This window comes from Cytobacillus sp. FSL R5-0377 (assembly GCF_038004385.1).
Lineage (GTDB): Bacteria > Bacillota > Bacilli > Bacillales > Cytobacillaceae > Cytobacillus.
The window spans coordinates 4,319,726-4,435,068 of sequence record NZ_JBBORA010000001.1 but is presented as its reverse complement, the minus strand read 5'-3'; the positions used below and the strand labels follow the sequence as shown (position 1 = coordinate 4,435,068).

The following is a 115,343-nucleotide window of genomic DNA, read 5'->3' as shown; positions in this document are numbered from 1 at the left end:
CAGAGGCAGTTGTTATTTCACTCCTGCTTCTCGCGCTTGCCCAGCCGGTCGGTTCAACAGACAGCGGAATTGCAGCATATACGCTCTCCTCGTCTTCAGACAGTCCAAGGAGATGGTTAAGGGCTCGATCAAGAAATTGGAAGTAAACTCCCGCTGCAAAACCGAACCTCTTTGAAACCTCTATTAACTGTCCAATCACTCCCCCGGCATCCAGACCCTGCAGACGGTACGCAAAGTTATTGTATTTAAAGTAATTTTTCCAGAACACGGTCGTCACGAACACAGCTCCAAAACAGGAAGACACATCACACCGGCCGCCAAGGGCACGGGCTATATAGGAATCGAAATTACCCTTTCTCAGCAGCACCAGGCGGTGGTGCAGCACATCATAGTGATAGATCCCCTCCGGCAAATCCTCCAGTTTCAGAAACATATATAGTTCATTAGGATACAGCGCTCCGCCAGAAGGCACAGAGCGCCGTAACGACTGCATAATATCCCAATGCTCCTCCGAACTGAATGGGGAGACAGACTGGGAAAATTGATTGAGACCGAATGTGTACCAGAGAAAATTTCCGATTCTCCTGCGATCAGGCTTTGCCGGTGCTTCCCATTCTTTTAGAGAAAGGGGAACCTCCAATGACAGCGGGACAGCCGGCAAGCCCCGGTAAAGCTTATAGGCCAGTGGCGCATCTTCCCAATCCACTTCCCAATCTGGCGGGGTTATTCCGTCAATATCAAAATGCAAATTGTGCAGAAATGTATCTGGATTCATCCTTTTCACCTCCCAGTGAGGGCTTATGGAAATGGGTGGGGATGCTGATTCAGCTTATCAACTGTAAGGGGTTCTTTTTCATATCCGAGTTTCATTGGAACCTCCAGCACCCTCTTGAGTCCTTTTACACGTGTCAGGTGGTGTCCAAATGTCATGGGCAGCATCCCCGGAATCAGCACTTTGACACAATGCAATCCGCTCCTCTTTATTTCCGATGTCGTCTGATCCACCACTATGGCATCAAGGTTTTGCCTGTGCAAGGCCTGAAGAAGGTCCTTTAGATCCTCTGCCAGGTCTGCATGTTTTCTTCCCCGCTTGAATTCCTCGGAAAACGTTCGGAGCGGACGGTTTTCATCCAGCAAAAAAGATAGCCTCTCCTCTGCTTCCGGCAATCCGTATAGCATCCCATGGTCATCCATTTTGCCAACGAGGGAAGAATCCAGCAGCATTTGCCTTAATTTTGTTTTGTTCGCTTCAAAATCATCGTCCATTGTCCCCATCATTCCAGCTAACTCATGAACTGCACTTTTTACAGCCCGGACCGGATCAGGATTGGCTCCGGCTGCACAAATGATATTCAAACCCTTTTTCTTCCTGTTTTTTGCCATCGCCCAAACACTTGGTATGCCATGCTCCATTGTCGCGTTATACAGAAGCAGATCATATCCCGCCACGGTCCTTATCCGGTCAATCATCAGCTGCAGTTCCGAATCATTGGAGGAAGAAGGATCAAGACGCGGAAGGGCAAGCTGACCGTACCAGGCCATCAGGAATGAATCACGCTCCACCACTTCTAAAATTCCGTAGAAAATCGCTTCCTCCAGGCTGCCGCCCAGTGCGCATCCGTTAGATGTTTCATAGACAAATCCATTCCCGCAGCCCAGGCTGTAATAGGCAAGCAGCTCAGGAACCAAAATCGGGCGTTCCTGCAAAAACGAATAACCCCATACCCAATTCATCGGGATATCAGGATTAAATTTCTTAAATGGAAAGTCCGGCCGCTCATACTGTTCATCTGCATGCACACCTGCTTTTAGAGGATTAAGAGCCAGGTCTTCCAGGTTACGGTAACTGTCATAGACTGCAGTCCTTTTTCCGCGGGGCGATATGCCGCAGGAACGTTCAAGCCCCTCCAATATCGCCGTGAGCTCGCTCACCTTATAGGAATGAGTGCGGCCTGCTACGCCTTCGTCCCCTCCGAGCAACGGCAGGTTAACGATTACATCCGCAAAAGGCGGCGTGAAATCATACATTTTGCCATTTAATAAACCAGTCCGCGGATCCAGATAATTTCTGACGAGCGTTTGATCCAAATCCTCCAATGAGCGGCAGCGGTAACTGTCTGCATTTATTTTCGGACTTGGCTTCATAGTAATTTTTGCAGCTTCCTGTGAATCTTCAGGGAGGGAACTGCAGAACGGACACAATGAATTTGGCAGAATAAGGTGGCAGGAGGTTTTCAATGTTTTGAGGCTGACCAGATACATTCGGCCTTCCAGATCCGCCAGGCTCCCTTCAAGTGCCCTTTGCACCTCAGACACAAGCAGGTGAGACAGCTGTAAAAGCCCCGTGCGCGATGCCCAGGCGTCACTTTCTAATTCGCTGTTATCTTCGAATCTCTGCTGCAATTTCCACATCTCTTCCCGCTCACGCCCTGCCATGAGCTTTCGGCTGTCAGCACATTGTGAGCATCCCGGTGAAGACGGGTGGACGAATGGGCCGATCACACCCTCACCAAACGCTACAAAGCCCCGCAGCCAGGGAATACCGGTAGATCGGGACACTTCTTCCGCCTTTTTATGAACTGCAGGCATCCAGGTATCTTGCAGAGCCAGAATCAAATTTGTGCCATCCTGCAGTTCAGGCTCAAAATTCGTATGACGGACTACCTTATATCCGGCAGGCAGTTCTTTGCATACGCTGTCCGCCAGCAGGCCCTCTCCGACAACTACCACGATAGCACTCACTGAGATTCCTCCTCTCGTACAAACACCCCAAATACCCCTGCCAGACTCTTTTTCATAAAGGGCTCGAAGGAAAAATCACACACTAAAAGCCGTTGGCTGTTCTTTTCCAGAACCTGTCGGGCAGATTGCAATAGCCGGGAATGTTCCTTCTCATTACAATAAGGAATGACCAGACTTTGCGGTTCCTTCTCTTCAAGCAGGAGAGCTGACGCCTCCACTGCGGTTGCTTTATGTCTTCCATTTTGGTTTTGCACCTGTGCAATCACATGCTGCAGCGCTTTTCTCAGAGCTAATGTTCTATTAAAGCCGACGCTGCCAAACCAGCGATCGTCCGTGCCGACCCAGACCACAGGGAAGCCGGAGACTCCTTCACCCTCGCAAATTATTGGTGCTCCCTTCATGGTTGTCAATGCGTCTAAATAAAACCTGCACCGTTCATCTTCTACTTCACTTAAATGTAAAGGTGCAGCTGTTCTCTGAACTGCTTGATTCGCCAGCTTCTCTTCCAGACACCGATCCAGTCCGCGCAAAAGGCCCTCTGCGAATGTTTCACCGGCGCCAACTCCATATAAATCCAAATCCGGATGCAGATCAAGCCGGCCAGCCAGCTTCGACACATACGCTTCAATCCCGGTCAAGCCAGCTTCCCGGCGTGCCTCGTCATGCCGCAAATCAGTACAGATTACAGCCGGCAGGAGCTCGGCCGGTCCCTTTGAGAGCGGGTCCGCTGCCTGCACTTCACATTGTGACAGGGGAAGCTGCCATAAATCCCCTTCCTCCCATTTATGAAATATTCCAGATTCTTCTGAAGTCAGCTGACTGAAAAAAAGAAACAAACTGTCTGGCTTACTTGTTCCTGAACTCTGTCCGATCCTCTGATCGACATCTTGAATCCATTCCAAAGCTTTTTCTCCAGTCAGAGGAAGAAAGGAATGCCAATTCCCTTCAAGCGTTGCCAGATTAAGAAGGAAAAAATGATTTCTCTGTTCCGCACTGGTCAATCCAGTAATCTCTTTAAAGAGTTCAAACACAATCAAATTTGCCAGCATGGCTCCAGCTATGGAGGAGGTGGTGTGCAATTGCTTGTCTTTGCAAAATGCGGTCTGATGTACACGGTGCCAGGCATTCTCCCAGCAGATTTCTGATTCGGGATGTACGAGAGGACCTGCCATACCAGCCTGTTTGTAAATCATTGCAGGAAGAAATATCTTCTTCTCTTTCCGGCAGGCAGCGTGTATTCTCTTCAGTTCCTCTACATTCCCTTCTTCCGATATATATAGAATCGAATCATACGGCTGGATCAGTTCCTCCCAGGAACAATCTTCCTCACTCTCACGTATTACCTCCTCCACTGCAACTTCGGGGTCTGTTTGCCGGGCATGTGCAATAATCTCCTTCAGCCGCTTTGAGTTAGTCGAAACAGGGTCCGTATTGACCATATGAACCTTAGGCAATCCAGACTCAATCAGCGAAGAAACCAGCGAAACAAAAAAAGGGCCTGAACCTGCTGCCAGCACTTTTGCCTCCCGGTATGTCTGGAAACGAAATGCACCCGAATCACCGAAGCTTTCCAAAAATTCGATCTGGGAGGAATATTTTTTAAGAACATGCTCCTCCAATTGATGAGGATGGTCCTGACTTACATCCCGCACAAAGCCGTTACGGTACAGCACTTCCGCAATTTCAAACACCCGATCCCTATGCGGGCCCGGCAAGCCAGCAGTCAATTCCACCAGCGAATATTCACCATTAAACATCGGCATCAGCTTTTGGACCCATTGATCGATCATACTTCCTTCCATGCGGAAGGAGCTTTCATTATTCCGAAAATACACACCTTTAACCGGATCAGGGATAAATAACGTGTCCCTTTTCACCTTCAACCGCACAGAAGGGGTCAAATTTTCCATTTCGTTCCTCCTTATCCGTAAACTATGCCTATTTATGAAACATACTTTCTCTCTCATTCTATGTATTGGGATTTGTCTCATATGTCTGACCCTCAGATGAAAAGCCCCTCCATACTGAGGGGCTTCCTTTTCCCTTATCGATAAGGCTAATATCCGACTCAACGGCCTCCGCAACGTCCACCGCATCGCCCGCCACAGCGGCCTCCGCATCTAAAACAGTTAGAGCAGCGGAAACAATTGAAACAGTTAAAGCATCGGAAACAATTGAAACAGTTAAAGAAAAAGCAGCTAAAGCCGAAACCAATCCCCACGCATAATCGGGACTGATCACTATATACCTGGTTTTGATCCCAAGGAACCGCCTCGTTCGCATGGAAATCACCAACATTCAGCATTTGTAGTTCGTTTTGGAAATCATTCATGTTCATACCTCCGAATTTATTTATTGAGCCAGCAGCATGAAGGGACATTAAGAAGAACATCCAAATTCAATAACGAAACTGTCAGTTTTTCGGATACTCTCTTCTCAAAATATGTGTCGGGATGGGGGATTGTTACTGAATCAAATACCCATATTCAATTGGTTGATGTTTTAAAGCAACAAAGGCTGTTATCTGCTTATAGCCTACAGCACCCTTCACCCAAAAAGTGAACAACCCATTGTTTACGGGCCAATTTTCAGGAATTTACCTCTTCTGCCTGGCAATACTAAATGAGTAACGGCATTTTATTGGAGGGCACAAACTTGAACAATACCTGGCTTTCGCTCATACCATTTTTAATCGTAATCGGAATGTCCATCTGGCTGAAGAACATCCTTCCAGGATTGGTGGCGGGCATCCTTGTTGGCTCCATTATAGTGTCGGCGGACCTGCTGTCGGGGACGGAACAGTCGGTCGCATATATTGTGACCACACTTTCCGACAAAACGAATATCAAGATAGTCGGATTTTTATATCTGTTCGGCGGGCTAGTGGGAATGATGAATATTGCGGGCGGCATTAAGGGGTTTTCCGAATGGGCCGGCAGACGGATCCGCTCTGAACGCGGGTTGCTTGTGTTCATCTGGATCACTCTCCCATTCACCTTCATGATGCCAATGTTTCGAATTATGATGATCGGACCAATTATCAAATCCCTGATAAAAAAAATGAACCTTTCTAAGCAAAAAGTCGGCATGACTCTTGATATCTCAACCGAATCAGTGATTGTGCTGCTTCCGGTTGCGACTGCATTTGTAGGCTTCATGGTGTCATTGGTTGAAGGCGGCATCAGCGGATTGGACCTCGAAATGTCGGCATATGAGATATTTTTATTAAGCATTCTGTTTAATTTTTACGCGATCATAATGCTGCTGATCGGGATTGTGCAGACATTTTGGCGGCGAAAAAAGACAGGAGACCAGAACAGGGAATCCCACACCGATTTAGAAGAAGAAGAGCATGAATTTCACCGGTTGGGAATCAAGAAAGAATTATCTCTTGTAAAAGCCCAGCCTTGGCATTTGATTGTTCCTGTAGTTTTATTGCTTGCCTTTTCTTTGTTCCTATTATGGCAGGATGGAATGTCGCAGGGCGCTAATACAATCTTCGAGGCCTTTTCGATGGCAGATGCCACATTTGTCATGCTGCTGGCTGTTTTTATCACTCTCGTTTTAACCTTTATTTTTTACATTATCAGGCGGGAGAAGATGAACGAAATTCTTTACCATTTTTATGACGGAGGCAATCAGATGATGGAGGCTATCAGCCTTCTCATTCTGATTTGGGCGCTCACACTGGCTGCAGAGGATCTTGGATTTTCCGAATTCATCGGGGGCTCACTTGGCAGCTTTTTGCCAGCTTTTCTGACCCCTGCGGCCATCTTTGTCCTCGGTTCTGCAGTAGGCTACTTTATTGGAAGCTCATGGGGGACCTGGGGATTATTCATGCCGCTTGGAATTACCCTGGCGGTTTCGACTGATGCCTCCATTCCGCTTACAGTTGGAGCCGTTTTTGCAAGCGGGGCATTTGGGGCTTTAACCTCACCTCTTGGTGATACGACCATAACTACTGCTTCGATTCTGGATATGGATCTGGTGGATTATGCGCGGTATAAATTGAAGGTTTCAGCGATTGGCGGTGTGATTGCTGCAGGACTTTTCATTGCAAGCGGGATATTCATTTCATAAGACATTAGTCATCTTTTCCCGCGCAGGCTGCTGCAGCATCCCCTTTTGCACATAGTGATTCATGCGGATGAATATACTGCATTGAATCCTATTGCAAAGGGGCGGAATGATGAACTGGAACGAAAAACCGGAATTAACGGATGATCAAATGCTGAATGTGATTCTTCACGGCCTTCGGAAAACTCAGTGGCCAAAGCATATCGTCATTGTTGGTGCCGGTATGGCTGGTCTGGTGGCAGGTTCTTTATTAAAGGAATCTGGGCATAATATAACCATTTTGGAAGCAAATGACAGAATTGGCGGCCGTGTCTATACCATGCGCTCCCCCTTCAGCAAAGGATTATTTTTTAACGCTGGCCCAATGAGGATCCCTCATGTCCATGCGCTGACCTTGTCCTATATAAAAAAATTCAATCTCCCTCTAAATGTCTTTATAAACCGTAATCCTATGGATCTACTTTACGCAAATGGCATCAAAGCCCGGCTCGAGATGTATGAGCAGAATCCCGGCATTTTAAACTTCCCTGTCCAGCCCAACGAGAGAGGAAAATCGGCTGAAGAACTTCTGCTGGGTGCGTTACAGCCTTTTATAGACTTTATCAACAAAGACCCTGTAAGAAATTGGGCCGTTCTGGAAAGGCATTATAGAAAATATTCTTTTGGCTTTGTGCTAAACTCTTACTTTTCAGTTGGAGCAATTGATATGATCGGCGTACTGCTGGATTTGGAAGCCTTTATGGGAATGTCTTTTACTGAAGTTTTACGTGAGTTAATTATTTTGACATTGGGAGGAACTTACTATGAAATATCAGGTGGCATGGACCGCTTACCGAAGGCTTTCCTTCCTCAATTGAAAAATGATATTCATCTCCATCAAAAAATGACCGGAATCATTCAGGGCACAAATAGCGTTACCATCCAATTAACTCATCAGCAGACCAATGAACAGTCCAGTATCACAGGTGATATAGCAATTGTTACCATCCCCTATTCAGTTATGCGATTTGTGAAGGTCGAGCCTTTTCATTCATTTTCCTATTTCAAGCGGAGGGCCATCCGCGAACTAAATTATATGGCAGCAACCAAAATTGCGATTGAGTTTAAGTCCCGTTTTTGGGAGAGAGCAGGCCAGATGGGCGGCAAAACCATCACAGACCAGCCGATACGATTTACCTATCTTCCAAGTCATGGAATTGGCACAAGCGGCCCTGCCATCCTTATTGCCAGCTATACCTGGGCGGATGAGGCTCATATATGGGATAGTCAGCCGGAGGAATTGCGTATTCACTATGCGCTTAGAAACCTGACGGACATTTACGGTGATATTGTTTATTCGGAATTTGTCGCAGGAGCTTCATACAGCTGGGCACTGGACCCTTATGCCTCTGGCGGATTTTCTTTCTTTGAACCTGGACAGGAAACCGAATTGTTCCCCGGTACGATTTCACCGGAGGGGCGCGTTCATTTTGCAGGAGAGCATACGAGCAAAACACGGACATGGATTCAAGGGGCGATCGAATCCGGAATACGAGTTGCATATGAGGTTAATGATTTGTCAAAGTAAGTTGCAATTCCATAATATTAAGTAAGTAAAAAAAGCGATCTGTCCAAAAATGGAAGATCGCCTTCATACCTTTTGCCACTATTTCTGCTTCCTATTCCTTATCTCCTTTTGAACCTTTCGCAGCGCCTTTTTCGATCCTCTCTCCAGATCATGCTGCAGCTTCCGCTCATGGTAGCTGGTAAATAAGGTATTCATATCATACCCTTCCGGATACAGCTCGCTTGCTTTAATGTCCAATTCAATCCGCTTACTGTTCACTTCCACTATTTCATCTTTATAGAACAGCTTGATATTATTAAATTTATCGATTGGCTCAAATACAATAGCGTAATCATTCTGGCTGATCCATTTAACTCTGTCACCAATTTCATAGTGGTATTCGACTGTGTTCTGATTCACTTCAATCACTGGCTTCTTTATTTTATTCTCTCTTACTGCTCCCAGATTATATTCCTTGTTTTCAATATACCTTTGCGCACGCTTCAGGACATGTTCGCGGATATTCACCTTTCTGGAAATCCATAGTGCATTGCTCTCTCCAGATTCACCTATTAACAGCTTATACATAGGCTTTAATTCCGCACTGTCAAATAACATGGCGGCGTTCATAAAATCATCATGCATTTCAGAATAACGTTTAATCTCTCCGTAGTGGGTAGTGGCTATCGTAATGCATCCCATATGATAAAACTCCTCAAGTATCGCAATTGCCAATGCAGCCCCTTCATTCGGCTCAGTCCCGCTTCCAATCTCATCAAATAGAAGCAGTGAATTATTAGTTGACGCACTCATAATCTCGGAAATGTTCTTCATATGGGAGGAGAACGTACTCAAAGCATTTTCAATGCTCTGATTATCGCCAATATCAACAAAAACTTGATCAAAGACGGCGATTTCACTCCCCGTTTTCGCCATAATATGAAACCCGGACATGACAGCCAGTGTAAGGATGCCGATTGTCTTTAAAACAATGGTTTTTCCGCCGGCATTTGGGCCTGTTATGACCAGACTTCTATAGCTCTTGCCGATTTCAAAATCAAGCGGGACAACGTTCCCTTCCAACAAAGGATGCCTGCTTCCGGCTAATTTGATATACCCATGATTATTAATCTCCGGTTCAATGGCGTCGGTACTTTTGCTGTACTTGGCTTTCGCAAAAATCATGTCGTACTGGCTGATGCATTCAATATTAATGCGGATCTCGTGAATGGATTCAAGAATGGCACCGGAAAGGGTGGCTAATATTTGATATTCCTCTACCGACTCCTCCGATTTCAGCATCGCCAATTCCACATTTAGCTTTGAAACGGAATCAGGCTCCATAAAAACAGTCGCCCCCTTGGAGGATGTTTCGACTACGGTTCCGGCTACCTGGTTTTTATAGGAAGCCTTTATGGGAATGGTAAAACGGTCATCCTTTTTGCTGATATAGAATTCCTGAATATACTCCTTATTTGCTCCACTCCTCAGAAACTTATTCAAACGCTCTTCGATTTTTTCTTCTGTTTTCGCTATGTGATTTCTAATCCGCTTCAGCTCTTTGCTGGCACCCGAATCAACCATGTTTCCTTTGATTGCATATAAGATCTCCTCTTCGATCTGCCGAAATTCTGTCATAGATAGTGCATATGTGTAAAGCACAGGAGCAAAAAATTCCTTATCCGCCATAAACTTTTTGATTTTCCGGCAGCCTCTTAAAAAATCGGATACAGCATTTAACTCTGATGGAGCTAATATGATGCCTTTTTCCAATTTCTCAATAATGCTTGTGATATTGGAAATGCCGGTTAATGGCAGATGCTTTTCGGCGTCCAAAAGCCTTCGGGCCTCGCTTGTTTCATTTAAACGATTGCGGACAGTTTTCATATTTGAGCTCGGCTGCAGCCGGTCGATTAATTCTTTTCCCAGACTGCTGACACAATGCTGTTTTACTCTATTCTTCAATTCATGATATTGCAATTTTTCAAAGGTCATATTATTCATATTCTCTGCCTCATTCCAAATAAAATAGCCCGCAAAAGCCTTCCCCCACCGCCAATCTATTTGGGCAGAAAGCTTCCGCGGGCGTCCTATTTTCGAACAGGCATAAACAGACTAAACCTTATACCAGGTTTAGTGTCTACATCAACACGAATATATAGAAATGGAAGCAGTCTTATAGCAGGTATTCAAACAATTTTGTTTGAAGAAAGGCATTCTTAATAAGCTGGCATCCGCCAGAAAAAACACCTTATTCAACTAATAACAATTAGTTGACACCTGCTACCGACATACTTCACCACACCTTTTTGTATTAAAATTAATGTAGCATGGAAATGCCTGTCTCGTCAAACTGCATTTGGAGATATTTGCGCATTAATTCAAAAAGAAAGTGCCCCTTCTTCAAAAGGGGCACTTTCTTTGAATTTGAATCTTTACTCAGTTTCTTTTTCAGTGCTTTCTTCTGTTCCTTCTTCAGTGCCTTCTTCTGTTCCCGTATCTTCAGTTTCTTCTGTGTTCGTCTCGTCAGTATCATCTTCATTGCTGCAGCCTGTAGCCACACCTGTAATCATCAAAGATGCCATCATAGCTAATAACCATTTTTTCATTTCCAATTCCTCCTTGGCTGCTATATTTGTTACAGTTGTAATCATAGAAGAATCTGAACGGAAATAGAAGGCTTCAATCCATTATTTTACATACATTAACCTTCTTTTAAGAAAGTTTATGAAAATAAAACATAGGTTTTACATTTTGTAAGAATCTTTTATTTTATGATAGGAAATTAACTCGAATAGCGGATTTGTTGGGTTTTAATTACTCGATTCCATTCTGATTTTCATCTGGCAAACTGAATCCTAAACAGTTTCACTTCTCTGAATACAGATCTATACTATTACCTCTATTAGGCATCTTTTTCGTGAGTATAATCTACTTTAGATAAATGGTTCAAATCAGATTTACAAGATTTTCAGCTAGTCCATTTAGCAATCACATCAGCGGATTGGTCCCAGTGATTCAGCCTCTTTCTTTTCATGCTTCATATAAACAAGATAATTAACACCACTTCTTTCACTATGCTTTTGAGGTATACGCATAAACTCTGCAAAGCCCAGTTTTTCATAAAGCTTGATGGCATTTGTATTGGTATCTGCTACCTCTAGAACATATTCGTCATATGAAGCAGAATCCATTATCGATTTTAGCAGTTCAGTCGCCATACCCCGTCCTCTATAATTAACCGATGTAGCCACAAACTCTATTGCACCCATATTTTCAGATACTTGAAAGGGATATTGCTTTTTCTCAAATTCTTTTTTAAGAATGATATAAGCTAAACTGCCCATGATAAAGCCAAGATGTTTTCTAAACTCACTATATTTTAATTTCACTGCTGGGGTATTGTTTGTACATGCGGCTAGAGCCGCAATATGATTGTCAACTGAAGCCGTATAGAAGACTTCCGTATTAAACATATGCGCAAATGTCCTGTAAAGTTTAGCTTTATCCTTTGAAAAATAATTCAGCCATTGATAAAAGCCGTCTACGAAAATGACACTCATCTCATTTCTTATAGTTCCTTTTAATTCACTGGCACGATTAATATTCATAGTCTATCCCTCTTTCTTTGTGGATGTTTCAGCTCCGATTTAAATAGGATTTGCAATTCTCCCGCTCATCGGTGAAAAAAACAAATCTATACAATGAATTTACATGACTTTAATATTCAAAGTATATGATTGGTTTATCAACAGATGAGGAGGCAAAATAAATGAATATGCGTGCAGTATTTATTGATATGGATGGTACACTCCTGAAAGCCTCAAACTGCATTTCCCGCCGTAACATAGAAGCCATTTACCGGCTCATAGACCAGGGAGTTATGGTGTTTCTTGCCACTGGCCGGCACTATGAAGTAACCGCTCCCTACCATAAAGAAATTGGTTTAAAAACTCCCATGATCTGTTTGAATGGTGCTGCTATTCACGATGCAGAGACAGGAAGGCCTACGCAAATAAAAACCGTACAACTAAACGAGGAACGCTTTCACCATCTTACTGCAAAAATTCCATGTAATGTTATGATCCATACATCAACTGGGCTATATTGTAAGGAACTTAATGAAGAAATCGATTATTGGACTCGAATTGGGCAAATTCCACCGCAGTATATCGGAGATTTAAGACATGCAGCTTATCAGGATGTTCTTAAATATAGTGTTCGTACAGGCACCCCGAGCCAAGAACTATCCGCTTTGTTTAAAACAGAAGCAGCTGTCATTGATTGGAATGACGGGTTTGAGCTGGTTGCTCCTGATGTTTCCAAATGGGCTGCTATCAAAAGCTTACTTAACGAACTTCGGATCAGCCCAAATGAAGTCGCAGCTATTGGAGACGGTCCCAATGATATAGAAATGCTTCGTCAAGCCGGTACTGGTGTGGCAATGGGGAACGCAGGCGAAAAGGTTAAAGCAGCAGCTGATTTTGTTACAGGACACCACGAAAGTGATGGATTAGCTGAGTTTATTGAACGCTATCTTCTTAAATCTTATGCCGTTTAAAATATTTTTATAGGACTTTTCGTAATATAAAAAGACAGGTGATTTACCTGTCTTTTTTAATAGTATTATTCTTAGGTTAATGTAATAACTCGCACATACAATACCACATTACTCATCTCTCCCATTCCGTCAGAGCCCTTTTCACATTAAGCACCGATTATTTTCTTTATGTTTAGCACCCTCTCAGGATCAATCGCATGCTCATAGCTGGATTTCACACGGACTCCTGTACCAAAATGAACTTCAGTAACAGGCACCTCATCCAAAAATGCTCTAATATTTCCAGCTGATAGACCGGCACCAGCCATAATTTTCAAATGACTATCAGCCGTGAGCTCATGAAGGCGCTTCAGTCTTTCTGCGGCATCTGCAGCACTTTTCCGGCCTCCGGATGTAAGAATTCTCGAAATTTGCGGATACTGCTTTAGACTTTCCAAAGCCGCAAATTGATCATCGGCCTCATCAAAGGCGCGATGGTAGGTAATATCCATTTCGTCTGCTGCATCGATCAGCCGCTTTAAATGATCGTTATGTACTTGATGGTCAGGTGTAAGAACGCCAAGCACTATACCTGCCGCTCCTAGTTTATTGCATACTTTAATATCCTGAATCATAATGTCAAGGTCTTCCTCCGAATAGCAAAACCCGCGGCTGTGCGGACGGATCATTACATTTACCGGAATCTTTAATTCCTTGCACACTCTTTCAATAACGCCATAGCCTGGTGTCAGACCGCCCTCTGAGAGCCCGGTTACCAGTTCAATTCTGCCTGCGCCGGCTTCCTCGGCAATCAGCGCATCACTCAGCGTGTCAGCTATAACTTCTATTAACATGTGTATGTATCTCCTTTAATCGTGAGTTCTCATTAGCTGCTATTTTAAAGGCATTTTCTCAGACTGGAAGATTTCTAGTATAGTCCCGACTTCCATACCTGCGTCATTTCGTATAACCGATGGCCTTAGGTTTCTCAGTCTTTTTATGGTTTCATGATTGCTGTATTGTAGTTGTTCAAGAATAGATGCTACAATGTTTGGCCAAACGTCCTCAGATCCACTTAACACTTTAAGGGCAAATCCAGTACGTTCTTTTTTAAGTCCAAAGCAATACACACCCTGTGCTCCACCCTTAGCAACAATATTCTTGTCTTCCAATAAAATCGAACAGATAAAATGCTGTGAAGCAACCATATTAAACTGATTATTCATAATGGCCGTCATCTTAATAACTGCCTGCTGGAGCTTAGCATCTTGAATCAGATCGGGACAGGCAAGCTTTAGGTATACCTCGGACATCTTTTTTAAAGGAATGGCAAAAACGGGAGCACCGCAGCCATCAATACCAATATGAATAGCCGAGACCGGGATGCCTGCTAAATGGGAAACTATCTCCAGGATATGCTTTTGCAGCGGATGATCTTCTTTCCAGTATCCCTCCACAGGCAATCCCCATTCACGGCATACTGTAATAAATCCCATATGTTTGCCTGCGCAGTTGTGAAAAAGCTTTCTTTTCTGAATCCCTTTTTTGATCATCTCTTCTCTTGGCTGTATATTTAATGGATAAGAAGGAGGGCAATAAAGCTCCTCTTCCTCTACCGGGAGTTTTGCCAGCATGGACTCCAGAGCCGCAATATGGCAGGCTTCTCCCCGGTGGGAGGCCGTAAACAATGCCGCTTCCTGCTCTGTTATATTATACTTATCAATGATGTCAGTCAGAAACACAGGCAGCGCCTGGATTGGCTTAGAAGCAGAGCGAAAGTATGTGTAATGCTCTACATCACCAACATGATAAAAGGATTCCAATTGATCATTCACACCGCAGATGATTCCTGTATGAATATTCTCAACCAATCCTCCCCTGACTTCCTCTACTAACGCAGTGTATTTCAATTCAGGTCTCTCCTTAAAATGAGCTTAACTACTCAAGCTCCAGCATAAGATTTTGGGCCTTTATGGCTGCACCAAGAACAACTCCGTTATCACTTAATTCCGAATAGACAATCCTCACTGATTGCTTCAAAGGCTCCCAAATATATAACTCACATTTTTGCTCAATAGCTTCCTTCATTTCAGGCAATTTTTCAATCGTATTGCCGCTCAAAATAATGACTTCAGGATTATAAAGACAAAGGAGATTGCTGATGGCCAATGCAATATATGTGGAGGCTCTATCCATAATATTTACTGCCCAGGGCTCACGGTCCCGGTAGGATTGGAACACATCTTCTATAGAAGAAATATCCTTCACCTTCCTGCTGTCAGCAAGGATTGCTCCTTCCGATATATAGGTTGCGAGACAGCCTATCTTGCCGCAATTGCAGACATTTCCTGTAGGATCAATCACGGTATGCCCTATTTCCCCTGCATTATTGGTTTCCCCTCTGTAAATTTCACCATTAAGCATGATAGAAGAACCAATTCCTGAACCAATTCCTATTAATATGGAATTCTGTGAATTCTTTGCTTTGCCTGTAAAGCTCTCTGCCACAATCTTCATTTTCAATTCATTATCAACTATGACATTAAAAGAGGTAAGCTTTTGCAGATCTTCAGCCAGGCTTGCATCTTTCCACTTTAACTGATCCGATACCTTTACAATCCCGTTTTTATAATCAATATATCCAGGTAAACCGACAGCGAGGCCCAATATTTTAGCTGCAGGTATTTCGTTTTCCTCCATGATCTTTCGAATGACCTTGTCTATTTTATGAAGCGTTTCGATATAACTTTCTGATTCATCTCTTTTACTCTTATGTAACGAAACCATTTCTCCAATATAGTTGACAATTCCAACCTTCAGGAGCGATTTGTCAATTTCAATGCCAATTGTATATAACACATCACCGCGTACTTCCAGTAAGGTTGCTTTTCTCCCTACTCCTGAGGCAACTGCTTCTGTTTCCCTCAGGTATCCTTGCAGCTGAAGCTCAGTGACAATTCTTGTTATGGAGGTCGGGCTCATTCCCGTCATTTTCGCAATTTCAATTCTTGATATAGGAGACTTAGTCCTTATAATATCAAGAACCAGGTTTTTATTTTGTCTTTTCATTAAAAGCTGATCGTGTTTCTCCATTATCCTACCTTCTTTATGCCTGCAGATTTAGACTTCCAACTCTGAAGGTGCATTTAAAGAATCGTGTTGACTCTCGCCTTCATGGGAAAAACCAACATCATCCTTTAAAACTTGAGCACTATTCTGTGCAAGTCCCGTAAAGCTTCCAAAAGAAAACCTCACTTATCCTTTTGGAAGCTTATATTGGAAATCCCCATCTCATTATACACTTTGTTCAAAGCATGAATCCATTTACCTAAAGCTTTTAATGAATCCTACTGCTTCCGTAATATCACGGAAAGGATCTTGGTCCACTTCTCTTTCAATCGTTAAGTAGCCTTGATAATTAATCTCGTTCAAAGCATTGAAGTAAGCCTGGAAATCAACGTTTCCTTTTCCGAGCGGAAGCTCTCTAAAATATTCACCTGAGGCAACCATTTCAGCAATTTTCTCGTGGTCTGTTCCGCCTCCATATCCAAGGAACCCGTATACATCACGGGGATCAGCAGGCTTAAGCCTCTTTCCATCCTTCACATGTGTATGGACAATATAATCTTTTAAAAGCTTAACGCCGACTGCCGGGTCATCTCCTGTTACCATCACCATATTCGCCGGATCAAAATTTACTGATACCCCATTCGTGCTCAGGGTATCAAGAAAGCTTTTGAGCCTGGAGGATGGTTCTGGACCTGTCTCAATGGCAAAATAGGCATTCATGCTGCTTGCATAAACAGCAAGTTCTTCACAAGCTGTCTGCATGGCTTCATAGATGTGGCTGTTCTGCTCCTCAGGAATAATGCCAATATGCGTCGTCACTATATTTGTTCCCAATTCTGCAGCGAGATCCAAAATGCGTTTTGATTTTTCGATTTTAACCTGGTTTTGATCAGCATCCTGAAACCCATGCCCTCCAAGGTCACCGCAAAGGGCAGAAATTTCAAGACCCATAGATTCCAAGTAGCTCTTAAGCTGTTTCCGGGAGTTCTGATCCATATTTTCAGGAGCCATTGCTCCTTCAACCGCATATATTTGTACCCCATCAGCCCCCATATCTTTGCAGACCTTAAGTCCTTCGTATAAGGGCAGCCTGAGGCTATCCAGCATCACACCAATTTTATTTGCGAGTTTTACAGTCTCCATTTTAAGCAAACGTCACCTCACTTCTCTTATCTGCCGCTTCATAAATGCCAGCGAGGATCTTCATCATTTCTACTCCATCTTCAACAGGCGCCAAAGGATTGGTTTCATTTATGCAACTTGAAACAAAGGAATCAATCTGATTCTGAAAGGCATTGGCAAAATCAAATGTTAAATGATCCATCTGCGGATGAATATTTAAAATGGTGTTATTTTCTTCACTTACAATGGCCAATTCAGGCTCCAGTTCTGCTCCGCCTTTTGTGCCATATAATTTGATGCCGATTTCATCTTGTTTTGCATGAAGTGTATAGGATACATCGACAAATAAAGATGCACCGTTTTCAAACGTAATCAGGGCATTTGCCAAATCTTCTACTGTATTACGGTCTTTTTCATAATCTGCTGCTTTATAAAAGCGTAGATTTTCGACATTGCCTCTGTTCCCCAGCTTGCTGTATACATTCCCGGAAATCGACTTCACTTTTGGTCGGCCCATCAGGTACCAGCATACATCGATGACATGGACACCCAGGTCAATTAAGGGACCTCCCCCAGAGCGATCTTTATCTGCAAACCAGCCACCGGGATTACCCAGACGGCGCAGGCATGATGCTTTTGCATAGTAAATATCGCCTAAAGTTCCTTTATCAGCAAATGCTTTCAGCACTTTTGTATTTGTCGCAAACCTCCGGACGAAACCAACCTGCAGGGTTTTTCCACTATTCCTTACAGCTTCTTCCACTTTTAACGCTTCTTCCACATTCATGGCCAGAGGCTTTTCTACCAGAACATGTTTCCCAGCGTTTAGGGCTCCAACAGAAATTTCGGCATGGCTATTATTCCAGGTGCAAATGCTTACTGCATCAACATTCGGGTCACTATACACCTCTTCTATATTCCTATATACACGTCCTATTCCATACTCCAGCGCCTTCGATTCCGCTCTTTCCGAAGAATAATCAAAAACCCCGTACAGGACAGCATCAGAATTATTGGCAAAAGATTTGAAGTGCATATCAGATATGGATCCGGCTCCTATAATACAGACTCTTAATGGCTCCACTTTCTTCACCCTTTCAAAACCGGCTTGGATTCATTCACTGCCTGCACTTCATTCCATAATCTTCTTACATTATCCATGCCAATTTTGGAACCAGTCCTGCAATCTTCCATGCCTTCAAATTCCACTGTTAAATAACCGTCATAACCTGAGCCCTTTATTAATCTGATAATCTCGCGAATATTTAAGTCGCCGTGGCCGACGATGGCTCCGCGCAGATAGTTTTCATTTACAGTCCTGAACCAGACTCCATCACCTGGGTTCTCAAAATATGGGCGAATATAGAAATCTTTTAAATGGACTGTTGCTGCGTATTTTAGATTCTTTTTCACCCCAACAAGCGGATCCTCATCGATGCAAAGAAAGTTGCCGACATCGAGAGTTGTTTTAAAGTTAGGACGGTCCACCTCATGAATGACCCGCTGTACCCGGTCGCTCGATTGGACATTGAATCCGTGGTTTTCAATGGTTGTCGTAATGCCGTATTGTGCTGCGTAATCTGCAATTTGACGACTTCCTTCTACCAGCTTATTAAAATGCTTTTCAAAGTAGTGAATCGTCATTTCTTCCGGCTTCAGCTGAAATGCTGTTACATCGTGGCGCATAATCTTAATGCCCATTAGATTAACGATATCCACATGCTCTTTCAGCCGCTCCACTTCTTGCTCGAATGCTTCCTGTGTCGGCTGAACAAAATTGGCTGGCAGGGAATAGGCAGAAAGTTCAATTCCGGCTGCTTCTGCTCTTTTCTTAATTTGAAGTGCCAACTCCACATTATCTACAACTGAAAACCCATAAGGGACAATTTCCATATGCTCCCCGCCATTTTCGGCAATCCAGTCAATGACATCCAGAACCGTCATATTGCCATCTCTTAATTCTCTTACTAAACTGTACGTGCTAAGCCCAACCTTCATGAAAATCCTCTCCTATTTCCAGTATTTTAATAGTAAATTTCAGGAATGCTGATATACCGCCTAGTGGCCGATATTTTAAAAATGTGACCGAAAAAATTAACTTCTGACCGATATCTCCTAAAAATGACCGATATATTTAAAAGTTGACTGTTAAACAGGGCAAAGTGACCGATAAATGCCTGCAGAGCGTAAAATCCTTAAGAAAAATCCCATTGAATCGGTACGTTTGGCTAATCCATTAAATGACATGCAACAAAATGATCATCAGCCAGCCCTTTTTTCACCTCTGGCTCCACGGTTCTGCAAATATCCATACAGGAAGGACATCTCGTATGAAAGCGGCACCCGGAAGGAGGGTTAACGGGACTCGGCAAATCTCCCTGCAGGACAATCCGCTCCCTTCTCAGCCTTGGATCCGGGACTGGCACAGACGATAGCAGTGCTTTTGTATAGGGATGCTGCGGATTTGAGAAGATGACATCCTTTGGTCCAGATTCCACGATGGTGCCAAGATACATGACCCCGATGCTGTCGCTGATGTGTTCCACAACACTTAAATCATGAGAAATAAATAGATACGTGAGATTAAATTCGGTCTGCAAATCCTTTAATAAGTTAAGGATTTGAGATTGAATGGAAACATCAAGAGCAGATACAGGTTCATCAGCAATGATTAGCTTGGGCTTCATAATCAGCGCCCTGGCAATGCCGATCCGCTGGCGCTGGCCGCCGCTGAATTCATGGGCATACCGATCTGCATGATGTTCAGTTAGGCCTACAACTTCAAGCATTTCACTGACTAACCTATTACGTTCCGCTTTTGATAGTTTCGTATGGATCACAAGTGGTTCTGCAATAATCTCTCTGACTTTCATTCTTGGATTAAGAGATGCATAGGGGTCCTGAAAGATCATTTGCACCTTTTTCCTTACCAATTTCAGCTGTGATTCTTTCTTTTGTGAAATTTCTTCGCCATCAATCCAGATCTCACCTTGGCTGGGAGTCAGCAGCCTTGAAATCAGCCTTCCTGTAGTAGACTTGCCACAACCGCTTTCTCCAACGAGACTGTATGTAGTTCCCTGCTCAATGCCGAACGACACATCATGAACCGCCTTTAATGATCTCTTTTTGGCAAACATGCCACCCGGAAGCGTGAAAGACTTTTTCAGCCCGTTTATTTTCAGCAGTGTCTCAGGCATATACATTTTTCCTCCCTTCTTCAATCATCCAGCAGCTGCACTTTCTCCCATTTCCCAAATCCGTGGCATTCGGCTCTTCCTCAAAACAAACAGTCATGGCCTCATTGCATCTTGGAGCAAACTTGCAGCCTTTCGGCATATTGCCGGGATCGGGCACATTCCCTTTAATGGATGTCAGTTTATCCTTCCTCTGTCCGATCTTTGGAACAGAACCTATCAGTCCTTTCGTATAAGGATGCTTCGGGCTTTCAAATAACTCGAATACATTCGCTTCCTCTACTATCCGGCCTGCGTACATTACGGATACCCGGTCACACATTTCTGCCACGACCCCCAAATCATGGGTAATCAATAGAACGGACATTCCTTCCTCCCGCTGCAGCTGTTTCATCAATTCAAGTATCTGAGCCTGAATGGTTACATCCAATGCAGTCGTCGGCTCATCTGCTATTAAAAGCTGGGGATTGCAGGACATGGCCATGGCAATCATGATCCTTTGCCGCATCCCCCCGGACAGCTGATGTGGATATTCATACACGATTTCTTCAGCCCGGGGGATTCCGACTTTCTTTAAGATAAATATCACATGCTCCTTTGCCTGTTTTTCGTTTATATCAAGGTGCAGCCTGATGGGCTCCAGCAGCTGTTCCCCTATTTTCATTACAGGATTTAATGAAGTCATCGGCTCCTGGAAGATCATGGCCATTTGTTTTCCGCGGATCTTTCTCATTTCCCTCTCTGTTTTTTGAGTAAGATTTTCACCTTTAAAGTAAATGCTTCCTCCAGATATTTCTCCGCTAGTGCCTTTAAATAATTTCATGATCGACAGGGAGGTTAGACTTTTGCCGCAGCCGGATTCCCCTACGAGTCCAAGTACCTCTCCTTTATTGATATGAAAACTGACACCCCGCAAAATCTTCAGTTTTTCTTTATCCTTTGTAAATTGCGTCTCCAGCTCGCTTACCTGCAATAGCTTCTCCATTTTCTTCAATCTCCCCTATTCATTCTTCGTTTTAGGGTCCAGAACATCCCGGAGCCCATCTCCGACAAGATTGAAAGCAAGTACTGTCAAAAAGATAGCTAATCCCGGCATCATGACAACATGGGAAGCTGTTCCTAAATAATCACGTCCAAGGCTGAGCATAGCTCCCCAATCCGGAGTTTCAGGACTGGCACCGAGACCTAGAAAGCTCAAGCTGGAGGCCGCTAAGATTGCCGTACCAATTCTCATCGTAATAAACACGATTAAGCTTCCAAGAGTTTCAGGAAAAATGTGCTTGAACATAATCCTCCGGTGCGAAGCTCCCATTGATTTCGCTGCTTCCACAAAGACGGTCTCTTTCCCCTCTAATGTCGAGCCCCTCACCAGTCTTGCAAAGGAAGGGATGCTGAAAATGGACACGGCGATCACCACATTTGTTAATCCCGGTCCTAAGATGGCCACAATGGCGATTGCGAGCAGCAGATCCGGAAACGCAAACATGACATCACTGCCGCGCATAATAAGACGATCCAGCCAGCCCCCAAAATAGCCGCTCATTAATCCAAGAATGATTCCTCCAGCCGCTCCCAGAAAAACAGCCAGAAAACTGACACCCAGCGAAATTCTCGCACCGACAAGCAAACGGCTGAAAATATCGCGTCCGTATTCATCCGTGCCTGCCCAGTGTTCCTTGCTTGGGCCCTGAAGCGTTGTGTTGTAATCCGGCTCGTAAGGGTCATAGGGTGCAATATACGGTCCAATAATCACGATGATGATCAGCAGCAGAATAAAAAAGCTAGCCCAAAATGCTGTCTTTTGCTTTCTCCAATTTTTAAAAAATTCTTTGACAGGTGAGTACTTTTTCTTTGGAATCACTGGCGTATAAGCATTTACTTCTTTTATGATTTCCATGATTCCCCTCCTCTAGGAAACGTAGCGAATTTTCGGATTCAGCATACTGTACATAATATCCACGATTAAATTAACAAGAATAAATTCAATGGAAAAAAGCAATAGCTCAGCCTGAATGACCGGATAGTCCCTGAAGGCAATAGAGTCGATCAGCAATCGTCCCATCCCCGGAAAACTAAATACGGTTTCTACCACTACTGATCCTCCAAGCAGGAAGCCAAACTGCAGCCCGGCAATGGTTACAACAGGAATTAAAGAGTTTCTAAGTGCATGCTTTGGTATAACAATGGATTCCTTTAACCCTTTCGCTCTTCCTGTCCGGATAAAATCGGCTCGTAACGTCTCAAGTAAAGATGACCGGGTAAACCTGGCAAGCATGGACATGATTCCTGCCCCTAAAGTGAGGGAAGGCAATATATAGCTTTTCCAGCTCTCAGCCCCGCCTGTTGGAAACCACCCAAGCTGGACGGAAAAAATCTGAATAAGAATCAAACCCAGCCAAAATCCCGGCATGGAAATTCCTGAAACGGCTGTGACCATTCCGAAATAATCCGGCCATTTATTTTTGAATACCGCGGACAGTGTGCCAATTAACAATCCAAGTACCAAAGCCCAGCCCATACTCATGAACGTTAAATAGATGGAGGGCATAAAACGGTCTGCAAACATCTCTGAAACCGGGAGACCTGTTTTTAAGGACGTCCCCAGATCTCCTTGAAACAAATTGCTCATGTATGTAATGTATTGATCCCAAATTGGTTTATCGAGCCCCAGCTCCGCCCTGATTATATTGACCTCTTCAAGAGTTGCATCCTTTCCGGCAACTAATCTGGCGGGATCTCCAGGAATTAAATGAGTGAAGAAAAAAATCAATATGGAAACAATAAATAGAATCGGGATCATTTCCAGGATTCTCTTCAAGATATATTGAAGCAAAATGAAACCCCCTTTTTTAGAAGGAAGAGGCATTGGATATTGTCAGCCTTTGCCTCTTCTGCTAGCCTTGCTGTTACTTAAGATTTGCGTCTGTCACATTAATTCCGCCTGTTGGAGAAATGAAGACACCTTCGACATTCGACCTTGAACCAGCCAGAATCTCATCTACCCCAAGGAAGATCCAAGGTGCATCTTTGTAGATAGTTGATTGAATATTATTGTAGACTTCTGCCTGCTTGTCGGGATCTGCTGTCTGATTTACCTCTGTGATCCACTTATCTACATTATCATTTTTGTAATAAGCAGTATTCGCTCCGTCCGGCGGGAATGAACTGCTGCTGAACAATGGCTTCGTTGCATTGGTGGTGTCGGATGGGTATGCAGACCAGCTGACATACCACATTTGTACCTTTGCTTCTTCCGGTGTCTGAGCACCATAAATCTCATCTGATAATGTGCCTTCTTCCATTGATTTAATCTCCACCGTAATGCCAATTTCTTTTAACTGCTGCTGGATAAACTGCATTCCCTTCAATGTGTCGGAATTGGTGTTGCCCCAAATTTCAGCTTTGAAGCCATCTTCAAATCCAGCCTCTTTCATTAATTCTTTTGCTTTCTCAATGTTGTGATCATAGGTTTCCTGTTTAGAATAAAACTGGGTTTTGCTCGGAATAATCGAGTCCAGCGGCAAGCCGTACCCGGAATTGACAACACTTATAAATGCCTCTTTATTTACAGCATAGTTAATGGCCTGGCGAATTCGGACATCATCATATGGTTCTTTCATCGTATTGATGGATACATAACGGGCAATTGTGGAAGGAATTTTATGAATTTCAACATCTGAATTGCTCTCCAATTCCTTTAAGTTTTGTACGGGTGCCGGATAAATCACATGTGCTTCACCTGTTTTAAGCATAGCTACTCGAGAGCCATTTTCCGGAACAGGCTTGTACGTAATCTTTTTCACGCGATCAGCCTTCTTCCAATAATCATCAAACCTTTCAACTGTTAAATGGTCCCCTTGAACCCATTCCACAAATTTAAATGGACCGGTGCCAACTGGTGTTTTGGCGATATCGCTTGAGGAATCATTGATCAGCTTCGGGCTTAAGATTTTAGCGGAAACAAATCTTGTCAGCATTCCTGCATATGGTTCTTTTAAAGTGACTTTAATCTGATAATCATCAATCACGTCAATGCTGGTGATAAGATTAAATCCGCGGCTGTTTAACCGGAGGCTTTCATCCTTCATAATTCTTTCAAAGCTGGTCTTAACCGCCTCTGCATTGAACGGCTCTCCATCATGGAAGGTTACACCCTGGCGGAGCTTGAATGTATATTCGAGTGCATTATCACTGACACTGTATTCCTCAGCCAGCTGCGGAATGATTTGCCCTTCTTCATCTGATCCCAGCAATCCCTCTAACATAGCTGTCTGGACGGAATTTGAATTCGTATCTCCCGTATTATGCGGGTCCATTGAAATGAAGTTTTCATTAACAGCAATGACTAACTCCTGATCCTTGCCGCTTGCTGATTTCCCTGAATTCTCCTTTTCAGAAGTACCACCGCTTTCTTCGCTGGAACAGCCAGCCAGTAAAATGGCAAACACAAAAGCAACAAACAGCATTTTCCACACGTTTACCCTTCTCAAATTGCTTTCCCCCTTGAACATGTTTGTTTTTGTTGTTTTTCACAGTTGTTTTATCTAAAAGAGCTTAAAATTGACAATTATTTTCACCATGTTAGTAAATATATTAAACAACCTATGTATTTTCGGTATAAAAAGGTTATTTACATATTATTTTCTCCACTGGTGAAAATAATTAAATTTATTATAGATTGATAATCTTGTAATTTCAATAGTGTATTCAGAAAATTTTATATTTTTTTAATTTTTATCCAGGTTTTATCTATTCTTTTTCAAAGATCTTGATACCTAAAATTTGTCAACAGTAAGATTAACAGGAAAACAAAATATAAAAGACCAGGCACATCAGTATCTGGTCAAATAATGGCTTATTCACTATGCTGTTTTCAGCTTTCTCTTAATCTTAGCAACAAAGACTTCAAGGATTACTGCAACGGCCAAAAAAATAAGTAATAGCCCCAATTTCCCTCGTATCCAGGTAAAAGCTGCTTGCCATGAACATGTCAAATCCAATTCCGCCGGCTCCTGCTGCTGCTCCCATGGCAACGGCTACTGCAAAGTTAATCTCAAAGCGGAGAAATGTCCAGGCGTTCCCATGTTATGCTGTATCCTGCTGAAATCAGCCTTTGAACCATTTCATAAGAGAGCTTATGCCTCCGCTCAACAATCGGCTGGCACAGCGATTCTATTGCCTTATGCCCAGGTTCGATAAAATAGCCCAGAATGTGCACCCGGCGTCCCCTGTCAAAGTCAAAAGCAGAAATTTCAATACCGGGGATCACCACCACTCCATACCTTTTTCCACGAATAATTGCTTCCTGCAGCCCCTTTGTCGTGTCATGGTTTGTAATGGCCAAATGTGTAACCTCATTGGCAATGGCCAGATTCAATACTTCATCAATCGAAAGTGGACAATCAGAAACATTTGTATGGCAATGCAGCTCTGCTTTCATTTCATTCCTCCTATTCAAAGCCTTTTATAATAAAATAACTTGGTGCCATGTCAAATAGGTTAATGGGATGTAAATTTCTGTTAAGAATATGTAATTCTCATTTTTGATTTTTCAGTTTGATAGAACTGCCTTATTAAAAACCCGGCATTAAAGCAACTGACCGATAAATTGTGAAAGTGACAGATATACCGTGAAAGTGACTGATTTATGCTAGTTTTGTCCGATAAACTCTCGAAAGTGACCGATATCCCCATTTGGAAGACAGCTTTTTCAAGAAAATCTTCACGAAAAAGGCCAACTCCCAAAAAGTCGGCCCATTTCTGTTGTATTATTTAGTTTTGCTGCTGTCTTCCTGATTGTCTGACAGCAATTCTTTTGTTGAACTTTTAAATTCCCTCAAAGTCGAGCCGAATGCTCGGCCAATTTCCGGCAGCTTCGATGGACCGAAAATGATAAGTGCGATAACTAATACTAATATTAGTCCAGGTATACCTATATTTTGCAGCATGTTCATCCCTCCTGCTGAGTATTGTTACTAACCGTCTTGATCAAACGGTTTTTGCGGCAGCCAATGTTTTTGTCTTCCCTAAAGCTCTTAAAGGCCTCTTACATACATTCCCATAAGCATCAAGTGCATGCACCTCAATTTGATAGGCTGTATTTGCCTCTAATCCTTCAATTGTTAACGTCAACGGGTTTGGCACAGGATCTTTATAGAATTCCGAGAAAGCAAGAAATTCCTTCACAACTTTCTCTGAATTTGCATGTCTTGCCACTACCTTGTAGTCATGAACCAGCAGGTCATCCTTGGCTTGAGTAAACATAATGGCTATGCCAGTGGCTGAAGTCATTCCATGATTAATGGAAAGCATCGCATCTTTTGTAAAAAAAGGTGCCTGCTTATCCCTGTCTTCTGTGTAAGAGAATTTCCGCTTATTTGCCGGATAGTTTATTTCAAATGGCTCACCTGTCCAATCATTATGATGAATATCGCGTCGCCTGATCAGCACCTTATTATTATGTACTTCTACAATTAATGCCTGATTCAGGACATCTGCACCCTCAGGCACTTCCCCTTGAATTCTGCCGGCATCCAGCCACAAATAGGCGCCAGTTGAGGTTCCAATTGAAGTAAAATCCTTCTGGTGAATGATTCTCGGGTCATCAAGAGGATAGTGCGTATGACCGGAAAATGAGATGACTTGCGGATATTCCTTTAAAGTGTTGTAAAAAAGGTCTCTATTTTGAGTAAAGCCCCATTCGCTCCCATAGACCGTCCCTTTAATCGGCTGATGGTGAAAGACAAAAATTGGCTTTTTCCAATCATCTTCATGTGCAATCTTCAGCTGCTCACCCAGCCAATTAATTTGTTCAACGGAGAATGTGCCCTCTGTTAATCCATCTTCTGTTCCCAGAATGATAAAATGGCAGCCTTTGATTACCTTGTGATAGCAGATAGATTCCATGCCTGTTTTTGTTAGGAATCGCTTTTGTGCATCTGCTGTTGATAAGCCATTCCAATAGTCATGATTCCCGATGGCAAACATGGAAACGGTACCAGGCTGTTTGTGGGCATTATAAGCTGACATAAACTTATCGAATTCGGATTCATATCCATAATCTGTTAAATCCCCCACAACCAAAAACGCATCCTGCTTCGGAACAGCCTTATTTAGTTGTTCTAAAGTTGTTATAAACTTTTCGAGTGTTTTATTGCTGCTGTTATGTATATGAATGTCACTAATTACCGGGAAAACTAAATCCGGTTTCCCAGCAGAATTCATAATCGAAGCAGAAGAGGCGGCACTTGCTGTTATTAAATTAAGAGAGTTAGCAAGAGATAATCCAATTGTTGCACTGGCAGCTAAGGTAGTTTTTTGCAAAAAGGCACGGCGATCCATTTCTTTTTTAAATATATTTCCATCTCTTTGTCCAGTCCGATTATCATTCATGATTAATAAATTCCTTCCCCAATTTATCCATATTCCTCTTAACACCGTCCCTTATTAACATCGTGGGCCTGCATTAGCCTATTCTTTTTCCAGCGGCAGCGGATCAATGCTCTGGTCGTTGGCTGTTAAATCAATACCGAAGTCTTTGGCAAAAACCATATGCGTCTCTGCTAAAACACCTTCATGATTTTCATCTAAATTAAACACTCTCGCTCCCCGAAGTCTGTTCCTGTCGGGGCCTGAAAGACCGTAAGTGCCAAAACCTGTATTTCCGGCATATCCCAGCAGAATTCCATAGTAGTTACCGCAATATGTATTAATATGGTCATGGCCGCAGAATACTCCCTTAACATCCCCTCTGTCGAGCATGGCTGTGAACAAGCCGCTGTTGATCGGGCCGGGGCACTCATCTTCATTCCGCTCTCCATTGATTTGATGCCTGGCCACAGCCAAATCATGCCCGGCCTGTGTTCTGCCATCCACACTGCCCCACCACATAAAACGGTGCTCCCATAGAGGAATATGAATGAATACAAGTGATGGCACTTTATATCCATACCGCTTTTCTATTGCTTTGGATCTTTCATAGTACCAACTGACCTGATTAAATCGCAGCCAATCCCATGTTGGATAGCCTTTGAAATCCTGGCCTGCGATCGTTTGAGGGGCATATCTGCCGCTGTCTAAAAGCCATAGATTAAATGCTGCCTTATTTCCTCTGGATTTTTTGATTAATAGATTCATATTACCTGTTCCCGTAAGACCTTTTTGTCCAGGAGTGTTCATATTATGCTTGTATTTCATATAGAACTTGAGCATATCGCTCTCATCCATGCCGCTCTTTGGAGTTGAGTCCTCATCATGATTTCCAAACGTAGCCGCCCATCGGATTCCCCTTTTTTCCATTGGCTGGACGACATTATTCATGGCTTGTTTCATTTCTAATTCTGTATCACAGCCGCCTGCTATATTGTCACCATTTAAAACGACAAAATCAGGCTTCTCAGAATCCAACACCTTTTCCATCAGCTGTATGGTCCGTATGTCGATCCGTTCATCATCCTGGGTATCATTAAATTGAACAATTTTAAATTTCCCATTAGAATTGAAGGAAAGTCTCGGCCCTTCCAGCTTTTCACTGATCTCTTCCGCTTGGACCTTACTTTCGAATAAGTCTCCTGGTAAACCTGCGGCTGCCATGGTTAAAGCTAGAGTCCCTGCTCCTCCTGCTTTAATAAATGTTCTTCTGTCCATCCCTTTATTTTCATTTTCTTTCTTCATCAGTCTTACCTCCATGAATTAATAAATAATAATTTCCCCTGCACCTAAAATTCTAGAGTAAGTCTATTAAAGAAGTATTAATTTCAATAGATTGTTTAGTAAAGAAAACAAAGACAAAAAGAGAAACAAAAAAAAGGATTTCCATGATCATCGGAGGTTAATAGGAAGGAAGAAGGAAATTCGGGACTTTTCTCTCTTTGTATTCTTTTGTTTACCTTTCTGTTTTTAAACTTTTAAACAAATTAATATTCTTGACCTCAATTTTTAAAACTCAAGCCCTATACTTATCCATAACATGAAAGCGGGGGTTGTAATTAATGAAAAAAGGATTGGTTGCGGAAAGGCACAGGAGGATTATCAGGGAATTAGAAATAAAAAATAAAGTAAGTGTAGCGGATCTCTCCAAAAAATTAAGTGTAACGCCGGAAACCATCCGGAATGATCTGAGACGGCTTGAGAGGAGAAACAAATTACGAAGAATCCATGGAGGCGCCATATGCTATTTTGGCTTAGAGAAGGAGCAGCAACTAAATAAAAGGATTGGTAAAAGCCTTCCCATTAAAAAGAAAATTGGTCAAGCTGCCGCAGGCTTTATTTCCGATGGAGAAACAATCGTTTTGGATGTCGGGTCCACAACTCTTCATATAGCTGATTCGATTGAAAATGTTGAGAACGTGACGATCGTAACTAATTCCCTGGCCGCCGCAGACATTTTAAATACAAGAATGGAAAATCAATTGTTCAATGGCAAGGTCATTCTGATCGGCGGGACAGTCAATCCTCTGCAGCGCTCCACATCAGGTTCATTAACTAACCAGATGCTCGGACACTTTTTCTTTGATAAGGCCTTTATCTCTTGTGGAGGAATGAACCTCGAAGGAATATGCGATTATAATATGGATGAAGCCGCCGCCTCCTCCATTATGATTAAAAGATCTAAACAGGTTTATGTGGCAGCCGATTCCTCAAAACTGAACCAAAGGGCATTTTTCCATATCAGCCCTTTTTCAGCTATTGATTTTGTTATTACTGATGCGGATATGCCGGAGAATTGGCCGGAAGAGGAAATCAAGTTTAATGGGCTAAAATGGGTGAAAGTCTATACATAAAATGAAAAGAGAAAACCTGTCTCGATTCGGGATTGTTTATTTCCCTATAATTCGGAAACATTAATTACATATATCAAAAAGGGAGGCAAAAAGATGACCGATAAAACCCCGCAGGATGTAAACCGCATTCAGGAGGATGCACAAAAACAGGACCGGGAAGCGAAGAAGGCCCAGGAGGTTGTGGATGATGCCATTTCAAAGATGACTCCGCAGCGCCAGTATGAAAAAGAAAAGGAACAGAATAAACGATAAAAAAGCCGTAATCCTGCCCTGCAGCAGGATTACGGCCTTCAATTGTCACGGAGCCTTTTTTGTTCCGCTTTCTGCAGGAAATGCATAGGTAAGTATGTTACAAAAAAGACAATCAGTGCAGCAGCCTCAAGTGTTACATAGTACCAGACGCCATTTCCGAAAAATGACAGCAGGGTCTTAGTATCTGTCGGGCTCGCCAAATAAAAGAAATTGGTCCCCAGAAGCAGATTTAAAAAGAAGATGGGCACCGCAATGAGGTTGATTGTTAAAAAGCCTGTCAGAACCGCCTTTTTCGGCACTCTGTAGCCTTCAAACAAAATAAAATATAATACGGCTAATGGAATGGCTGAATGATGAAGAAAGTATTTGATGTAGCGGTAATGAGGAAATTGGTAAACCATATCAGGTGTCACCATGCTTAAAATCGGAGGAATTGTACCAATAAAATAGAGCAGCCAGAAAGCCTTTTTATTAGGCTTTAAAAATAGATAAAGTGCAATGAAGGTGCTCAAGGAACATAACTGGAGCGGCAGATTTGACACATCCCACTGATTTGTCAGAACAAGCCATAAATGATACGTCACTTCACAGGCAAGCAAAGTAAAAAACAGTGTCCATTTTATGACTTTCTGATAGGCCCTCAGCCCCTCCCTGTAAAACACAAGCCACCAGGCCGTAAAAAAGAAAAGAAATAACGTAACCAGATGCATAAGCGAAAAGATTTCAAACCCCTGCATTCCCGTTACCGAAAACATGATGTCATCACCCCTCAATAATCATTGAAGTGCTGTTTGATTCATTGTATTCACGGCTGGGAAAATTAACACGGTTCATATGCGGAAAAATTGAATTAATGCCAACTGCAGAAAGGGAGTAAAATTAAAAATAGCAGAGTATATTCTGCCTGAATTCCTCTGCTATTTTTACTATTTTATCCATGCAGTTCTTCAAAAGCCTGATACACATTGGCTTTTACCTGAATGCCATTCAGATCAATGCCGAGCGTGACAATCGTCTGCGCCACTTCTGGACGGATTCCTGTAATAACGGTCTTAACGCCGACAAGCGATAATGCTTCAATGACTTTAAACAGCTGATCTGCCACCATCGTATCGACGATCATTACACCTGAAAGGTCTAAAATTAAATGAGACAGCTTTAAGCGTGCAGATTGTTTTAACGTTTCCTCCATTAACTGCCGAGCTCTCCCTGTGTCAATATTTCCTATTAACGGCAGAATGCCCACCCCTTTGGAAAGAGGAACAACCGGGACAGATAACTCAAGGAAAGCCTGCTTTGCATTCTCGAGAGTTACCTGATGGAATTTGACATAAGCCATGCTGAAACAATGAATGGAATGATCCAGCAGGGGATCTACCAAATAGACAACCTTCATAACCTCTGAAGCCTTCATCTCATGCTCCATCATCGTGTTCTCTAGTTCTTTCCAGATATATGCCCGGTAATAGCCTGCATTCTTTATAGCTTCATCCAAAGGGATCCCAACCCGGAAGAAGTACTCGCCTGTCTCCCTGCACCATTTTCCGATCTTTTCCATTACTTCGTTTTCGTTCTCATAATTCAGCAATGCTTCACCGAACAATTCAATAAACTCAGTACAAATCTGAACAGCGTCCGCTTCTATTTTGTCAGCCTGAAGCCTCTCTAGTTCAGTCCTTTCGATATTGCTCATCCGATCCATATGCAGCTTTTTCGCTAAGGTACCCTTCTCTTCTAAAATCTTTTCCCCTAAAACACGCATCTGATTATTCATGTTCTCCCCCTTATAGCACCTAGATTTAATCCTATAAAAATGAGTCCGCATCATCCTAAACATACTTCCTTACCCCAGTTTTTAATAGAATAAACCTTCCGAAATGAATTTTCTCGTACAATTTGTGGTTACTGCCTCTTTTTCTATGTGAGGGCTGTTGGAGGTTTACTTTCTGATAGCTACCGATTTTGATGTGCACTGCTGATTTTTGGCGTTATTCCTCTCGATTAAGTTTTTCATAGGGACCATGATTTTCGGCGCTAATCCCCTCGTTTCACTACCGTTTTTCTTGCGCATCACTGGTTTTCGGCGCTATTCCTCCCTATTAACTCCCATTTTCCCAACCGCTCCTGCTTTTTCAGCATTAACGGTTTTCCCCCAACCGCCAGCCCCCACACAATCTGTCCGCCCATTTTCACCATGGACACTCACCCGCTTAATCCCTCATTGAATATAGTGTAGGAGTTAGAGGGGGTGACTAAGATCAGTCATTTATATACTGCCAGCTCCTCCGGTCCGCAAAGTTTAGAAGGTTGGCAGCAGAATGCCTTGAATAAATTCCAGAGAAAAATGACCGATAAAGAAAAACCTTTCCCCTGCATCCCGGCAACCATCGGGTTTGCCAAAAATCAGCTCCGTTATGGGTTTGCCAATGATCCGGGAGATCCGGCCTCCATCCAGAAGACAGCATCCATCCTGAAGGAATACACAAAACACTCAAGAGAGTACGGAAACTATACGTCACTGATCATTTTTTATAAACAAAAGGAAAATTTAAGCGCAGAGGATTATGAGCAGCTTTTCTGGGATGTGCTGACGGGGCTGTCTGAGAGGGATGAAGTGGAGTGGCCAAACGACATTCCTAAAGACCCGCAGGACACCCTATGGGAATTCTGCTTTCACGGGGAAAAATATTTTATGTATTGTGCCACCCCTGCTCATAAAAATCGGCAGAGCCGCCATTTTGATACGATGATGCTGGCGATCACACCGAGATGGGTGCTGCAGGAGTTTATGAAGAGGGGGACATTTGCTTCCCGCATTAAGAATCAGATCCGCAATCGGCTTCAAAACTACGACAGCATCTCTATTCATCCTGATTTGAACAGCTATGGTGCCGAGGACAATTTTGAGTGGAAGCAATATTTTCTCCGGGATGATGACACCGCCATATCCAAATGCCCCTTTCACCGGCTGCTGGGAACGTTCAAGAAAATATAAGAGGACAGAAGCCGATTCTGTTCTCTATTTGCTTTTTCGATCGATAAATAAGGTACCGTCCTGCTGGACTTGTGCAAAAAACACCTCTTCAACTGATTGGATATTTTCTTTTTGCAGTTCTTTTTCAAGCCAGCCTTTTCCTAAATTTAATTTAGACAGATTTTTTGAATTGATCTTTCCATCAGAAATGACATCCGTTGGTAGTGGAAAAAGAACCTCTTTTAAGCTCTTAATGTTTAAATCTGTTTTGGTCACCTGCTGCTGACTTTCTTTCTTCAGTACAGACAGGTCTCCATTTGTCTCCAGGATCGCACAATCGACATCCTTAAAGGAAAATATATCCTTCTGCCTTAATAACGCCTGCAGCTCATCCAGGTCTATCCTCGCTGTTTTAAGCGCCTCTTCCATAATCTTGCCTTCTTTAATGACAATCAAGGGATCCCCGGTTGTAACTGATCTTCCCTGTTTCGATTTGAGGTCGATAATATCCAATGCGATGGTGAAAGCTGCCCAAACAACCAGCGAGATTACACCATCTTTAATGAGGGTATTTTCATTCACAGCAAGGTTTCCGGCAATAGACCCGATGCCGATGGCAGAAGCCCAGTTAAAAAAGGTCATTTGTCCAATTTCCTTCCGCCCCATCAGCCTTGCGAGCATAAAAAGCACCAAAAACGAGACGGTTACACGGAGTATCATTTCATTAACTGGCATATTCAAGCCACACACCTTTCAAATTTTGATAATACTCCCATTCCTCTTTATTTAAGTCAGCCTTCCTATCACTGCATCAGCCGTCACGATTACAGCAAACTCTTTGTGCAAGGCCGCGAGCTCCAATTCCTGCACTGTCTCCGCGGGATGGACAACTCCCCTATGATCAGTGATGTCAAAAGCGGCAATCGCATCTGATGCCAGATACGTTTTAAACCCTAAATTAGCGCTCATTCTCGTTGTGGTTGACACACAATGCTGTGTTGACAGTCCGGTGATAACAACAGATTGAATCTCCTTTTGCCGCAATTGAATTTCAAGCTCTGTGCCAATGAAGGCACTATTTACATTCTTAGGAAAAACCTGTTCCCCCGGCTTTGGAGCCAGCAGATCTTTAAATTGGATTCCCAGTTCATTTTTATGATAAAGAGGCGATTGCGGGTCCAGCGACAAATGCTTGGAAAAGAAAATAGGCCACTGCCGCTTCCTCCATTCAGTCAACAGGCGAAATGCATTGTTTTCAGCCTGGGGATTATTCCGCTTCCCCCAGTATGGGTCGTCAAATCCCTTTTGCATGTCTAAAACCAATAATGCTGTTCTCATCCTTGTCTCTCCTACTGTTAGTATGTTTATATTTTCTATATAAACTGCTAGTTTCATGCACCTGGCTAATTGTAAACAGAAGTTGAGGTTCAGTTTATTTTCATTTTATAAAATAACCATTGAAATTAGTTTTAGGAGGCATTTATGTGAAAAAACTGCTGCAAGGGGTAACAGATTGGGTTTCCACCAAGAGAGGGATGTGGATTACGATTATCGGCTGGCTTGTGCTTATGGTTGGCTTAAGCGCCGGTCCGTTGCTGGGGGATTATAAAACAAATAATTTCCAGTCACTTCCTGATGAGGCGAAGTCCATTATCGCCCAGAATAAAACAGAGGAATATTTTCCAGACAAACAAGGAACACCGGGCATCCTCGTTTTCCATAATGAAAATGGCGAGGTTCAAATCGATGAAGCTCAAAAAATACTGGAAGGAATTATGAATGAGGATATCGATGGAATCAAAACGATTATCGATATCAGCAAGCTTCCGCCGCAGGCCATCGAATCTTTTGTTTCTGAGGACAAGTCTACCCTGATTGTACCAATGGAGCTTGAACAGGGACTTGGCAATGATCAATATGCCGATATTAATGATCATGCGTCTGAAGTCGGCAATAAGATTGCAAAGGATCTAGAAAGTACAGCTTTCTATATTACGGGTCCGGCAGGTATTGCTGGAGACACAGTCAAGCTGTTTGAACAGGCTGACTTTGTTCTCCTGATTGCCACTGTTGTCATTATTCTTGTACTGTTAATAGCGATTTATCGTTCACCATTGCTGGCGATTATTCCGCTTCTGGCAACGGTAATCGTCTACCAGGTCGTAAACCAGAGTGTTGCGCTAATGGGTGCCGGCGGTCTTGAGATCAATAACCAGACGACCTCGATCATGAGCATTTTGCTTTTTGCTGCCGTCATTGATTATTCGTTATTTGTTTTCTCCCGTTACCGTGAGGAACTGAATCATTATGAAAATAAATATGAAGCCATGAAGCATGCGATGCGGGCAACCGGGGAGCCTGTATTCTTCGCGGGCGGAACGGTGCTGGCTGCCATGCTGATTCTGTTTTTCGCGGATTTCCGTGACTATCAGAACTTTGCCCCGATTTTTGGAACAGCGATGTTTTTTATCATGCTGGCTTCCGTTACGCTGGTTCCGGCTTTATTTACCCTATTCGGACGCAAGGCGTTCTGGCCGAAGGTTCCTAAATTTGGTGCGGAAACAGAAGTTAAACATAGTGTCTGGGGGCCAATCGCAAGATTTGTTGTAAACAAGCCAGGCATATCTGGAGGAATTGTCGGCATCTTCATGCTGATAACAGCGTTTAATATTTTCAACCTTGATTATGAATTCGACACCGTCAAAAAATTCCCTGAGGATCTTCCTTCACGGGTTGGTTATGAAATAGTGGAAGCAAGATATGACAAGGGCGAGCTGGCTCCTTCGACACTGCTGGTTGTCAGTGATGAGCAATTAGATGAAAGTAATACAGGTGCAATCAGTGATAAGCTCCAGGAATTTGATGAAATTGCCTCTGTCCGCCTGTCTGCCCTGTCAGAAGACGGCAAGGCTGCTAAAATGGATGTGGCACTATCCATCAATCCATATTCGAATGAAGCAATAGATTTTATGAGAAACTTGCGTGACGACACACCTGAGCTATTAGAAGAAATCGGTGTGGAAGCTGAATCCTACTATAGCGGGGTCACTCCGAAAATAGTGGACGAACAGGATATCAACAGCGGTGATATAATGAAAATTGTCCTGCTTGAAACAATCCTGATCCTTGCGCTGTTATTTGGGCTTACAAAATCCATCCGGATGCCGATCTACATGATGGCAACGATTCTGCTCTCATTCGTTTCGGCTTTAGGGCTTGGGATTTTCCTGGTAGATGTATTATTCGGCTTTGATGCCATCAGCTCGCGTGTTCCTGTCTATTCGTTTATTTTCCTTGTAGCCTTGGGGATCGACTACAACATCATCCTGGTTTCGCGTTTTATGGAGGAAAGAAAGAAACATCGTGTGAAGGACGCCCTTGAAATTTCCATCCGCAATACCGGCGGCGTTATTTCTTCGGCTGGCCTTATTCTGGCTGCTACCTTTGCCGCCCTGATGACCATGCCAATCGCTGATTTATTCGTATTTGGCTTCATCGTTGCCATGGGAATATTGATCGATACCTTCCTTGTGAGAGGCATGCTGCTTCCGGCATTAATCTTATTTTTCGAAAAAGATAAGGAAACTTCCCGGCAAAACATTTCGGAATAGAGAGGGTCCCTCCCTATTCCCAATAGGAGGACCTTAAATGAAGATACTTGTCGTTGATGATGATCTGCATATACAAAAACTTGTCACGATCCATTTAAATCGTGAGGGCTATCAAGTGCTGCGTGCAGACAATGCTCAAGAAGCTTTAAAATTATTGGAAGAACAAACAGCAGATTTAGCCGTTGTCGATGTCATGATGCCTGGTATGGACGGATTCGAACTCACCAGGCTTCTGACAGACGACTTCGGAATTCCTGTTATTCTTCTGACAGCAAAGGGGCAGCTCAGTGATAAAGAACAGGGTTTCCTATCCGGATCTGAAGATTATATTGTGAAGCCATTTGAAGTGAAGGAGCTCCTTTTCCGGGTAGCTGTTGTGCTCCGGAGAGCGGGTCGGGCTATGGAAACAGTCGTTAAAGCCGGTAATCTGACCATAGACCGAAAAAGCTTTGAAGTGGAAATCAATCAAGAGACCATCCTTTTCCCACTGAAGGAATTTGAGCTCCTGAGCCTGCTTTCTGCCCGTAAAAATAAAATCACCCAGCGAGCGGCTTTAATCGAACAGGCGTGGGGTGCGGATTATGAAGGCAGCGAACAGACATTAAATACTCACATCAACCGCGTCCGCGACCGGCTAAAAAAATACGGGGCAAACGTTGAAATCCAGACCATCCGCGGCATCGGATATAAGCTTGAGGAAACAAAATGAAGACGCTCTACCGAAAATTCATCGCTGCTACACTTGTGATATTAGCTATAAGCATCCTGCTTTCCTTCCTTTTAACAAACTGGGTCTATATGGCTTCGACAAAAGGGAAAATTGACAGACAAAATGTGGTGATTGCAGAGGAAATCGCGAGTGGACTTGAGCATTTGCATACCTCTGGTTCTACATATAAAACATACTTAAACTCCATGAGCAAGCTCGGCTATCAGCTTTATATTGTAAGTGAATCGGGCGATGGAGAATTCTTCGGCCAGCCGTTCAATAGGACCGAACTGCCTGAGGAAGCTGAAAAAGTGCTGGCCGATCAAAAGGTTTATCATGGGATGGACAGCTTTGCCGGCAAATTCCTGATGATGGGCCATTTTTCAAACGACCTTAAAAATACAGTCGGCGTCCCTTTTACCATGGACAATCAAAATTACGGGCTATTCCTTCGTCCGGATAATAATCTGATTTTCTCAGATATTCATATGATTTTCGCATGGTTCTTTGTCGCCATTGCCGTTGTCAGCATTACCGGAGTGATCTGGTTTGCGAAGCATCTGATCAAACCGATCACGAAGCTGACGGAAGCAACCAAGGAAATTACACGTGAGAATTTCAACTTCCCATTAAATATTAAGCAAAAGGATGAAATCGGACAGCTCGCGGAAAGTTTCCGCCGCATGCAGAAACAGCTGCAGCACAATGATGAAGCCCGCAAGTCATTCATCAACAATGTGTCCCATGACTTTCAGTCCCCTCTTATGAATATTCAAGGGTATGCAGAGCTTCTGCAGACACAGCAACTTTCAGATGAGGAACATTTCGAATATGTGCAAATCATCGATCAGGAGTCGAAGCGGCTTTCCAATTTGACCAAACAGCTCTTGCTGCTAACTTCACTTGACCAGAAATCCTATCCGATGAAACTTTCAGAAGTGAAATTGGATGAGCAAATCAAGGAAACCATCCGCAGGCATCAATGGAGGCTGGAGGAAAAAGAAATTGAAGTTTCCTACAAGCTTGCACCAGTCATTTTTAAAGGGGATCCGGAGCTTTTGGTGAATATTTGGGACAACTTGCTGACAAATGCGATAAAATATAACTCACATGGCGGCAGCATTTTGATCAGTCTATCTCAGACTCAATCTGAAATTAAGATTGTATTTAAAGACACCGGAATCGGAATATCCGCAGAGAAGATCAGCCAGATTTTCGACCGCTTTTACAGGGTGGATTCGGCAAGAAAGAAAGATGGTACAGGACTCGGGCTTTCGATAGTGAAACAGATAATCGAGCTGCATAATGGGGATATCAAGGCAGACAGCCAGGCTGGCAATGGCACATCCTTTACCATTACATTTTTCAGGGAGAAACAACGGGAGGAATAAGCGTTATGGAACAAAAATGGAGTATCAGGTTAATTAGATTTGCAGCCGTATTTGGCATTATCGGAACCTATCTTGGATCACATATGTCCGGGCAGATGGATTATTCATTAAGGCCCATTCATGCCCACATCCTGCTGGTAGGATGGCTTTCCGTATTCGCATGGGGAATCTTTTATAAAGTATACCGCGTAAAATATAAGAGGCTGGTTTCCATTCACAGTATTCTTGGAATGGCAGGGGCATTAGGCTTAACAATCGGCATGTGGATGTATACATTAAATCCCTTCGATTTAGGGGATACCTTTGTTCTGGTCTTCTTTATTGTTGGCGGAACCTTGCTATTGCTTGCCTTCGCCTTGTTTGTGGTGATTACCTTTTTGACTGAGAAAACAGCGGAACGTTAATTTTAAAAAGCAATGCAGCGTATGAAAACTGCATTGCTTTTTTATTTTATTATTCACTCGAAAACCTTTAAAACATTTTAGAAAGTACGGTATCATACGCCTCAAGTGTACGGTCTACTTCCTTTTCGCCATGGACTGTAGCCATGCTGTATCTGTTTAATGGCTTTGTATAGATACCCTTTGCAAGCAAACCAAAGTCCAGTTCCTTTCTCATGGAAAAATTAGCCTGCTGTAAATCTCTGTAGTTTCTTACTTGTTCTTTTTCCGTAATGATAACGTTAAATATGGTGCCCAGACCAATTGTTTGCATCGGTATTCCCCGCTGTTCAAAAAGACCCTTTATCCCTTCTTTTAATCTGTCAGTCATTTTAAAAACGTGTTCAATCTCTTGTTCCAATACATTTATAGTAGCAAGACCAGCTGCCAGAATCGTAGGGTGTCCATTGTATGTTCCGCTGTGGAATAGAACATCTTTGGCACTGGATTTTTTACTGTGACTACTGTCAAAAACATCTGACGAAACGGTGGGAGCGCTTGTCATCGTGATTTCTTCTTTGCCCCCTACGATTCCCACAGGAAAACCGCCGCCTGCCACTTTTCCCAGTGCTGTGAGATCTGGTTTAATGCTGTAGTGTCCTTGAGCTCCACTGAGTCCCACACGAAAACCTGTTTTTACTTCGTCAAAAATTAATAGGATGCCCAGCTCCTCCGTCAGCTTTCTTAGACCCTTCATAAACGAAGGTTCTGCCGGGATGAATCCGCCCTGTATGGGCTCAAGGATAACGGCAGCAATTTCATCCTTATTCTTCTTTAAGATATCAGAGGTATGTTCGAGATCATTAAAAGGAAGTACTATGGTTTGTATCTCATGATATGGATCAATCCCTTTGGATTCAATCACTGACTTTGGTGCATGAGCTTGCCCTGCTTCTTCAAGAGAAGGATTTAAACTTAAAAGAACCTGATCATAACCTCCATGGTAATGACCCTCGAATTTAGCAATTTTTGTTTTACCTGTATAAGCATATGCCAATCGCAAAGCCAGAAGAGTAGCTTCTGTTCCGGAGCTGGTATAACGGATTCTTTCCATACTTGGATAAAGCTCTTTTATTTTCTCTCCCATAGCAAGTTCAAGCCGGTGTGGAGTTCCAAATAACATAGTCCCGTCTCCCTCAAGCTGTTCCTGTATGGCTTGAATGATTTTTGGATGTCCATGCCCAAGCATTAAAGCACCGTAGGAAAGCAGATAATCAACATACTCGTTTCCATCGAGATCATATAAATAAGCTCCCTTCCCTTTTTCCATAATAATTGGATATGGATCAAAAGATTTGATATTAGCGGTTACTCCGCCTGGCATGACTTCTTTAGCTTTTAAGAAAAAATCTCTGGATTTTGATGTCTGGTTCTCAAACTCTGTTAGGGAATGGCTTGCCATTAATGTCATCACAATATCCTCCTGCATTCAGAAATATTTTATTCAAAATCATAAAATAATGAAATATTTATTTCATAATAGGCGAGAATGAATGATTTTGGAACCCTTTTTGAACAAAAAATTTCAAAAAACTATAGAACATGAAACTTTTGTTGCATTTGTTTGATGATAGGACTATCCTATTTTTAAAGTAAAAATTTAAAAGGGGTCATTATGAGTAATAAAAATGTCTATCAATTAATTGCTGAAAAAATGTCAAGCATGAGCAAGTCACAGGAAAAACTGGCTTCCTATATCCTTCAAAACACGAACACGGTTCCTTTCTATACGGTTGCAACCCTGGCCAAACAAGCAGGAGTAAGCGAGGCTTCAGTGGTACGTTTTGCTGTCTTTTTAGGATATTCCGGCTATCGTGAACTGCAGAACCAGATGCAGAACTCTGTTCAGATGCAGTTGACGACGAAGGACAGGTTAAAAATGTCTTCACAGATTTATGATGATTCAAACCAGGCCATCTACGATATTTTTAAAGATGATATAGCCAATATTAAATCGACGATGGAAAATTTAGATTCAAAGGCGATTGCAGATGCGGGAAACCATCTGCTTAACGGGAAAAAAATATACATATCTGCGAACCGGAGCGCCACATCTCTTGGGCTATTTCTGCAATATTACTTGGATATTATTTTAGGAAATGCTCATTTACTCGGTCCTGTTGAAAATAAACCTGAACAATTATACGCATTGAATGCGGAAGATGTAGTAGTTGGAATCAGTTTCTCACGTTATTCAACAAGTACTGTCAATATTATGGATTTTGCAAAAGAACGAGGTGCCGCCACCATTGTCATTACAGACAATCTTCTTTCGCCGCTCGTTCCTCATGGGGATGCTGTGCTAACTGCTTCAAGTCAATTACCAACATTTTTTGATTCTTTTGTTGCTCCGCTAAGTCTTATTAATACACTCATAGCGTATGTTGGAAAAAATCGAATGAATGAATCTGAGGATCGTCTTGAAAAACTGGAGGGAATTTGGGAACGTTTTGGCACGTTTTACTCTGACAAAAGGAAATAAGTGTAATAGGCAGCTCAGCTCAAGATAGGCCCAGCCCATGCTAATCAAGCCAAACTAATCATGGTCAATATAGATAAGCGAAAACACAATTTATCCAAAAAGAGCCTGCAAAAAGCTATTAACTCAATAGACAAAGAAAAAGACCCATTGGGTCTTTTTCTAACAGCATCTTCCTGTGTTCCCTATCATTGAGATTCCTCTTCCGTTTCCGCTTCGTTCTAATACAAGGTCTTCGGTGTTTGGTTCAATGATCGGATCGATAGCTACTTTGATTTCATTAATTGTGACAATAATATCATCTGATTCCGGCTCATCCAGAGCCAGTCCTATTCTTGGCTGTCCTCAGCCATAGCCGTCAAAAAAGATGCGGACGCTGCTGGCATTTTGCACTTCCATCATTTTTATCAATTCCTCGCGTGCATGATCTGTTATTTTCAAAATAAAATCACTCCCTCTGAATGTTTACTTTCCTGTTTCGGCAAATGTTTTAATCCTTTGGCCAATTTCGTCACGGACACGCTGAAAGAAAGCCCATTTTTCTTCTTCTGATCCTTCTGCTTTTGCAGGGTCATCAAATCCCCAGTGCTCGCGCTTTACAAGAGGAGGTGTCATCGGGCATTTATCAGCTGCGTCTCCGCAAAGCGTTACAACCAAATCTGCATTATTTAAAATCTCAGAATTAATGATATCAGAAGTCTGATTAGAGATGTCAATCCCTGCTTCTATCATGGCTTTTACAGCATTCGGATTTAAACCATGTGCTTCAATCCCCGCACTGTAAACATTCCAATCTTCGCCTAAATGCTGTTTTGCCCATCCTTCAGCCATCTGGCTGCGGCATGAGTTGCCTGTGCATAAAAAGTAGATCGTTTTTTTAGTCATGTTGGGACTCTCCTTATTAAATAATCATTAGCCAAATGTACAAACCGAATAATGTGATGAACAGTGTTGGAATGGTTAAAATGATCCCTGTTTTAAAATAAGTTCCCCATGATATTTTTACTCCCTTCAGAGACAAAACATGAAGCCATAACAAAGTGGCGAGGGACCCAATCGGCGTAATTTTCGGTCCTAAATCAGATCCAATAACATTTGCATAAATAAGTGCTTCCCGCATCACACCGCTTGTATCGGTTTCAGCAATGGCCAGAGCATCAATCATCACGGTTGGCAAATTGTTCATGACAGAAGAAAGAATGGCCGCAATGAATCCCATTCCGATTGTTGCTGCGAACAGTCCCTGGTCAGCTGTCATTTGAATTAAATCAGCTAAAACATTGGTAAGACCCGCGTTTCTAAGACCGTAAACCACTACATACATGCCGATTGAAAAGAAAACGATAGCCCAGGGTGCACCCTTGATGACCGTTCGTGTATTCACAGCCGGGCTTCTGCGCGCCATGAGCAGAAAGAACACCGTTACAATGCCCGCAATGAATGAAACGGGGACACCAATCCACTCACTTGCGAAATAGCCAATTAATAAGATACCTAACACCAGCCATGACAATCGGAACATTTTACTGTCTTTAACTGCCTCTCCCGGGTTTTTCAAATGAGATAATTCATAATTCTTTGGTATGCTTTTTCTGAAGTATAGGTATAAGACCAAGATGCTGGCACCCAATGAAAAGAAGTTCGGAATAATCATGCGTGAGGCATATTCCCCAAAGCCGATGCCGAAATAATCAGCTGAAACGATATTGACAAGGTTGCTGACAACTAATGGCAGTGACGTAGTATCCGCAATAAATCCGCTGGCGATAATAAACGGAAAAACCAACTTTTCTTCAAACTGCAGATTTCGGACCATCGCAAGAACTATTGGCGTGAGAATGAGCGCAGCCCCATCATTCGCAAAAAATGCTGCGACCACAGCTCCCAAAATGGAAACGTAAATGAACATCTTCACTCCGCTTCCCTTTGCCGCTCTCGCCATATGTAAGGCGGCCCATTCGAAAAATCCAATTTCATCTAAAATAAGCGAAATAATAATGATTGCAATAAAAGTTAATGTGGCATTCCAAACAATGGCTGTAACATCTATGACATCATTGAAATCAACCACACCGGCTATTAAAGCAAGGATGGCTCCTCCGCATGCAGACCAGCCAATTGATAGCCCTTTTGGCTGCCAAATGACAAATGTGAGGGTGACTATGAAAATCACCGATGCTAAAATTATTTGAGTCAATTTGTTTCCCCCTCTTACTCGCAGGAAATTCGCAATCCCTGCTCTTCCAATTCGGTTAATAAATAATCCTGGCTTGGAAAGTGATTCAGCACAGCCTGAACTAATGGATAAAATTCACTTTCCTGATTCAATGAATAAATAATCCACTGTCCCCTTCTGGTTTCCCTAACCACACCTGCATCTTTTAGTTTCCGAAGATGTTGGCTAATGGCTGGCTGGCTCATTTTAAAAATCTCCACAAACTCACATACACAGCAATCATGTTCCTTTAATAGTTTCACGATTGTAAGACGTGTTTTATCGCCTAGTAATTTTAAAATAGATGCAGTTTTGTCGATTTCGAGCGTGCCTCCATTCATGAATATCCCACCTCCGCTTTGCGTATATAACTATATAACGATTTACTTATATAAGTAAATCGTTTTTACTTATTTACCGAAAATGTGGCAGCTGTCTCTAGGTGAGCCACTGCTTTTTACGTCATCCAACAAATAACGGCTAAAACTTTAGCCGCAAGATAATAGTTTTTCCATAGCCATAACGTCCACAAATTCTCCGTCCAGCAAACCCTGATTTCGAAATATACCTACTTCACGAAAACCCATTTTCATATACAGACTCTGTCCCAGTCTATTAAATGGAAAAGTAAACAAAACAAGCTTATGGAACTGGTTCTCTCTTGCTTTCAATTCCAGTGCAGTGAGCAGCTTCTCGCCTGCCCCTTTCCCTCTGAACTCTCTTGCGATATAGACTGACAGATCTGCCACTCCATCATATGAACATCGGCTGCTATACGGATTCAGAGATGCCCAGCCGATTACTATACCCCCTTTTTCGGCAGCAAGCACACTATATCTCCCCTGATGCTGTTTAAACCAGTTTGACATATAGGAAAGGTCTTTTGCTTCTGTTTCCAATGTAGCAATTCGATCCTGTATTCCCTGATTATATATCTCCAAAATAGTCTCTAAATCTGTCTTTCTGGCTTCACGAATAAAAGTATCACTCAACATTCCAGTTTCCCCCTAATTGGTTGGTTTCAAAAATATTACTGGTGTCTTGTTAAAGCTTACCAAATCACAGCTAAGAAAAGCAGGATTATTGAACCGGCCCAATCGCTAATAAATGAGGTATATCATAATAAACATCGAAGCATAGCGCAGTGAATCCGCCTGGCAGGACGGCATTGTTCAGTCCAGTCATCAATGAAACAGCAAATCTTTTGTTTGATTCAGCAACTCCTGATAAGCCAATAAAAATTGTGCATATGTTTCCTGTCCCATTTCACTTTCCCCCCATCGAAACAGCTTTTTCTATAGCTTTCTCGACAGAACAATCAAAAGCATTCATGATTAATTTCATATATGCTATAAAATACTCATTTTTAAGCGCTCCAGCATTATTAATGGTCATTGTCATCACCTTCAAATCGTTATGAGGGGAAGGATTACCCTCCCTTTAATCAATTGCAGCAGGAAGATGCAGGAGCATCACAGGAACTTTTCAGATGAACGCTGCAAACACCCGTTTCCGGCAAATCCAGCTCCACTTTTCCAGCGGCAGCGAAATCACCGCTTAGATGAGATACCACTGACCTAACCTGCTCATAGCCTGTCGCCATCAAAAAGGTTGGAGCACGGCCATAGCTTTTGGAACCCACAATATAAAAATTCTTCTCAGGATGTCTTAACTCCTTTTCTCCATGAGGGCGAACCGTACCACAGCTATGAATATTGGGATCAATTAATGGTGCTAATGCTTCTGCACTTTCAGTTGAAGAATCAATGGAAGTACGAAGTTCACTTATAATAGAAAAATCCGGACGGCTTCCTGTATTAACAATCATTTCATCGATTCCATCCAGTCTGCTCTGTTTGCCATTTTGACTCCCGATTAATCTAATTCCCTTTTCTGACCTTTTGATCAGCTGGATGCGAAATGGAGTAATGACCTCCACTTGCCAGTTATCAACCAATTGATGGATTCTGCTTCCGAGGCGGCCTCGTGCTTTAAGTGTATCTTTTTCTTCTCCACCGTAAGCATCCTCAACCTGATTTCTTCTCATGATCCATAAAATCTCTGTTTCTGGATAGGACTCTTTCAATGCGGCTAAATCCAGCAAGGCATTAATTGCTGAATGGCCGCCGCCGACAACTGCAATACGTTTATTTCGATAGCGCTGCTGCTCACTCCCTAAAACATCGGGTATTCCATAATAAATCCTTTCTTTCAGTTCCTTCTCGCCAGCCAGCCAAATACCGCTTGAGGAAGCTGGGTTTGGATTTCCCCAGGTGCCTGAAGCATCAATGATTGCTCTTGATTCAAATGTTTGATACTCTCCATTCTGCTCAGCATGGATGATAAAAGGAATATTCCCCCTATTTCCAGTTTTCATTTTATCGGTGTCTTTTCTGCCAACTGATAAAACTTTCGTATTAAGATGAATGAATGGCTTTATTTCAGGTAACCTGGACAGCGGCTTTAGATATTGTTCAACAAGTTCCTCCCCGGTAGGCAATGCTTCCGAATCCGGCTGTACCCAGCCATTTGCACTTAATAACCTGGCAGCAGCTTTATCAATATTGTATCGCCATGGTGAGAATAACCGAATATGTCCCCAGCTTTTTATATTGGCTCCAGCATGCTTTCCTGACTCGAGCAAAATAAATGATTGTCCCGTGCTTGCCAGGTGTGCAGCAGCTGCCAGCCCAACAGGACCGGCGCCAATTATAGCAACAGGCAGCTCTCTTCCTTCACCCTCTCTAAATGATGTCTTTTCTGACTCGTTTTTCTCAGGTGTGCAGCAGCCTTTGACAACACTAAAATTAGTCATGTGTGTGCTCCTCTTTTCTCCTGTATTGGATTCGAATTTACTTGCAAATTACAAGTATTTAACCCAGGGGAATTTACCCCTGAATAGGCTTGCAGCATGCACTGGATTTTTCCATAGCATTATTTAACAAATGAATCGAGCGGATGACTGTTTCTTTTTCAAACTCATTCATGTGTGAAAAGACCTCTTGTAAAAATGAATTCATCTGCTGATCTATTGAACCTGCAATAAATCTGCCTTCAGCAGTCAGCGAAAGAATACTGACTCTTTTATCAGCAGGGTCCGGCATCTTCTTAACTAAGTTCATCTTCACTAAAGATTGAACCTGCCTGCTGAAAGTAGTAATATCGGTCCCTAGCGTATCAGCAATCTGCTGCATGGATGGATTATGCTGATTATCAATCTCATAAAGAATATGGCTCTGAATGAGGGAAATATCGCAACCGCCGACGCTGCAGCAATTCTTATTTAGTAAGCCAAAACGGCGCGTCATTACTTGAAACAAGCCGCGAAGATTTTCCATAATTTTCACCTCTTGGTTTAATTATAGATATATTATTTGTAATTTACAACTATATTTTTGATTAACTTATGATTTCCTTTGGACTGAGGTGAAACGTTTTCGTTCCTGGCATATTAGAAATTAAATAAAGAACAAAAAATATATACATAGCTCTTAGCCTATGTACTTTTATATAAAAAACTATTATACTATTTTGAATATTATCTTTCGTTATCCGAAAGTTTCATCCTTAAGGGAGTGTTCGCATTGAGAAGCCCAGCAAAAATGAATTCAAAAAACCTATTACTAATGGCCGGCATTATCTTTGTCGCGTTTACTTTACGTCCTGCAATCACCTCAGTTGGTCCTTTGATTGGAGCTATCAGGGATGAGACGGGAATCTCTAACGGCGCAGCAGGACTCCTGACCACCCTGCCGCTTGTTGCCTTTGCCCTGCTCTCTCCTTTTGTTCCGAGGATTGCCCAAAAGCTTGGCAGTGAATGGAGCATTCTATTAGGTTTGACTATTTTGGGAGCCGGCATTGCGGCCCGTTCGCTGGGAATGCTGCCTCCACTGTACATAGGAACTATTTTAATAGGTTTAGGCGTAGGTCTTTGCAATGTACTTCTTCCTGGAATGGTCAAGGAAAAATTCCCGCAGAAGGTCGGCCTGCTGACAGGGATCTATACATTCTCAATGGGAATTTGGGCGGGACTCGCACCCGGGTTCAGCGTCCCTCTTGCTGAAGACCTTGGGTTAGGCTGGAAGCTTTCACTTGGGGCATGGGCAATCCTGATTTTTATTGCGATCATTGTGTGGCTTCCACAGATCAGGGGGCGGGAGAAAAAAACGGAAACACCAGCCGTCACAGCACCTAAGACGTCTATCTGGTCCTCCCCCATCGCATGGCAGGTTACACTGTTTATGGGATTGCAATCAATGGTCTACTTCAGCACCACTACCTGGCTTCCGGAAATCCTTCACAGCCAGGGACGGGATATTGCAGAAGCCGGCTGGATGGTAACCGTTCTCCAGTTTTCCGGACTTCCTGTCAACTTTATTATTCCTGTTCTTGCAGACCGGCTCCCTAACCAAAAAGCGATTGCCTTTTGGATCGGAGCTTTCACTTTTGCCGGCATAACAGGGCTTCTAATGAATTTTAGTGTAATATTAACAAACCTTAGTATCGTCCTAATCGGAATCGGGCTTGGCGCTGCCATCAGCCATTCATTAACTCTGATCGGCCTTCGTGCAGAAAATGCGAAACAGGCTGCCAGTCTTTCCGGCATGGCACAATCCGTCGGCTACCTGCTGGCTGCAGCAGGACCGATTCTCATCGGCTCACTGTATGACCTGTTAGGGACTTGGACCGTTCCGCTGGCCTTGCTTTTGGCTAATACTGCCATCTTTACGGTTTCCGGCATTGGGGCAGGCAGGGATCAATTTGTTCTGCAGGATAAGCGCCATAAACAAAAAAAGACGGCTTCAACCATTGCGTAAGACTTGTTCTTACTATCCTGACCGAGAGTGGGGTGGGTGCTGATTTTTATACTTTCTGTATCTGAAGGTGACCGGGTTCTGACTTAAAACCCGGTTTTTCTGCTTTTTGTGTCTGAAGTTGGACAGGTTCTGACTCAGGTTCACATTTTTCTGCTTTCTTTGTCTTAAGTTGAATCAGGTTCTGACTCAAATCCAGATTTTCCTTCTTTCTGTTTTCTAAGTTGGACAGGGTTCTGACTCAATACCAAGTTTCCCTGCCTTCTGTGTCCGAATTTCTACCAGGTTCTGACTCAATACCAATTAACCCTGCCTTCTCTGTCCAAATTTGATCAGAAGCAGTAATCCTATCAATTAAGAAGCAATTACTTTACAGTCAAAAAAGAACTTGAGCAATACAATATCGACTCATTAAAAAATCCAATAAGTCTTATTAATCAATCGGTGAAGCGATTCTCCTTTCCTATGATACGGTTAAGGTATCAAATGAACGAAAGGGGAACTTTCTGTGGAAGCGCAAAAAATTCAAGAATATATAATTGAAGAACCTAAAAAAAAACACAAGGCTATCGGGTTTGCGAAAGGAGTATTGCTGACCCTCCTGCTTGCGTTTCTGGCTGGCCAAATTGCCACTCTTCCCTTTTTCTCCATCCTCGGAATCATGCTCCTCTCCATTCTGCTAGGAGGAATTTGGGGGAATACCCTATCAATACCTGTGGACGCTCATGCAGGCATTCAGTTCTCAAGCAAGGTATTGCTTCGTGCAGGGATTATTTTACTGGGCTTTAGGCTGAATTTGCAGGAAATTATATCAGCAGGCTTTTCCATCATGATCATCGATGTAGTGGTCATTGTCTTTACCATGAGTTTCATTTTGCTTCTGGGGAAAGCATTTAAAATCAATAAAAAATTATCTGCTTTACTTGCTGCGGGCACTGCCATTTGCGGAGCGGCAGCCATCATTGCGATTGCCCCAATTGTTAAAAGCAAGGAAGAACAAACCGCAGTAGCCGTATCATGTATAGCTGTTCTAGGGACCATTGGAGCGATTTTATATATTATCTTATTTCCTTTGCTTCCTATAAGCGAGCAGGAATACGGTATATTAGCAGGTGCAACACTGCATGAGCTTGCCCATGTAGTAGCGGCGGGTGTTCCAGGCGGAGATGTCAGCAGTGATTCTGCCATTCTGGTCAAACTGGGAAGAGTCCTGTTACTGATACCAGTTGCCTTTATCATAAGCCTTTTATACAGCAGAAAAAACAGGAGCCAAAGCCGGAAAATAGGAAAGCTGCCAATCCCATGGTTTATTTTTGGATTCCTCCTAACCAGCATGATCAATACGATTTTCTCTATACCTGGAAGCATTATCAGCATCCTTTTATTATTCAGCACTTATCTCCTCGCAATGGGTATGGCAGGGCTTGGTCTTAATATTAAATGGAATGATTTTGTGAAGGTTGGCTTTAAGCCAGTTGCTCTTGCTATTGCCGGCTTCCTCGGTCTTCTTGCCTTAACACCGCTTCTGCTCTTACTTTATAAAATTTTTTAAATGACTTCTAATCGATTACAATAGAAAGATAGACGTTACCTGTTTGAAGGAGGATACCCATGAACCTCGACTATCTGAAAGTATTTTATGTCACAGCAAATAATAAAAGTTTTTCCCAGACTGCCAAGGACCTCCACCTCTCACAATCCAGTGTAAGCCTTCAAATCAAACAACTCGAAGAACAGTGGGATTGCCAGCTTTTTGAACGGACAACCAAAAAAATCTCGCTGACACCCGCAGGGGAAATCCTCTATCATAAAGTCAAAAAGCTGATCGCCTTAATGAATGAAACGGAAAATGAGTTGGAAGAACTAAAGGGAAGTGTACATGGAGATTTAAAGGTAGGTGCCAGCTTAACCATCGGGGAGCATGTCCTCCCCTTTTTATTAGCTGATTTCTCGAGTCTCTATCCAAAAGTCAAGCTTCATTTAAATGTATTTAACTCAAGGCATATTGTTGATAAGCTATTAAATCATGAGATCAATATAGGATTCATTGAATCCATGCTCTCCTATCCAGCCTTAAAACAAGTTCCATTTGCCAAAGATGAGCTGATTATCATCGCTTCTCCCGAAAATAAATTTATAAAGACAGACCAAATTTCCATCGAGGAGCTGCTGTCAGTTCCGATTATTATTCGTGAAAGAGGATCAGGAACACGGCAAGTAATGGAGGATTCCTTCAGGAGATCTCATGTAGATGCGTCCAAATTGAATGTCATAATGGAACTGAAACACACCGAAGCCATTAAAACTTGTGTGGAAGCTGGCTTAGGAATTTCCATCATCTCAAAATCGGCTGTAAAAAAAGAACTTCGCCTCGGAACTTTAAAACAAATCCAAGTTGATGGGATTTCAATGCAGCGGGACTTTTATATGATCTACCACGAGGAAGCCCTGAAACACACCAGCAGAAAGCTGATGGAATTTATTTTATCAAGACAGTAAAATAATTACTAGTCAAGCCACAAAACATGAGAATGAGTTTGGGTACTGAAAAAGTACCTAGTGGCTTTTTCCCCCTGTTAGATCCAGGCTTGTATTCGGACATAATATCAATTTTTTATCGTATTCTATGTCCGAATTCAGCTCATCTTCCTACTCAGATCGTGCTTCTCACCCATTCTGGGTCCGAACCACATCCCGAGTGCAGTTCGGCCACTCCCCTTTTCACTTTCCCTTAATATTCTCACTCATTCTCTTAACAAACATTGTCAAAAAATAAGCTGCAAATGCAATCGCGACATCAATCAGAAATAGATAGAATTGATTCATTCCCTTGTTAAAATGGACTATACCGGCCCATTCTTCTAAAGTAGCAAATCCAAAGGCAAATACAGCAGCACCTAAAATGGTGTAAAGCAAGAAGCTTTTCCTATGGTTGGTGCAGTACTGATAGATCAGCAGGAAACCCACTGGTAAAGCTGATGCTGTCATGTTCAAGGCATAGGGAAACATTGGAAATAAGAAATAGGTATGGACAAAATAACTATATCTCTCGAAAAAGCTGTCGGCGTATGTCCAAAGAATATGCACGGTATATCCAAAGAAGAAGATCTCAAAAATTCTGCTGCGGTCAACCGCAAGATAGACGAGAATCAGCGGGAGGACCATCAGTGCCAGAACTACCCAAAACTGCCATGTCGTAAGACCTGAAAACTCTCTCCAGTATGAAGTAATGAGCGAATTCATCTTTTCACTTTGTGAATATATTTGCTCCCAGTACTCGCTGTAACTCATAGAATAACCTCCCAAAACACATCCTTCTTAAAAGAATCATGCATAATTATAGTTTTCCACCCGTGCATCAGTCAGCATTTTTCTAAAAAGATCTCCTTTTTGATCCCCTAATACTTTTTGGCCATATTCAAGGAAGGACAAAAGCTCGTTTTCCGATAAATGACTCATATTCAGAGGAAATTGGTCCATCTTTTTTACCTCATCCATAATCAGGTTCAATAGTTCCCTTCCGCTTTTTGTAATAGTTACGCATTTATAGCGCAGCAATTCCTGATTGGCTGTGATATCAATAAGTCCCTTTTCCTTTAACGGTTTTAACAGCCTGGTTACAGTCGAAAGATGCCAGCACCCAAGCTCACTTATTTGGGTTGGGCTAAGCTTTTGATTATGAGTGCCAAGCAGGAACAAAATATGCTGCTGGGCAGGCGTCAGCTTAAACTTCTTTTCAAGCTCAGCCCATCTCTTTTCCATGCAGAAGTATAGGGCCCTTATGACAAGCAATGTCTGCTGTTTCAATAAAAGGTTCATCCGTTTCCCCCTCACTTGCAGATACAATTGTATTTACAAGTATTGTTTGAGAGATGGTTATTATTATGCAAAAAAATAGAGGTTCATTTTAGAGCCTCTATTTTAGTCCTATTCTATTTTTCACATCATCTCTAATAAGCTCGATCATTTCTTCGGACAATTTCGCCGGAAGCGACGAACCCTCCTTAAAAATCCAGGCGTTGATCACTTCAAGATCTGCTTTTTTAAATGTGATGCTATAAGTATTGTTTTCATGGAGAATTTCTGTCGTCACATATTCTTCCCCATCAAATTCATCATCCACAATCATGCCGGTAATTTCGTACGGATCCACAGGGTAATCTCCTTCACCTTTTTACTGGTTAGGATATACCCGCCCCTCAAAAATATACGAAATGTTTAAGGCCTCATTATAATGGTATCTATGGTTTTATAAGCAACAAAAAACGTAGCAAGGGAATATGCGGCTTCTGTGATGCCGAATAAGAAAACAGAGCTTCCAAAGAGAATGGTATTCATGATCAGAATGCACTGACCGATAGTTAAAGGAAGCCGCTCGCTGAATAAAATAGCCAAAACTTCCGTACCGTCCAGGCAGGCGCCATATCGGATAATGAGGCCAACTCCCATTCCCAGCAAAAGCCCGCCAAGGATAATAATAAGCAGCGGGTGGCTAGTTACTTCCTCATATGGAGCCAGTATGTATGTCTCCCCTGCCAGAACCGAGCTGGCAAACAGGCTTAACAGCAAAAATCTTCCCCCTAAAAAGAAAAACCCTGCCAGTAAAAACGGGAGATTCAGCACCAGTATTAAGGCACCCACATCAATGTGAAAAAGGTGTGAAAGGATGATGCTCAATCCGACAATGCCACCGTCAATGACATAATTTTTCACAAGGAATAATTGCAGCGAAACCGCCACTAGCGTGGCTCCAAGCAAAATAATCAGCCCATTTTTAAATGCGGTAAAATTACCGCTTCGACTCCGGCTTAAATAGTGTGGAATTCTACTTTTATACACGGGCCATCTCCTTTTGTTCAGACTAGCTTATGTAATGAAATATATTCCGGAAAATGAATATCATGCAGACGCAATTCTTTCTATTTTTAGTAGTTTTCCAGGAAAAAAAGATAGAATTCTTTCAAATCAAAGTGTAAAATAAATTCAGCCAGCTGAAAAGCTGACTCTGACATCCATTTGTATAGGAGGAAGAAACGCACAACAGATTACTTCAAGCAGCCTTTAAATATATTGAATTTTCAGAAAACTAAATAAAAGAGGTTGATGTACATGGCAATGGATGTATCTTTTAGTGAACAAACGATTTTTGATCATGCTGGAAATAAAATTATTACAGAAGATCGGGAAATTCATATAATCGCCAAATTCGCAGAACCATTAATCGTGGTACTTGGAAATGTTTTGAGTGATGAAGAATGTGACCAGCTGATTCAGCAGTCGAAAGATCGCATGCAGCGTTCAAAAGTTGCCAACTCCCTTGAAGTGGATGAACTGAGAACCAGCAGCAGCACCTTTTTCCAGGAAGGGGAAAATGAAATCGTCTCAAGAATCGAGAAAAGAGTCTCACAAATCATGAACATTCCAGTTGAGCATGGCGAAGGGCTCCAGATTCTGAATTATAAAATTGGCCAGGAATATAAAGCACACTTTGACTTCTTCTCTTCAGGCAGCAGAGCTGCAAGCAATCCGAGAATCAGCACGCTTGTTATGTACCTGAATGATGTGGCACAGGGCGGGGAAACTTATTTTCCAAAGCTTAACTTTTCTGTATCTCCACAAAAGGGCATGGCTGTTTACTTTGAATATTTTTATAATGACCAAAACTTAAATGATCTGACACTACATGGCGGAGCACCTGTTGCCGTTGGTGACAAATGGGCTGCCACGCAATGGATGAGAAGAAAGAAGCTATAGAAAAAACGCTTGGGAATTCTATCCCAAGCGTTTTTAAGTAATGCTTTTCTAAAACCACAGTCTCTTATGATAGTCATAATCAGAGGTATCGAAATTCTCTTCCCCTACTTTATCGGGGGCACACTCTTCACAAGGTTCTTCCTGCCGGCCATGTTCACATTGTTCCATTAAAAGTTCCACCTGAACGCATCCCCTTTCCTATCTGTTATTTCCATTATAAATGAAAGCGTTTACAGATGTCTTGTACAATTTGTTGGAAAATCTTTAAAAAGTGCCTACCCATTGGCACTTTTTAACGTCAAAAACAGACATTTCTGTCGTATTTTTACCATTTTTGCCACCTGTAATAGCCTCTGGGCAAATCGGTGACTTCACTCGCTGCCCTTATGCCTGATTGAATTGCACCTTCAATCCAGCCCGGAGCTGTGGAAGTATGTTCCCCGGCAAAATGCACTCTCCCCTCAGGAATAGGAATAACTGGATAAAGCTCTGTTTCCTGGTTTGGCTTGAACATGGAGAAGGCTCCGCCCGAAAAAGGGTACTGTGACCAGCTATGGGAGGCTCCTGTTAAAAAATGCTCGTAGACCTGATTGCCATGGATAACAGCCAAATTGTCAAGGGCATTACGGATCCGGTCACCTTCTTTAAGATTATCCCAGGATAAAGTATCATCTTCCCACGTATAACTCGCCATAATGATTCCGGAACCCGAAGAACCAATCAGATGACTTGGGTATGCTGCGAAGCGGATAGGAAGATCGGTCATCAGCTTCCCTCCATGCAGCCCTTCACGTTCCCAGAAACGCTGCTTGAACTGAAGTCCAATTTTAGTAGAAGAAACATAATGAAGCTCCCGAATGGCTTTCCATTTATCATGGGAAAATGAGTTCCGGGGAACGACTTCAACGAACGAAAGCAGAGAAAAAGGAATGGTGATAATGGCCAGATCACCTGTTATTACCAAAGGCCTTTGGCTCAAGGTATGTCTTGCATGAATGGTCACCTGTTCGGGATCCTGTACGATCTTTGTCATTTGATAGCCGAAAAAAAGATCTTCTTTTAACTGTGGTAAAAAAGCATTTGGAAGCTTATCATTGCCTCCCTCTATTTCGTAAAAATGAATGTCAGGGCTAAATAAAGGAAGCAGCTCCCGAAGAATGGCCGGAAAGCTCAGCTCTGGAAACCCTTCAAGACCGAGCAGAACTTTAATGCTTTCAAGTGCACCAGGCGATAGAGAGGGCCCCGCTGGATTGTATCTTAGAAAAAAACTCATGGGGTATCTGTCAAACTCTCTAACTACGATACTCCAATTTTGAATGGGGTTTTGATTAATAAAATCTGCAACTGGCTTAATTGCCATCGTCAGAAGCTCTTCCGCTGTCTTTCCTTTTTCATGCGGAGCAACTGGATAGCCCAGCATATCCGGATTCTGCTGATAGGCGGTACGATTGGTTTTTATTCCATTGGCAAAGATCAGGTCCTGGGGTGTTGTGTTTCTGAATTCATTTACCTTTAAACGGAATTTTTTAATATACTCAAGAACTAATTGATGAACATGGGGAATTCGCATGGCGCCAACATCCAGATACAAATCGTCCATGAATGGCTCTCGCATTGTAAAAATCCTGCCGCCAACCCTCTGTGTTGCTTCTAAAACCGTTACATCATGGCCGGCATCCTTCAATAGCGAAGCAGCCACCAGCCCAGACATACCGGCTCCGACAACTATAATTTTCTTCTGAACCTGTGAAATGCCGAGCCCGTTTCTGATGATAGAAAGCATTTCCTCCGCAGATAACTGCGGGTTCCGATAGTAGGCCATTCTGATTCTCCCTCCGGCGATCTGTCAAATAGCTGTTACTTCACTATACTGCCGGACAGCTTTACAATATGCTTCTTTTTTGAATTACCTGTTTTCACAGCCGCCAGGACCAGTTTAATTGGACAGGGGAACGGCAGCAAGTGTAGGCTGGAGAATAAAAGGCCTGAGTAAATCGATTTTCCTGCCACATAAATTATTAGCTTGTTTTTATGATTCTCTGCAAACGCGATGTATGCAAATTAAATCAAAAGGCCTCTCCCTATTTGTGGGAGAGGCCTTTTGATACTAAATGATCTTTATGAAGTTCTTTCCTTTGCTTTCTTTTCTTTTTCTTTCTCTGCTTCATAATTTGCTTACTTCTGTTTCTGGACAATAGTCCTCAATAAAAAGATCCATCTTAGATGTTCTTTTCTTATGCCTGGAACTTCTTATTATCAATTTTTACGACCGCTGCATCTGAGCCTGCAGCAGTCTTTTTTGTTTCATTTACAAGGTCAAGAATATTTCCGCAGCACTGCTGAGCTCCTTTTACCAAAAGCGGTGTACCTAGTGGCCCCAGGCCCAGGCCGTTTGCCAAGAATCCACCAATTGACATAATAACCGGAACGGCCGGTGAAGTATTTGAGAGAATGATCTTCTCGTGAATTGCTTTACGGTTACCTAATACCAGACAAAAATGTTGCAGGGTTTCAATTGTCAATTTTGAAGATCTTCTTCCGAGATTATATACCGGATTACCCTCTTCATCTTTACCATGAAAAATAAGAGTTCCTGCATCTTTTTTTGTCAGTTTATTAAAAAATGGCACCTGAATAATTTCCTCTTTTTCGAGTTTTCGATTTTGAATGATTCTCAGATGATATGCTGCTGCCAGCGATGTCGTATGAGTTCCCCCAAAATCATGGTAGATATAGATCAATTCTCACTTCCTCCTTCAACAGTCTTCCTGAATGCCAGTATTTGTGTTTTTAAGGAGGAATATAACCCTACTCCCGCATTTCCATAAAAAAAGCCCATAAAAATTCCTGCCCATAAATTATTTCTGTGTGCAAAGAAAACAGAAATGATTAATCCAATGACACTGGCCAGCCCAGGAATAAAAGGCTTTGGAAGTTTAAGGAGCACCTTGCCCAGCTGAGTCAGCAGAACAACTAAAGGAACTGCTATAACCGCATCCCAGAAGTTAGTATGAATGACTGGAAATGCCTCCATGTTTCCACCCCTGCAATCTACTTTCATGCTTCTTTCTATGTTGCTCCATTCAGACTTTTTTAGTATACAAATATTGCCCGCCCTCCTCAGGCAGCAAAAAAAGGGAATTAGCCCCCTATAGAGAATATGTAAAAAGATCACAATGAAAGAGGTGAGTATATGAAATCAATTGCTTCGCCGATTGCTGGCAATGTGAACAATGTTTTTATTCATGTCAAGGAACTGAAAAAATCGGCTGAATGGTATAGCTGCCTGCTTGGACTTCCTTTTAACAAGGAAGAGGTGGAATCGCCGGTATACAACATTCCGGTCACGTCAGAAACCGGACTTACACTGGACGATCACACCTTCGATCCATCCTTTAAATGGACTCCCTCCGGGCACGTTTTATTTAACTTCTTTGCACGGGATATTGATGAGGCGTACGCTTTTGTTAAAAATCAGGGAATTACTATTGTAAAAGAAATTGAGCGTATTGGAGATTTTGCCTACTTTAACTTTCAGGACCTTGATGGTAATATTTTGATGATCTGTAATTCTTAATGCTGGAATCTGTGGCTTTATAGGGCCATGGATTTTTTTATTTACAGTATTCCTTGGGAATTTAAGATTGGAGTTGAATTGATAGAAAATTCGACTGGGGAAAAGAGGCTGTCGCTGGCATTCTGGTTTTACATGGCTTTCCAGATATCGCAGATAATTCAGTGCGAGGAGTGGACTGGCAGATGGACAGGTTTTTGGTATTATGAATTTTGTTTATTTTCATTATCAAAAGAAAAAACAAAAGCGGAGAGTTTATACTCTCCGCATGCCTCAAGCTTTTACTTCCTCTATAATCGAAAGTCCTTTCGTCCCTTCAGCATCCTGCCACTGCCATTTTTCATGCAGCCTGATTCTGCCGTCCGGCAGTAATTCAGGGGTAGAGAGACATTTTCCGCCGCGAAGCTGATTTTTGTGATTTACATGGCTATATCTGAATTCTAAAGTTCCGTCTTCATGGACAAGTCCAATCAGCGTTCCCTGAACAATCTCTCCCCCGCTATAAGAAGCAGTTAAAATGTTACTTTCCTGTTTATAATGAAAAAAGGTCTTTGATGATACCTCACCATTCTCAGTATTTTGCACAGAAACAAAGGTACGGCCATTGTAATTCATGAAAATATCCTCCTGGTATGTAACGATCTATAAATCCCCTTTTAAAATGGAGTACATATACAAATCATCAAATTTTCCGTTTGTGTATTCATAATGCCTGAGCAGTCCTTCTCTCGTGAAGCCCTGCCTTTCGACCAGCTTCTGGGATGAGAGATTTTTAGGCTCAATCAGGGCTTCTATCCTTTCAAGCCCCAGCTGTTCAAAGCCGAATTTTAATACCCTCTCAAGAGCTTCATTCGCAATCCCTTTTCCCCAATGCTCCCTGCTTAGTTCATAACCTACTTCACTTCGGTAATGTTTTGGATTCCTATTGAGGAAACCACAGCTTCCAATGACCTTTCCCGAGTCCTTAAGAGTAATGCCCCAGCGCATTCCTGTGCCATTTGTATAGATGGATTTATACCATTCTATTTCGCCGAGCACCTCTTCGGGAGTTTCACAGGCTGAGATTCCCATATGCTTTACAACAAGCTGATCTGACAGGTATACATACATATCTTCTGCATCTTCTTCAGTTGCTTCTCTTAAAATTAATCTCTCTGTTTCAAGAACCGGAAATGCTTTTTCCAACGGACTGCCTCCTCTGCATGATCTCTCACTTCCACTATAACAAATTGCTTTAAAAAAATCCTATCATATGGAAATTACTTCAAAACTGCCTTTATCCATGTTACACTCAATAATTAGTAAAATATAAACATAGAGGAGAATTTCTGTGAAATATTATGGTTTATGGCTGTTGTCCGCTGCACTGATTCTTTCCGCCTGCAGCACTGATAAAGAGAAAACAGCCGCTGATGAAACTGTTAAAGAAGTGCAAAAAAGGGAAGAAAAGCAGGAAAAAACCCTAGCAAACACAGATGCTATTAATTTGGAGGTCACTGAAGAAAGCCTGCTAAGTTTGCCTCATGGAACACTGATGGATGATCTTACATACGAAAAGGATATTGAGGCCATTGAAGTTATACCGAAGACTGATCCTAAACTTTTACAGGAAATGACGCCTATACTGGAAGAGCTGACAAAAGAAGCCAAAGATACAGACTCTCTAAAAAAAGGACTAATTTCCCTGCTGGCGAGCCCCAATTATAAAAACATCATTGAAAAATCCAATGGCTACAAACCTGATTTTGAAGAGCCATACCTGCCGGATCCCACAAAATCAGAACCAAAGGAAGAAGATAAAAAGGCAGCAGAACAGGCCATTATTCTGCTGGATGCCAGTTCAAGCATGCTGCTGCAGGCAGACGGCAAAGTAAAAATGGATATTGCAAAAAGCGCCGTCAAGAGTTTCGCCCAGACGATCGGCCAAAGCAGTGATGTGTCCCTTGTGGTTTATGGACATAAAGGCACTGAAGCGGACACTGATAAAGAAATTTCCTGTTCAGGTGTAGAGGAAGTCTATCCTATGGGCAAATATTCAAAGAAGGAATTTCACCAAGCAGTAGATTCATTTGAAAGTAAAGGCTGGACGCCCCTTGCCGGTGCCATTCAAAAAGCAGCAGAAATGAGCAGCGGTTATGACGGCTCAACCACAATCTACATTGTCAGTGACGGTGCTGAAACCTGTGATGGCAACCCAGTACAGGCAAGTAAAGACCTTGTGAAAAATAATAGCAGCAATACTGTAAATATCATTGGGTTTGATGTAGACGGCAAAGCTGAAGATCAATTAAGAGCAGTAGCAGAAGCAGGCAACGGGGAGTATTTTAAAGCAGACAGTCCAGACGATTTGAAAAACACCATTCAGTACGAGTGGCTGCCATCTGCCGGTGATCTGGCATGGGCTTTTACCATGGCACCAAGCCCATGGGAAATGATAGACGAATATAAAATAGGAGAAGAATATCCACGCCAATTATTTACAGTCGGCAGGCGCGAAGCACATCGGATTCATGATGCCGTCACCATAATGGGAGATAACGGCTGGATCACAGATGAGCAGCGATCCGAACTTCGTGACTGGAGCTATGCACGCAGCGACCAGATGAAGGATTTATATATGAAGCTTCATGAAAAAAATCGGAACGCTGCTGAAAAGGAAAGTGATGAAATCAAGCAGAGAGTGGACGAATGGGTTGAAAAAATGAAGGCTCTGAAAAAAGAACGCGGGGATATTTGGTAATAAAATATTTAAGAATGCTCCGGGCACAATGCACTGAGCATTCTTTTTTATTCTTTGGTGATGATCGTGAAATTTCTGTTCAGCTCGGCCTCATTAATCGAGATCCGATGCGATAAATCGTTTGTGCGCAGCACATATTCTTTAATGCCGATAAATTCAGATTCAGCAATCAAGTAAAAATGCGTTCCCTTTTTTAATCCTTTAAAATGATTCTTTAACTTATATTTTTTCATGATGCTCCTACATTGTATGTTTAAACTTCTCCGGCTTCTTCACATACCCTTCAATGATAAAACCGCAGTTTGTGTAAATAAGGTATTCATTATCAGAACCAAGACTCATCTTATTTACAGAAAATATGACCCCATAACCCGAATGCTTTCCTTTGCCCAACTCATTTGAACCGCATTTTGGACATTTTTCGGCTTTCAAATTCATTCTCCTTTCAGCTGTCCTTAGTAAGTACTACGCTCAGAAACAGCTAAAAGTTTCAGGATATGCGGCCATTTATTCAGCTGTAAGTGATTCCTTTGATTTGAGTACCTGAATATAAATACCTGTCAGTGTCTGAGTCAGCAAAAAGATAGGGAAAGAATGCATGAGCTTATACTCTTTTTGCAGGAAAATAATATCTGCTGCCGTTAAAACCCATTGAATGAAAACACCCAAAAGTGCCCAGGCCAACACATAAATAATAAACGTTTTTTTGCTGATGTTCAGTTTTTCATAAAGGTAAAAAAAGAAATACCCAAATGGAGCGAATAATAAATAGTACAAAACATCTGTTACTTCATAATTGTTTAAATCATTTACCTTATAAAAATCGGTTCTGCCCCCGCCAATGGTGAAATCATAGAGTATGCCGATGGCCATTCCCCACAGCAGACTCAGCACTGTAATCTGCTTCGCCAGCCTGTCCGGCCTTCTGATAAGGAGAAAATAAACAAGGTAGGCAGCAACAATCATGAGCAAAAGAATAAGCTCATTGCCACCGAAGTCCTTCCAGATTTTCATGCTTCATTCACCCCTCTTGTTTTTAGCTGCCTAAAATACTTTAATAAGTAAAGCATTGCAAAATGGAGGAGGAATAAATAGATGATTTCATAGACAATTTTCCACTTTTTAAATTCCACAATTTCAAAATACCTCGCAATCATTACAGCAGAAGCGAGGAATGCAACGGAAACCGCTATTTTTATAAACTTTGAACCCAGCGAATCCGCTGTCCTTAATAAATTAAATGTGATTGCTATTGTAATTGGAAGCGTTATGCTTCTATGTACTAAAAAGGCAGAATTATTTAAGATCTGCTGGGAAATATGTGCCTCATTCAGCTCTTCATATACAATCCACGTATAATTAATATGAATGACCATCGCTGCCAGATAAACAAATGTATTTTCAACAAAAGTCAGTTTCTTATTCATAGAAGTAAAAATCATTATAACCAGCCAGGCCAAAAAAATTAAAAGTACGAACCCCATATAACATCAGCCCCAGATTTTTTTGTTAGTATTGGCGGACAAAGGGGTAATTATTCTTTTGTGGCTTCTTTCAGTGTAATTCTGGTTTGAAAAATGAGAGGGTGGGCAGTAAAGGGGTCATTTCATATTTCTGTGTCCGTTGTTGGGCCTGGGATCGCGCTCAGGCTCTGCACTTACCGCTTTTTGTGTCAGAAGTTGCTCCAGGTTCGGACTCAGTTCCCGGGTTTCTGGCGCGCTTTGTCAGAAGTTGCTCCAGGTTCGGACTCAGTTCCCGGGTTTCCGGCGCGCTTTGTCAGAAGTTGCTCCAGGTTCGGACTCAGTTCCCGGGTTTCCGGCGCGCTTTGTCAGAAGTTGCTCCAGGTTCGGACTCAGTTCCCGGGTTTCCGGCGCGCTTTGTCAGAAGTTGCTCCAGGTTCGGACTCAGTTCCCGGGTTTCCGGCGTGTTGTGTCAGAAGTTACTCCAGGTTCGGACTCAGATCCCGGGTTTCCGGCGTGTTGTGTCAGAAGTTGCTCCAGGTTCGGACTCAGATCCCGGGTTTCCGGCGTGTTGTGTCAGAAGTTGCTCCAACTTTGGACTCAAATCCCGGGTTTCCGGCGCGCTTTGTCAGAAGTTGCTCCAACTTCGGACTCAAATCCCGGGTTTCCGGTGCGCTGTGTCCAAACTTGCTCCTGGTCGGACTCTATCACTCCGTTTTCAGCTTTCTGCGTCCGAAGTCGCTCCAATTACCGACTCAATTTCCAAACAGCTCATGCTTCTAGCTCAAACGCTGCACACTTTGCTGTCCAAAAAAACTCCAAGTTCCACTGCCAGCCCAGCGTGTCCCCCCTAAACAGTCTCCCGTTCAATCAGCTTCACCGGTATCTCCTCGTGAGAACGGCTTTCCCTATCGATCGCTTGAAGCATCAGCTTTTTTCCTATTTCCACAAGCGGGATTTGAAGTGTGGTGATATGCATGATTTTGGCGATCGGCTGGTTATCAAATCCCATTATGGCAAGATCTCCGGGTATTCGAATTCCTTTTTCCCTGGAGGATGTGACGATTCCGCTTGCAGCTAAATCACTTGTTACCAGCAGCGCACTTGGTGGATTATCCATGTTCAATAACCGCTGAACCACTTCTTCTCCATGCTCAAAATTCAGACACTCGTTAAAGATATATTCTTCATTATAAGACGCCCCAATCCGGGTTAAAAAATCTGCATAGGCTTTTGCACGCTGTCTGCTGTTGGCGCCTGATCTTCTTCCAATGCAGTACCCGATTTTGTGATGCCCTTTATGATGTAAATACTCTAAAGCATTAGTGAACGTCAAATAGTGGTCGATATAGGTTGAGGACACCTTCTGATTCCTTGCATCTTCACAAAGGACGATAGGGCCATACTCGGTGAACTGGTTGATAACCTCCCAGCCGCAGATTCTTGAACAGATGATTAAGGAATCAATTTGCTTATGCTGCAGCATTTTTAACGCTTCGATTTCTCTGTCTTCCTCGTAATTCGTTTGAAAAAGAACCAGTTTATAGTTGTTTTTCATGGCTTCATTGGCAATCCCTTCTACCAGCAGACCAAAATAAGGGTGATTGGTAAAAGGAACAACCACACCAATAAGAAGGGTCTCCCCTTTGCTCAAATGGACTGCATTGATATTTCGCTGATAATTGAAGTCCTCCATCGCCTGCAAGACCGCTTCCCTCTTATCCTCCTTCACATAAGGATGATTATTGAGCACCCTCGAAACCGTTGTAACTGAAACTCCTGCCTTTTTAGCGATATCTTTAATATTTGCCATAAACCCACCTGTTTTTTTCACTTTTTTTCTTGCTATGAAATGCGTTTCATAAATTAAGCTTTTCTTAACAACTAAAAGGAGGTTTCCTTCATGTTCATTCTATCTGGAATATTCTATCTGGTTTTACTATGCAGTTCTATTCTTGCCCTGTCAGCCATTCCTATTTCCCTTTATCCGAAAAAGAAGGCAAACAAGAACACTTATGTAAAAGATTACTACAGCTCTTTATTTAATGTCTACGGGGATGAGGCATAGGTTTTCTTTTTCCTCTGCCTTTCAAATTCGCCCTCCCATTTTATGAAAATTCCCTGTATAGTAGCATATATCCTAACCCGAAAGGAAGGCTTGGCGTGTTTATAAAAATGACAAAAGAGCAGCATCAAAGGATGATTGAGGATATCCAGATTTTCTTTTCTGAGGAAAGAGATGAAGATCTATCTGAGTTCGCTGCAGAAAGAGTACTGGATTTTGTTAAGGAATCATTGGCACCGCATTTCTACAATGCAGCCGTCGCTGATGTAAAGCATGTTGTGGAACAGCAATATGCTTCGATGGAGGATGAGATCCTGACGCTTGAACGTCCTGTAAAGTAATTTCTGCCAAAGAATCACCTATAAAGGGTGGTTCTTTTTCATTCAGCAATAATCATGTAAATAAACTTTAATACTATGTCATTCCCCTGTCATTTTTCTGAAAGTGATCAGTGATATGATTATTTTGACTGCTGTATAGATTTTATAGAGAGCGAGCAAGAAAAATGAACATTACTGATGCTGTTGCACAAATACAAAAATCCGGAATAAAGGCGAATGGCAAAGACGTTGAGCGGTGGATAGAAGAAGGAAAAATAATAGCGGAACGAAGCGCGCGCAGGCAAATCAGCTACTCCATAAAGATGAAGGATCTCGCTGATTTTATCATCCAGGAAAAAGAAAAGCTGCATCGGCAAAAGCTTGAAGGAGTCCTGCTGCAGGTTAAAGACCTGAAAGGGCAAATTGAAATCCTGAATACCCGTGTCCAAATAGAGGAATCCAAAGTGAAGTCATTAAAGAAAATGGTTCAGGCACAAAAAATGATTGCCGATGATAAAATTCAGCCTGCCAAGCTGCTCGGCCTTAAGCCTGATGAGGATCTGCAAATCATCCGAAAAGAGTTCAAAAAACTATTGAAAGCCCTCCATCCTGACCGCGGTGGAGATGAAAGACTTTTCAAGGTGTTTAATGAACATTATAAAAACATATTTTAAAGGTTGTATTATACATTATATTCTAGATAAACCAGCTTTGAATATTTAAGAAATTGCCCAGCCATCAACTGGGCTATTTGTTTTTATTAGCGGGGGGCAAACAGGATTACAGATGCCCCAATAAGACAAATGCCTGCACCAAGCCAGTCATAAAAGTCAGGTATTTTTTTGTCTATGCCCCAACCCCATAAAATGGACAGAATGATAAAAACACCTCCATATGCAGCATACACCCTTCCAAATGAAGGGAAGGCCTGGAATGCTGCAATAACACCATATAATGCAAGGATGAATCCCCCTGCGAATCCCCATGAAAAGGGCTTTCCTTCTCGTATCCACTGCCAAATTAAATAGCCGCCGCCAATTTCAGCAACACCGGCCAATATAAATAACCCAATAGCCTGAAACATATGTACACTCCCAAAAACATTTGCTTCTAGTTTACATGAAGTTACTCAAAAAGGTAAACCTCATCCCCTGCTGCAATCTCACCTGTTTTCAGAACGGAGGCATACACACCGAAGTAATTATTCCTTTCACGGATCACTTTTTTATGCAGACTTGGATCCCTATCCCCGGTTTCAGGGTCTACTGTAATAATCATGCACCGTTCGCAATGGCGCTTCACTTTTAACTCCACATGGCCAATCTTCATGTTCTTCCCAAACCACTGATCCTCCAGGAAAGGTTCATCTTTTACCAGGGAGAGCACCAGATTCGGGCGAAACCGCTGAAAGTCCAGCTTCTCTTTTCCCCATAGCTCTTTCATTTTCTTTAGAGAAGCGTCTGTCACTATTAATATATTCTCTTCTTCAATTGCTCCTTCTGGAACATGTATAGGGCTATATTGCACTGGGGTAATTTCTGCAGAAGAATGTTCTTCTATTTCTTTAATCAATCGTTCATCATCCCAGGGGACCTGTTTTCCGTCAGGAGCTGTAATCCTTACATGGGGATATTTATCCCGGTTTTCCTCCCCTATAAACTCTGCCTTATACCGCACCATCCCGGGAAACTGTGTAATCGTCAGGTATTTTCCTGGCCTGGACTCATCCAGATAGGCATGACTGCGGTCCCCATACAGACCATAGCTCATTACATTCGTTTTATTCACGCTTTCTCCATGAAAGCTTTTCACCGGATAGCGGACAATCTCCCTAATATGTCCAATCAGCATTTCTATCAACTCCCCCATTCAATAAAAAATTCCATGACAGCAAATTCGTCTATCATGGAAAATCCTATTACTGCGGCCGCTTTGTCTGCCGCTTTGCTTTTTCATCCCTGTCTAACTTAATAATTTTTTCCCGGACTTCAGGAGGTATAGAAGCAGAGGTCCGTTTTGCATCAGGTTTCATTTCCTGCACCTCCCCCATTATTTAACGACTTTGTAGCGCTTATGGCTGATCACCGTTTTGATGGGTTCATCCTTTTTCGGATTGATCCCTAGCTCTACAATAACTGAGTTATCCCGTACCACGACTACTCTGCCTTTTTTTCCTTTTTCAGAACCGCTTATGATGCTAATTGTATCGCCAACATCTGCTTTCTTTCCAATGCTTACCTTATCTGTTTCTTCAGCCATCTCGATTCTCCTTTAAAAATAATATATTTTTAACTATGTCGCTAGTATTGCCGTTTTGGCCAACCGCAAAACCCGTTTTATTTTCCTGTTATCTTTTTAATATGAAGATCCTTCAGAATATTTAAGCCTGCCCGGATGATCATCATAATGCTGCCTGCGAGGAAAAAACTTATTGAAACCGTCTGGCTGACATCTGTTAAAAATAATATACTTCCGGTTAAATATAAAACACCGAGGAGCAGATCATTGATAAACGAAACAACCTGATATCGCTTTTCAATGACCATTTTGTAGCCGCCTATCTCAATATGCACATCCTCCTGCTGTTCCCTCACAATATTTTTGATCTTCATGAATCACACCCCCTGTTTTGCCTTTTCCACATAAGGTGCCAAACATTCATGATTTTGGGAAAATTTCAAGAAAAATAATCCAGGACCAATGATGCCAGCAGACCAATTGCTGCAATAAATCCTGTTACCGGACCGCTGTCTTCAAAGGCTTCAGGCATCATAGTGGACGCAACCATTGCAATAATGGCGCCCCCTGCAAAACCTGCAATTCCTGACAGCACCATCTCTGATGCTCCAGCCAAAAATATGTATCCAGCCATTGATGCCATTCCTGAAATGACAAAAACCGAACTCCAAAGGAGAATGATTTTCTGTGTAGAATAACCGCTTTTTTTCATTCCTGAAGTACTTGAAAGGCCCTCTGGAAAGTTGCTGATAAAAATGGCGGTAACCAAAAGAAAGCTGACCGAATCTGCTTCAAGCAGGCTTGTTCCAATCATGATCGATTCTGGGATGGCATCCATCATAGTTCCCGCGAAAAGAACAATTCCGCTGCTGGCTGCTGCTTTATGGCCTGATCTTTTTCTGTGCTGGGCTCCTTTCTTGGAAATCAGGATATCAAAGAGTGTAAAGGTGACAGCACCAGCCAAAAATCCAATGCCGGTCGGCAGCAGCCCTCCTTTATGGACAGACTCCCCAAGAAGTTCATATGATGCTGCGCCAATCAGAACTCCAGTACCGAATGCCATTATGTAACCGATCAATTTTTTCTAATAGGTAGAAGCATCGCTGCCAGTGCGCCTAACAGGACGGCTGAACCTGAAACTGCACCCCAAAATGCAGCATTCCACACCAGGCCCACCCCCTTCACTTTGTTTTGTTTAATTATTTCCTTTTAGTCCACGCTAAAACCGATTAGATAAAAAAAGCAGAACCTCGAGGGTTCTGCTTTTGCTTTATCTAATGGTTTTTAATGCCCCGCTCCAGGTAATCACCTGGTCCATCATTGCGTTCACATTATTGAGATGAAGATCTTGAGGTTTAAATACTGTGCCATTTTCAAAATCAGTAAATAAGGATAAGGTTGGATGTGTGCGGACATCAGCGATCATTAATTCTCCCATAATCCCACGCAGATGTTCAGCAGCCCGCGCCCCGCCTGTTGACCCATAGCTTACAATTCCAGCGGCTTTATTATTCCAAGGTTCACGGGCCAGATCAAGTGCATTTTTTAACGCCCCTGTAATACTGTGGTTGTATTCCTGAACAATGAAGATGAATCCATCCAGACTGTTAATCTTTTCATTCCATGCTGCAATTCCTGGCGAATCCGCTTCACCTAAGAATGGCAATTTGAAATCTGCTATATCTACAATCTCATAATTGGCATCCCCGCGTTTATCAGCAATTTCTTTTACCCATGAACCGACCTGTGGGCTGACTCTCCCCTGACGTGTGCTTCCTAAAATAATTCCGATGTTTAATTTTTCGCTCATTGTTTCTGCCTCCTTAGATTTTTTTCCAAATAGTTTAGCTAAAAAACCCATGACTCACACCACCTTATTTAAACTCCTAAAATAATTCGATTTCCTGAAGGGTCCTTCGTAATCACCTGGTTATTTTCTACTGCTGCAGGCGCGCCAAGACTTTTCAGATTTTCTACTGCCTGATCTATTGCTGCTTCGTTTTCATAAATGAGCTTGAAGGATTGAAGACCCGCACTATTTTCTGAAGGCTTCGGAGCTCCAACCCCATTCCATGTATTCAACCCAATGTGATGATGGTATTTTCCACTTGAAATGAATAATGCCTGACTGCCATATCGGCAGACCACTTCAAACCCAAGTCCCTCTGTGTAAAATTTCTCGGTATTCGCCATTTCAGCCACATGTAAATGAATATGTCCCATGACCGTTTCAGCGGGCAAGCCCTTCCATGACTGCTGCTGCCCTATGGAAAGCAGGTCAGGAAAGTCCAGCGGGTCGACGGTCATCATGACTTCCCCATTCTTCCAAGTCCAATCCGAGGGGCTGCGGTCAATATATATTTCTATGCCATTGCCATCCGGATCAGACAAATAGAGCGCCTCACTGACAAGGTGATCAGAGGAACCGATTTGAATCCCTTTCTCAACGAAATGGCGAACGATTTTAGCCAAATCTGTGCGCTTTGGCAGCAGCAGAGCGAAATGATACAAACCAGTTGTTCTTCCCATTTTAGGTTCAGCGTTTTCAGGCTGTTCGATCGTAAGCAATGCTGTTTTGCCATCAGCAGTAAGCTCGGCAGCTCTATCTGTTTGAGTTAGCACTTTAAATCCGATTACGTCTTGATAGAATGCAAGGGACCGCTGCAGATCCTGAACCTTGATATTAACCTGCGCAACAAAGGTAATCGGTTTTTGATGAAAGTTCATATTAGTTTACTCCTCCTGTTATTTTGCCGTTGATTGTAACTTGCTCCCAAGTGACAGCGGTGATTCCTTCGCTAAAACAAAATAAATCGATGCGGCAAGCAGAATTACATCCAATTCATACCCGGCCATTTGGCCATTCCCTAAAAGACCTAGAGGCAATTTAGCAGTAAAGATAGCTACCAGCATGATAACAGCAAATAACACTGAAACTATTCTTGTGCCGATGCCCAAAATAAGCGCTATGCCCCCTGCCAGCTCGACCACGGCGACAATATAAGCCATAAAGCCAGGAATGCCAATACTGTCGAAGAAACCGGCTGTATTGCTGATGCCTCCCTGAAATTTTGATAATCCATGAATAAAGAAAATAAATCCTAAAATAGCACGCAGAATGAACTGGCCTAATTCGTTTTTGTTCATGTTGATTCCTCCTTGGTTAATTGCGTTAGTTACTTACTTTATGTAAGTTAGTATATTATTTAAATTTAGTGTCGTCAAGTAATTATTTTATTATTAGTTATTTAATAATTTTTGGTTTATACTTATAATAAGTAAACAAGGAGTGATAAGGATGGAGAAATCACTAATATGTCCAAGATTCGAAAAAGCCATCGGCATCTTGAGCCAGCGCTGGACCGGATTGATCATCTATCAGTTGCTTAACGGGCCACAGCGGTTCTGCAGCATCGAATCCTCTATCGGGATAAGCGGCAAAGTTCTTTCAGACCGGCTAAAAGACCTGGAAAATGAGGGAGTCGTAAAACGCAATGTCTACCCTGAAACTCCTGTAAGGATTGAATATTCCCTAACAGAAAAAGGCCTTGCGATGGAGCCGTTAATGAAAGAAATAGAAAAATGGTCGCAGACCTGGTTAGAAGCATAAAAAAAGAGTCTTCCCGCTGGGGGAAGACTCTTTTTTTGACTTATTATTTTGGTGGCAGGTTATGGCTGAATTTGTGCCGGAATTCGGACTTAGAAAACTGAATTTTCGCCCTTTGTGTCCAAAGGTAGATCAGGTTCTGACTCTAAACCCTAGATTTCCGCTAATAGTGTCCGAATCCCTTACAACTCCAATTACCGATTTCTAATTATTTACCCTTAACCTCTTTAATATACTGCTTCACAACTTCATATACATAATCCTGGTTTGCTGCTGCAGTATTGGGATCGTATTTGCCCCCGTTTGTCTTGTTATTGGAGAGGACGCGAATTCCCATGAATGGAACATCATATGCTCCTGCAATCTGCGCTGCTGCGGCACCTTCCATTTCTTCCACGGATGTTTCGTAGTTTTCGTGGAACCAGTTGATGCGGTCTACTTCATTGTTCCAAAGGTCTGCAGAACCAATCGTTCCTTCAACTACTTTACCTTTTGTATACTTATCTTTTACAGCTTTGGCTGCGGCCAGCAGATCTTCATCGCCTTCAAAGTAGCGGATCTTTTCCGCATTAGGGTCTTCCCCTGCACTTCCTTCAGAAGCCATCAGGTCCATCGGAATCCAATTGGTTGGTTCGATTCCTTCTCCTTTTTCCAAATTCCCAGTTTTCATAGATCCGATATTGACTGTTCTTTCGCCTAATACAATATCATACACATTCAAGCTCGGATCATGGCCGCCTGAAGTTCCCTGATTGATGATGGCAGCAGGATCATATTTTTCAATAGCGATCGCGGTAGCGGCTGCTGTATTTTCCATGCCCTTACCTGTCTTTGCAACGATGACTGGATACTTGTCCAATTTTCCTTTATAGAAAACAAAGTTCCCTGATTTTTCAATTTTAACCTTGTCTAATCGCTGGGCAAATTTTTCTGCCTCAATCGGCATTGGCCCTTGGATAAGGATTGGTTTTTGGGCTCCTTCTGCCTCTGTTTCAAATTTTGGTGCTGAAGTGCACCCTGCAAGCATAGATACAGACATGACTGCAACTGCAGCGATTGATGCTAATTTCTTTTTCATATTATGTTCTCCCCTTCTCCTGTTGTCTGATGTACCCGCAGGGCTGGTAATAGAAAAAGGCCTGAAAAAAGCAGAATGATTTCTACCTTCCAGACCATAGAGTTAAAGCAGCTGCAATAGTATACAGCTTTTCTATACTTTAACCCGTAGTCCGGTTCTTTCAATGGGAACCAGGTAGAAACGCTCAGACCATATTACCGAGCATATACGAGTGATTAAATTCATAATTTACTTTGCTAATATAACAAATAATTCGTTTGAACGCAACCTAAAAACGAACATTTAGTCCAATAATACTATTTAACATTCGTGATTCGCAATTCCACAAAAAACCTCCAGCTAAAAACTGGAGGTCGCACTTATTATGCAGCTTTCTTCGCATCAGAAGAATTTGACTGGCTGCCGCCCTTTATGGCAGCAACACCAAGACCAATAATACCACCTGCTAAGGATGGGATGATCCACCCTAATCCAACATCATATAAAGGGAGAATAGCAGTAAATAGGTCATTGATTGGCGCGAATGTAATGCCTGCTGCATTTAAACCATCAAACAAACTTACCACGAAGGTGAAAAGCATGCTTCCCTGATAAACTTCTTTCCTTCCTTTGAAAATCGGATGAAGGAATGTAAGAGCCATCAGTGCAATTGCTAATGGATAGATTCCAACCAATACAGGTACGGAAATGGCAATCAGTTCACTTAATCCAAAGTTGGCAAAAATTGTACTGAAAATGGATAAAACAATTACAAACATTTTGTAAGACACTTTTGGCATCAATTTATTGAAGTATGAAGAACAAGCTGTAATCAGACCGATGCTGGTAGTCAAACATGCACCAAATACAATAACACTTAAAAGCAGTGCACCTAAGGAGCCAAAGTAATGTGAAGACGCACCTGATAGAACAGCACCGCCATTATCCAATGCTCCCAGACCGCTGACACTTGACGCTCCAATAAAGGAAAGCGATGTATAAATAAGTGCTAAAAGACCTGAAGCAATTAAACCTGCTTTAGCAATGGATACCATAATATCTTTTTTGGTTGCAGCGCCTTTTTCCTTTACTGCATTTACGACAATGATACCAAATACAAATGCTGCAAGAGCATCCATTGTCAGATAACCTTCCTGGAAACCTTTAAAGAACGCACCGTTCAAATAAGCTTCAGTCGGAGCCTGGAATGCACCCATTGGATTAATGAATGCAGCACCGATCAAAACGGCAATTACAATTAAAAGAATTGGTGTTAGATATTTTCCTACAATATCAACAATCTTTGAAGAGTTCAAAGAGAAAAATGCTGTAATTCCAAAGAAGATAATTGAAGTTATAATTAAGCCGATTGAACTACTTCCTTCTGATAGATAAGGCTTAATGCCGATCTCGAATGAAACTGTAGCTGTTCTCGGTATGGCAAAAAGCGGTCCAATTGATAAGTATAGGGCTACTGTAAAAGCTAGTCCGAACACTGGATTTACACGGCTTGCCAATGATTGAAGATCACTTTTTCCCGAAAAGCCCAAAGCCATTATTCCCAGGAGCGGCAAGCCTACGCCTGTAATAATGAAGCCCGCATTCGCTGACCATACATTTGTACCTGCCGACTGGCCAAGCATTGCAGGGAAAATTAAGTTTCCTGCCCCGAAAAATAAGGCAAAGAGCATAAAACCAACTGTCACAATATATGATAATGGTATTTTGCTGTTCATTTCATTTCCTCCTATTAATGTGGATAAGTTATACAATACTAACAGTCTATTGAATTTAAATCTTCTGAAAAATTACAGCACTGTAATATTTTTATTTTTTCACGCTAGTAATATATTGCATAACTCAAGATAACATATTCAAAATGGTTATGCAATATATCGCATAAAACTTTTTGTCGAATCATGCGATATATTGAATTTTTCAAGTTTCTTCTATATACTAAATATATATCTATTGGAAATAACTTTAAAATCCTAGCAAAATTGCAAGATATGAAAAGGTGGTTACAGCTATGCCGATACCCTCCAATTATTCATCACCTACCCGTATATCCGCTAAAGATCGCGCCTTCTCCCAAATCCAGGAGTGGATTATTGACGGCACACTTCAGCCGAAGGAAAAATTGAATGACGCTGATCTTGCCAAAGCATTAGGAGTCAGCCGAACGCCTATCAGAGAAGCGCTTCAGCTGCTAAATGTTCAGGGATTTGTCGAAATGTTTCCGGGTGTAGGAACTCAAGTTACTTCAGTGAACCCTGAAGATATCAGCAAGATCCTGCCTCCTTTAGGTGTGCTGCAGGCGCTTGCAGCTGAACTGGCCGCACCTGTTGTCAGCCAGGAAACCATTAATATTCTTCGGGATATTAACCATAAATTCGCTAAAGCTTTAATGGCAGGAGATACCTTCACAGCTTTGAAAAAGGATGAGAAGTTTCATAATATCATTATTGACCTTGCAGAAAATCCATATATTTCGAATACAGCTTCCATGCTGCAGGCTCATGTCATGCGGCTATACTATAATAAAACCATTATTTTAAAAGAACGTTCCATTCAAGAACATGAAGATATATTAAAAGCATTTGAACAAAAAGACAGAGAAAAGGCCGGGCATATTGCTCGTGTTAATTGGCTTCGTGCGATTGACGAGTACTACTCTGTTGAAAAATGATCAAACTCAAAAAAGCAGCCTCCAACGGCTGCTTTTTCTATTTATCTAGCTTTTATAAATTATTTCATCGATAATCCCGTATTCCTTTGCTTCTTCGGCTGTCATGAAGTAATCGCGGTCCGTGTCCCGTGCTACTTTTTCTGCTGGCTGGCCGGTTCTATCTGCAATTATTCCATTTATGTGCTCCCTCAGTTTTAAAATCCTCTTCGCCGAAATTTCGATTTCAGTAGCCTGCCCTCTTGCTCCTCCAAGCGGCTGGTGAATCATGATCTCACTGTTCGGCAGACTGTAGCGCTTGCCCTTTTTCCCTGCAAGCAGAAGCATCGCTCCAAAGGATGCTGCCATTCCTGTGCAAATCGTCCGGACATCTGGCTTTATATATTGGATGGTGTCAAAGATGGCAAACCCTGCAGTTGTAGAACCGCCAGGACTATTAATATAAAGCGAAATATCCTTATCAGGGGATTCCGCTGCAAGAAATAGCAGCTGCGCAATCACACTATTGGCAACGGAATCATTGATTTCTTCACCAATCATGATAATTCGGTCTTTCAAAAGCCGTGAGTAAATATCGTAGGAGCGTTCTCCCCTGCTGGACTGCTCAATGACATATGGTATTGCTGTCATCTGTATCCCTCCTGTTCTTTGCGGATCTATGCCGCCATACAGAGAGTATTAGAAGGAGATGAAACACGCAGAACAGGCTTCTTCGCATGGCTTTCCAGAGATTGCAGGAAAGGAATCGACTTTATAAGGATGGATGGGTCCTCTGATGCCACTGAATGATGCAACAGTTGAAAAAGCTTTTCTTCCTCCTCATTTGCAAAAGCTTCTAAAGACTTATCTTCAACCGGATGCTGAAGCCGCTTCCGTGCACGGTTCAGCGTGGACTTCACTGCAAATTCAGTAGTCTGAAGGATATCTGCAATTTCTTTTGTTTTGTATCGGAACCCTTCCTTCATTGTAAAAATAACGGCCTGCTTTGCGGTCAGCCGATTTATTAGATGGCTGACTGCTTCTCCTTCAGTCGAGCTGGAATTCCTCTTTTCACCTTCAGGGGACTCCTCCAGCTGCTCCCGCTTTCTATTTCGAAGAGTGTCAATCCAGCAATTGTAAACAATCTTCTTTAAAAGCGCCTGATTAATTTTCTCAGGGGCATAATTTTTATAGGCGCGGACGATTGCTTCATGAGCCAGATCGTCCCCATCCCAGCGGTTTTGTGCAAGAAACCGGCTATATCTCTGCAGTGAAGGATAGATATCTGCCATACAGCTTTCCCTCTGCTTGAAGGAATTACTTGATTCAGCCTGAACTTTCCCATGCTTCATAAACCTGCTCACTCCTTTAATACATCTCTGCCTCTATAACGGGATAAGAAAGCAAAAAGATACGGGGGATTTAAATTTTTATCAGTTTATTCTTAGCATCGACGAAACTATACTGTGCAGATACAAAAAAGCCTCAATCCCGGCGGAATTGAGGCTGCATTTTTATATAACCCGTGATGTGATAATGCCTTCAATCTGATTAATCTGTTCAAGCAATCCAGGAATCACATCGCCATTGACTTTATTGTCGATATCAATCATGGTATACGCATATTCACCGCGGCTGCGGTTCACCATGTCTGCGATGTTAAGCTGGTAGCTTGAAATGGCAAGGGTGATTTGGCCGACCATGTTTGGAATGTTTTTATGAAAAGCAGTAACACGCCGCTTGCCGGTGTAAGGAAGCGCAGCATTTGGGAAATTCACTGAGTTTTTGACATTGCCTGTTTCAAGGAAGTGCTTCACCTGTCTTGCTGCCATGACTGCGCAGTTTTCCTCTGATTCTTTTGTTGATGCACCAAGGTGCGGAATGGCCACTGCGTTTTTCATTTTCAGGATATTCTCATTTGGGAAATCTGTAATATATTTGCCCACTTTTCCGCTTTCAAGGGCAGCTGTCATATCAGCTTCATTCACAAGCTCTCCGCGTGAGAAATTGAGAATGTGAACACCCTTTTTCATCATGCCAAACGCAGCTTCATTGAACATTTCCCTTGTATCATCGGTTAACGGAACATGGACAGTGATGTAATCAGATTCTGCAAACACCTGCTCAATGCTCATGGCACGCTGTACATTGCGGGACAGATTCCAGGCCGTATCGACAGAAATGAATGGATCAAAGCCAATAACATCCATATCAAGTTCAAGTGCATCATTGGCCACAAGTGCCCCGATTGCTCCTAACCCGATGACGCCGAGTGTTTTGCCTTTAATTTCTTTCCCGACAAATTGCTTCTTCCCTGCTTCTACAAGCTTAGGGATCTGTTCTCCTTCACCTTTCAGCGTTTTCGTCCAGGCGATGCCGGCAAAAAGATTCCGTGATGACGCCATTAAGCAAGTAAGCACCATTTCTTTAACAGCATTCGCATTAGCACCAGGTGTATTAAACACGACAATTCCCTGCTCAGTGCATTTCTCCACCGGGATATTATTCACGCCTGCACCCGCACGGGCGATTGCTCTTAATTGATCCCCAAATTCCATTGAATGCATATTAAAGCTGCGAAGAACAATCGCATCAGGATTGTCGCTTTCATTATCAATAGTAAAATAATCCTTGTTAAACACTTCCAGACCGCTTGGCGCAATGGCATTTAGTGTTTTAATGGTCTGCACTTTGTCTAAAGTCATGATACTCACTCGATTCTCCCCTTTTCAACTAACTTTGTCAGATTTTAAACAGAAAGAGGCAAGGGTAGAATCCCTTACCTCTGCCCAGGCGAACGGCTTCGACACTATGTGCTCCCCCGCGGTTATCCGCGTCTCGCCAGTTACACATAGCCTTTTCGGTTTTTTAAATCTTATCAAAGTCTTCTGAAAACTTCAACCTACTAAAGCGCTTACATTATAAAAAAATTAAATTATTTTTTTAGAGGAATAGTAAAGTATATTTTTCTGATTTTGTACATTATGCAGGAGAACAGATGATTTATGAAAAACTGCTATTCTACAAGTTAGTGATTTATTTTATTTTCTTTTTTCCATCCTGCTTCAACAAGACGAATGAGATAAATAGCAGCTAGAAAGAATAATGCCATCTTAAGGAATGTATTCGAATCCAGGATAGAATAGACAAAAAAGGATACCGAGTGCAGTTATAGAGGAAGTGCCGTAAAAATGAACGATAACCACTCTGCTCCTTGATAGGTAATTATTAAGGAAAAAACAACTCCTATGATGCCTACAACGGTAAGAAACGTGAATTCCTTGACACCTGGGGAGACAAAAACGTAAACTGCATAGGCTAAAAAAATGGCTGACATCAAAATCATTAAAACGATCCGGATTGATTTTCTGTTCATAATAAATATAAACTCCTTTTAAGCATTTAAAGACAGCTGCCTGTTAATGGCAGCAAGAAACAATGATAACGTCCAACCTCAGTTAAAATCGGCATTTTCTATGCTATTAAAAAATAGGAGTGAGTTATTTGTGGCAAGCATCGGTATTCCAGGTTTAATTGTAATTTTAGCTATCGCACTAATCTTAACCGGACCACCTAAACTGCCTCAACTAGGCAAAGCAGTCGGTGAGAATACAAGACACGAACACCATAAAGAAACTCTCATAATCTGAGCGTTTTTATTATTATTTGCGATTTTTCATTCGTTTCTCATCGAGATACTTCCATAAATGGTAATGCCCCCAAAATACTCCTGCATACAAGGAGACAAACAACCAGGCATACGGATAACCTGATGAAAATACAACAAAACCAATTAAGATGAGGACATACGGGAAAAAGAGAATCCAATAGCGTAAATCTTTAAAGGTATTAAAACTAAACATAAACTGACCTCCTTTTTAAAGCCTCGTGCGTAATCATTAGCTTACGATTATTTTAACACAATGAAAAAAATGGAATCTTATTAACCTAATAATTCCTGTAGATGCTAGGAATTTCAATATGCTCTTTGGGTATAATTGTTGTTTTTCACTTATAAAGGCTGCTCCTTGATTGCAGCGAAGGGATGTGTATGCGTGCTTCGGAATCTTACTACCTGATGCTCCCGATACAATCAACTCAGTAAGTTCATTCAAATAGCAGCAGCCATTGCAAAAACATTTTTTAACAAAAGAAAGAAAACCTAACCAGCAGGGTTAGGTTTCAGCATTTATATTAACCGTGATTCCTTTACCTCAGAATCTGGTGAACACTCGTACTCACCAGAGTATTCCACAAGTCCAATTTCGCAATTTTTGCCGATCTTGACATTTTTCCCTCTGACGACCAGAGCTGAGGTGCCCTCGAGTTCGATGTCATCCCCTTCAATTAATTCTGCCTCAAGCTTGAGGGGGAAGATTGATTTAATCAATTTGAACAGGCTTTCTCTATGCTGTGCTACTTTTATGACTCTTCCGCCAATCTCTTTCGCTTTACTTTCTCCAAATAGTTTAATATCAATTGTTTCGGCATTCAGCAAACCTTCTATCTTAAATGCCCCTTCTGCACGGAAAACCTCTGCTTCACAGTCTCCTGCAATTTTCGCTTTCCCGTTTATTACCATTTCATCACTTTTTGCAGAGCCTCCGATAGAGGAGCTGCCGGCTACCTCAAGCTTTTGGCACAGGACAGCTTCTGAAATGGAGGCAGAGCCATTGACCGATAAGGTTTCAGCTTTAACTGCACCATGTATCTTGGCTGCACCGCTGATTTTTCCTTTTTCGGTTTTTACGTTTCCATGGATTGTGCCGGTGCCATTGCAATTGAATTTCTCACATTCTATGTCATTATTTACTGTTCCCTTACCATTGATCTCAACTTTATGAAAAGCTCCGCCATTAACCGATCCAACTCCATTAATGATTAAGTTCCCCAGTGCTTTCGTTTCCAACGCAATTCCTCCTAAGTCAATTTAGATTTTAATTCTTCTGCACACTGCTCTATCGATATAGAGGCAGCCAATTTTGTTCCTTTTTCAAGAAGGACCCCTTCCCCGCTCATTGAAACCAGACAGCTGGATATCCCGAGTTTTCGTATGAAGCAAATCACAGCCTTTGGCTGCTGCAGTATTTTTTGATGATCATTCAGCAGCTGAAGAAGCATCTTCCCTTCCTCCATATGGATATCCCCCGCTTCCAGCAAGTTGGAAAGAATATAAAGCTTCAGGACTTCATGATAATTGAATTCGTTCATTTCCCCCTGTGTTTCAAGAAAGATATTCATAACAGGCTCAGAAACGATTCCTTTTTCAATTAGACTCTCTTTTGTCAGCTTTAGATTTGAAGCACTTAGTGAAAACAAATCAGCAAGCTCATCCAATGAGAGACTATCCTTCATCTTCTGCACCTTTTCAACCCGTTCGAGAATTTTTTCTTTTGGAAAAAATGTCTCCTGTCCTGTAAAAGTTGATTTACGGACAAACCAATCCTCAGGTATCAGGTTCTTCCTTTTCCATCGGTAAAGCTGGCCATATGAAATACCCGTTAAATCCAATACCTCTTTTTTAGAAATTAATTCATCGCTCAATTCCAGGACTCCTTTCTGTTAATTTGATTGTAACATAACACTGTTACGTTTAAAATATTATTTTCTTCTTAATTTCATGGGTTTTTTCGACAAAAAATTCGTATTTTAGTGGGAAATCAATAGTATTTGTATCTTTTTAAGTGAAACAATGTTCTATTCACACAAAAAAACCTGGCTCCATAAGAACCAGGTTCTCCCTTTATTCGTATACTTTTAATAGGTTATACTGCTTTCCTAAATACAGGTAATTTTGCCTGCGGTACATTTCTTTTGGGGTATCATCTCCATCAGCGACAAGAATGATTGTTCTATCCTTAAACTGATCCATCACTGATTTCTGCAGGCGGCTGCCGATGCCTTTTTTCTGAAATTCCTCATGGACCATCAATCCATCAATTTCAGCTGTTCGTTCTTTAATTATGACATCAACTGAACCGGCAGCTTTCCCCTTATAGAATGCAATAAACTGCTGAATGCTTTTATCTCTGTAATTTCTAAGATGCTGTGCCTTCTTTTTCTCTGCAAAAGTTTCCCCATAGACCGAATCATGCTCATACTGAAATTCCAAATAATCATTCCATGTTTCATCCGTAACATTTTCCACTATGATTTCTTCCTTTACATGGACTTCCGGAAAATCACCCGGAAGGATGGCAAATAACTCTAAGAAGCCAATTGTATAATCCTCATCTTTCTGAAAGTACGCCAAAAGCTCTTCAGAAAGCTCCTCGTCATCCGGAAAATAAAATCTAACATGCTTTTGGCCATATTTCTGATGAAAATCCCGCAGATACTGATGCGCCTCCTCAAACTCCTGAACGGAAGGCATTCTTTTAAAGGAAATAAAATTGCTGTCATACTGAAGGAGCATGTCAGGGTTATGGTTGTGAATAAATAGTGCATTTTCGAGAACTGTATGTCCCGGTTTATAAATATCTTGAAAAGTAATCTTTTCCATCGGTTTCTCCTGCAATTATTTTAAAGGTATTTATACTCTTTATCTGTTATAAGCACATCATGACAGCGCAGCAGACTTTCCTTTAATTCCAGAGGGGTGCTGCAGTTATCATAGGCACACAGGGAAATCAGGCCCTGCTGAGCAATGGCTTTGTCTATATTCTTTTCATATTGTTCCACTAATGGAATGTAGTCCTTCACATTTCCCCATTCGACCAGACCCCATGTAAATATCTTATGGCTTCTATCTAAATAAGGCTGAATGTTTTTAAGAAAAAAACTGAACACTGTATCAGGATTAAAATTACCGTTGGAGTAATAAAAATCATAATTATTCATAAAGTGAACCCTGCTTAATTCCTCTTTTCCTAACAAATTAGTTAATTCTTTATCAATATGAAAATAATGGCGGTCATTATCCACAAACAAGACATGTCCGCCGCATCTTATACCGGCAGTTATGTAGGAGACAGCATTTTGGATATAGCAATCCATGTCATCATAGTGGTAAAGAATATGGCCTCCGTTAGACTTTTGCATATCCTCAATTAAATCCGTTAACAATTCATTCATTGATAAGTCCCCTTATAACGAAAAAATGTTTGATGTAATATACCGCTCACTCCTTTCCTCCATTATATCTAAAAATTGAAAATTATGCAGGTTTTGCGGTCAATATAAAAACCCGGGGAGAGTTCCCCGAGTCTGCTGCAATATTAAACTAATTCCCCATAGAGTTATTCTCCGCGTGAGGAGGCTGTTCAAGCCAGCTTTTCTGAATCATTAAATTCCCAGCGTCTTCTGAAAATGCAGTTACTTTCATGATAGACTTAGCATAAAGAAGAGCCAGATCCCGTCTTCCATTAACAGCAGCCGAATTGGCAAATGATCTGATTTTCATGGAGAACATGTCTGCCTTATGGAACAGCATCAATTTATCGGAAAAAGGAGCAAATGCAGAATCTGTAACTAAATGGTCTAATACCGAGGGAGACGGCAAATTCTCTTTATGAAGCTTTTCTCTCAACTGGTCGACTGTTTTTTCTGTTATCTCCAATCCTTTTATTAGCAGGTTTTGTACCTTTACATCTTTTGCTACCTGCGAAAAGCCGATTAAGAGCGCTTTGCTGGTGACGTTATTTTCTATATTATCGTATAAATGTGTTATTTCGAGTGCATGCAATGGCCGCACCTCTCCTAAAAAACCTTTAAAATAACTTGGATTTTCTATAAATTTCACTTTATTAGGCACACGCAGCCAGGGAAGGCTTTATGAGCAAGCCCTTTTCGATTAACACCTTGTTGATCTGTACCAGAAGCTCCCCAGTTGTCTTTGATGCACTCATAAAAAAATCAAGAACATCTTCCCTCATAACTAAAGGTATTGCGACCCCGTACAGGCTTAATCCCGCCTTGGCTGCATATTTTATGTAATGCAAAAAAAATTCGTCTTCAAACAGTCTTGGAGCATCAAGATTAACATCCTTGTCTGTAAAGCCTATGGGAATCGGAAAATCTTCCTGTTCTAAAATAGCTGATATATCATTCAAAAAAGATTCACTTAAATAAAGCCCGTTTTGGAGGACAAATTTAATATCTTTGTCTTCAACATGCTTAAGGAAATAGCGCAGAATATTTGCTGACATGCTATTCCCCATATACGTTGCCCACAGCTTACCCATTTCCGCAGAGGTCAGCTTTTGGCCCTTATCAAATTTTTCTGTTTTGAGCTTTAGCGGCTTCAGCTTATACATAAACAGCTCCTATTGGTCATTTTTCAAATAGCTTTTCACCATCTAACAAAGATTATTCATTCTTCCACTACTGCCCCGGCTATTTCGTCAAAGCTGATCTTCTCAAGATCCCCGCTCTCCAATTCCATATAGATCTTTCTGCTTATGCCATCCAGTCTGTTTATTCTCCCTTTATACTCGCGGAAAAATCCTTCCCTCCAGACTTTTACTTTCAACTGAAAAGCAAATTCCATTGCATAATGAATTTTGTTTTCAAACTCCTCCAATTCGTATTCATCAATTTTGGGCTTGCTTTGCGCCAGTTGTTCCCTTTCCAAATTCTTTAGCATCGCCCGATGTTCCGGCATGAAGTGAGCAGGCTGCCATTTTATTTTTCCTCTATCTTTTAGCGGCATAATAAATCCCTCCATACCCTATTATAGAACATTTGTTCTGTTTTTAAACCAAAAAATTAGAAATTGCTTAAGTTGGTTCATTTGGATAATAAAAGTACGAATGGTAAAATACATTTTAACTCTCTAAAAAAGATTGGTGAAACAATGAAGCAGCTGCAAACTAAACACAGGTGGCTCGGACGCATGCTGGCATCCGACCCCGGACTTATCCGATTTCAAAAAGCCGGACGGGCTACATTAAGTTTAATGGCGTCAGTCTTTACAACTTTATTTCTTATGAAATTGGCTGGTGCCGATGCCGCTGGTGCCCTTACTCCGGCAATTGTTTCCGGAATGGCCGGCATGCTTGGCATCATGATTGTGATGGATGACTCTAAAAAAGGGAAAATGCTCACAACCGGCTTGCTGGGATTTTCAGCTATAGCGGGGATATCGATCGGTGCACTGCTGGCAGAAAGCACAATCTTTACCGATATTTCAATGGCTCTAATAATATTCTTAAGTTTTTACTTAACCCGCTTTGGGGTTCGCTATTTTTCATTATGCATGATCGGATTCATGACTCTTTATTTCTCATCTATTCTGAAATTATCGGGCAGTGAGCTTCCCTCCTTTTACTTCGGCATCTGGATTGGGATCTCGTATGCTTTCCTGTTTAATTTCATCCTTTTTCAGAACACCTCGAAAAATCTGAAAAGAAGCATCCGCTCCTTTCATTTCCAAAGTAATTTAACATTCAATCTCTTAATTGAGGGGATTCAGGAAAAGAGCATGACTGCTCATCAGCGGGAAGAATTGCGGAGAAACGTGCTGAAGCTCAGGGATTATGCTGTAATCGTGTCTGAGTATATCAATGAGGATGATGTACAAAAATTGTGGCCCGGGCTGACCCCTTCTCAGCTGAGATTATATATCTTTGATACGGGAATGCTGATTGAAACCCTGACTGATTCCATCCGGAGCTTAAAAAAAGCGAATGCCCTTGACATTGATGAGCTAAGAAACCTTCTGGTATGGGTCACCCGCTCTCTGCGTGACGCTGAAGTTCTTGCACATAAATATGAAGAACAAAATCTCCGTGAAGCAGAGCTTGCTGTACAGGCTCTTCGCCTGCTGATAATGGATTTGTTCAACAGGGAAGACAAACCGGCAGGATGGCTTTACTTAATCAGGCGGATTGAGTCCCTTGCAAACCATGTCATTGAGGGTGGCATAACCATACAGCAGGCTCTTCATAAAGTAAAAGACAATGAAATAAAGGCAGCTGAAGAGACACCGGAAGGAGAAGAAACATCTACAGAGGATAAGAGCATAAAACCTTCCACCAAAAAGGCGTTTCAGGCATTGACTGCTGCCATCATATCCATCATAGCCGGGCAGATTCTTTCGCCTGACCAGCCATACTGGGTTCTTTTGACCGCCTTTATCGTATTACTCGGAACCGAGTCAATCGGGCGCATATATACAAAAGGTTTTCAGCGCTCAGTTGGAACGATTTTAGGGGCAGTGATTGGATTTACGCTTGCCAGAGTGGTCAGCGGGCATTCTGTACTGGAAATCACGCTCATTTTTGCAGCGGTTTTCTTCTCTTTTTATTTATTTGAAGTGTCTTATACATTAATGAGCATGTTTATTACAATGCTGGTCGCATTTATGTATGATCTTTTACTTGGCGGAATTTCATTCTCCCTTATCAGTGCGAGGGTGATCGATACCATTGCCGGTGCCGGCATTGCATTCGGCGTTTCTCTATTTATTTTTCCAAAGAAAACGAAGGACAAAGTGACCGATACGCTCAATGATTACCTGCAAGAACTGAAACCGTATGTTACGGCGTATGTGCGAAGCTTCCGGGAAGATGTGAATGTGAAGGAGCTTTCAGGCAAAGGCTTCTTATTGGATCAAAAGCTGAAAACCATAAACGTTGAAGCGCAATCACTGATAAAGAAACCCGGATCTCCGCGCCATACTGACGTTAACAGGTGGATCACCATGTTTTCAGCCATTAATTACTATGCCAGGCATCTGGTGGCTTCCTCCTACCGGAAAGGATTCGACTATCCCGATGAACTGGTCGATGTGTTCATAAGGATTGAGGAGAAACTGGAATTAAATATTGAAACATTAATGGATCTGATTAAAGAAAGTGGAGATGGTACTCTTGTTTATAGTCTGGACCGGGAAAGAGAACTGATTGAACGATTGGCGCCAACAAGGCAGCAATCCCAGCGTGATTTAATTCATCACCTTTATTTCATCTGGAGAATCAACAAAGCGATTATGGAATTAGCAGAAGAGCTTGGTGCAGGGAAGGAGCAATAATGCTCCTTCTTTTTTTGCAGGCAGATAAATCATCATTCAAGCCAAATATACCGCAAAAAAAGAGTCATGCACGAAAGCATCACTCTCAATATCTTCATTTTTTTATTTTGAGAAGCCGCAGACTATTCAAGGTGACCAGCAGGGTTGCTCCCATGTCCGCGAAAATGGCAATCCATAAGGTCAGCCAGCCCGGAATAACCAGCAGTATGGCAATCGCCTTGATTCCAAGTGAGAACGTAATGTTCTGCTTGATGATCCTTAACGCTTTTTGGCTGAGTTTAATCGTATAAGGCAATTTGCTCAAGTCATCTGACATTAGCGCAATATCTGCTGTTTCGAGGGCAGTATCGGTTCCGGCACCGCCCATGGCAATCCCAACAGACGCAGCAGCAAGGGCAGGCGCATCATTGACCCCATCCCCGACCATTGCCACACTTTGATGGGATGCACGCAGATCTTTTATAAAAGCCAGTTTATCCTGCGGCAGCAAATCTGCTTTAATCTCTGAAACTCCGGCTTGCTTTCCGATCTCTAATGCCGTTCTCTGATTGTCGCCTGTCAGCATGACGGTTTTAATTCCCATATCATTCAGTTTGCTGATGACCGTTTTCGAATGATCCCTTATTTCATCTGCAACAGCTATTAAAAGCAGAATTTCGCTTGCTGTTCCGAGAATCATAACCGTTTTACCCTGGGTCTGCAGATCTGCAATCTGCTTTTGAATATTGCTTTCCATGCCGTTATGAAGCTCTTCAAACAAATTAGGGCTGCCAGCATAATAAAGGACACCATTTATTTTGGCTTTTACTCCCTTCCCAGTAATAGAGGTAAATTCCTCTGTGTCGAGCCCAGTAAAATCTGCGCCTGTTTCTTCTGCTTTTTTCATGATGGCAGAGGCTAGGGGATGCTGTGACCCTTTCTCTATGGCAGCAGCGATTTGCAGCAGCTGTTTTCCGTTTTCATTAATAGTGATCATGTCTGTAACGGCAGGAACACCTTTTGTTAAAGTGCCTGTCTTATCAAATGCAATCGATTTAAGCGCCCCAGTTTCCTCCAGGTGGATTCCGCCTTTAATAAGAACACCGTTTCTAGCTGCATTTCCAATGGCTGTAACGACCGCTACCGGTGTAGACACGACAAGTGCGCACGGACAGCCGACAACCAGAGCGGCAAGCCCCTGGTAAATCCACTCGTTCCAATTCCCGCCAAACAGCGGAGGAATCACGGCTATTAAAAATGCTAAAACAATGATGGCAGGCGTATAATACCTGGCAAACTTGTCGACAAACTGCTGGGATGGCGCCTTTTCCGCCTGTGCTTCTTCTACTAAATGAATGATCTTGGCAATAGTGGTGTCTTCAGCAAGCTTTGTGACTTCTACCTCAAGCAGTCCCTCTTCATTTAATGTACCTGCATAAACCCCATCACCTGCATTCTTAACTGCGGGCACGCTCTCTCCTGTAATCGCTGCCTGATTCAGGGAAGAGGTTCCTTTAATGACCACACCATCCATGGCCAATTTTTCACCCGGCTTCACAATCATGATGTCGCCAATCTGAATATCATCCACATGAATCCGCATTTCTTCATTTCCCCGTTTGATTAATGCTTCATTAGGGGCAATGTCCATCAGTGATTCAATGGACTGGCGTGCTTTTTCCATTGAGAAACGCTCAAGGGCTTCACTAATGGCAAAGAGGATGACAACCATTGCTCCTTCTCCCCACTCACCAATAATCGCTGCTCCAATAATGGCGATCGTCATCAGGGTGCTCATGTCAAAGTTCAATCTTGCCAGGTTTTTGAAGCCTTTCAGGAATAAAGTATAACCGCCTATGATAATTGCTGCTGCATACCCAGTAATCGGATATAAATGATTCTCTCCATACTGTTCGCTCAAAAACCAGCTGGTAACAAGAATTAAGGATGAAATATATACTTTATAGTTGGATTTCTGCTTCCAGAATGGCTCGCGCTCCACCGCTTTTTCCTTCTCTGCGCGCAGCTTCAGATTTTCGAAGGCACCGGCTTTTTCGACCGCCTTCATTGAAGCTGTTCCTGTGACAGTTATTTTGGAAGCTCCAAAATTCACATTCGCATCTAAAACGCCATCCAGGCGTTTCACGTTCTCTTCGAACGTCTTGGCACAGCCTGCTCAGGAAAAGCCCTGAACACGGTAGGTTACCGTCTCTTTCTCCGCAATTCCAGCTTGTTCAGACATTGGTTTTCACCTCACTTCCGTGTTCAAGCGCAATCATTATTAATTGTTTGATATGATCATCATCCAATGAATAAAAGGCCAGCTTCCCTTCTTTCCGGAACTTAACAATCCCCTGCTTATGCAAAGTGCGCAAATGGTGGGATGCCGTTGCCACTGTTGCGCCAATAATATTGGCAATATCACAGACACACAGCTCTTCGTCCCGGCTTAGTGCATATGAAATTTTCGCCCTGTTCTCATCCGCTAAAGCCTTAAATAATTGGGCAGCTCCCGAAAGGTTTTCCTTTCCCAAGTCCCCCTGAATGCGGTTCACTTTTTCTTCATCAAAGCAGTAAATATCGCATGTATCTTTAGAGCCCATTCTGATCTCCCCTTATTATTCAAACATTCATTTGAATAAATTATACCCCGCCTGCGAAATTATTCAAACAATTATTTGAATATTGTATGAAAAAAGGAATCGGATTGCTCCGATTCCTTTTATTTCTTTACTTCTTCCTTCAGTTTTATCAATAATTCATTCGAATTCTCAGCTGCAATCAGTTTTCCGTCCACTACTGCATAGGGAGATTGCCTGCATTCTTTGCATTTACTCTGGCATTCGTATTCTTTATAGTTAATATTCTTCCGGCTCAAGAATTGATTAAATTCAGATAAGTTTTCTTCTTTTAAAAATTCATCCAGATTCCGCTGGCAAAATTCTATTGAAGATGTTTTTTGCTTTGAGAATAGTTTGTTGATGAGTTTCACCTGATCAAACTTCCTTTTGAGTTTACTTTAAACGCGCTGGTAAATATTACTTTCCCTTATCCATTTGGTTGCTGCCCATTTTTCTCCCTTTTTGACGGGAAGACTGCTATGGACTGACAGCCGGTCCAGCTGCCCTTGCTGATTGGCATAATGAAAGTAAATGGCCGACCCCTTTTTGGGAACTATCGAGAGTCCGGCTTTTGAAAAGACGGTTTCACCGCCCTCAGACACATCGTTCAAATAGATTAGGAAAGTGCCAACCCGCTGCCCGCCTTTGCTGCTATCCACCATATGGGGAGGGAAGAAATCAAAATGAGGCTTATATTCCTCACCCAATCCATAGTTTAGAATCTGAAGGCCTTCACCATTTTCTGCCGGATAACCCGTCAATGCGGCGATTCTCTTTTCAATTCTTTCGACCAGCTTATTTTCCCTGAAGCGGAAAGCCATGCTCCTGCTTGTTCTGCCGGAGCCTGCCCGTTCTTCCCCAGAACCTGTATCCACCACACGGGATGGCTGCAGGCTGCTCCTCGAAAGACTGATAAGCTCATCACATTCTTCTGAGCTGAGCACAGAGTCCAAATGGAGAACAAACGGCTTTTCATTCCTGGAAAGGACTTTGACTTCCCTGTCACCGGCATGCAGGATGTTCCCCTTCCTGCCTATTTCGGGTACTTCATAATTATATCGAATCTGCTGCCCTTCTGTCGTCCCAATTGCTTCATTTCCAACAATTTTAAATAAAGTCTCATAAGCAAACCGTCTATCGAACCCCTTCTTGATCAACGCATTCGCAAGTGAAATCGGACTCACTTCATTTTTTAGCGCACCTGTAATCCAATCCTTCAGTTCGTCTGATATCTGCATAATCTTCGCCATCATATTCCCCCTGTTTGACTCACTGAAATACTGCCGTCCGAAAATAGAAATATATGTATATTATTATACTATTAATATAGAAGGAACTGAATACATTTACCTGGCAATTTAGAAGATTGGAATTTTAGTCTGCAAGATATGTTGATATATTTTGATGCTGCTCTCTGTTTCATCTTCATTCCAGCAACTTTTTCACGCTGCTCTCATTTTCGGCTTCAAGACTTACTAATGGCGACCTTTCTCTTGCTGCTGCACTTATTTTCGGCTCCATGACTGCTCTATGATGACCTTTTTCTTCATGCTGTTCTCATTTTCGGATTCATGACTTACTCATGGCGACCTTTCTCTTGCTGCTGCACTTATTTTCGGCTCCATGACTGCTCTATGGCGACCTTTTTCTTCACGCTGTTCTCATTTTCGGATTCATGACTTACTCATGGCGACCTTTCTCTTGCTGCTGCACTTATTTTCGGCTCCATAACTGTTCTATGACGACCTTTTTCTTACGCTGTTCTCATTTTCGGATTCATGACTTACTCATGGCGACCTTTCTCTTGCTGCTGCACTTATTTTCGGCTCCATAACTGCTCTATGACGACCTTTTTCTTCACGCTGTTCTCATTTTCGGATTCATGACTTACTCATGGCGACCTTTTTCTTCCCACTGCTCTCATTTTCGGATTCATGACTTACTCATGGCGACCTTTTTCTTCACGTTGTTCTCATTTTCGGATTCATGACTTACTCATGGCGACCTTTCTCTTGCTGCTGCACTTATTTTCGGCTCCATAACTGCTCTATGGCGTCCTTTTTCTTCCCACTGCTCTCATTTTCGGATTCATGACTTACTCATGGCGACCTTTCTCTTGCTGCTGCACTTATTTTCGGCTCCATGACTGCTCTATGACGACCTTTTTCTTCACGCTGTTCTCATTTTCGGCTCCATGACTGCTCTATGACGACCTTTTTCTTCACGCTGTTCTCATTTTCGGATTCATAAAAACCAGGGTAGAGCACTCCACTCTACCCTGCACAAACGGCAATCCGAAGTTTTATCCTTAAACCCCATGCCTTTCAAATCTGCCAATCCCTTTATTGTGCCCCATTACAAGAAGGACGTCGCCCTTTAATATAACCTCTTCCGCTGGAGGAGTAACCATTACTTCTTTCCCGCGCTGAATACCCACAATATTACAGCCATACTCAGCCCGTATATTTAAATCCGCAAGAGATTTGTTGGCGATTTTATCTGTTGCCACGATCTCCACCATACTATAATCTTCAGACAGCTCTATAAAATCAACCATTTTTTCGGAAACAATATGATGGGCGATCCGCTTTGCCATATCCCGCTCAGGATGAATTACACGATCAACGCCAATTTTTTCGAGCACTCTGGCATGATACTCATTATGCGCCTTCGCCCACACCTTTGGAATTCCCATTTCTTTTAACAGCAAAGATGTTAAAATGCTGGACTCAATGTTTTCACCAAATGAAACAAATGCATGATCAATATTTTTGATTCCCGTCTGTTTAATAGCAGCTTCATCAATACCATTAATTTGGACGGCATATGTTACAAACTGTGCGTATTGATCCACTTTCTCCTGATCGACATCAATCGCCAGCACTTGCACACCTAATTCATGGAATTCCTTTACAAGACTGCCGCCAAAGCGGCCTAAACCAAATACTGCATACTGTTTTTTCATTGAAGAAATTCCCTTCTTTTTGAAAAGTAACACAAAAAAACCACTCTTATTAAAGAATAGCCAATGGTTCCCTATAACCCTTCTCTCGATTTTGGTATACGGAGTCAGCTTTCAGATTGGGGATTATGAATAATCCCTTCTTAGCCTTAATATGCTAAGAATCCCCCCAAGTTAAACAACATATATCATTATTTGACCTACCCGTACAAATGGTTCAGCAATTAGGATTACAAAAAAATGAATAAATCTAAATTACTCCCATGGTAATCTCTTGTCAAACTTTTTGGCATAAGCTGTTCAAGATGTCTTTTTAAACAAATGAAAAGGACCTCCTCATCAGGTCCTAAGTCATTTGTTGAATTTCTATATTACCCCAGGATCATACTAGCCTTCTTACTAAAAAAGGCAATCTGTTAATAGGGTTAATTATGATCTACCCTTAATGTTAATTTAAATTGTTCAGAAGCTCCAGAATGACTGCCTGCTCGAATTAATAAAATATCCTGTATTCGCCTTAACCCACTCTTCAAAAGTATACGGCTTATCTCCTGTAACATGCTCTACGGTCGATAATACCTTATGAGCGGATGGAGGCGGATTAAGATGCCAGTTTATCACATAGTCAATGGCATCTTCCTCAACCCCCATCTTCCTCATCTGCTCACGTTCCTCTTCTTCGGAACTCTCAACAAAACGGATATCCCTTCCGATTACTTTGCTAATAATCCCTACTTTATCTTTAACTGACAAACTCTCAGGCCCTGTTAAGGTATATATTTTACCTGCATGACCGTCCTCAGTCAGTGCAGCTGCTGCAACCCTTCCAATATCAGCTTCATGAACAGGAGCAATTGGAGAACCCCCGAAAAGATCACGAACCAGCCCCTCTGAGCGTATGGAATGTGCCCATTTTCGTGCATTTGCCATAAATTCAAAAGCTTGAAGCTGAGTCCACTTCAGGGCACTTGCTTCAACAGCACTCTCAAAAGGGCCCTTCTCTCCATTCCATAAAACGGTAATCCTGCTTACTCCAGCTTTCTCAGCAAGACGAACGATTTCTGGTCCCGTTTGTAACGGAGTATATTCGGCGCCGGTAGTAATCAAATGCATACCGCTAATGCCAGCCAAAGCAGCCCTTAGCGTACTTGGTTCACTTAAGTCCCCCGCAACAACCTCAACACCTGCAGGCAGATTGGCCATTTGCGGATTACGTGTCAATGCCCTCACTTTTTCCCCCTTACGAATAAGCTGATCTACGACATGCCGCCCTACGGTTCCCGTTGCTCCTGCCACTAAAATGGTCATTCTTTTCCATCCTCCCATTCTTATTTCATCCTATTAATTTCTTTCGAAAATAAATCCCTTTAAACAAATATAAAATCCTCATAATTTATTTTTACATTAGTACGAAATGATTGCCTCCAGGTATAGTTTGAAATCCCCTACAACTTTAGATGTAGGAGCCCAGAAAAGGCAGCCATTTTGACAGCCGTAACCCAATTAATGCACCAGTTTGTATAAGTACCATCCTTCACAAACTGACTTTGGAATATGAAAAAGAGGTGCCTCAGCATATTCAAGCACCCTATAGTTTAGTTTTATCTAATGTTAGACTGCCTGCAAAACCCCCATTAATCCAGTTATGATGAAATCATAGATAGTGATTCTGTAAATATCCTAAACTGCCATCATAAACACCATTCAGCAGAGGTACTTAGTTTCCAGTTCAATTGATTTGAGGTTGCACATTTAAGGTTTTACATTTTTATTAAATCTAAAATATTTTTTTGTTCCTTTAACTCGCAATCAGCGAGCTGTCTCCATCTGCTTTAAAGTTTTAGTAGATAGTCGTTTATTTTCAGAAAGGAGGAACAAAAACGCTTTCTCCTTAATTTAATTATAGCCAGTTATTGCCCTTAATCATTTCAAGATATATAGGTAATTCACGAAACATAAAAAGCACTTTCAACAAAGAAAGTGCTTTCCTCATGATTATTCCCAAATCGCTGATGCCCACTCCGGATGATCTATAAATGGATTTCGGTTATGCTGATAATCAGAGTAGATAATTACATTTCTTCTCCGTTCAATTTCATCAACCGGATCTTCCTTGTGCCACTGGAGCAGAACAGACATTTTGCCATGATAAGGAGCAGAACCGTTGTTTACTGCATTATTTAGCTCCAGATCTACCTCCCCGCTGTCTCCTTCATAACGGACAGCCATATAAAAAAGCATACGCGCTACATCGCCTTTTACAGCATCCCTTGGTTCCCATGAATCTGAGTCATAGTAATTTCCAATTGCTTCTGAATGCTGGGATCCGCCATTATCAAAATCGAGATTCCCTCTCGAGCTATTGACAGAAACATCTGTTGCCCGCAAATGGTGGAGGTCAGTTCCCGGACCCATCGCTGTGCCAAAGTCTCCGTGCGATTTAGCCCATACATGTTCCCTGTTCCAGTCATTGACTCCAGAACCATTGGCGAATTTGTCCTGAGAACGGCCCGTATATAAGAGAATGACGTTATTCGGATTAGCCGGGTCTTCGTCTGTTTCACGAAGAGCTTCCCACACATTGGAATAGGATATTTCAGTATGATCATCAATGATGTTATGAAGTGCTGATTTTAAAGACTCACCTGTTTTTCCAAATGCTGCATCATAATACCCGCCAGGTTCAGGATCAGGATCAGACGCTCCGCCTCCATCCAGTTCAAAAGCAGTACCGTCCTTTAACCCCGGATGAGAAAAATAGGCAGTCAGCGTTCCCGTTACCTTGATTTTCTTTCCCATCAGCAATGGATTCGACTTTAAACCAAAAGCTGAACGAAAGGAAGATGGGATTTGTACATAAAGCATCTTAGCCAAGTTGGTCTCTGATGGACTATCTGCCAGGGCCAAAGCATAGTCATTAGGAAACCCGCTGGTGATAACCGTATTGGTGGCAGTTGGCTGTCCAACTACATAGCCCTGGACAGTTTTGCCAGCGTTGTTTTGTGAATTGATTCCCTGTGAAACCGAATAAGGGGATGACCAGGATCCATCTCCCGCAGCTGCCCTTATGATTGAACCTTGAATGGGCACCATTACAACCAGAATGGCAGCAAATAGAATCAGCGATAACAGCAGAAATTTTCTCTTACGATTCAGCATTCATTCGCCTCCATATTATTTTAAAAGGACTTCGAATAATCAGAAAAGTCCAATCAACTTTAAGTATAAATGAACACCATAGGCTATATCATGAGGTATTGGTCCCAAAACTTTACATTTTACAACCCTTATTAAAGAGCTTACTTTTTTAAAATGCCCAAATACTCAATCCAAGGACCAACATCTATCCTGTACCTGTTTGCCAGCACTCTTGAAATCTGCGCTATATGCGTAAGATCATGGACAGCCCATGTGGAAATCAATTCCCTGACTCTTACAGAACCTAATGCCGGATGAAGCCCCTTCTTTTCGAATTGAGTTTCCAGATCAGGCATCCCCTTCAATGTGGCCAAATTATCTCTTCTAAGCGTCTTAAAAATCTCAAGTTTTTCCTCAATTGATAAATCCCCTGATATATTTAAATGAGCAAAACGGTCAAATGGAGGAAATGGCTTGCTTTCCCCTTCCTGCAGAATAAATGTCAGCCGCGGAATCCAATTTTTCTCCTCGCCGTCAATCAAATGGCCAACCACTTCTGCAGCATTCCATGTGCCTTCCCCTTCATTTTCTTTAAGCCATTCTGAAGATAGACCGCTTAGCAGTGCATCAAGTGTATCAGGTGTACGTTCAAGAATCTCAATAGCTTCACTTAAGTTAAAAATCATTTCAGCAGCCCCCATTTTTACAGATTAGTCAATGCAAACACAGCATGCGTGGGTATATAAATCAAATCTTAAAGTCCTTTTCTATTTCTTTCTTTTCTTTGACAAGTACAACCAGAAAAACCAATATTATTAATCATAGAGCTTAATTTTTTATAATTATTTTTAATTAACATGAGACTCTCCTTAAGGTATTTTCCATTGATCACGAGTAATAGCGGACTCGATAAAAACATATCATAATTTTCCGATTTTTTAAAAATAGCGATCTTTCCTAATTGGAAGAATCGCTATTCGGTAAGTATTTTTCAAAAGCAGTAATAGTCAGGGATTCATTTATGTTAATTCTTTCAACCTCGCTGAATCCATTTTTTAGATAGAAAGCGACAGCCGGGGTATTCTTGGAGCCTGTGGTGACAATCATTTTTCCTATCATCGGCCTTCGTTCAATGTAATTCAGCAGCTTTTGCGCAATACCCTTTCTAAAATGTTCAGGATGCACGATCAGTCTGTGAATATCTATAACATCCTTATTCTCTTTAAACGAAATCGCACCGCATAATTCTTCACCAATAAAATACCCAAAGAAAGTCTCTCCGGTTATTCTTAGAGTATCCGCTGTTTCCTTCAAAGGCGGTAAGTCTGGATATTCAATGATTTCAGCTTCAATTTTATACGCTTGCAGCTGTACTCTTAGCACCTGCTGAGCTGCTTTTCGGTCTTTAATATTTATTTCCTTGATCATCGAAGTCCCTCTTTTATATTAGTTTAAGGCTCTTTTCTAAAAGATTGTTGTTTTTTGTTAATAAATTGTGCCCGTTGATTGCAGCGAAAGGCACACAGCGAACCGCGGGGAGGAATGTGCCCCTCGGCTTCGCCTGCGGGGTCTCACACTTCCCTCTCCTCCCGCAGGACATTGAATAAGCTCCTTCGAATGAACACCGCACGAAGGAAATGCCTCAGCATTTTCGAGGATCAACTGCCCCCAGCGAAGATCAACTCAGCAAACTATACAAAGGTATAAAAAAAGCAACAAATAAACGAAAACAGTTATTTAAAAAGTAATTCCTCTTTCAAAGTTCGTTTCCCTCTTTTATTTTGGACGAATACAGGCATTCCGATATAAAATATTACCTTAAGGGGTGAATTGGAATGAATTTAAACTATGAAGTGATAACAGAAGACAAGATCAGCTTTTGCCGGGATTTATGCAATGAGCTGATGGCTTTTCAGAAATCTAAGGCACATATAGCATCTGAACGTTTTGACAGCATGAATTTTGAAACAAGAATGGTTCCATCCGTAAAATCTGCTATACATAATTATATCGTGATTGTTAAAGATGATGAAGAAATTGTAGGCTATGTTTATTCCAATGTTTCTCCTAAAGAAGCCTACTCAAATGAATTCGCTACTTTTTTCGATTTATCTTCAGTAGAAAAAGACAATGTTGGCTGCTTATCACAATTCTTTATCAGAGATGGCTACCGGCAGTATGGAATTGGCTCAGTGCTATTTAACATGTCTATGGAATGGTTAAGCCAATTCCATGATGTGGAGGATCATTTTATTTTTGTGTCCAACGGGAATACAGATGCCCTTGAATTTTATACACGCAAGGGGTTTGCTATTAGTCACGATATACTGGAAGGATTTATTACCGTACTGCGTAAATAAGACTATTTGCCCGCGCTGCAAGCATTATTATTAGAATAATAGTTATTTTAAAAATTAAAGTGCTGTTTACAATTTTCACAATTCTTTGTTATTATATTAAAAAAATATAAACTATTTTCGCTTAATCTTAATTGAGCGGGGGAACCAATGTACTTTTTTAGAAAAGTACCTGGGGTGAATCCTTTACAGGCAGGGTACTCTCAAGACCCGAACCCGACAGCTAACCTCGTAAGCGTTTTGAGAGGAAAACACTGCATATACGCACAGTGGTTACACCTCTGTGTTTTTTTGTTGCCTTTTTAAGTTAGGTTTATGTTTTTTGGGGGTAATGTAGGGAAGGACATTATTCTCGTGTCTTTATTTTATATTTTTTTACTTTATTCATTGGAGGAACATATATGAAATTATCTACTAAAATTATTATTGCTTTGATTGCAGGGGGAATTACAGGACTTTTAATTAATTTGTTTGCGCCGGGAATATTCCCTGAGCTTGACAAGTATCTGTTTACACCTCTTGGAAAAATCTTTCTCAACCTGATTAACATGCTGGTTGTCCCGATCGTATTCTTTTCCATCGCACTTGGAACAGCGGGGCTTGGTGATCCAAAGAAACTAGGAAGAATTGGTATAAAAACAATATCCTACTTTTTAGTTACTACAAGTATAGCCATTATTATTGGACTTACATTAGCAGCCGTTTTCCAGCCAGGAAATGTTGGGGAATTCGACGTAACCAATGTGGAGTATGAATCTAAAGAAGCTCCTCCTGTCTCAGAGACATTATTAAATATTATCCCAACCAATCCGGTAAAAGCCTTTACGGAAGGAAACATGCTCCAGATCATAACATTTTCCATTTTCATCGGATTTGCCTTAACGATGCTTGGAAATAAAACTAAAGGAATTTTAAACCTTATTGAACAGGGAAATGAGATAATGATGTATCTTGTTAATCTTGTTATGAAATTTGCACCTTATGGGACGTTCGGACTTATTGTTTCTGCTGTTGGAAGCCAGGGTCTCGATGCCATTAAAGCAATGGGACTTTATATGATTGTGGTAGTTCTTGCCCTGCTTGTCCACGCCCTTATCACCTATGGCGGTTCAATCGCACTCATTGCAAAAAGAAATCCATTATCCTTTTTTAAAGGCTTTGCTCCGGCAATGGGTGTTGCTTTCAGTACATCAAGCAGTAATGCGACACTGCCAATTTCCATGAGTACTGCTCAAAAAAACCTGAAAGTTCCTGAATCAATCAGCAGCTTTGTGCAGCCGCTGGGTGCAACGATCAACATGGATGGAACAGCCATCATGCAGGGTGTGGCTACTATCTTCATCGCGCAAGTATTCAATGTTGATTTATCACTCACCCAGCTTATTACTGTTGTTCTAACTGCGGTTCTTGCCAGCGTTGGTACTGCAGGGGTTCCAGGTGTCGGCCTAATCATGCTGGCGATGGTTCTTAACTCCGTTAACCTGCCGGTTGAAGGTATCGCATTAATCATTGGTATTGACCGTCTGCTTGATATGACGCGAACAGCTGTCAATATTACAGGCGATGCGGCTTGTGCGGTTATTGTTGCGGAAACAGAAGCAAAGAAAGAGGCTGTGAAAGCCTAATCACAAAATAACACCGGATTACCGGTGTTATTTTTTTGCATCTCTTTTCTCCCTGCCTTCAAATTTATTGATTTTCTATACTAGTTTAGTATAATTAGATTCATAACCATCACGTAACAGTTTGGAGGAAACCAAATGGGGCAGAGAAGTTAAGAATAGGAGAATTGGCTGAAAAAGCTAAGGTTACGAAGAGAACGATTGATTACTATACTTCCCTGGGCCTTTTAGAAGCAGAACGTTCACCTTCTAATTATCGCTATTATGACTGCTCCTCCATTGAACGGATTGCATTCATTGAGAAATGTAAAGCGGATGGATTGTCTCTAGAGGAAATTAAGAAAAAAGTCATCAGCCAATTTTCTGAAGAGGTGGATGTTCTTGAACTGCGGCTAAAAATTCAGGATCTGGAAGAAGATGTGACGAAAGCACTTTCCCAGCTAAAAAAATCAGATCCGGAAAAATATGAATACGTTAAAAAAAATATTTCAAATGAAAGCTTATCATTAATTCAGTCACTGCTTTTACTGCTGAACTGATATCGATTTTTGATATTTAGAGCATTTTGGATATCTGTTTGGGCACAATTTAAGTAGTGAACTTATTAAGTATTATTGCCATTTTAGGAGGTGTATGTCTTACTTTTTAGTAAGACTGCTTGTTGACAACCATAAATTTATTACTGATAGCATTATTAATAGCATTAACCGCATTCTTCGTAGCAACTGAGTTTGCGATTGTGAAGGTCCGAGTCTCCCGAATTGATCAGCTGATTGCTGAAGGAAATAAAAGGGCTATAGCGGCAAAGAGAGTCGTTACGCACCTCGATGAGTATTTATCAGCCTGCCAATTGGGGATTACCATTACCGCATTAGGTCTCGGATGGCTTGGTGAGCCAACAGTTGAAAAGCTATTGCATCCGTTGTTTGAAAGATTTGATATAGCAGAATCGCTCACTCATATTTTATCATTTGGTATTGCCTTTGCTTTAGTCACCTTCCTGCATGTCGTTGTAGGAGAGCTTGCACCTAAAACAGTTGCCATTCAAAAAGCGGAAGCCGTTACAATGGCGTTCGCTGCACCGATTATCTGGTTCTACCGAGTGATGTTTCCCTTCATTTGGTTCTTAAATGGATCTGCCCGGGTACTCGCTGGCCTATTTGGATTAAAGCCGGCTTCTGAGCATGAAATGGCGCACTCTGAAGAAGAACTGAGAATACTTTTATCAGAGAGTTATAAGAGCGGTGAAATCAATAAAAATGAATTGAAGTATGTGAACAATATCTTTGAATTTGATGAAAGAATTGCAAAAGAAATCATGGTTCCGCGTACTGAGATGATTACGATTGCTTCGGATAATACACTGGAAGAAATTATGGAAACTATCCAAACAGAAAATTACACGCGATATCCCGTTGAAGATGGAGATAAGGATAATATCCGCGGGTTTATAAATGTTAAAGAATTTTTGACGGCCAGTCTTACAGACAAGATTACACCGGAAAATCTTGATCTTGACTCCTTTATTAACCCGGTTATTCATGTCATCGAAAGCATTCCAATTCATGACCTGCTTGTCAAAATGCAGAAAGAGCGAATTCATATCGCCATCTTAATGGATGAATATGGCGGAACGTCCGGTTTGGTGACGGTTGAAGACATTCTTGAAGAAATAGTCGGTGAGATCCGTGATGAATTCGATGAAGATGAAGTTCCTGAAATACGAAAGTTAAACGAGGACCATTATATCCTGGATTCCAAGCTTCTTATAGAAGACGTCAATACTTTGCTTGGAACTAATTTTGATCATGAAGACGTTGATACGATTGGCGGCTGGTTCCTTACACAGCATATGGAAGCAGAGATAGGAACAGAGATTGAAGCGGATGGATTTACATTTAAAGTCCATGAAAAAGATGGGCACCAGCTTCATTACCTGGAGGTTTTTAAAAGCAAGCCCCTATTAGCCTAAAAAAACGGCGGCTCCGATTTCGGCAGCCGCCGTTTCATTTGCTTCTATATAAATACTTGATTGTTTTCCTATTACCCGTTAGACTGACTTATGTACTTGAAGGATTACCTTTTTTATAAATTTACAGGATGTGTGTCTATGTCAGAAATTGTTATTAGCTTAATTGAATTCTTAAAACAGTTCTCATATTTTGGAATATTACTTTCACTTTGCTTTGAATTCGTTCCGGCAGAAGTGGTTCTTCCATTGGCCGGCTTTTGGGTCTACCAGGGTGACTTTAATTATTATCTGGTTGTATTAGCAGGCACTGTGGGAGGTACGATTGGTCCGCTGACATTATATGCTCTGGGCCGATATGGCGGCCGTCCCATGGTTTTAAAATACGGTAAATACTTCTTAGTTTCACAAAAACAGATTGATGCTTCGGACAAGTTTTTTGAAAAATACGGTTCAGGGGTCGCTTTCTTTGCCCGCTTTATGCCGGTTGTCCGTACCGCGATATCGATTCCATGCGGAATGACCAAAATGAATGTGTGGAAGTTCTCGATCTATACGTTCCTGGCCATGCTCCCGATTACCGCATTCTACGTTTATCTGGGGTTTAAACTAGGTCCGCATTATAAAGAAGCAGAGGAGATCTTCAATAGCTATGCCCTTCCTCTGGTCCTGGTTATTGTGGCGGGGCTCATTATTTTCGCTGCTTACAAAATCATCAGCAAGCGCAAGAGCGAAAGTCTTTAAATAGGAACGGCACTCTTTGATGAGTGCCGTTTTTTTTATACAAAAAACTTTGAAGCCCAAGCAATATAATAGGCCCCAGGTATAAACAAAATCTGTGCAAGGACAGTGCCAATTAATCTGGAAGTAACCATCATAATGGAAATTCCTTTGAGGTTCGTATATTTGGCTTTCCCTCGCACTACATTATCAGACATGACAGAAATTTTCGGGTCGACAAAAATTGATAGAAGGATCGTTGCTACACCGTTTATAAGACCAGATGACATAATAGCTGTTCTTGAGCTTTCGTAGGTAAGCAAAGAAGCATATATGGCTGACAGCACCCCAATTGTATAGATGGCGGTTACAAACATGTTAAATAAAAATAGCCGTTTCGGTATTTCGCTGAGTTTAATTCCATTTAGATAGGACAATCTCGGAAACTTTAAATGTTTGATCACTTTCTTTGCCGATCTCCAGCTTAACCCGACCTTTAGCAGCGATGGTACTGACCCTCCTTGATCAGCAAGACGGATAATGGCTCTTGAGAAAATCGCGATGAATGTCGGCAGCAGCAGAATACCAATGATGGTCCCTATAGTGGAAGCTCCAATTAATACCCTAAACTGACTTTCAACAAAACCGAGAAAATTTTGCTTAGGAGCCGTATCAATAATACTCCCAATAAGCGGCTGCTGACCCATGTTCGCCATTCGAGAAACAATGACAATGGTGCTGAACAAAGAAAGCCCAGATGCAATCAGCTTGACCCTGGCACCGGATAACCGGACTGCGTAGGCTAAGGTTTCAATACTATGTATGAGAATGATGAATAAGGAAGTAAACAGGATCTTTCCTGTAATTAGATCCAATATGAACACTTCTTTCGTTTTTCCTGATTATACCATTTTGTCATGAGTGTTTGAAGTTACATGATGGCTTATCCGGAGGAATTGTGACCATTTTACAAAAGGACACGTCTCATAAAATTCCTTCTTGATTTACTCCTCATTTTCCTTCTTTTCTCATGGGTTTGGCGTTATTCTTCTTGACTAATTACCGGTTTCCTCCTGCTCTTGCCGTTTTGGGCATTATTCCCCTCGATTAACTACCGGTTTCCTCCTGCTCTCGCCGTTTTGGGCGTTATCCCCCTAATAGAAACCACTACTATGACCAAAATTTAAAGAAATGCTGCAAACCACATGATAGATACCTCTTTTTCCTAAAAAATCCAGACAAGCTGCATCAATCCGCATGCGAGACAGCAAATTTTCCATATACTCACCGTAATCCCTTGCCATCCTCATTCCCCAGCCTCTTAAATTCCTTGCTCAAACAAGCCTGTTTAAAGCGCTTAGCCTGTTTAAGGCTGTTAATGTCAGAGCGATTGTCATAGGATAGCTGAATATGAAAATAGTTGATATATTCCAGAATGGCAAAGACATAGATAAAGCAGGCAATCGCCAGCCCGGGAGGAACTGCCGTATGCCATATTATGAAGTCTGCCACGAATGCACCTGGAATCACTGCGATCATGCCCAGATTCCATTTCTTCATGATCCATAGCCCCCGTACTATCCTGATGGGGGCTTCTGACGTATTTTCTCTTTTTAATCGCTTCCATTTTACAAACCAATAACTAGAGCCCTGAAACAATATGAACTCCAGCAGCAGAAATGAAGACCAGAAGGCAAGCAGTGAATATAAATAGAGATCCGGATAGGTATCGTTCACCAGGTAACTGATGTATAGAAACAAAATAAGACTAATTGATTCTCCAGTAAAAAGATATGAAAGTCGTTTTAGCACTCTATTTCTCAATTTGAAATTCCCCTTTTACCAGTAAGAAATGTTTAAATGTATTACGAATAATCACAAAAGTGGTTTCAAAAAATGTGTCTCATTCTTAACATCGAATGAAAATGAAAATACCGGTAAAACTAAAAAAAATGTATATTATCAGGAGTGAGATAATGCGAAACCCCTTTGAAGCAATTAAAGAAACCCTTAAAAATTTTACTGATGACGAACCCAAGCCGCCTTTGCATGTCGGGGAGGTTATGGATCTTTGGACTCTATATACTGCTTTCCACGAAGCCCACTCTCTCTATTATATTGCTTTAAATATGACGACAGATACAGCGCTATTGCACACCATCCGTTCTGCCATTGAAGGAAGCCGGGCAGACACAAAAATGATTGAAGATTTTCTGCTTAAAGAAGGTGTGCCGCTGCCATTAACTAATGCGGAAAAACCACTTTCCAACCCTGATTCTGTTCCTGAGGGCGTAAGGTTAACAGATGATGAAATAGCCAATTTAATATCTGTTAAAGTCGCAGCAAGCATAACCTATTGTGCTCAGGCTATGATCAAAACAATCAGAACCGATGTGGGGATGATGCTATTTTCCATACAGGTGCATTTAATGGAATTCTCCTCCCCCCTTAAGAATTTAATGAAAGAAAGAGGCTGGCTGAGAATCCCGCCTAGCTATATGCCGCCTGGCAATCCGGAAAGAAAATAATTACTCTAAAAGACTTCTGCAATCGGAGCAGGAGTCTTTTTTACTTTTTTACCGATACACGTACTGGCACAGAAACTTTTTCACAGCGTATTTCTATAGTGGTGATGAAAATGAAAATACTAAGAAGAATCAGAAGTATGCTAAAACATGAGGCCAGGAAATTATTTGATAACAGAATGGAAAGGAATAAAGAAGTACTGCGGGCTTCCGGCAACAGCAGGAAGCCCTAATATGATCTTATAAAATGCAAATGCCAGCGCAAAAAGAAAAAAGCTGCAAAATAGTAGAAGATAGAATACCACCATTTCCAGGAGATATAATTAATAAAATCCACCTTTACTGTTACGATTTCGAAAAGCACCGAAAAAAGAACCCAGGCAGCTGTATAAAAGAAAAAAGAACGCATGGTTTCCGGCATAAAATTCAGAAAAATAATCCCAAATGATGCACCAAGAGTCAGTTCAATAAAATGGACTCCCAGCTGCACTCCCCCGCCGTTTAACTCGTACAGACGAAAATATAAACTCAGCGTTACATCTGTACTTAAGTTAATCAATGCAATGACAGCCCAGCTGACGTAAATCTCTTTATTTGTTAAATGCTTTGGCATTAACCTGATTACAATGAGATTAATGGCAAATGAAAGATAGGTAAACCAATACATACAAAGAACCGCCTTTTATTTGTACTAACTATGTCAAGAACTTAACTCCCCAATTTAGAGTTTTCATATATATTTCCTTATTTATCGATCTGCTATGCAGAGATATTGTTTCCTACATAGTAAGCTCAGCATTATAGTCTTGCAAAAAGGTTGCCCTGAAGCAATTGGGTTCCTGCAGATTGGGAAATTTGGTTATGTATTTCATGGTGCAGGTTATCTTTTCTTCACTAAAGCCTTATCTCCCAAAAAAGAGAGCTGACCATAAAATCACCTGGTCAACTCTCTTTCAATTAAGCTCCTATTCCGGCTAAGGCTCTCATTTGCTTTCTTGCCCTAAAAATCCTGGTTTTCACTGTTGAAGGCTTTAAATTTAAAACATCGGCAATTTCCTGCTCTTTTAACCCTTCATCCACCTTCAGTAAAAGGACTTCCCGGTAGTTCGAAGCAAGCTTCCCAATGGCCGACTTGATTTCCTCTGCAGCAAAACCTGATTCCACTTCCTGTTCGACGTCTTGCTTTGTTACGAGGCAGAAGCTTTCAAGCGTTTCCTGCTCCACCGGCACTGCAGCCTTCCGTTTTTCCCGCCGAATAAAATCCAGTGCGGTTCTTCTGGCAATGACTGACAGCCATGCCCCTGCTTTTTCTTCATCTATAATTGTATCTGCCTTCTTCAAAGCTTTAATAAACGTTTCTTGAACAATATCTTCTGCCAGATACGCGTCTCTTGTCATTGAAAAGCATATATGAAATAGCCGTTTATAATGGCTTGAATACAGCTCTGCAATATCCATAATTCCCCTCTTCCCTTACTCCTCTAATTTCAGTGAAATGCTCACCTTGAACAAATCACCATCTGTATCAATTTCGAGATTCCCTTCATGAAGGTCAATGATCGACTTGGCAATGGCGAGCCCAAGTCCTGAACCATCTGTATGCCTTGATTTATCTCCCCGCTTAAAACGCTCATATAATTCTTCACTCTGGTCATCCAGCTCGTATTTTGAAACATTTTTAAATGTAATGACTGCCTGGCCCTTGGCTTTTGAAATGGCGATATAGACCCGCGAATGTTCCAATGAATATTTAAGGATATTGCCTATTAAATTATCAAACACACGCCATAGCTTTTGACCATCCACATTGGCGATTGCCGGATCATTAGTCGTGGTGACACGGAACAGGAGATTGGATTCCTTAATAGCATTATCGTGCTCTGCAAGTGCCTGCTGCAGCAGCTGAACCAGGTCCACTCTCTGTTTTCGAAGCTCAATATTGCCGCTCGCCATTTTCGATACCTCAAATAAATCTTCAATCAAAACTTTTAGCCGTTTTGACTTACGGTCAATAATCTCAATATAGGCAGAACGATCCTCTTCTGATGCTTCGCCCGATTTCAAGAGCTCTGTATACGTAATAATGGAAGTCAACGGTGTTCTTAAATCGTGGCTGACGTTTGTAATCAGTTCCGTTTTTAACCTTTCGCTTTTTGCCTGTTCGCTAAGGGACGTTTTGACGCCCTGCTTCAATATATTAATGTTTCCCGCGAGTGAAGCCAGAACGCTTTTTCCTTTAACCGGCAAGTCCTCTCCCATCTGGCCGGAAGCCAAATCACTTGCGGTTTCAACAATCCGGTTAAAATAGCCAACACGCCTAATTAAGAGCAAAACAAACGGAACACCTGCAAAAACAAAGATCAATACATATAACAGGGCGAACACCGGGTGTATGAACATTGCAACAGAACCCAATCCCATACCAAAGATTAAAGCAAGTACAACAAACAGCTGTGTTCCTGTACTCCGGTTCAAAAAGGCTTCCTGCAGGCTCGTTTTTAAACTCACGGACGCCCTGTAAATCAGACTTCCCTTAAAAATTGCTATTGCGCTTTCCCAATCCTTCCATTCAATTGCGAGATATCTGAGCTGAATAATTGTCAGGCCGCAAAGAACCGATGTTCCAAGGAGAGCAATAATCAATTCAATTACTTGCGTCGCAGAGTAGTAGCCCATTAGAAAGTCGTTTATCAGAAAAAGCGCCAAAATGCTGCCTATTCCTGAAAATACTAAGAAAGTGATTTGTAAATCAATAGGCATCTTATTGAATAAAGGCTCCCACCGTTTGATTTCTTCAGACAGGGCCCTTGATTTTCTAAAGCCTATCAATGCAGAAATTAAGGCTAAAACAGCAATACCGCCATAGATTAATAAAACCATCTGCTTTTGCTTGAAATGATTATATTGTTCCATGAATATATTTGAATCCGGAAGATTTTTAGCCAGGCCAATTTGGCCTTTAAAGTAGCCTGATGGGGTTGCAACCAGTGCCTCATCGACCCCATCATATTCTCCCCCTACAATAAAATGGAAGAAATAGTCTTTATCCATCGTGTATTCTGTATGATAGATCATCTCTTTTTTCATAACTTCATCCGGAGATTCATTTTTGGATAAAGTTAAATTGGTGTAGACTTCTCCAGTCGCAGTATCCTTGAAATAATAGGTAAATGAATCCTGATAAAAGTCATAGCTGTCCCGCTGCTGCTCTTTTTCCTTAAAAAACTTCTCAAGCTTTTCTTCTTTTTCTTTCACCACTTTGTTCCGCACATGTTCATCATTTTCAAAGTTTTTAGTGATGTCTTCGATTTTTTTATTCATCTGATCAGTTAAAGCCTTGGCAAGATCATTATTTTCTATATCCTTTGCCTCTTGAATCCTTGGCTCATATTGGATTCTAATATTATCAATTTGTTCAGGAAGATCCCCATAACGATAGCGATGTTCATTAATTTCCTCTTCTGTCACTTCAATTGATTCTTTAGCTTTTTCGATTGTCACGTTATTCAGTTCAAATAACTCCAGATAAGCGGCATAATTGTCAATATCACTTTGAAACTGTTCTGTGTGAAAATAATCCGGGTTTATATATTCCCTGCCGTTAATCAGAACGGACAAAACGCCGCTTGCTCCGAAAGCAAATAAAACCATAATTATTGCAATGATGAATCTATTTTTCCATCTTGTACCCAATTCCCCATACCACCTTTAAATATCTCGGATTTTTCGGATCGATTTCAATCTTTTCACGGATTTTCCGGATATGTACCGCTACCGTATTTTCCGCGTTATACCCTGGTTCGTTCCAAACCCGTTCATAAATTTCATCTATGGAAAAAACGCGTCCGGCATTTGTCATTAACAGCTCCACGATTTTATATTCGATTGGAGTCAATTTCACCGGCTCACCATTAACACTTACTGCTCTTGCTTCCTTATCGAGCATAAGGCCATTCAAATCGATCACCTTTTTAATGCCTTCAAACGTTCCGAAGGACACATATCTTCTTAGCTGCGATTTTACGCGGGCAACCAATTCCATCGGATTGAAGGGCTTGGTCACATAATCATCCGCTCCAACCTGCAGACCGAGGATTTTATCGGTATCCTCAGTCTTGGCACTCAGAATGATAATCGGAATGTTTTTCTTCTCGCGAATTTTATATGTAGCCGAAATGCCATCGAGCCTCGGCATCATGACATCTAAAATGATCAGATGCACCTGATGCTCATTCAAGAGTTCCAGCGCTTCAATTCCATCCTTTGCTTTTAACACAGTGATGCCTTCATTTTTAAGATAAATTTCAATGGCGTCCCTGATCTCTTTTTCATCATCTACAACAAGTACATTATAGTTATTCATAATCCCCCTGCTTTCAAGGTGCTCTTTTCATATTTTTATACTAAACGCAAAATCTTAACATTAATGTAATAGAAATCTTAAGAATTTCTTAAGATTGGATCTGTATTTCTTAAGTTTGCACTTTTATTATTTTATAATGGGTAGAAATGGAAATATAGACTTGTAATTGTAAGGAACAAAAAAGCACCCTCCCCCAGCTAATTATGCTGATGGACGGTGCATGAAAAAAATTATGAGCGGACAGGTGATACCAGCTGAATATAGGACTCACTGCTGACTGGCTTGATTATGACCGGTCTCATTGTGCCGCTGAAGATTAAAAGAACATGCTCCTCCCGTATAGCTTTAAGGGCATCCATTAAAAAATCCCCATCAACAGAAATGGATAGTTCGTGCTCGCCAGTGATTTCTAATAGAGGCTGGCTTTCCTCAATTTTTCCAACGGCAGAAGAAACAGAGGATATTTTCAATGCTTCTCCATTTATCTCTAAAAGGACATTATTGTTTTTCCATTCATGGGCAAACAGGCAGGCACGATCAATTCCATTTAATAGTCTCTTTGCATCCAGTTTTATGACTGTTTTCGCTTCATTGGGAATGAGGCCAGTTACAACCGGATAGTTACCTTCTATAAGCCGGGAACAGAGCATGATGGATTTTGTTTTGAAAACCAAATAACTATCTGATGAAAAGATTTCTACTTCACTATCGTCCTGATGAGCTAACAGCTTTAACAGTTCTTTAAGGCTGGAGCCTGGAACTATGTAAGAGCCGCTAAGCTGAGAAAGCATCCTGGTCTCAACAACTGCTAATCGATATGAGTCAGTTGCAGCACATGAAAAGCTGTTTCCGTTAAAATTCATGTGCACACCTGTAAGTGCCGGCCTTGTGCCATTCTTTGAAACAGCAAATACGGTTTGCTTAATCATTTCTATTAATTTTGCAGAAGAAAATGCAATTCCTTCTGTATCTTTAAATTCGGGAAGGACTGGGTACTCTTCAGCGGGAAACCCATTTAAGGAAGTGAGGATTTCATCTGACAGTACTGTTATTCTATTCTTTTCATCAACTCTAATATGTATGTCACTTGGCAGCTTTTTAATAAGCTCTGTCAGGTATCTGGATGCTGCTACAACACTGCCGGTTTCAGTAATTTTAAGGCCGGCTTCTTCGTCATATGCAGAAATGACCTTCTCAATCACAATATCAGAATTACTCCCAGTAAGTGTTAATCGATCTTTACATGCGGTCAGCTTTATTCCGGTCAAAATCGGAAAAGGAGTCTTTGGTGAAACAGCACTGCTAACTTCTCCAATTGCTTTATTAAAGTATTCATTCTTTATTATAAACTCCATTCATACCCCGCCTATTTTTTTTCGATAGGGTATTCATTCGACAAAATTCCTGAAAATTCCTTTCGCTTTGTCAGCTTAACTTTTGTTGAAACAGTTCAAGGGGATAAAGCTTATCCGCTTTTACGGCATCAAAAATTTGCCTGATGACTTTGGGATCGCGGAGCTCCTCGTCCTTAAAGTTAGTAAAGTTAGTTAGATCCACCCACTTGCTATCAGCTATTTCTTCTTCCTGAAGGCTCAAAAAGCCACCTGTCATTTGACCAATAAAATGAAATAAGATGACCTGATGGTCTGTACTGCTGATAAAGTTATAGACTCCGGTTGTGTGGGTCAGCAAAACATCCAGGCCTGTTTCCTCTTTAACTTCCCTGCAGGCAGCTTCAAGGATACCTTCCCCTTTTTCAACACGTCCCGCCGGAAAATTCCATTTATTCTTTACTGAGGCTTTATTCTCTTTTACCATCAGTACTTTGCCTTTATGTATTATTGATGTGCTGGAAACCAGCACGATTTCATTTTGAGTCATTCGGCATTCCTCTTTCATCTTAATTCTTCCAATGCTCTGGCCTCTGTAATGTCCCTGGCAGCTTTGTATACCTATCACCTTTAGCGGAGTTAACCTGAGCCTGATTAAGAAAAATACTTCCCATTAAATTGGCTCCGCTTAAATCTGCGTCTCTGAAGTCCGCTCCAATAAGATCCGTATTTCTTAAGTCCGCTTTGCGCAGGTCAGCAGCAATAAACAAGGAACCTCTCAAATTAGCCCCGCATAACACCTCACCTTTTAAATTAGCTCCGATAAAGTCTCTTCGCCCGCTGTATTTTTTCGCCGATTTTTTTTGATGAAATCCCGAGTTCTTCCTGATAATCTCACTCGCTTTTAGGATCAGCTTATTAACTTCATGCCTATGAGCCTGAACATCAATAGCCATAATCAAACCCGGTTCCATATTAGTTAAATTTTCTGTTGCCTCCAAGATTCCTCTGACTTCCCCATGAATTGGCCTGGCTGCTTCTAAAAATAGTATTTCTGTTAAGTAGAAAAGCATTTCATGAAGCTGATGCATTATGGGAAACACTGCAAACATCTCTTTCCCAAGACCGGGATGGCTGCGCCAGTCCCTATTCTTAAACGTGTCTTGAGATACTTTCTGGCCTGCTCCAAAGCACTCAAATGTGGTGCAGCCTCTAAAGCCTTTTTTTCTAAGGTCTGCATGTATCTGGCAGCGAAAATCAGTCTGCAGATTTGAGCATGGCCTGCCAGCTTCCTTGTCCATAGCAAAGTCTGCTGATTTTGCATAAGGCAGGGCTACACAGCAAAGCCCAAAGCAATTTTCACAATCTGGTCTTAACTTACTCAATTTTTCAGGCAAAACTCGCACTTCCTTTTTTAAAGTTTAAGGAAAGAATTCAGCAATCAATTCAATGCTATTCTTGACTTTCCAGACGGTAATGTTTATTCTTTCTGCAAATGGAAAATATTCTTAATATCACAGTATTAAGGAGTGACTACATGTCCAGGAATAAATACAAAGAAAAGGCAATGAGTGCCGTAAACAAACTAAAGGCCAACATTAAAGGTAAGTATTATGAGATGGCCGATATTCCTTCCGTATCTGTTAGGCAGCTGTCAGAATTCATCCAGCAGCATCCCGATACGCAAATAACAAAGAAAGAACTCCTTGGCAACACATACACATTCTATCGTCTAAATGCGAATGAAGACTTTCTGTATATGGAAACCATCAATGACCATATTCTTCAATTGGATGGTTCCTCCCATGGAAAAAGATTTGTTTCTTATCGATCCTACCGGGATGCGCATAGCTTTAATGCTCCAATGAGGCTAACATAAGGCCTCCAGTCAAAAGTGAAATTCACGTTAGTGGATGCTCACTTATTATGGATATGGGGTAGCTTTTAAGATTTTTTAACAGGTTAATAGCCTTTTCATTTTATCCATTTTAATTGGATAATGTCTATTTTTCTCAACAAGACGAATATTGATGGCATCCGGGATGATTGGGTGCCATTTTTTCCGGCGATTGCTTTAAGGTGCACTCTCTGGCCTCCTGCTAAGAGATAAAATCCTTCTCCCTCAATGTGCAGAATTGCCGCAATATGCAATCATTATATAATTCAGGTACATATTCTAGAGATCATTAACCGCTATTGGAAGTTCTCCCATACGCCATTCTCCCCTGACTTTCTTTAAAAAGCCTCATAATCCTGCAGCCAAGTGTTCTCTTGTAAACTTGCACGTTGATTTTTCGCTGCAGGCACTCAGCAAACCTGCGCAGCTGCCGGGTTCCTCGCGCAAATCTGCGCTGCCTCTTGGTACACTCGCCCCCCGCTTCTAGAAAACGGCTATTCATTGATATTATTAAGTTTACTAAAAAAGTGAATTTTTTCAAAAATTGAAACGTATTAAATAGAAGGTTAGGAATTTTGCAGGATACTAACTTTTCAACTTGTCATGAAAGTGGGGAAAATGAATGACTGTTTTAGAGGTAAGGAATCTACAAAAGTCCTTTGGATCCATCAAGGCGGTCCAGGATATCAGTTTCTCGGTACATGCCGGTGAAGTTTTCACCATAATAGGACCTAATGGAGCAGGTAAGACGACAACACTGGAGATGATTGAAGGCCTTGTTCCACCTGACTATGGAGAAATTCATTTTGGCGACCTGAATTGGAATAAGCATGCAGTATCGATAAAGAAGAAAATAGGTGTGCAGCCTCAGTCAAGTGCCATGTTTGATTTGCTGACACCAGAAGAAAACCTGAACCTGTTTGCTTCCTTTTACGACGATGCAAGGACAACAGAAGAAATCCTTGAAATAGTCAACCTGACTGAGCACCGCAGGAATCACGTAAAAAAACTTTCAGGCGGCCAGAGGCAAAGGCTCGCCATCGGTCTGGCGCTGATTAGCGATCCCGAAATCATCTTTCTGGATGAACCGACTACCGGCCTCGATCCCCAGGCCCGGAGAAATATATGGGATATTATTCTCCACCTTAAGGAATTAGGCAAAACGACCATCTTAACGACACACTACATGGAAGAAGCGGAAAAGCTAAGTGACCGGGTATGTATTGTGGACCAGGGTAATGTGGTTACACTTGATTCACCTTCCGCACTCATTGAGATGCTGACGGATGAGCGGGAAATAAGACTGAGCTTTATGGATGGAGAAAAGGCGGCTGAGGACGCTGATTTGTTTTCAAAGGAGCTGGCATCTGTATCCAAAACAGAACGTGAAGGGGCTGCTCTAAAAATATGGGCGTTAAAGCCGGAAGAAACTCTTTTGGACTTATTTAAATTCACCAAAGAGAAATCATACGGGGTCGAACAGGTTTCCATACGGGAAATGAGCCTGGAAGATGTGTTTATCTCGTTTACCGGAAAAGAATGGAGGGATTAAGATTAATAAATTTCATCAATTTAAAATGATGTTTCTGGCACAGCTGAGACTAACCCTTCGCGAAAAACAGGCATGGTTTTGGGGCATCTTTTTCCCGGTCATTTTAATGGTTATCTTCATGGTCATCTTCAGCGGCAATTCAGATGAAGAGTTTAAAACAGAGGTTGCCATCGTTAATCCAAGTCCAAATCCGGCATCCGAGATGATGCTTTCTCAGATCAGCGAGCTTCCTGTTTTTGAGGTTAAGTCAGGAAAGCCTGTTACGAGGGATAAAGCGGAGGCATGGGTAAAAGACCAGGAAGTGGATGCCGCTATTATCCTGCCGGAATCGGCGGAAGCCTCCTCTGTTTTACTTGTTGTCAATAAAGAAAATGAACAGGGTGCTGCAGCCCAGGCCGTTTCCGGTATTCTGGATAAGTTTGTCCAGCAGGCAAATTTATTGGCTGCAGGTGCTGCGCCCAAATATGATCTTCAATTTGAATCGATAACATCAAGCACCAATGAATTAGACTATACCGATTTCCTTTTAACCGGCATGATCGCTTTATCCATTGCCCAGGGCGGCATGTTTGGCATGGTGGATCTGGTGGAAATGCGCAGAAAGGGATTAATCAAGAGACTCCGCATGACACCGGCTAATATGGGGATTTTCGGGTTAAGCGATATGTTTATGAGACTATTATTCAGCATTGTGCAAATTACCCTTCTCTCTTTAATAGGAGTCTTTATATTCGGTGCCAGCCTATATATTAATCCTTTTACCCTGATTATTGTATTTTTGTTCGGCGCTCTATCCTTTAATGCACTCGGCTACTTCTTCTCTTCTTTCAGCAAAACGACAGAAGCTTATATGGGGGTAGCCAATATCAGCAGCTTTCTCATGATGTTTTTAAGCGGAGTGTTTTTCCCTATTGAAACGATGCCTGAATGGATTCAGCCGATTTCGGCGATTCTTCCCCTCACCTATTTCGCTGATGGTTTAAGAGAAAGCATGGTTTACGAGACCGGCATAGCTACAGCATCACTTTGGATCGGAATTGCCGTGATGGTGATTTGGGGCGCGGTCACCTTCCTTCTGGGGTCTGTACTTTATAAAAGGAAGGCCATTGCTGCAGACAGATAAAAAAGGCCCGGCTGCCTGCAACCAGGCGGCTGGACCTCACTTCAGTACTGCTTTTCCTCACTTTTTCTTTGACAGATCTTCATGGTCGGTAGCCATAGGCGGCTTTTCAAACCATCCATGGTCTATCATAATATTCATCCCATCTTCAGCCAGAATTCCAATTTCAGCAATCATCTTTGCATATTGTGCTGCAATATCCCTTCGCTGCGTCATGGACATCGCTTCTCCATAATAGCCTATAGAGGCTGATAGAAGTGATGAAGTATGATACATCATAAGTTTATCGGTAAATGGAGGAATCGTTGAATCCGTTACTTCTGCCTCGAATGTACTGGGAATATTCAAATTCGACTGTTTTAATAGACCAGATAAAGTTTCAAGATGCTTGCGGCAAATCAGCCTGCTTCTTTCCATATATTTTTGAACTTCCTTAGATTGGGCAACCTGTCCAAATCCGAGTTCTAAAACAATCTTCATCATCATTTTCTGCATATTCACGTAAATCCCGCTGATTTCAATCGAATTTATAGGTCTCCGCTTCCCGAACCATCCCGTTAAATAACTCTGTTTATTTATAAAATCAATTTCCTGCTGGTTGTTTAATATCGGTGGTTTAACGATTACTCCTTTATTAATCAGCACATCTGAAGAGCGGTCAAATAATTCCAGCGATTCATCTATAACCTGCTTCATATACTTCCTGATATCCTGCCGGGTGGCATTGCCAATAGCACCTGCATATCTTGTGCCTCCATGTATGGACATAATATGGATATATACTCCCATAAAAACATCAGTAAATAATAACGGAGCGTCCACATGAACATCTTTGTCAGTAAACCCAACAGGGATTGGCTGATTCTCCCTTGATAAAAACCCTTTAATCTTTTCTATGTGGCTTTCAGATAATTTAAGGGCAAATTCAAGTACTTTGCGAATCTCTTTGTCCTTAACACGGTTTAAAAAATACCGCAGGATACAAACAGAAAGACTATCATTTACATATTGCGACCAAAGGGTTGCGTGTTCAGCTGCAGTAAGCTTATCTTGTTTATTTCCGCCAGGCATATCTTTCCCTCCTGCATTTTGTCTAATATATGGTTCCCCTTCCTTAACATTTTTATTTAAAAAATCTCTTCTGCACTATATAAGCGCGCAGTCCGCAGATACTTCCAACTCCATATAAACCCCTCTGGAAAACGAATCCAAAGAACCAAAAAGGTGAAACCACCCGGGTTTCACCTCGCAAAATGATTATATATTTTCAAAAAACACTCTGATCACATCGGCTCCCCCAATAAAGGTTCCGAGTGAGCTGCCCAGATTGGCTAGTACCACAATTAATAAAATACGGCTTACTTTGTTTCTCCAGAATCCCTTCACACTGAAAACATCTTCAGATAAGGTTTCAAAATCCCTTACACTTGGACGGCGGATATAAGCCTGAGTCAGCCCGGCAAACCAGCCTGCAGCCAGAAGGGGGTTCAGTGATGTTATAGGTGCTGCTACAAAGGCAGTTAAAATGGTCAGCAGATGTCCCATTGCAATGGCAGCCCCGAGTGCTGACAAAGAACCATTCCAGATAATCCAGCTGATCGTCTGTGCCAGCCCTGCCGATGGATTAGCAATGAATGTATAGGCGATAATGGCTAAAATGAACACCGGGATACTCCATCCAATGATTTTTGGCACATTGGATTTTGGAGGACGCTCAGTCAATTTGGCCATGTCCTGTTCTTTTTTAATTTCCTCTTTAATTCCCGGTACATGGGCTG

122 protein-coding genes, 2 pseudogenes and 3 riboswitches (2 of these 127 running past the window's edge) are annotated in these 115,343 nt (G+C 41.8%); of the genes and pseudogenes, 33 read left to right on the top strand and 91 right to left on the bottom strand.

Annotated features, from left to right (window positions below; translation table 11 throughout):
- From NSQ49_RS22650 to NSQ49_RS22635, 4 genes are all read right to left on the bottom strand, one after another.
- Positions 1-775, bottom strand: the 5' portion of a protein-coding gene (locus NSQ49_RS22650; RefSeq protein WP_251284201.1) for a SagB family peptide dehydrogenase. It extends 794 nt beyond the left edge of the window; only the first 775 of its 1,569 coding nucleotides appear in the window; its start codon is at positions 773-775; its stop codon lies beyond the left edge, outside the window.
- 23 nt (positions 776-798) lie between these two features.
- The gene (locus NSQ49_RS22645) at positions 799-2,742 is read right to left on the bottom strand and encodes a TOMM precursor leader peptide-binding protein (protein WP_251284200.1); all 1,944 of its coding nucleotides are present in this window, start codon (positions 2,740-2,742) and stop codon (positions 799-801) included.
- Positions 2,739-4,652 carry a putative thiazole-containing bacteriocin maturation protein gene (locus NSQ49_RS22640; protein ID WP_251284199.1) on the bottom strand — a complete coding sequence of 638 codons (1,914 nt, stop codon included), beginning with the start codon at positions 4,650-4,652 and terminating at the stop codon, positions 2,739-2,741. The genes NSQ49_RS22645 and NSQ49_RS22640 overlap by 4 nt, the downstream gene beginning before the upstream one ends.
- Before the next feature lie 158 nt (positions 4,653-4,810).
- The gene (locus NSQ49_RS22635; protein WP_236566157.1) at positions 4,811-5,047 is read right to left on the bottom strand and encodes a heterocycloanthracin/sonorensin family bacteriocin; all 237 of its coding nucleotides are present in this window, start codon (positions 5,045-5,047) and stop codon (positions 4,811-4,813) included.
- A gap of 350 nt (positions 5,048-5,397) precedes the next feature.
- On the opposite strand from NSQ49_RS22635, the gene NSQ49_RS22630 reads away from it, so the two are divergent.
- Entirely contained in the window at positions 5,398-6,822 is a 1,425-nt protein-coding gene (locus NSQ49_RS22630; protein ID WP_251284198.1) for a Na+/H+ antiporter NhaC family protein, read from the top strand.
- Between the two features lie 109 nt (positions 6,823-6,931).
- Positions 6,932-8,386 carry a flavin monoamine oxidase family protein gene (locus NSQ49_RS22625; RefSeq protein WP_251284224.1) on the top strand — a complete coding sequence of 485 codons (1,455 nt, stop codon included), beginning with the start codon at positions 6,932-6,934 and terminating at the stop codon, positions 8,384-8,386.
- A gap of 78 nt (positions 8,387-8,464) precedes the next feature.
- Here NSQ49_RS22625 and NSQ49_RS22620 read toward each other — a convergent pair whose 3' ends face one another.
- The 3 genes from NSQ49_RS22620 to NSQ49_RS22610 all read right to left on the bottom strand — a co-directional run bounded on the left by NSQ49_RS22620 (position 8,465) and on the right by NSQ49_RS22610 (position 11,976).
- A complete protein-coding gene (locus tag NSQ49_RS22620; RefSeq protein WP_251284197.1) occupies positions 8,465-10,369 on the bottom strand; it encodes an endonuclease MutS2 in 1,905 nt (634 codons plus the stop codon).
- A gap of 431 nt (positions 10,370-10,800) precedes the next feature.
- Entirely contained in the window at positions 10,801-10,974 is a 174-nt protein-coding gene (locus tag NSQ49_RS22615) for a hypothetical protein (RefSeq protein ID WP_251284196.1), read from the bottom strand.
- A gap of 387 nt (positions 10,975-11,361) precedes the next feature.
- The gene (locus NSQ49_RS22610) at positions 11,362-11,976 is read right to left on the bottom strand and encodes a GNAT family N-acetyltransferase (RefSeq protein ID WP_159863000.1); all 615 of its coding nucleotides are present in this window, start codon (positions 11,974-11,976) and stop codon (positions 11,362-11,364) included.
- A gap of 161 nt (positions 11,977-12,137) precedes the next feature.
- On the opposite strand from NSQ49_RS22610, the gene NSQ49_RS22605 reads away from it, so the two are divergent.
- Positions 12,138-12,926 carry an HAD family hydrolase gene (locus NSQ49_RS22605; RefSeq protein ID WP_251284195.1) on the top strand — a complete coding sequence of 263 codons (789 nt, stop codon included), beginning with the start codon at positions 12,138-12,140 and terminating at the stop codon, positions 12,924-12,926.
- Between the two features lie 146 nt (positions 12,927-13,072).
- Here NSQ49_RS22605 and NSQ49_RS22600 read toward each other — a convergent pair whose 3' ends face one another.
- From NSQ49_RS22600 to NSQ49_RS22525, 16 genes and pseudogenes are all read right to left on the bottom strand, one after another.
- The gene (locus NSQ49_RS22600; RefSeq protein WP_159862998.1) at positions 13,073-13,759 is read right to left on the bottom strand and encodes a copper homeostasis protein CutC; all 687 of its coding nucleotides are present in this window, start codon (positions 13,757-13,759) and stop codon (positions 13,073-13,075) included.
- Between the two features lie 39 nt (positions 13,760-13,798).
- Positions 13,799-14,815 carry an asparaginase gene (locus NSQ49_RS22595; RefSeq protein ID WP_159862997.1) on the bottom strand — a complete coding sequence of 339 codons (1,017 nt, stop codon included), beginning with the start codon at positions 14,813-14,815 and terminating at the stop codon, positions 13,799-13,801.
- 28 nt (positions 14,816-14,843) lie between these two features.
- Positions 14,844-15,998 carry an ROK family transcriptional regulator gene (locus NSQ49_RS22590; protein WP_159862996.1) on the bottom strand — a complete coding sequence of 385 codons (1,155 nt, stop codon included), beginning with the start codon at positions 15,996-15,998 and terminating at the stop codon, positions 14,844-14,846.
- Between the two features lie 231 nt (positions 15,999-16,229).
- Positions 16,230-17,117, bottom strand: a complete 888-nt coding sequence (locus NSQ49_RS22585; RefSeq protein WP_251284194.1) for a sugar phosphate isomerase/epimerase family protein — start codon at positions 17,115-17,117, stop codon at positions 16,230-16,232.
- 1 nt (position 17,118) lies between these two features.
- Positions 17,119-18,180 carry a Gfo/Idh/MocA family oxidoreductase gene (locus tag NSQ49_RS22580; protein WP_159862995.1) on the bottom strand — a complete coding sequence of 354 codons (1,062 nt, stop codon included), beginning with the start codon at positions 18,178-18,180 and terminating at the stop codon, positions 17,119-17,121.
- A 5-nt stretch (positions 18,181-18,185) separates the two neighbouring features.
- Positions 18,186-19,094 carry a sugar phosphate isomerase/epimerase family protein gene (locus NSQ49_RS22575; protein ID WP_341071358.1) on the bottom strand — a complete coding sequence of 303 codons (909 nt, stop codon included), beginning with the start codon at positions 19,092-19,094 and terminating at the stop codon, positions 18,186-18,188.
- 230 nt (positions 19,095-19,324) lie between these two features.
- Positions 19,325-20,293, bottom strand: a complete 969-nt coding sequence (locus NSQ49_RS22570; RefSeq protein ID WP_251284193.1) for an ABC transporter ATP-binding protein — start codon at positions 20,291-20,293, stop codon at positions 19,325-19,327.
- Complete coding sequence (locus tag NSQ49_RS22565) at positions 20,286-21,275, bottom strand: ABC transporter ATP-binding protein (protein WP_251284192.1); 990 nt, start codon at positions 21,273-21,275, stop codon at positions 20,286-20,288. The genes NSQ49_RS22570 and NSQ49_RS22565 overlap by 8 nt, the downstream gene beginning before the upstream one ends.
- Positions 21,276-21,290: 15 nt before the next feature.
- Positions 21,291-22,187, bottom strand: a complete 897-nt coding sequence (locus NSQ49_RS22560) for an ABC transporter permease (RefSeq protein ID WP_251284191.1) — start codon at positions 22,185-22,187, stop codon at positions 21,291-21,293.
- A gap of 12 nt (positions 22,188-22,199) precedes the next feature.
- Positions 22,200-23,123, bottom strand: a complete 924-nt coding sequence (gene nikB, locus NSQ49_RS22555; protein ID WP_159862991.1) for a nickel ABC transporter permease — start codon at positions 23,121-23,123, stop codon at positions 22,200-22,202.
- Positions 23,124-23,196: 73 nt separating this feature from the next.
- Entirely contained in the window at positions 23,197-24,780 is a 1,584-nt protein-coding gene (locus tag NSQ49_RS22550; RefSeq protein WP_251284190.1) for a glutathione ABC transporter substrate-binding protein, read from the bottom strand.
- A gap of 372 nt (positions 24,781-25,152) precedes the next feature.
- Positions 25,153-25,366: pseudogene (locus tag NSQ49_RS22545) on the bottom strand (phosphonate ABC transporter permease); the annotation flags it as partial.
- A complete protein-coding gene (locus NSQ49_RS22540) occupies positions 25,344-25,730 on the bottom strand; it encodes a PHP domain-containing protein (protein WP_236566152.1) in 387 nt (128 codons plus the stop codon). The gene NSQ49_RS22540 and the pseudogene NSQ49_RS22545, both read right to left, overlap by 23 nt.
- A gap of 328 nt (positions 25,731-26,058) precedes the next feature.
- Positions 26,059-26,238, bottom strand: coding sequence for a twin-arginine translocase TatA/TatE family subunit (locus NSQ49_RS22535; protein ID WP_159862989.1), 180 nt, complete (start codon positions 26,236-26,238; stop codon positions 26,059-26,061).
- A gap of 40 nt (positions 26,239-26,278) precedes the next feature.
- Complete coding sequence (locus NSQ49_RS22530; RefSeq protein WP_251284189.1) at positions 26,279-27,682, bottom strand: metallophosphoesterase; 1,404 nt, start codon at positions 27,680-27,682, stop codon at positions 26,279-26,281.
- 78 nt (positions 27,683-27,760) lie between these two features.
- Entirely contained in the window at positions 27,761-28,963 is a 1,203-nt protein-coding gene (locus tag NSQ49_RS22525) for a metallophosphoesterase (RefSeq protein ID WP_159862987.1), read from the bottom strand.
- Positions 28,964-29,280: 317 nt separating this feature from the next.
- Here NSQ49_RS22525 and NSQ49_RS22520 point away from each other — a divergent pair, with 317 nt between their 5' ends.
- Positions 29,281-30,072, top strand: a complete 792-nt coding sequence (locus NSQ49_RS22520; protein WP_159862986.1) for a DeoR/GlpR family DNA-binding transcription regulator — start codon at positions 29,281-29,283, stop codon at positions 30,070-30,072.
- A 93-nt stretch (positions 30,073-30,165) separates the two neighbouring features.
- Positions 30,166-30,324, top strand: coding sequence for a hypothetical protein (locus NSQ49_RS22515; protein ID WP_201306484.1), 159 nt, complete (start codon positions 30,166-30,168; stop codon positions 30,322-30,324).
- Positions 30,325-30,362: 38 nt separating this feature from the next.
- On the opposite strand, the gene NSQ49_RS22510 is transcribed toward NSQ49_RS22515, so the two are convergent.
- Together NSQ49_RS22510 and NSQ49_RS22505 are read right to left on the bottom strand one after the other, a co-directional pair.
- A complete protein-coding gene (locus NSQ49_RS22510; protein ID WP_159862985.1) occupies positions 30,363-31,079 on the bottom strand; it encodes a YwaF family protein in 717 nt (238 codons plus the stop codon).
- A 176-nt stretch (positions 31,080-31,255) separates the two neighbouring features.
- Positions 31,256-32,098 carry an STAS domain-containing protein gene (locus NSQ49_RS22505; RefSeq protein WP_159862984.1) on the bottom strand — a complete coding sequence of 281 codons (843 nt, stop codon included), beginning with the start codon at positions 32,096-32,098 and terminating at the stop codon, positions 31,256-31,258.
- 474 nt (positions 32,099-32,572) lie between these two features.
- Between NSQ49_RS22505 and NSQ49_RS22500 the strand changes: the two genes are divergently transcribed.
- Positions 32,573-33,319, top strand: a complete 747-nt coding sequence (locus tag NSQ49_RS22500; protein ID WP_159862983.1) for a YqcI/YcgG family protein — start codon at positions 32,573-32,575, stop codon at positions 33,317-33,319.
- Between the two features lie 24 nt (positions 33,320-33,343).
- Here NSQ49_RS22500 and NSQ49_RS22495 read toward each other — a convergent pair whose 3' ends face one another.
- Both NSQ49_RS22495 and NSQ49_RS22490 read right to left on the bottom strand, forming a co-directional pair.
- Positions 33,344-34,033 (bottom strand): YetF domain-containing protein, encoded by a 690-nt coding sequence (locus tag NSQ49_RS22495; RefSeq protein WP_159862982.1) that lies wholly within the window; start codon positions 34,031-34,033, stop codon positions 33,344-33,346.
- A gap of 51 nt (positions 34,034-34,084) precedes the next feature.
- Entirely contained in the window at positions 34,085-34,636 is a 552-nt protein-coding gene (locus NSQ49_RS22490; protein WP_159862981.1) for a cysteine hydrolase family protein, read from the bottom strand.
- Positions 34,637-34,782: 146 nt separating this feature from the next.
- Here NSQ49_RS22490 and NSQ49_RS22485 point away from each other — a divergent pair, with 146 nt between their 5' ends.
- Genes NSQ49_RS22485 through NSQ49_RS22470 form a run of 4 tightly spaced genes read left to right on the top strand, consistent with a single transcriptional unit; the run spans position 34,783 to position 39,413 of the window.
- On the top strand, positions 34,783-36,909 hold the full coding sequence (locus NSQ49_RS22485; RefSeq protein WP_159862980.1) for an MMPL family transporter: 2,127 nt from the start codon (positions 34,783-34,785) through the stop codon (positions 36,907-36,909).
- 37 nt (positions 36,910-36,946) lie between these two features.
- Positions 36,947-37,618 (top strand): response regulator transcription factor, encoded by a 672-nt coding sequence (locus NSQ49_RS22480; protein WP_159862979.1) that lies wholly within the window; start codon positions 36,947-36,949, stop codon positions 37,616-37,618.
- Positions 37,615-39,009, top strand: a complete 1,395-nt coding sequence (locus NSQ49_RS22475) for a sensor histidine kinase (protein WP_159862978.1) — start codon at positions 37,615-37,617, stop codon at positions 39,007-39,009. The genes NSQ49_RS22480 and NSQ49_RS22475 overlap by 4 nt, the downstream gene beginning before the upstream one ends.
- A gap of 5 nt (positions 39,010-39,014) precedes the next feature.
- Positions 39,015-39,413, top strand: a complete 399-nt coding sequence (locus NSQ49_RS22470) for a hypothetical protein (RefSeq protein ID WP_159862977.1) — start codon at positions 39,015-39,017, stop codon at positions 39,411-39,413.
- Between the two features lie 67 nt (positions 39,414-39,480).
- Here the strand turns inward: NSQ49_RS22470 and NSQ49_RS22465 are convergent, their stop codons facing one another.
- Positions 39,481-40,860, bottom strand: a complete 1,380-nt coding sequence (locus NSQ49_RS22465; RefSeq protein WP_236566151.1) for an aspartate aminotransferase family protein — start codon at positions 40,858-40,860, stop codon at positions 39,481-39,483.
- A gap of 204 nt (positions 40,861-41,064) precedes the next feature.
- On the opposite strand from NSQ49_RS22465, the gene NSQ49_RS22460 reads away from it, so the two are divergent.
- A complete protein-coding gene (locus NSQ49_RS22460) occupies positions 41,065-41,931 on the top strand; it encodes a MurR/RpiR family transcriptional regulator (RefSeq protein ID WP_251284188.1) in 867 nt (288 codons plus the stop codon).
- Between the two features lie 462 nt (positions 41,932-42,393).
- Here the strand turns inward: NSQ49_RS22460 and arsC are convergent, their stop codons facing one another.
- The 7 genes from arsC to NSQ49_RS22425 form a co-directional block, all read right to left on the bottom strand.
- On the bottom strand, positions 42,394-42,813 hold the full coding sequence (gene arsC, locus NSQ49_RS22455) for an arsenate reductase (thioredoxin) (protein ID WP_159862975.1): 420 nt from the start codon (positions 42,811-42,813) through the stop codon (positions 42,394-42,396).
- A 16-nt stretch (positions 42,814-42,829) separates the two neighbouring features.
- Positions 42,830-44,125, bottom strand: a complete 1,296-nt coding sequence (locus tag NSQ49_RS22450) for an arsenic transporter (protein ID WP_159862974.1) — start codon at positions 44,123-44,125, stop codon at positions 42,830-42,832.
- Positions 44,126-44,139: 14 nt separating this feature from the next.
- Positions 44,140-44,484, bottom strand: coding sequence for an ArsR/SmtB family transcription factor (locus tag NSQ49_RS22445; protein ID WP_251284187.1), 345 nt, complete (start codon positions 44,482-44,484; stop codon positions 44,140-44,142).
- Between the two features lie 147 nt (positions 44,485-44,631).
- Positions 44,632-45,138 carry an arsinothricin resistance N-acetyltransferase ArsN1 family A gene (locus NSQ49_RS22440; protein ID WP_201306483.1) on the bottom strand — a complete coding sequence of 169 codons (507 nt, stop codon included), beginning with the start codon at positions 45,136-45,138 and terminating at the stop codon, positions 44,632-44,634.
- 271 nt (positions 45,139-45,409) lie between these two features.
- On the bottom strand, positions 45,410-45,538 hold the full coding sequence (locus NSQ49_RS22435) for a hypothetical protein (RefSeq protein ID WP_311315935.1): 129 nt from the start codon (positions 45,536-45,538) through the stop codon (positions 45,410-45,412).
- Between the two features lie 49 nt (positions 45,539-45,587).
- Positions 45,588-46,958, bottom strand: coding sequence for an FAD-dependent oxidoreductase (locus tag NSQ49_RS22430; RefSeq protein ID WP_251284186.1), 1,371 nt, complete (start codon positions 46,956-46,958; stop codon positions 45,588-45,590).
- A gap of 73 nt (positions 46,959-47,031) precedes the next feature.
- Entirely contained in the window at positions 47,032-47,481 is a 450-nt protein-coding gene (locus tag NSQ49_RS22425) for a MarR family winged helix-turn-helix transcriptional regulator (protein WP_159862970.1), read from the bottom strand.
- A gap of 246 nt (positions 47,482-47,727) precedes the next feature.
- Between NSQ49_RS22425 and NSQ49_RS22420 the strand changes: the two genes are divergently transcribed.
- The 3 genes from NSQ49_RS22420 to NSQ49_RS22410 all read left to right on the top strand — a co-directional run bounded on the left by NSQ49_RS22420 (position 47,728) and on the right by NSQ49_RS22410 (position 51,456).
- A complete protein-coding gene (locus NSQ49_RS22420) occupies positions 47,728-48,960 on the top strand; it encodes a CynX/NimT family MFS transporter (protein ID WP_445662636.1) in 1,233 nt (410 codons plus the stop codon).
- Positions 48,961-49,465: 505 nt separating this feature from the next.
- Entirely contained in the window at positions 49,466-50,509 is a 1,044-nt protein-coding gene (locus NSQ49_RS22415) for a YeiH family protein (protein WP_251284184.1), read from the top strand.
- A 59-nt stretch (positions 50,510-50,568) separates the two neighbouring features.
- Positions 50,569-51,456: a selenium metabolism-associated LysR family transcriptional regulator gene (locus NSQ49_RS22410; protein ID WP_251284183.1), complete on the top strand. Its 888-nt coding sequence runs from the start codon at positions 50,569-50,571 to the stop codon at positions 51,454-51,456.
- Between the two features lie 222 nt (positions 51,457-51,678).
- Here NSQ49_RS22410 and NSQ49_RS22405 read toward each other — a convergent pair whose 3' ends face one another.
- The 4 genes from NSQ49_RS22405 to NSQ49_RS22390 form a co-directional block, all read right to left on the bottom strand.
- Positions 51,679-52,248, bottom strand: coding sequence for a hypothetical protein (locus tag NSQ49_RS22405; RefSeq protein WP_159862967.1), 570 nt, complete (start codon positions 52,246-52,248; stop codon positions 51,679-51,681).
- A gap of 36 nt (positions 52,249-52,284) precedes the next feature.
- Complete coding sequence (locus NSQ49_RS22400) at positions 52,285-52,776, bottom strand: MarR family transcriptional regulator (RefSeq protein WP_159862966.1); 492 nt, start codon at positions 52,774-52,776, stop codon at positions 52,285-52,287.
- Between the two features lie 97 nt (positions 52,777-52,873).
- A complete protein-coding gene (locus NSQ49_RS22395; RefSeq protein WP_159862965.1) occupies positions 52,874-53,110 on the bottom strand; it encodes a hypothetical protein in 237 nt (78 codons plus the stop codon).
- 65 nt (positions 53,111-53,175) lie between these two features.
- A complete protein-coding gene (locus tag NSQ49_RS22390) occupies positions 53,176-53,796 on the bottom strand; it encodes a YitT family protein (protein WP_159862964.1) in 621 nt (206 codons plus the stop codon).
- 264 nt (positions 53,797-54,060) lie between these two features.
- Here NSQ49_RS22390 and NSQ49_RS22385 point away from each other — a divergent pair, with 264 nt between their 5' ends.
- A complete protein-coding gene (locus tag NSQ49_RS22385; protein WP_159862963.1) occupies positions 54,061-54,711 on the top strand; it encodes a 2OG-Fe(II) oxygenase in 651 nt (216 codons plus the stop codon).
- A gap of 325 nt (positions 54,712-55,036) precedes the next feature.
- Here NSQ49_RS22385 and NSQ49_RS22380 read toward each other — a convergent pair whose 3' ends face one another.
- The 3 genes from NSQ49_RS22380 to NSQ49_RS22370 all read right to left on the bottom strand — a co-directional run bounded on the left by NSQ49_RS22380 (position 55,037) and on the right by NSQ49_RS22370 (position 57,745).
- Positions 55,037-56,533, bottom strand: coding sequence for a flavin monoamine oxidase family protein (locus NSQ49_RS22380; RefSeq protein WP_159862962.1), 1,497 nt, complete (start codon positions 56,531-56,533; stop codon positions 55,037-55,039).
- A gap of 412 nt (positions 56,534-56,945) precedes the next feature.
- Positions 56,946-57,452 carry a DUF3189 family protein gene (locus tag NSQ49_RS22375; RefSeq protein ID WP_159862961.1) on the bottom strand — a complete coding sequence of 169 codons (507 nt, stop codon included), beginning with the start codon at positions 57,450-57,452 and terminating at the stop codon, positions 56,946-56,948.
- Positions 57,449-57,745, bottom strand: coding sequence for a hypothetical protein (locus tag NSQ49_RS22370; protein WP_159862960.1), 297 nt, complete (start codon positions 57,743-57,745; stop codon positions 57,449-57,451). The genes NSQ49_RS22375 and NSQ49_RS22370 overlap by 4 nt, the downstream gene beginning before the upstream one ends.
- Before the next feature lie 159 nt (positions 57,746-57,904).
- On the opposite strand from NSQ49_RS22370, the gene NSQ49_RS22365 reads away from it, so the two are divergent.
- The gene (locus tag NSQ49_RS22365; RefSeq protein ID WP_159862959.1) at positions 57,905-58,288 is read left to right on the top strand and encodes a VOC family protein; all 384 of its coding nucleotides are present in this window, start codon (positions 57,905-57,907) and stop codon (positions 58,286-58,288) included.
- A 270-nt stretch (positions 58,289-58,558) separates the two neighbouring features.
- Here the strand turns inward: NSQ49_RS22365 and NSQ49_RS22360 are convergent, their stop codons facing one another.
- Positions 58,559-58,900, bottom strand: coding sequence for a n-acetylglutamate synthase (locus tag NSQ49_RS22360; protein WP_159862958.1), 342 nt, complete (start codon positions 58,898-58,900; stop codon positions 58,559-58,561).
- Between the two features lie 27 nt (positions 58,901-58,927).
- Positions 58,928-59,470: a GNAT family N-acetyltransferase gene (locus NSQ49_RS22355; RefSeq protein ID WP_159862957.1), complete on the bottom strand. Its 543-nt coding sequence runs from the start codon at positions 59,468-59,470 to the stop codon at positions 58,928-58,930.
- A gap of 145 nt (positions 59,471-59,615) precedes the next feature.
- Between NSQ49_RS22355 and NSQ49_RS22350 the strand changes: the two genes are divergently transcribed.
- Positions 59,616-61,025: a vWA domain-containing protein gene (locus tag NSQ49_RS22350; RefSeq protein WP_159862956.1), complete on the top strand. Its 1,410-nt coding sequence runs from the start codon at positions 59,616-59,618 to the stop codon at positions 61,023-61,025.
- Between the two features lie 47 nt (positions 61,026-61,072).
- Here NSQ49_RS22350 and NSQ49_RS22345 read toward each other — a convergent pair whose 3' ends face one another.
- The 5 genes from NSQ49_RS22345 to NSQ49_RS22325 form a co-directional block, all read right to left on the bottom strand.
- Entirely contained in the window at positions 61,073-61,258 is a 186-nt protein-coding gene (locus tag NSQ49_RS22345; RefSeq protein ID WP_159862955.1) for a hypothetical protein, read from the bottom strand.
- A 7-nt stretch (positions 61,259-61,265) separates the two neighbouring features.
- On the bottom strand, positions 61,266-61,463 hold the full coding sequence (locus NSQ49_RS22340) for a transcription initiation factor TFIIIB (RefSeq protein ID WP_159862954.1): 198 nt from the start codon (positions 61,461-61,463) through the stop codon (positions 61,266-61,268).
- Between the two features lie 69 nt (positions 61,464-61,532).
- Positions 61,533-62,039 (bottom strand): hypothetical protein, encoded by a 507-nt coding sequence (locus NSQ49_RS22335; protein ID WP_251284182.1) that lies wholly within the window; start codon positions 62,037-62,039, stop codon positions 61,533-61,535.
- Complete coding sequence (locus tag NSQ49_RS22330) at positions 62,036-62,452, bottom strand: hypothetical protein (RefSeq protein WP_236566150.1); 417 nt, start codon at positions 62,450-62,452, stop codon at positions 62,036-62,038. The genes NSQ49_RS22335 and NSQ49_RS22330 overlap by 4 nt, the downstream gene beginning before the upstream one ends.
- 883 nt (positions 62,453-63,335) lie before the next feature.
- A complete protein-coding gene (locus tag NSQ49_RS22325; protein WP_159862951.1) occupies positions 63,336-64,298 on the bottom strand; it encodes a LacI family DNA-binding transcriptional regulator in 963 nt (320 codons plus the stop codon).
- Positions 64,299-64,388: 90 nt separating this feature from the next.
- On the opposite strand from NSQ49_RS22325, the gene NSQ49_RS22320 reads away from it, so the two are divergent.
- From NSQ49_RS22320 to NSQ49_RS22310, 3 genes are all read left to right on the top strand, one after another.
- The gene (locus tag NSQ49_RS22320; protein WP_159862950.1) at positions 64,389-64,553 is read left to right on the top strand and encodes a hypothetical protein; all 165 of its coding nucleotides are present in this window, start codon (positions 64,389-64,391) and stop codon (positions 64,551-64,553) included.
- A gap of 95 nt (positions 64,554-64,648) precedes the next feature.
- Positions 64,649-64,891 carry a DUF2164 domain-containing protein gene (locus tag NSQ49_RS22315; RefSeq protein ID WP_159862949.1) on the top strand — a complete coding sequence of 81 codons (243 nt, stop codon included), beginning with the start codon at positions 64,649-64,651 and terminating at the stop codon, positions 64,889-64,891.
- Positions 64,892-65,055: 164 nt separating this feature from the next.
- Positions 65,056-65,544 carry a J domain-containing protein gene (locus NSQ49_RS22310; protein ID WP_251284181.1) on the top strand — a complete coding sequence of 163 codons (489 nt, stop codon included), beginning with the start codon at positions 65,056-65,058 and terminating at the stop codon, positions 65,542-65,544.
- Positions 65,545-65,630: 86 nt separating this feature from the next.
- On the opposite strand, the gene NSQ49_RS22305 is transcribed toward NSQ49_RS22310, so the two are convergent.
- The 8 genes and pseudogenes from NSQ49_RS22305 to NSQ49_RS22270 all read right to left on the bottom strand — a co-directional run bounded on the left by NSQ49_RS22305 (position 65,631) and on the right by NSQ49_RS22270 (position 70,255).
- Entirely contained in the window at positions 65,631-65,954 is a 324-nt protein-coding gene (locus NSQ49_RS22305) for a YnfA family protein (RefSeq protein WP_159862947.1), read from the bottom strand.
- A 41-nt stretch (positions 65,955-65,995) separates the two neighbouring features.
- Positions 65,996-66,721, bottom strand: coding sequence for an MOSC domain-containing protein (locus NSQ49_RS22300; RefSeq protein ID WP_159862946.1), 726 nt, complete (start codon positions 66,719-66,721; stop codon positions 65,996-65,998).
- Between the two features lie 198 nt (positions 66,722-66,919).
- On the bottom strand, positions 66,920-67,129 hold the full coding sequence (locus NSQ49_RS22295) for a DUF2187 family protein (RefSeq protein WP_251284180.1): 210 nt from the start codon (positions 67,127-67,129) through the stop codon (positions 66,920-66,922).
- 77 nt (positions 67,130-67,206) lie between these two features.
- Positions 67,207-67,482, bottom strand: a complete 276-nt coding sequence (locus tag NSQ49_RS22290; protein ID WP_159862944.1) for a YrhK family protein — start codon at positions 67,480-67,482, stop codon at positions 67,207-67,209.
- 65 nt (positions 67,483-67,547) lie between these two features.
- Positions 67,548-68,275, bottom strand: a pseudogene (locus NSQ49_RS22285) (ZIP family metal transporter).
- A gap of 103 nt (positions 68,276-68,378) precedes the next feature.
- Entirely contained in the window at positions 68,379-68,969 is a 591-nt protein-coding gene (locus NSQ49_RS22280; RefSeq protein ID WP_159862942.1) for an NADPH-dependent FMN reductase, read from the bottom strand.
- Positions 68,970-68,986: 17 nt separating this feature from the next.
- Positions 68,987-69,835, bottom strand: a complete 849-nt coding sequence (locus tag NSQ49_RS22275) for a VOC family protein (RefSeq protein ID WP_251284429.1) — start codon at positions 69,833-69,835, stop codon at positions 68,987-68,989.
- 18 nt (positions 69,836-69,853) lie between these two features.
- Positions 69,854-70,255 carry a DoxX family protein gene (locus tag NSQ49_RS22270; RefSeq protein ID WP_159862940.1) on the bottom strand — a complete coding sequence of 134 codons (402 nt, stop codon included), beginning with the start codon at positions 70,253-70,255 and terminating at the stop codon, positions 69,854-69,856.
- Positions 70,256-70,406: 151 nt separating this feature from the next.
- Between NSQ49_RS22270 and NSQ49_RS22265 the strand changes: the two genes are divergently transcribed.
- Complete coding sequence (locus NSQ49_RS22265; RefSeq protein WP_159862939.1) at positions 70,407-70,718, top strand: winged helix-turn-helix transcriptional regulator; 312 nt, start codon at positions 70,407-70,409, stop codon at positions 70,716-70,718.
- 205 nt (positions 70,719-70,923) lie between these two features.
- On the opposite strand, the gene NSQ49_RS22260 is transcribed toward NSQ49_RS22265, so the two are convergent.
- Both NSQ49_RS22260 and brnQ read right to left on the bottom strand, forming a co-directional pair.
- Positions 70,924-71,793 carry a 5'-methylthioadenosine/S-adenosylhomocysteine nucleosidase gene (locus NSQ49_RS22260; RefSeq protein WP_159862938.1) on the bottom strand — a complete coding sequence of 290 codons (870 nt, stop codon included), beginning with the start codon at positions 71,791-71,793 and terminating at the stop codon, positions 70,924-70,926.
- A 127-nt stretch (positions 71,794-71,920) separates the two neighbouring features.
- Positions 71,921-72,024: riboswitch (purine riboswitch) on the bottom strand.
- A 131-nt stretch (positions 72,025-72,155) separates the two neighbouring features.
- The gene (gene brnQ, locus NSQ49_RS22255) at positions 72,156-73,508 is read right to left on the bottom strand and encodes a branched-chain amino acid transport system II carrier protein (RefSeq protein ID WP_159862937.1); all 1,353 of its coding nucleotides are present in this window, start codon (positions 73,506-73,508) and stop codon (positions 72,156-72,158) included.
- A 293-nt stretch (positions 73,509-73,801) separates the two neighbouring features.
- On the opposite strand from brnQ, the gene NSQ49_RS22250 reads away from it, so the two are divergent.
- The gene (locus NSQ49_RS22250) at positions 73,802-74,461 is read left to right on the top strand and encodes a GntR family transcriptional regulator (RefSeq protein WP_159862936.1); all 660 of its coding nucleotides are present in this window, start codon (positions 73,802-73,804) and stop codon (positions 74,459-74,461) included.
- Between the two features lie 45 nt (positions 74,462-74,506).
- Here the strand turns inward: NSQ49_RS22250 and clpP are convergent, their stop codons facing one another.
- The 4 genes from clpP to NSQ49_RS22230 all read right to left on the bottom strand — a co-directional run bounded on the left by clpP (position 74,507) and on the right by NSQ49_RS22230 (position 77,813).
- Positions 74,507-75,088, bottom strand: coding sequence for an ATP-dependent Clp endopeptidase proteolytic subunit ClpP (gene clpP / locus NSQ49_RS22245; protein ID WP_159862935.1), 582 nt, complete (start codon positions 75,086-75,088; stop codon positions 74,507-74,509).
- A gap of 26 nt (positions 75,089-75,114) precedes the next feature.
- Positions 75,115-75,789, bottom strand: coding sequence for a sigma-70 family RNA polymerase sigma factor (locus NSQ49_RS22240; protein ID WP_251284430.1), 675 nt, complete (start codon positions 75,787-75,789; stop codon positions 75,115-75,117).
- Between the two features lie 162 nt (positions 75,790-75,951).
- Positions 75,952-77,151 carry a phosphoglycerate dehydrogenase gene (locus tag NSQ49_RS22235; protein WP_159862933.1) on the bottom strand — a complete coding sequence of 400 codons (1,200 nt, stop codon included), beginning with the start codon at positions 77,149-77,151 and terminating at the stop codon, positions 75,952-75,954.
- Positions 77,152-77,217: 66 nt separating this feature from the next.
- Positions 77,218-77,296, bottom strand: a riboswitch (ZMP/ZTP riboswitch).
- 310 nt (positions 77,297-77,606) lie between these two features.
- The gene (locus NSQ49_RS22230) at positions 77,607-77,813 is read right to left on the bottom strand and encodes a hypothetical protein (protein WP_251284431.1); all 207 of its coding nucleotides are present in this window, start codon (positions 77,811-77,813) and stop codon (positions 77,607-77,609) included.
- 130 nt (positions 77,814-77,943) lie between these two features.
- Between NSQ49_RS22230 and NSQ49_RS22225 the strand changes: the two genes are divergently transcribed.
- Positions 77,944-78,087 (top strand): twin-arginine translocase TatA/TatE family subunit, encoded by a 144-nt coding sequence (locus NSQ49_RS22225; RefSeq protein ID WP_396399217.1) that lies wholly within the window; start codon positions 77,944-77,946, stop codon positions 78,085-78,087.
- A 12-nt stretch (positions 78,088-78,099) separates the two neighbouring features.
- On the opposite strand, the gene NSQ49_RS22220 is transcribed toward NSQ49_RS22225, so the two are convergent.
- The 8 genes from NSQ49_RS22220 to NSQ49_RS22185 all read right to left on the bottom strand — a co-directional run bounded on the left by NSQ49_RS22220 (position 78,100) and on the right by NSQ49_RS22185 (position 83,087).
- Positions 78,100-78,300 carry a hypothetical protein gene (locus tag NSQ49_RS22220; RefSeq protein ID WP_251284432.1) on the bottom strand — a complete coding sequence of 67 codons (201 nt, stop codon included), beginning with the start codon at positions 78,298-78,300 and terminating at the stop codon, positions 78,100-78,102.
- A gap of 326 nt (positions 78,301-78,626) precedes the next feature.
- Complete coding sequence (locus tag NSQ49_RS22215; protein ID WP_251284433.1) at positions 78,627-79,346, bottom strand: polymer-forming cytoskeletal protein; 720 nt, start codon at positions 79,344-79,346, stop codon at positions 78,627-78,629.
- 11 nt (positions 79,347-79,357) lie between these two features.
- Positions 79,358-79,981, bottom strand: coding sequence for a YhbD family protein (locus tag NSQ49_RS22210; RefSeq protein ID WP_159862931.1), 624 nt, complete (start codon positions 79,979-79,981; stop codon positions 79,358-79,360).
- Between the two features lie 199 nt (positions 79,982-80,180).
- The gene (locus NSQ49_RS22205; protein ID WP_159862930.1) at positions 80,181-80,939 is read right to left on the bottom strand and encodes a GNAT family N-acetyltransferase; all 759 of its coding nucleotides are present in this window, start codon (positions 80,937-80,939) and stop codon (positions 80,181-80,183) included.
- A gap of 20 nt (positions 80,940-80,959) precedes the next feature.
- Complete coding sequence (locus tag NSQ49_RS22200) at positions 80,960-81,511, bottom strand: MEDS domain-containing protein (protein ID WP_251284434.1); 552 nt, start codon at positions 81,509-81,511, stop codon at positions 80,960-80,962.
- Between the two features lie 148 nt (positions 81,512-81,659).
- A complete protein-coding gene (locus NSQ49_RS22195) occupies positions 81,660-82,121 on the bottom strand; it encodes a DUF3231 family protein (RefSeq protein WP_311315946.1) in 462 nt (153 codons plus the stop codon).
- A gap of 61 nt (positions 82,122-82,182) precedes the next feature.
- The gene (locus NSQ49_RS22190; protein ID WP_311315947.1) at positions 82,183-82,692 is read right to left on the bottom strand and encodes a DUF3231 family protein; all 510 of its coding nucleotides are present in this window, start codon (positions 82,690-82,692) and stop codon (positions 82,183-82,185) included.
- Positions 82,693-82,748: 56 nt separating this feature from the next.
- Positions 82,749-83,087, bottom strand: coding sequence for a YolD-like family protein (locus NSQ49_RS22185; RefSeq protein WP_251284435.1), 339 nt, complete (start codon positions 83,085-83,087; stop codon positions 82,749-82,751).
- A 144-nt stretch (positions 83,088-83,231) separates the two neighbouring features.
- Here NSQ49_RS22185 and NSQ49_RS22180 point away from each other — a divergent pair, with 144 nt between their 5' ends.
- Complete coding sequence (locus NSQ49_RS22180) at positions 83,232-85,409, top strand: FUSC family protein (RefSeq protein WP_341071322.1); 2,178 nt, start codon at positions 83,232-83,234, stop codon at positions 85,407-85,409.
- 94 nt (positions 85,410-85,503) lie between these two features.
- Here NSQ49_RS22180 and NSQ49_RS22175 read toward each other — a convergent pair whose 3' ends face one another.
- The 9 genes from NSQ49_RS22175 to NSQ49_RS22135 form a co-directional block, all read right to left on the bottom strand.
- Positions 85,504-87,630, bottom strand: a complete 2,127-nt coding sequence (locus NSQ49_RS22175; RefSeq protein WP_251284437.1) for a heavy metal translocating P-type ATPase — start codon at positions 87,628-87,630, stop codon at positions 85,504-85,506.
- Positions 87,623-87,991 (bottom strand): ArsR/SmtB family transcription factor, encoded by a 369-nt coding sequence (locus tag NSQ49_RS22170; RefSeq protein ID WP_159862925.1) that lies wholly within the window; start codon positions 87,989-87,991, stop codon positions 87,623-87,625. The genes NSQ49_RS22175 and NSQ49_RS22170 overlap by 8 nt, the downstream gene beginning before the upstream one ends.
- 119 nt (positions 87,992-88,110) lie before the next feature.
- Complete coding sequence (locus NSQ49_RS22165) at positions 88,111-88,380, bottom strand: DUF1450 domain-containing protein (protein WP_159862924.1); 270 nt, start codon at positions 88,378-88,380, stop codon at positions 88,111-88,113.
- A 27-nt stretch (positions 88,381-88,407) separates the two neighbouring features.
- Positions 88,408-89,259, bottom strand: a complete 852-nt coding sequence (locus NSQ49_RS22160) for a 2OG-Fe(II) oxygenase (RefSeq protein ID WP_159862923.1) — start codon at positions 89,257-89,259, stop codon at positions 88,408-88,410.
- Between the two features lie 1,058 nt (positions 89,260-90,317).
- Positions 90,318-90,974, bottom strand: a complete 657-nt coding sequence (locus NSQ49_RS22155) for a potassium channel family protein (protein ID WP_159862922.1) — start codon at positions 90,972-90,974, stop codon at positions 90,318-90,320.
- Between the two features lie 459 nt (positions 90,975-91,433).
- Positions 91,434-92,297 (bottom strand): NmrA family NAD(P)-binding protein, encoded by an 864-nt coding sequence (locus NSQ49_RS22150; RefSeq protein WP_311315948.1) that lies wholly within the window; start codon positions 92,295-92,297, stop codon positions 91,434-91,436.
- Between the two features lie 669 nt (positions 92,298-92,966).
- Positions 92,967-94,130 (bottom strand): endonuclease, encoded by a 1,164-nt coding sequence (locus NSQ49_RS22145; protein ID WP_159862921.1) that lies wholly within the window; start codon positions 94,128-94,130, stop codon positions 92,967-92,969.
- Between the two features lie 140 nt (positions 94,131-94,270).
- Positions 94,271-94,795: a DinB family protein gene (locus NSQ49_RS22140; RefSeq protein WP_159862920.1), complete on the bottom strand. Its 525-nt coding sequence runs from the start codon at positions 94,793-94,795 to the stop codon at positions 94,271-94,273.
- Positions 94,796-95,066: 271 nt separating this feature from the next.
- Positions 95,067-95,537 (bottom strand): GNAT family N-acetyltransferase, encoded by a 471-nt coding sequence (locus NSQ49_RS22135; protein WP_159862919.1) that lies wholly within the window; start codon positions 95,535-95,537, stop codon positions 95,067-95,069.
- 407 nt (positions 95,538-95,944) lie between these two features.
- Between NSQ49_RS22135 and NSQ49_RS22130 the strand changes: the two genes are divergently transcribed.
- From NSQ49_RS22130 to NSQ49_RS22110, 5 genes are all read left to right on the top strand, one after another.
- The gene (locus NSQ49_RS22130) at positions 95,945-96,469 is read left to right on the top strand and encodes a GNAT family N-acetyltransferase (protein WP_159862918.1); all 525 of its coding nucleotides are present in this window, start codon (positions 95,945-95,947) and stop codon (positions 96,467-96,469) included.
- Positions 96,470-96,577: 108 nt separating this feature from the next.
- A riboswitch (cyclic di-AMP (ydaO/yuaA leader) is annotated at positions 96,578-96,718 on the top strand.
- 149 nt (positions 96,719-96,867) lie between these two features.
- Positions 96,868-98,091: a dicarboxylate/amino acid:cation symporter gene (locus NSQ49_RS22125; RefSeq protein ID WP_251284438.1), complete on the top strand. Its 1,224-nt coding sequence runs from the start codon at positions 96,868-96,870 to the stop codon at positions 98,089-98,091.
- A 164-nt stretch (positions 98,092-98,255) separates the two neighbouring features.
- Positions 98,256-98,627 carry a MerR family transcriptional regulator gene (locus tag NSQ49_RS22120; protein ID WP_159862916.1) on the top strand — a complete coding sequence of 124 codons (372 nt, stop codon included), beginning with the start codon at positions 98,256-98,258 and terminating at the stop codon, positions 98,625-98,627.
- Between the two features lie 122 nt (positions 98,628-98,749).
- On the top strand, positions 98,750-100,060 hold the full coding sequence (locus tag NSQ49_RS22115; RefSeq protein ID WP_251284452.1) for a hemolysin family protein: 1,311 nt from the start codon (positions 98,750-98,752) through the stop codon (positions 100,058-100,060).
- A gap of 138 nt (positions 100,061-100,198) precedes the next feature.
- Positions 100,199-100,801 carry a DedA family protein gene (locus NSQ49_RS22110; protein WP_159862914.1) on the top strand — a complete coding sequence of 201 codons (603 nt, stop codon included), beginning with the start codon at positions 100,199-100,201 and terminating at the stop codon, positions 100,799-100,801.
- Positions 100,802-100,836: 35 nt separating this feature from the next.
- Here NSQ49_RS22110 and NSQ49_RS22105 read toward each other — a convergent pair whose 3' ends face one another.
- A complete protein-coding gene (locus NSQ49_RS22105) occupies positions 100,837-101,652 on the bottom strand; it encodes a lipid II flippase Amj family protein (protein ID WP_159862913.1) in 816 nt (271 codons plus the stop codon).
- A gap of 409 nt (positions 101,653-102,061) precedes the next feature.
- Positions 102,062-102,601, bottom strand: coding sequence for a general stress protein (locus tag NSQ49_RS22100; RefSeq protein ID WP_251284439.1), 540 nt, complete (start codon positions 102,599-102,601; stop codon positions 102,062-102,064).
- A gap of 152 nt (positions 102,602-102,753) precedes the next feature.
- Between NSQ49_RS22100 and NSQ49_RS22095 the strand changes: the two genes are divergently transcribed.
- Positions 102,754-103,305 (top strand): DUF3231 family protein, encoded by a 552-nt coding sequence (locus tag NSQ49_RS22095; RefSeq protein WP_159862910.1) that lies wholly within the window; start codon positions 102,754-102,756, stop codon positions 103,303-103,305.
- A gap of 226 nt (positions 103,306-103,531) precedes the next feature.
- Here the strand turns inward: NSQ49_RS22095 and NSQ49_RS22090 are convergent, their stop codons facing one another.
- From NSQ49_RS22090 to NSQ49_RS22060, 7 genes are all read right to left on the bottom strand, one after another.
- Entirely contained in the window at positions 103,532-103,969 is a 438-nt protein-coding gene (locus NSQ49_RS22090) for a hypothetical protein (protein WP_159862909.1), read from the bottom strand.
- A gap of 290 nt (positions 103,970-104,259) precedes the next feature.
- The gene (locus NSQ49_RS22085; RefSeq protein ID WP_159862908.1) at positions 104,260-104,760 is read right to left on the bottom strand and encodes an RNA polymerase sigma factor; all 501 of its coding nucleotides are present in this window, start codon (positions 104,758-104,760) and stop codon (positions 104,260-104,262) included.
- A 15-nt stretch (positions 104,761-104,775) separates the two neighbouring features.
- The gene (locus tag NSQ49_RS22080; protein WP_251284440.1) at positions 104,776-106,995 is read right to left on the bottom strand and encodes a sensor histidine kinase; all 2,220 of its coding nucleotides are present in this window, start codon (positions 106,993-106,995) and stop codon (positions 104,776-104,778) included.
- A complete protein-coding gene (locus tag NSQ49_RS22075; protein ID WP_159862906.1) occupies positions 106,973-107,665 on the bottom strand; it encodes a response regulator transcription factor in 693 nt (230 codons plus the stop codon). The genes NSQ49_RS22080 and NSQ49_RS22075 overlap by 23 nt, the downstream gene beginning before the upstream one ends.
- A 230-nt stretch (positions 107,666-107,895) precedes the next feature.
- Entirely contained in the window at positions 107,896-109,020 is a 1,125-nt protein-coding gene (dnaN, locus tag NSQ49_RS22070) for a DNA polymerase III subunit beta (RefSeq protein WP_251284441.1), read from the bottom strand.
- A 70-nt stretch (positions 109,021-109,090) separates the two neighbouring features.
- Positions 109,091-109,546 (bottom strand): NUDIX hydrolase, encoded by a 456-nt coding sequence (locus NSQ49_RS22065; protein ID WP_159862904.1) that lies wholly within the window; start codon positions 109,544-109,546, stop codon positions 109,091-109,093.
- Between the two features lie 19 nt (positions 109,547-109,565).
- Complete coding sequence (locus tag NSQ49_RS22060) at positions 109,566-110,402, bottom strand: pentapeptide repeat-containing protein (protein ID WP_445662635.1); 837 nt, start codon at positions 110,400-110,402, stop codon at positions 109,566-109,568.
- A 131-nt stretch (positions 110,403-110,533) separates the two neighbouring features.
- On the opposite strand from NSQ49_RS22060, the gene NSQ49_RS22055 reads away from it, so the two are divergent.
- The 3 genes from NSQ49_RS22055 to NSQ49_RS22045 all read left to right on the top strand — a co-directional run bounded on the left by NSQ49_RS22055 (position 110,534) and on the right by NSQ49_RS22045 (position 113,568).
- Complete coding sequence (locus tag NSQ49_RS22055) at positions 110,534-110,875, top strand: hypothetical protein (RefSeq protein WP_159862902.1); 342 nt, start codon at positions 110,534-110,536, stop codon at positions 110,873-110,875.
- A 640-nt stretch (positions 110,876-111,515) separates the two neighbouring features.
- Positions 111,516-112,445, top strand: a complete 930-nt coding sequence (locus tag NSQ49_RS22050) for an ABC transporter ATP-binding protein (RefSeq protein ID WP_251284443.1) — start codon at positions 111,516-111,518, stop codon at positions 112,443-112,445.
- Positions 112,405-113,568: an ABC transporter permease gene (locus NSQ49_RS22045; RefSeq protein WP_236566148.1), complete on the top strand. Its 1,164-nt coding sequence runs from the start codon at positions 112,405-112,407 to the stop codon at positions 113,566-113,568. Before NSQ49_RS22050 ends, NSQ49_RS22045 begins: the two co-directional genes overlap by 41 nt.
- 57 nt (positions 113,569-113,625) lie before the next feature.
- Here the strand turns inward: NSQ49_RS22045 and NSQ49_RS22040 are convergent, their stop codons facing one another.
- Both NSQ49_RS22040 and NSQ49_RS22035 read right to left on the bottom strand, forming a co-directional pair.
- Positions 113,626-114,636 (bottom strand): DUF3231 family protein, encoded by a 1,011-nt coding sequence (locus NSQ49_RS22040; protein ID WP_251284444.1) that lies wholly within the window; start codon positions 114,634-114,636, stop codon positions 113,626-113,628.
- Positions 114,637-114,822: 186 nt separating this feature from the next.
- Positions 114,823-115,343: the end of a TraB/GumN family protein gene (locus tag NSQ49_RS22035; protein ID WP_251284445.1), read on the bottom strand. The gene runs 646 nt beyond the window's last position; the window shows 521 of its 1,167 coding nt (coding positions 647-1,167); its start codon lies beyond the right edge, outside the window; the stop codon is at positions 114,823-114,825.

Bases quoted from the DNA above. Each gene is read 5' to 3' on its own strand.
- NSQ49_RS22640 (WP_251284199.1), bottom strand. From the start codon at position 4,652: ATGGAAAATTTGACCCCTTCTGTGCGGTTGAAGGTGAAAAGGGACACG.
- NSQ49_RS22635 (WP_236566157.1), bottom strand. From the start codon at position 5,047: ATGCTGAATGTTGGTGATTTCCATGCGAACGAGGCGGTTCCTTGGGAT.
- NSQ49_RS22625 (WP_251284224.1), top strand. From the start codon at position 6,932: ATGAACTGGAACGAAAAACCGGAATTAACGGATGATCAAATGCTGAAT.
- NSQ49_RS22620 (WP_251284197.1), bottom strand. From the start codon at position 10,369: ATGAATAATATGACCTTTGAAAAATTGCAATATCATGAATTGAAGAAT.
- NSQ49_RS22615 (WP_251284196.1), bottom strand. From the start codon at position 10,974: ATGAAAAAATGGTTATTAGCTATGATGGCATCTTTGATGATTACAGGT.
- NSQ49_RS22610 (WP_159863000.1), bottom strand. From the start codon at position 11,976: ATGAATATTAATCGTGCCAGTGAATTAAAAGGAACTATAAGAAATGAG.
- NSQ49_RS22605 (WP_251284195.1), top strand. From the start codon at position 12,138: ATGAATATGCGTGCAGTATTTATTGATATGGATGGTACACTCCTGAAA.
- NSQ49_RS22600 (WP_159862998.1), bottom strand. From the start codon at position 13,759: ATGTTAATAGAAGTTATAGCTGACACGCTGAGTGATGCGCTGATTGCC.
- NSQ49_RS22590 (WP_159862996.1), bottom strand. From the start codon at position 15,998: ATGGAGAAACACGATCAGCTTTTAATGAAAAGACAAAATAAAAACCTG.
- NSQ49_RS22585 (WP_251284194.1), bottom strand. From the start codon at position 17,117: ATGGAGACTGTAAAACTCGCAAATAAAATTGGTGTGATGCTGGATAGC.
- NSQ49_RS22575 (WP_341071358.1), bottom strand. From the start codon at position 19,094: ATGAAGGTTGGGCTTAGCACGTACAGTTTAGTAAGAGAATTAAGAGAT.
- NSQ49_RS22570 (WP_251284193.1), bottom strand. From the start codon at position 20,293: ATGCCTGAGACACTGCTGAAAATAAACGGGCTGAAAAAGTCTTTCACG.
- NSQ49_RS22565 (WP_251284192.1), bottom strand. From the start codon at position 21,275: ATGGAGAAGCTATTGCAGGTAAGCGAGCTGGAGACGCAATTTACAAAG.
- NSQ49_RS22560 (WP_251284191.1), bottom strand. From the start codon at position 22,187: ATGGAAATCATAAAAGAAGTAAATGCTTATACGCCAGTGATTCCAAAG.
- NSQ49_RS22540 (WP_236566152.1), bottom strand. From the start codon at position 25,730: ATGAAAGCAGAGCTGCATTGCCATACAAATGTTTCTGATTGTCCACTT.
- NSQ49_RS22535 (WP_159862989.1), bottom strand. From the start codon at position 26,238: ATGCTGCAAAATATAGGTATACCTGGACTAATATTAGTATTAGTTATC.
- NSQ49_RS22530 (WP_251284189.1), bottom strand. From the start codon at position 27,682: ATGAATGATAATCGGACTGGACAAAGAGATGGAAATATATTTAAAAAA.
- NSQ49_RS22525 (WP_159862987.1), bottom strand. From the start codon at position 28,963: ATGAAGAAAGAAAATGAAAATAAAGGGATGGACAGAAGAACATTTATT.
- NSQ49_RS22520 (WP_159862986.1), top strand. From the start codon at position 29,281: ATGAAAAAAGGATTGGTTGCGGAAAGGCACAGGAGGATTATCAGGGAA.
- NSQ49_RS22515 (WP_201306484.1), top strand. From the start codon at position 30,166: ATGACCGATAAAACCCCGCAGGATGTAAACCGCATTCAGGAGGATGCA.
- NSQ49_RS22510 (WP_159862985.1), bottom strand. From the start codon at position 31,079: ATGTTTTCGGTAACGGGAATGCAGGGGTTTGAAATCTTTTCGCTTATG.
- NSQ49_RS22505 (WP_159862984.1), bottom strand. From the start codon at position 32,098: ATGAATAATCAGATGCGTGTTTTAGGGGAAAAGATTTTAGAAGAGAAG.
- NSQ49_RS22495 (WP_159862982.1), bottom strand. From the start codon at position 34,033: ATGCCAGTTAATGAAATGATACTCCGTGTAACCGTCTCGTTTTTGGTG.
- NSQ49_RS22490 (WP_159862981.1), bottom strand. From the start codon at position 34,636: ATGAGAACAGCATTATTGGTTTTAGACATGCAAAAGGGATTTGACGAC.
- NSQ49_RS22480 (WP_159862979.1), top strand. From the start codon at position 36,947: ATGAAGATACTTGTCGTTGATGATGATCTGCATATACAAAAACTTGTC.
- NSQ49_RS22475 (WP_159862978.1), top strand. From the start codon at position 37,615: ATGAAGACGCTCTACCGAAAATTCATCGCTGCTACACTTGTGATATTA.
- NSQ49_RS22470 (WP_159862977.1), top strand. From the start codon at position 39,015: ATGGAACAAAAATGGAGTATCAGGTTAATTAGATTTGCAGCCGTATTT.
- NSQ49_RS22465 (WP_236566151.1), bottom strand. From the start codon at position 40,860: ATGACATTAATGGCAAGCCATTCCCTAACAGAGTTTGAGAACCAGACA.
- NSQ49_RS22460 (WP_251284188.1), top strand. From the start codon at position 41,065: ATGAGTAATAAAAATGTCTATCAATTAATTGCTGAAAAAATGTCAAGC.
- arsC (WP_159862975.1), bottom strand. From the start codon at position 42,813: ATGACTAAAAAAACGATCTACTTTTTATGCACAGGCAACTCATGCCGC.
- NSQ49_RS22445 (WP_251284187.1), bottom strand. From the start codon at position 44,484: ATGAATGGAGGCACGCTCGAAATCGACAAAACTGCATCTATTTTAAAA.
- NSQ49_RS22440 (WP_201306483.1), bottom strand. From the start codon at position 45,138: ATGTTGAGTGATACTTTTATTCGTGAAGCCAGAAAGACAGATTTAGAG.
- NSQ49_RS22435 (WP_311315935.1), bottom strand. From the start codon at position 45,538: ATGACCATTAATAATGCTGGAGCGCTTAAAAATGAGTATTTTATAGCA.
- NSQ49_RS22430 (WP_251284186.1), bottom strand. From the start codon at position 46,958: ATGACTAATTTTAGTGTTGTCAAAGGCTGCTGCACACCTGAGAAAAAC.
- NSQ49_RS22425 (WP_159862970.1), bottom strand. From the start codon at position 47,481: ATGGAAAATCTTCGCGGCTTGTTTCAAGTAATGACGCGCCGTTTTGGC.
- NSQ49_RS22410 (WP_251284183.1), top strand. From the start codon at position 50,569: ATGAACCTCGACTATCTGAAAGTATTTTATGTCACAGCAAATAATAAA.
- NSQ49_RS22405 (WP_159862967.1), bottom strand. From the start codon at position 52,248: ATGAGTTACAGCGAGTACTGGGAGCAAATATATTCACAAAGTGAAAAG.
- NSQ49_RS22400 (WP_159862966.1), bottom strand. From the start codon at position 52,776: ATGAACCTTTTATTGAAACAGCAGACATTGCTTGTCATAAGGGCCCTA.
- NSQ49_RS22385 (WP_159862963.1), top strand. From the start codon at position 54,061: ATGTACATGGCAATGGATGTATCTTTTAGTGAACAAACGATTTTTGAT.
- NSQ49_RS22380 (WP_159862962.1), bottom strand. From the start codon at position 56,533: ATGGCCTACTATCGGAACCCGCAGTTATCTGCGGAGGAAATGCTTTCT.
- NSQ49_RS22370 (WP_159862960.1), bottom strand. From the start codon at position 57,745: ATGGAGGCATTTCCAGTCATTCATACTAACTTCTGGGATGCGGTTATA.
- NSQ49_RS22365 (WP_159862959.1), top strand. From the start codon at position 57,905: ATGAAATCAATTGCTTCGCCGATTGCTGGCAATGTGAACAATGTTTTT.
- NSQ49_RS22360 (WP_159862958.1), bottom strand. From the start codon at position 58,900: ATGAATTACAATGGCCGTACCTTTGTTTCTGTGCAAAATACTGAGAAT.
- NSQ49_RS22345 (WP_159862955.1), bottom strand. From the start codon at position 61,258: ATGAAAAAATATAAGTTAAAGAATCATTTTAAAGGATTAAAAAAGGGA.
- NSQ49_RS22340 (WP_159862954.1), bottom strand. From the start codon at position 61,463: ATGAATTTGAAAGCCGAAAAATGTCCAAAATGCGGTTCAAATGAGTTG.
- NSQ49_RS22335 (WP_251284182.1), bottom strand. From the start codon at position 62,039: ATGAAAATCTGGAAGGACTTCGGTGGCAATGAGCTTATTCTTTTGCTC.
- NSQ49_RS22330 (WP_236566150.1), bottom strand. From the start codon at position 62,452: ATGAATAAGAAACTGACTTTTGTTGAAAATACATTTGTTTATCTGGCA.
- NSQ49_RS22325 (WP_159862951.1), bottom strand. From the start codon at position 64,298: ATGGCAAATATTAAAGATATCGCTAAAAAGGCAGGAGTTTCAGTTACA.
- NSQ49_RS22320 (WP_159862950.1), top strand. From the start codon at position 64,389: ATGTTCATTCTATCTGGAATATTCTATCTGGTTTTACTATGCAGTTCT.
- NSQ49_RS22310 (WP_251284181.1), top strand. From the start codon at position 65,056: ATGAACATTACTGATGCTGTTGCACAAATACAAAAATCCGGAATAAAG.
- NSQ49_RS22305 (WP_159862947.1), bottom strand. From the start codon at position 65,954: ATGTTTCAGGCTATTGGGTTATTTATATTGGCCGGTGTTGCTGAAATT.
- NSQ49_RS22300 (WP_159862946.1), bottom strand. From the start codon at position 66,721: ATGCTGATTGGACATATTAGGGAGATTGTCCGCTATCCGGTGAAAAGC.
- NSQ49_RS22295 (WP_251284180.1), bottom strand. From the start codon at position 67,129: ATGGCTGAAGAAACAGATAAGGTAAGCATTGGAAAGAAAGCAGATGTT.
- NSQ49_RS22290 (WP_159862944.1), bottom strand. From the start codon at position 67,482: ATGAAGATCAAAAATATTGTGAGGGAACAGCAGGAGGATGTGCATATT.
- NSQ49_RS22280 (WP_159862942.1), bottom strand. From the start codon at position 68,969: ATGGGTTTTTTAGCTAAACTATTTGGAAAAAAATCTAAGGAGGCAGAA.
- NSQ49_RS22275 (WP_251284429.1), bottom strand. From the start codon at position 69,835: ATGAACTTTCATCAAAAACCGATTACCTTTGTTGCGCAGGTTAATATC.
- NSQ49_RS22270 (WP_159862940.1), bottom strand. From the start codon at position 70,255: ATGAACAAAAACGAATTAGGCCAGTTCATTCTGCGTGCTATTTTAGGA.
- NSQ49_RS22265 (WP_159862939.1), top strand. From the start codon at position 70,407: ATGGAGAAATCACTAATATGTCCAAGATTCGAAAAAGCCATCGGCATC.
- NSQ49_RS22260 (WP_159862938.1), bottom strand. From the start codon at position 71,793: ATGAAAAAGAAATTAGCATCAATCGCTGCAGTTGCAGTCATGTCTGTA.
- brnQ (WP_159862937.1), bottom strand. From the start codon at position 73,508: ATGAACAGCAAAATACCATTATCATATATTGTGACAGTTGGTTTTATG.
- NSQ49_RS22250 (WP_159862936.1), top strand. From the start codon at position 73,802: ATGCCGATACCCTCCAATTATTCATCACCTACCCGTATATCCGCTAAA.
- clpP (WP_159862935.1), bottom strand. From the start codon at position 75,088: ATGACAGCAATACCATATGTCATTGAGCAGTCCAGCAGGGGAGAACGC.
- NSQ49_RS22240 (WP_251284430.1), bottom strand. From the start codon at position 75,789: ATGAAGCATGGGAAAGTTCAGGCTGAATCAAGTAATTCCTTCAAGCAG.
- NSQ49_RS22230 (WP_251284431.1), bottom strand. From the start codon at position 77,813: ATGAACAGAAAATCAATCCGGATCGTTTTAATGATTTTGATGTCAGCC.
- NSQ49_RS22220 (WP_251284432.1), bottom strand. From the start codon at position 78,300: ATGTTTAGTTTTAATACCTTTAAAGATTTACGCTATTGGATTCTCTTT.
- NSQ49_RS22205 (WP_159862930.1), bottom strand. From the start codon at position 80,939: ATGGAAAAGATTACTTTTCAAGATATTTATAAACCGGGACATACAGTT.
- NSQ49_RS22200 (WP_251284434.1), bottom strand. From the start codon at position 81,511: ATGAATGAATTGTTAACGGATTTAATTGAGGATATGCAAAAGTCTAAC.
- NSQ49_RS22190 (WP_311315947.1), bottom strand. From the start codon at position 82,692: ATGTATAAGCTGAAGCCGCTAAAGCTCAAAACAGAAAAATTTGATAAG.
- NSQ49_RS22185 (WP_251284435.1), bottom strand. From the start codon at position 83,087: ATGCCGCTAAAAGATAGAGGAAAAATAAAATGGCAGCCTGCTCACTTC.
- NSQ49_RS22180 (WP_341071322.1), top strand. From the start codon at position 83,232: ATGAAGCAGCTGCAAACTAAACACAGGTGGCTCGGACGCATGCTGGCA.
- NSQ49_RS22170 (WP_159862925.1), bottom strand. From the start codon at position 87,991: ATGGGCTCTAAAGATACATGCGATATTTACTGCTTTGATGAAGAAAAA.
- NSQ49_RS22160 (WP_159862923.1), bottom strand. From the start codon at position 89,259: ATGGCGAAGATTATGCAGATATCAGACGAACTGAAGGATTGGATTACA.
- NSQ49_RS22155 (WP_159862922.1), bottom strand. From the start codon at position 90,974: ATGAAAAAACAGTATGCAGTATTTGGTTTAGGCCGCTTTGGCGGCAGT.
- NSQ49_RS22150 (WP_311315948.1), bottom strand. From the start codon at position 92,297: ATGGGAGGATGGAAAAGAATGACCATTTTAGTGGCAGGAGCAACGGGA.
- NSQ49_RS22145 (WP_159862921.1), bottom strand. From the start codon at position 94,130: ATGCTGAATCGTAAGAGAAAATTTCTGCTGTTATCGCTGATTCTATTT.
- NSQ49_RS22140 (WP_159862920.1), bottom strand. From the start codon at position 94,795: ATGATTTTTAACTTAAGTGAAGCTATTGAGATTCTTGAACGTACACCT.
- NSQ49_RS22135 (WP_159862919.1), bottom strand. From the start codon at position 95,537: ATGATCAAGGAAATAAATATTAAAGACCGAAAAGCAGCTCAGCAGGTG.
- NSQ49_RS22130 (WP_159862918.1), top strand. From the start codon at position 95,945: ATGAATTTAAACTATGAAGTGATAACAGAAGACAAGATCAGCTTTTGC.
- NSQ49_RS22125 (WP_251284438.1), top strand. From the start codon at position 96,868: ATGAAATTATCTACTAAAATTATTATTGCTTTGATTGCAGGGGGAATT.
- NSQ49_RS22110 (WP_159862914.1), top strand. From the start codon at position 100,199: ATGTCAGAAATTGTTATTAGCTTAATTGAATTCTTAAAACAGTTCTCA.
- NSQ49_RS22095 (WP_159862910.1), top strand. From the start codon at position 102,754: ATGCGAAACCCCTTTGAAGCAATTAAAGAAACCCTTAAAAATTTTACT.
- NSQ49_RS22090 (WP_159862909.1), bottom strand. From the start codon at position 103,969: ATGTATTGGTTTACCTATCTTTCATTTGCCATTAATCTCATTGTAATC.
- NSQ49_RS22085 (WP_159862908.1), bottom strand. From the start codon at position 104,760: ATGGATATTGCAGAGCTGTATTCAAGCCATTATAAACGGCTATTTCAT.
- NSQ49_RS22075 (WP_159862906.1), bottom strand. From the start codon at position 107,665: ATGAATAACTATAATGTACTTGTTGTAGATGATGAAAAAGAGATCAGG.
- dnaN (WP_251284441.1), bottom strand. From the start codon at position 109,020: ATGGAGTTTATAATAAAGAATGAATACTTTAATAAAGCAATTGGAGAA.
- NSQ49_RS22065 (WP_159862904.1), bottom strand. From the start codon at position 109,546: ATGACTCAAAATGAAATCGTGCTGGTTTCCAGCACATCAATAATACAT.
- NSQ49_RS22055 (WP_159862902.1), top strand. From the start codon at position 110,534: ATGTCCAGGAATAAATACAAAGAAAAGGCAATGAGTGCCGTAAACAAA.
- NSQ49_RS22050 (WP_251284443.1), top strand. From the start codon at position 111,516: ATGACTGTTTTAGAGGTAAGGAATCTACAAAAGTCCTTTGGATCCATC.
- NSQ49_RS22045 (WP_236566148.1), top strand. From the start codon at position 112,405: ATGTGTTTATCTCGTTTACCGGAAAAGAATGGAGGGATTAAGATTAAT.
- NSQ49_RS22040 (WP_251284444.1), bottom strand. From the start codon at position 114,636: ATGCCTGGCGGAAATAAACAAGATAAGCTTACTGCAGCTGAACACGCA.